Origin of the sequence: Arsukibacterium sp. (assembly GCF_018402695.1) — a bacterium.
GTDB lineage: Bacteria > Pseudomonadota > Gammaproteobacteria > Enterobacterales > Alteromonadaceae > Alishewanella.
The window spans coordinates 461,372-576,714 of record NZ_JAGYIM010000019.1 but is presented as its reverse complement, the minus strand read 5'-3'; the positions used below and the strand labels follow the sequence as shown (position 1 = coordinate 576,714).

Sequence of the window (115,343 nt, the reverse complement as noted above, 5' to 3'; positions counted from 1 at the left end):
GCATCTACGCCCAAAGCATCGGTGCTGCTAACCGTGCACTCGGGTAACAGGGTGGCTAAATCAGCCATTAAAACCGGGTTATGGACCCCGCCACCACACACGTATACCTGTTGCAACCGGCTGCTATGCAAGCTGTCAGCAATACTTTGCGCCGTTAGACGGCAGAGGGTACGTTGTACATCGGCCGCTTTAAAGCGCTCTGGCCGGAATGGCAACAGCCAATTGAGATTGAAATATTCACGCCCTGTGCTTTTGGGCGCAGGCTTTGCAAAGTAAGGGTCGGCCAGCATTGCGCTTAGCAGTTTAGGTAACACCTGGCCCTGGCTGCAAAAACTGCCGTTTTCATCATAAGGCTTCGCGTGGCAGTGCATTACCCAGTTATCCAGCAGTGCATTGCCTGGGCCGGTATCAAAGCCCGTTACCGGCCTGTCACTGTCGGCCGGAAGCAGAGTAACATTGGCAATGCCGCCAATATTGACGATAGCCCGCCGGCTGGCAGCCTGCTGAAAAACCGCCCGGTGAAAGGCTGGCACTAACGGAGCTCCCTGACCACCGTAAGCGATATCTTTACGCCGAAAATCAGCAATTACCGGGATCTGGCAAAGCATCGCTAACGTGTGCATATCGCCAATCTGCAAACTGAATGGATATTGACCATCCGGTCGGTGGCGTATTGTCTGGCCATGGCAACCAATAGCCGCAACCGAATTTGCAGTGATGTTTGCCTGTTTCAGTAATGCTGCAACACCAGCCGCATAACATTGGGCCAGTTGTTGCTCAGTTGGACCCAGTAATTCAATCTCATTGTTACCAGGCTGGCAAAGTTGTAGAAGTTGTTGTTTTAGTGTACTCGGGAAGGGGTGTAACACACTACAGATAAGTTTTGGCTGGTCATTGAAGCAAGTCAGCACCAGATCGATACCATCGAGACTGGTGCCGGACATTATGCCAATGTAATACATAAGGTTGCGACCTCAGGGCGCAATTTTCGCTAACAACACCCGTTCTTTGGTTTGCAGCTCAGCTAACACGGGGGCAGCACTGGCAATGAATAAATCGCGTTCCTCGCCTTGCAATGGCGTCGCTTGCGGCAGTTTTACAGTGCGTGGGTTGCGATGTACGCCATTTAATAAAAACTCATAGTGCAGGTGAGCACCGGTTACCCGCCCCGTCGCACCCAGCCGGCCGATGGTTTCGCCCTGTTTTACTTTATCGCCGGTTTTAACATTGCGCCGGGACAAGTGCAGATACTTGGTAACAATATTATTGGCGTGTTTAATAAATACATAATTGCCATTCAGGTTGTTATAACCGGAGTGGGTAACTCTTCCATCACCGGCCGCCATAATGGGCGTACCTACTGGCGCAACATAGTCTACGCCATTGTGAGCCCGAACTTTACCTAGTACTGGATGCAAGCGCCGTGGGTTAAAGTTGGAGCTGACATACTGAAAACTGACCGGTGCCCGCAAAAACGCCTGACGCATACTGGCACCATCGGGTTTGTAGTAATTGCCATCTGTATGGCGCACGGCCTGAATGACCTGGCCCTGGTTCTGAAATTGCGCTGCGATAATGGTGCCATAGCCAACAAAATCACCATCAACATAATTGGCCTGATAAAGCACGCTGAAGCTGTCGCCAGCCCGTAAATCCAAACCAAAGTCGATGTCCCAGCCAAAAATCCCGGCCAGATTCATTATCTGGGCTTCTGATAAACCGGCTTCAATACCGGCGCTCCAGAAGCTGGATTTAATTTCTGCACTGGCAAATTGCTGCCGGTGCTCTACCGTTTTTTCCAACTCTTCAGCGACAAACTTACCAGCCGGATCGCGGCTCACTTTTAATGTTTTCAGTTTATTAATGGCGTATCGTAATTCAGCCAGTTCACCCTGTTCATTCAAACCAAATTCAAGTGTTTCACCCGGGAACAGTCTGGTCAGGGTTTTGGTACTGTCACCCAACGCCAGAATAGCCAGCATGGTTTGCTGACTGACGTTGGCTTTTTTAAACAGATTGGACAGCACGTCACCGCGTTGCACTTGCAGGCTTGACCATTGCAGATTGTCTTCTGTAGCAGGCTGGTCAGTAAAATCAGACTCAAAGGTATCTGATACACCTTCAGTAACTGGCTGTTCATTATGAGGAATATCCAGGCTGTAGCGTTTACCTACTTCCAGCGCACTGCTGTTACTGCTTTTTGACGCCGCAGCCTGTTCGGACGGTAGTAACAAAATAATGGCTAAACATACCGACACTGCAAGGATTAACGCACGGTGTTGAGAAGGAATTTTTGCTACCAGTTGCCGCATAAGCCCCGTCATCTGTTGAAAATGCACAAAAACCGAGCATAAACGTTTTTTTTCGAAGATACCAGAGTTTTGTGCGTTTCCCCTGGCTGGAACATGCTATAGAATGGCGTTTGTTTAGACAAAATAGCACTAAGTCAGGAGTTTAAAATGGCCGATTGGGCACAGGCGTTAGCTGAACTAAAACGCGGCTGCGAGGAAATCTTGCTGGAAGACGAGCTAATTGCCAAGTTAAAAACGGGTAAGCCGCTTAAAGTAAAGGCTGGCTTCGACCCGACAGCGCCCGATCTGCATTTAGGCCATACGGTACTAATTAATAAATTACGAACCTTTCAGCAGCTTGGCCACGAGGTTATTTTTCTGATCGGTGATTTTACCGGGATGATTGGCGACCCCAGTGGCAAAAATGTCACCCGTAAACCTCTAAGCCGGGAAGAGGTGCTGGCTAACGCTGAAACCTATAAAGAGCAGGTATTCAAAATACTGGATCCGGCGAAAACCAGAGTGGCATTCAATTCTGAGTGGATGGGCGAACTTGGTGCTGCCGGTATGATAAAACTTGCTTCGCGCCAGACGGTGGCCCGAATGCTGGAGCGGGATGATTTTAAAAAGCGTTTTGCTAATAATCAGTCGATTGCCATTCATGAGTTTTTATATCCGCTGGTTCAGGGCTGGGATTCTGTAGCGCTTGCAGCCGACATCGAAATGGGTGGGACTGATCAGCGTTTTAATTTACTGATGGGCCGTGAGTTACAAAAAGACGAAGGTCAGCGTCCGCAAACGGTAATGATGGTGCCGTTGCTTGAAGGGCTGGATGGTGTGCAGAAAATGTCGAAGTCGTTGGGTAATTATGTCGGTATTACCGATGCCCCGACTGAGATGTTTGGCAAAATCATGTCAATTTCAGACGAACTGATGTGGCGCTACTATGACTTGCTCAGTTTCAGACCTCTGGCTGAGATTACAGAATTAAAGCAGCAGATGGCAGAGGGCGCTAATCCACGGGATATTAAAATAAGCCTGGCAAAAGAAATTATTGCCCGGTTTCATGATGAGGCAGCTGCAGAGGCCGCGCATCAGGACTTCATTCAGCGCTTTAGCAAAAACGCCCTGCCGGATGATATACCGGAGCTTACGCTCAGCTGTGACGGCAACACTATGCCTATCGCCAACCTGTTGAAGGAAGCAGGCCTGGTGGCAAGTACCTCTGAGGCGCTGCGGATGATTAAACAAGGCGCTGTAAAGTTGAACGGCGAAACTAAAGTTGACGACAGCAAGCTTGAAATTACCAAGGGCACTACCGGGATTTATCAGGTGGGTAAACGCAAGTTCGCCAGAGTAACCCTGAATTAATTTTAATTTTCAAAGACTTTACTTGTCCTGTTAAAAGACCGCCATAGCGCGGTCTTTTTTGTTTTACAACCGTTAGAGAGCAAAATTACAAAAAAGCGTTGGCTTGCATTTTCGCATCTGCGCCCCGATGCACTACACTTGGAGAATACGTAATCAACGAGGAATGTTATGAGCCAGACCAACCCCTATGCCGATAAACTGACGGTTGCCGATAAGGATTACCATATTTTCAGTTTAGCGAAGGCTGCAACCCAGCATGGCACCGTTGACCGTTTACCATTTTGCTTAAAAGTGCTGTTGGAAAACCTGCTGCGTAATCTTGATGCTGACACCGTAACCGAACAAGATATTCAGGCCTTGGTTGACTGGCAGAAGCATGGTCATGCTGACCGCGAAATTGCTTTCAGACCAGCGCGGGTCCTGATGCAGGACTTTACCGGCGTACCTGCTGTTGTTGATTTGGCGGCCATGCGCGCGGCGGTTGCTGAGCTTGGCGAGGATCCGCAGAAAATTAACCCGCTGTCCCCGGTTGATCTGGTTATTGATCACTCGGTTATGGTTGACCATTTCGCGACGGATGAAGCATTTAAGCAAAATGTGGCAATAGAAATGGAGCGCAATTTTGAGCGCTATACTTTTTTACGTTGGGGCCAGCAGGCCTTTGCTAACTTTAAGGTGGTGCCGCCGGGTACCGGTATCTGCCATCAGGTAAATCTGGAATATCTGGGGCAAAGTGTCTGGGCCAAAGACACTGATAGTGGCACAGAGGCTTACCCTGATACGTTGGTTGGTACCGATTCTCACACTACAATGATTAACGCCCTCGGTGTGTTGGGTTGGGGTGTGGGCGGGATTGAAGCCGAAGCCGCCATGTTGGGCCAGCCGGTTTCGATGTTGATACCCGAGGTGGTCGGCCTGGAGTTTACCGGTAAACTTGCCGCGGGTATTACCGCGACCGATTTAGTGTTAACCGTAACCGAGTTACTGCGAAAGCACGGAGTTGTCGGTAAATTTGTTGAATTTTTTGGTGACGGCCTGGATCATCTGAGCCTGGCTGACCGCGCTACTATTGCTAATATGGCACCGGAGTATGGTGCAACCTGTGGCTTTTTCCCGGTCGATCAAGTTACCCTGGACTATATGGCATTAACCGGCCGTGATGAGCAGGTAATTGCCCGGGTTAAAGCCTATTGTCAGGCGCAGGGTCTGTGGCGCAAGCCCGGCCATAAAGCTACGTATACTGATATTTTACACCTGGATTTATCGAAAGTTGTGCCATCGCTGGCCGGTCCGAAACGGCCGCAGGACAAAGTCAGCTTGCCAGCGTTAAAACAGCATTGTGATGATATCCTGGCACTGGAATTGAAAGCCGCTGCTGAGCGCGAAGCAAAAATGGTTGATGAAGGAGGAGGGCAACCCCAGCCTGAGGACCATGATGACCATCTGGATCTGGATGGTCAGAGAATTAAACTCGACCACCATGCCGTGGTTATCGCCGCGATTACGTCCTGCACTAATACCTCTAATCCCAGTGTGCTGATGGCTGCAGGGTTGCTGGCTAAAAATGCCCTGGCCAAGGGGCTGACCCGCAAGCCCTGGGTGAAGAGTTCGCTGGCGCCTGGCTCTAAGGTTGTCAGCCGTTATCTGGAGAAGGCTGGCTTGATGCAGCCGCTGGAGCAACTGGGTTTCCATCTGGTCGGTTACGGTTGTACTACGTGTATTGGTAACTCCGGGCCACTGGCGAAGCAATTGGAACAGGCGATCAGTGCTAAAAACCTGAATGTCTCTGCAGTGTTGTCGGGCAACCGCAACTTTGAGGGGCGTATTCACCCGTTGGTGCAGTCAAACTGGCTGGCATCGCCGCCACTGGTGGTGGCATTTGCGTTAGCGGGCACAGTCAATATCGATTTGAGTGAAGAACCGGTTGGTAAAGATCAACAAGGTAAACCGGTTTATCTGAAAGATATCTGGCCCAGTAATCAGGAAATTGCCAACGAAGTCGCTAAAGTACAGAGCAGCATGTTTAAAAGTGAGTATGCCGATGTGTTTAGTGGTGACGATACCTGGCAGGCGATAGATGTGCCAAAAGATAAAACCTATACCTGGCCAGAGTCGAGCTATATCCGTCAGCCTAGTTTTTTCCAGGGCATGGGACGAGAGCCCGAGCCGGTGCAGGATATTAAAGAGGCAAGAGTGCTGGCGTTACTGGGGGATTCAGTGACCACCGATCATATTTCACCGGCAGGAAGCATCAAAGCCAGCAGCCCGGCAGGACGCTACTTAAAGGAGATGGGGGTAACTCAGGCTGATTTTAATTCTTATGGCTCACGCCGGGGTAACCATGAGGTGATGGTGCGGGGCACCTTTGCCAATGTGCGAATTCGCAATGAAATGGTACCGGGCACTGAAGGGGGCGTTACCTTGCACCAGCCGTCCGCTGAGCAAATGGATATTTATGATGCGGCAGAGCGCTACCGTCAGCAGAAAACGCCGTTGGTAGTAGTGGCTGGCAAAGAATATGGTACGGGCTCATCCCGGGACTGGGCTGCCAAAGGTACCTTGCTGCTTGGGGTACGAGCTGTGCTGGCTGAATCGTATGAGCGGATCCACCGTTCTAACTTAATTGGTATGGGCGTGTTGCCATTACAATTTCTGGCTGGCGTTGATCGCAAGCATTTACAACTCACCGGAGCGGAAACCTTTACGATAAGTGGTCTGAATAACTTAAAGCCAAAGCAGAAAGTTCAGGTAATGATTACTTACCCGGATGGCGATCAGCAAAAAATTGATATGTTATGCCGTATTGATACCGGTAATGAGCTGGCATACTATCAACATGGTGGTATTTTACATTATGTGTTGCGGCGGATGATCGGCAGTGCCTGAGGGTTAAGCCGGTAAAATGCCAAAAAAGCTGACGATATGTCAGCTTTTTTGTTTAATAGAGGTAGTTGTTTTGGTGTGCTGACGACACTGTATGACAGCTTTATTCATTTCATCTAATTTAGCCCCGGCAAAGTCCGGCGACAGATAAAAACCCGCATCACGGGTATAGTAATTGTAAAGCTGTAAATTACCGGTCGTCGGATCAGCCCGCATTTCTGCCTGCAGTTGCTCTGCCAGCGGTTGCGGAACAGCCAGCATGTCAACCCGATCCATTTTTAACAACGGCAATAACTGCTGATAGTCATACACCTGATGGACATGCTGAAAATCATTGCTTTGCAGATAGTGCAGCTGCGGTGAGCCACGCTTAACCCCAACAGGCAGCTTTTTAAGCTGGTCGTCCTGCAGTGTGGCTTGCTTTAACGTTGTGGTTTTAAACACAAAATAATCGTCATCTTTAGTCAGCCAGACACTGGCTTGCAGGTAATTGTCACGCTCTGAGGTAAAGCCCATCGGATAGATTAAATCTAACTGATTTTCGCGGGTCAGTTTTAACAGCCGATCTGTCGGCAGACTTTGCCACTCAATCCGGGCGTTCAGTTTCGCTTCAATGCATTCAATAATTTCGGCATGGCCATAGGAGGACTCTGGCTGCACCTTGCCGTTAACCACACTGATCCCTGGAAAAGACTGGACCACGCCCCCTTGAAGTTTTTGCGGTGTGGCAACCGTTACTGCTGAAATCGTTGCAATACTGATAAATAGTAAAACGTGGATTACTGCTTTTAGTAAAACCATAAATGCTGCGTAAACCTTCGGATCAAATGAGTTTGGTAAGCTACTAAGTATTTACTAAAAAAAGCAATTTGTCAGCTTTTTGGTGACACCCCCGGCATATTACCGGGGGCAGGTTGGAAAACAAGAAAAGCAGAAAATCAGAATGTCAGATTAAGACGGTAACCTGATGGGGCAGAGTCGTCCTGTTCTGCCGTAAGCAGATAGCGTTCACCGGGTTGCAGCATCATGCTATCGGTTTTATCCAGCAGGGTTGTGCTACCGTTTTCAGCCACATGCACCAGGGCAATAGCATAGTAGTCTTTTGGCAGGTTCAGGCTTTGCTGTTTTTTAAAGTCCAGATTCTTGATATTGTGTCTGGCCGTGGCAATGGTTTCATCCTCGCGAATAAAATAAATATTAAGCCGGGCAAAGTCAGCGATTAAGTTACTGACAATAACATCGTTGGCCTGTATTTGCGGTTTGTCACTCTCTTTGATGGCCAGGGCTTCCAGCTGATTATTTTCGTTCTGATATAACAGTACCAACTGGCTTTCGCCGGCAGCGGCGGTTAGTAAGGCGCTATTGAGTAAGAGCTGGTCGTTGGTATCGCGCACAGACAAACTGTAATCGCCTTTTGTCAGTTGATAGTAAGTACCCAGCTCAGCTGCGGCCAGACTGGTAAGGCTGTTATTATCAAGGGCAACCTGGACCGGCTGTGTCAGACTGTTATACAGCCGGATCTGGGCCTGAGCGTCCTGATGCGCATAGCGGGCAACACTGCTTGAATTTAAGATCACATCAACCGCTAATTGCTCTGCAATAGGGCCGTGCTGGTCGCGTACCACCAACACATAGGTATTTTCAAAGCTGAAGTCGAGGTTTTTACCCACAAACAGCGGCGTATCGGCGCCGGCTTCAGTCAGGTAGATATTGTATTTGCCGGTGGCATTGCGACTGGCGTCGCTGCTGACTTCGTGCAACGTTAGGCTATCAAGCAGAGTGGCGTCTGCAAAGCTCTCAGTCGCCTCGCTCAGATAAATGTCCAACTGCGGCTGACTGTTTGCTAAATTTGTCAGGTAAAGGTCAAATTCGTCTTCCAGTTCTTTTTCCCGCGCGAAACTTAAGCTCAGATAATCAAATTGTTCGTCGGCACTGGTCATAATGAATAAGTGCTTTTGATCCTGACTCAGGTTGACATCGTCAGACAGCAGCGGACTGCTGCTACCTGTTTCGGTAACCTGCAAGGTATAGCTGTCAGTATCTACGCTGATCACGTTGCTGGCGTCGGCGAAGCTCGCACTGCTGATACTGGTATCATCTAGTTTAAAAGTAGGATTGGCAGTTGCTGCCGCGCCATTGTAAAACTGCACATAGCTTTTACGTTGTTCTGGCTCGTCGCTGCTGCCACCGCATGCTGCAAGACTCAGCGCGGCACCAACAATCAGGCTGCGGGCAAGTAAGGGGGTAAAGGATGACAACAATATCGATAAAGATTTTTTCATATCAGGTTCCATGCTGGTGAGTTAAACCGGCACAGCCTAAGGAATTAGTAGCGGGATAGCTATGGCGCTTTACTAATGCAAACAGTTGGTTACGCTTAATTACACAATCCAGTAAGCCGTTACAACATTGTCAGATAACCGGCCTGATAATCAGGGTATTGCCAGATGAAACCTGTTAGTTGCAGCCGTTTGGCACTGACTCTTTTACTGCCGCGCTGAAGAATCTGTGGTTTATTGGCAGTAATATGCAACTGCAATTGCAGAAACTGAATAACTTCACCGTACCGCGCTGGCTTAAGATCGGTAAGGTTGTAGGCATTTTCAATAACGAGCCCCTGCTGCCTGCAACCTACTAAATAAATGATAGCGCGGGCACAATCTGATATATGAATTCTATTTGTATAAACCGGTTCTGTTTCAACAATCAGCTGGCCGGATTTTGCAGTTCGCAGCATCATCTCTCTGCCTGGACCATACAAGCCTGCCGGACGCAGCATGGTAGAGGACAGGCCACTTTGCAGCCAGAGTTCTTCAGCCGCGACCAGAATTCTCGCTGTACTGCGTTCGGGTAAACGCGGGCTGTCTTCATCAACCCATTCGCCGTGCTGCTGGCCGTAAACACTGGTAGATGACACCAACCAGACATGGGGGGGGGCAGGCTGTTTTCTCAGCCAATGGATTGCATGTTCAGCCACTTGCAGATAGGCAAGGCGGTAAGCTTCATCGGCGCGGCCATCCGGCGCAACACACAGCACCAGATCTGTAACGTTATCTGCTAAAGCTGGCCAGGGGGTTGTAGCATCATGCTGAATCAGCTTAACCCCTGGCAGGCTTTTGGCTTGACGGCGCATTGCTTGCACTGTCATCCCTTGTTGCATTGCTTCTGTCGCTATCATCGATCCGAGATCACCAAGGCCAACCAATAAGATGCTTGTCATTTAATCAGTATCTTTAGTCAGCGGCTCAGGCGCAGGTGGCCAACCTGATTTAATGTGTAAATCACGTTGCGGATAGGGGATAGTAATCTTGTTTTGTTTAAAGGCCCGCCAGATAGCCAGATTAATGGCGGAACGAATTTCGCCGGTGCCTTTTTCCATATCAGCAAGCCAGACTCTGAGTTGCAGCTCAATGCCACTATCCGCAAATTCCATCAACCGCACCGTTGGTGCTGGTTCAGTCAGCACCCTGGGTGACACTTTGGCACATTCCAGCATTAATGCCAGTGCCTGTTCAGGGTCGTCATCATAGCTAATTTGTACTTTAATAATCATCCGGACATTGGTATCAGCGTAACTCCAGTTTATGACCTCAGAGGTAATCAGATTTTCATTCGGGATCAGGGTATCGACACCTTCACGGTTTCTCACCACCACATAACGGGCATTCAGTTGCTCAACCCAACCGAAGTTCTGGCCCACGGTAATAATATCGCCCGGCTTTATTGAGCGGTCAAACACCAGGATAAAACCGCTGATAAAGTTGGATGCAATACGTTGTAAACCAAAGCCAAGACCAACCCCCAGCGCGCCGCCAAATACCGCCAGCGAGCTTAAATTAATGCCTACCGCGTTTAACGCCACCAGAAAAGCAACGGTAATTAAAATAAACTTACTGAATTTGGCAAAACCGACCTGCATGCTGGGGCTGATATAAGCCGAGCGTTGTACCCGCTGACTGATAAACTCTGCCAGCCAGATAGCCAGGGTAAAAGCCAGGGCAATCATTAAGACCAGCTTTAACACCGCCAACACGGAAATACGGGTTTCACCGACGGTCATTGCCAGGCTTTCCAGCACGGCCAGTAAGCCGGGTAACCAGCCTGCAATATGAAGCAGCACGCCAAGCCAGATAATACCTGCTAACAAATTTTCAGACGATTTTAACAGCGGGCTGACGTTAAACGCTTTACGCAGGATATATACCGTTATCCGAATCACTGCCAGCGCAACCAGCACCGGTACAGCCACATCGAGGATTTGCACCGGCAGGTTACTCATTTCAAAAATTATTTTGGCTGGCACCAGAATTATCAGGGCAGTTAGCGGCCAGAGTAATCGTTGAATACTGCGCACCGCTAAATGGCGCAAGCCGGTGTCGTGGGTATTTTGAGATTCCATCAGCCGCTGTAAGCGACGATTGGTTAAAGACGCCAGTATGAGCGCAACGGTCAGTGCCAGTAATTGCCACCAGAAATCAATTTGCTGCAGGCTGCGCAGTATTTCGGCACTGATTTCATTAAATCTTTGCATAGGTATCCTTTAAACCAATAACCAATAAACCAGCGGCAGGCTAACCAGCCCAAGTAAAATACCAAAGCCAATAATACCGCTGACTAGCCGTGGTGCCAGGCCTGCCATAATGGCAATAGCGCCAGCAGAAATCATTGGCGGCATTGCCGCCTGAAAAATACTGATATCAACTGCCAGACCAGTTTGGCCGAGACCGCGCCAGATAGCCCAGGCTAACAACGGCATCATTAATAACTTAATGGTTAATGCCGAAACCAGCGGTGATATTTCACTTTTACTAAACCGAAAGCTTAGCTGAAAACCCACGGCAATCATTACTACCGGCACCAAAGTAGCAGCAAGGTTGTTGATCAGGGCGTCGGCTAAAGACGGGAAACTAACGTTTCTTAGCAGTAATCCGGCCAGCAGAGCAATAAAAGACGGAAAACTGATAATTTTAATGATGATACTTTTTACGGTGGGTTTGCTGACTTGCGGGCTGTAAATCGCCGCGATTATCGTGACGTAGGTAGCCAGGGCAATAAAAGAGCCCACTTGATCATATACCACTGCATAAGGCATGGCACTACTGCCAAACAGCGCCTGGGTCATCGGAAAGCCTAAAAATGAGGTATTGCCAAGTGGCAGCACAATCAGCAACGCGCCGGTAACTTCCCGCGTCCAGCCAAACAATTTACTTAACAGCAATACCGCCGCGACTACGGCCAGCAGCAGAAACCAGGGGGTGAGTGCCGGAATTAATAACTCGCTGGAAAACTGTAGCAGCGGTACATTTTTTAAAATCAGCGCTGGTAAAGCGACATAAAGTACATAGATATTCAGTACTATGCCGCTATTTTCCGGCATTGCCGGCAGCCGGCGTAAGCTAAAACCGATAACCAGATACGCCAGTACCAGGTAAAAATTATCCATTACTGCTCGCTTATCCGCTGCTCTTTTGCAGCTTTTGAAAGTTGTTTAAGCTGATACTCAGCTTTACTGGCGGTTGCCCGGTCTGCCATAGCCAGCTGATAAACCAGCTGCAAAGGCCCTTTACCGCGCAGTGCTTTAGCCCCCCCACGCAGCTCGCCATTGTGTTGCCGTAAGCGCCTGACCGGATCGGTGCTGATACCGGTATAGAGCTGGCCTGCGGCGGTGCGTATCATATAAAGAAACCAGGGACTTGTTGTCATTGTGCTGAATATCTTGTTTTGCGTGCTTCTGTTATAATCGCACTTTATTTTGCCGTTGCCAGTCTGGCACAGGCACAGTCAGGATCATCAATGTCGTTTCAATCTTTAGGGCTGGCAGAGCCTATTTTACGGGTATTAACCGAGCAGGGTTATACCGAGGCTACACCCGTGCAACAACACAGTATTCCGCTTATTCGCTCCGGCAAAGATGTGCTGGCCGGAGCGCAAACCGGTACCGGTAAAACCGCAGCCTTTACTTTACCACTGCTGCAGCACTTGCTCAATGCACCGAAAGTGTTAACTGCCGGTCAGGTAAGAGTTTTAGTGCTTACTCCGACTCGTGAGCTGGCGCAGCAGGTGCACGACAGCGTGCTAACCTACAGTCGTCATGTCAGTTGTCGCAGCGCAGTGTTTTATGGTGGCGTGTCAATCCGGCCGCAGTATGATGATGCCGAGCAGGGGCTGGATATTCTGGTGGCTACGCCTGGCCGGTTGATTGATCATTTGCATCAGCAAACCATCGATTTAAGCCAGCTGGAAGTGCTGGTGCTGGATGAAGCTGACCGGATGCTGGATATGGGCTTCGTGGTAGATATTAAACGCATCATGGCCAAGTTGCCGCCGAAACGACAAACCTTGCTGTTTTCGGCCACCTATTCCAATGACATTAAGCAACTGGCCGATGAACTATTAGACAAGCCGGTGCTGGTGGAAGTGGCGGCAGCTAACGCTACTGCTGACCGGGTAAGCCAGCAGGTGTATCTGGTTGATAAGCATCGTAAGCGGGAAATGCTGTCGCATTTAATTGGCGCCCGCAACTGGCCACAGGTGCTGGTGTTTGTCCGCACCAAACATGGTGCTGACCGCTTAGCCAAACAACTGCAGAAAGATGGTTTAAAGACGGCAGCAATTCATGGCGATAAAAGCCAGGGCGCCCGCACCAAAGCATTAGCCGATTTTAAAGCGGGGTCGGTAAGGGTATTAGTGGCGACCGATATCGCTGCCCGCGGCCTGGATATCAGCGAGTTACCCTATGTGGTAAACTACGATTTACCGCAGGTCGCTGAAGACTATGTGCACCGGATTGGCCGTACCGGCCGCGCCGGGATGAGTGGCAGTGCGGTAACGCTGGTCACGCCGGAAGATGTGGGCGCCTTACAGGATATTGAAAAGCTAACCCAACAAGTGTTAAACACTGAAGTGTTGCCAGGTTACGAGCACGATCCCAGCTATAAAGCACCGAACGAAGCGGTGGCCCGCAAACCAGGCCAGCGGCCCGGGCGTCACGACGGTGCCGCCAAACGCCAGGCGCAGGGTAAACTAAAAGCCAAACTGAGAGCGAAGGCTCTCGGCAAGGCTTAACTGCGATACAGGGTTTTAATCAGGTGAAAACCAAACTGGGTTTTCACCGGGCCATGCACTTCTAATACCGCCTGCTTGAATACGACATCGTCAAAGGCTTTCACCATCTGGCCTTTACGAAACTCGCCTAAATCGCCACCTTTTTTGCCTGACGGGCATAGCGAGTGTTGCTTAGCTAATTTGCCAAAGTCAGCACCTTTGGCTAATTGCTGTTTCAGTTTTTCGGCTTTTTCCCGGGTTTTAACCAGAATATGTAAGGCACAAGCTTTGGACATAAATTAACCCGCAGGCTGCTGCTGGGTAATACAGTGAATATTACCACCGCCCAGTAAAATTTCCCGGCCAGGCACGGTAACCACCTGATGATCCGGATACAGCTGCTGTAATATTTCAGCGGCAACTTTATCATTTGGGTCATCAAAGGTGGGCATAATCAGGCCGCCATTACACAAATAAAAGTTAATGTAAGAGCCTGCCAGCCGGGCATTGGCCTCGCGCGGAATAGCGCTTAAGGTCGCATCTACTGTGGCATATTCGTCTGCCTTGGCAATAATTGGCTTAGGCAGCGGCAGTTTATGTACTTTAATTTTCCGGCCTTTGGCGTCAGTGCTGGCCTCTAAATAGTCCAGTGCCGCTTTGCTGCGCGCATACTGCGGGTCGTTTTGATCGTCAGTCCAGGCTAATACCACTTCGCCGGGTTTTACAAAACAGGCCATGTTATCAACGTGACCATCAGTTTCGTCGTTAAAAATACCGTCTTTCAACCACAATACTTTGCTGATCCCGAGGTACTCTGCCAGTATTTCTTCAATTTTTTCCCGGCTTAAATGCGGGTTGCGGTTGGTATTGAGCAAACATTCTTCCGTGGTTAGCAAGGTACCTTCACCATCAACATGGATAGCGCCGCCTTCGAGCACGAAACCTTCGGTGCGGTAACGGGGTATATGCTCAATACCCAGAATTTTACCGGCGACCTGATCGTCATATTGCCACGGGAAATACAAACCGCCGTTCAGGCCGCCCCAGGCATTAAACGTCCAGTCGATACCGCGCACTTCACCTTTGTCATTAGTAACAAAAGTCGGGCCGGTATCACGGCACCAGGCGTCATTGTTAGATATTTCTACCACCCGCACCGGATACAGCGCGCCAGCTTTGCTCAGCTGCGCTTCGGCATTGGCATATTGTGCCGCCGACACGCCAACCGTTACCGGTTCAAAACGGGCAATAGCAGCAATAACGGCGCAAAAAGCCTGCTGGGCCGGCTTGGCACCCATCCGCCAGCTATCGGTCCGCTCCGGCCATACCATCCAGGTTTGTTTATGCGCTGCCCATTCGGCTGGCATGCTAAAACCATCGTGTTTGGGGGTGGTTGGGAGTAAGCGGCTCACTTGCTGTTCTCCGGGTTTACTTTGCCATCTTTGGTTAACACTGTATCGTAAATGTCGATACGACGGTCGCGAAACAGGCCCCAGGCCCGGCGATCAGCGGCCACTTTGTCTAAATCGAAAGTATGCACCAGCACCGCTTCGTCAGTTTCGTTTGCTTCCTGCACTTTAGCGCCGGTGGCATCGGCAATAAAGGAGCTGCCATAAAAGGTAATATGGAAATCACCTTCAGTTTCGGTACCAATCCGGTTTGACGCTATCAGCGGCATTAAATTTGCTGCGGCGTGGCCCTGCTGGGTGCGCTGCCAGTGGTCCCGCGAATTGATTGTGGCATCATGTGGTTCACTGCCGATAGCGGTTGGATAAAACAGCAACTCTGCGCCCATTAATGCCATGCTGCGGGCGCACTCTGGAAACCACTGATCCCAGCAAATGCCGACGCCAATTTTGGCATAGCGGGTTTGCCACACCTTAAAGCCGGTATCACCCGGGGTGAAATAATACTTCTCGCTGTAACCCGGGCCATCCGGAATATGACTTTTGCGATAGGTGCCGAGGTTTTCACCATCGGCATCGATAATCACCACACTGTTGTACAGGCAGTTACCGGCGCGCTCGTAGATACTGATTGGTAGCACTACATTCAGTTCTTTAGCGATTTTCGTGAAATGCTGAACAGCCGGGTTTTCCTCTACCGTGGTAGCAAATTCCAGGTAAGCCGGCTTTTGCTTCTGACAAAAGTAGTTACGTTCAAACAGCTCCTGCAGCAGAATGATTTGGGCACCCTTGGCCGCTGCGTCGCGCACCAGCTTTTCGCCACGGGCGATGTTTTCTTCCACATTCCAGCCGCCCACCATTTGAGTCGCAGCAACGGTTACATTACGCATCAGTTATCTCCAGCAGAAGGTTTAAACCAACAGGCTAGCATTCATAACAATACTTGCCAAACAGGGCGCGCAAAATGCCGCATTTTTGTGCTGTCGTCAACGATTTTCGCTTTTTTCTGATGCTGACGTACAATACGGTCAAGCGGGATTATTGAGGCCAGATAGGACAATGAAAACAGTGGCAAAAAATACCTCTGAGCAGCTGACTGTTGATGTCGCGGTGGTTGGCGGTGGCATGGTTGGTGCGGCTGTTGCGCTCAGCCTGAGCCAGGCGGGTTTACAGGTGGCGTTGATTGAAAAGCAAGCGCCAGTAAGTTTTGAGCCTGACAGTGCGCCGGATTTGCGGGTATCGTCAATTAACCTGGCCAGTGAAGCCTGGTTAACCAGGCTTGGCGCCTGGCAACCATTACAACAAATGCGGCTGTGTCCTTATCAGCGGCTGCAGGCGTTTGAGCAGCCGCAAAGTTTGGTTACCTTTGATGCTGCCGATGTTAAGAGTAGCCACCTTGGCCATATTGTTGAAAATAATTTGCTGCAGCTGGCACTGTGGCAGCAATTCCCGGCTAATCTGGCACTGTTTTGTCCGGCGTCGGTTTTGGCGCTTAGTCAAGCCTCAGACAGCGCCTTACTCACTTTAGATAACGGCCAGCAGCTTAGTAGCAAATTAGTCATCGCTGCTGATGGTGGTAATTCGCAGTTACGCCAGTTAGCCGGTATTGGCACCAATGGCTGGCAGTATCAGCAAGCCTGTTTAGTGGCATTGGTCAACACGCCTTATCCACAACAGGATGTTACCTGGCAGCAGTTTACCCCAACGGGCCCGAAAGCGTTTTTGCCGCTGCCAGGCCAGCAGGCGTCGATAGTCTGGTATGAAGATACACCACGGGTAAAACAGTTGGCAGGCCTTAAGCCTGAGCAACTTACCCAGGAGTTGCTAAAGGCTTTTCCTGCGCAGCTGGGAAAGGTAGAAGTAGTGAGTAGCAGCTGGTTTCCGTTAGCGCGGATGGATGCCAACAGTTATTACTCGGGTAGAGTGGTGCTGGCAGGTGATGCCGCCCATACCATTAATCCGTTGGCGGGGCAGGGGGTAAACCTTGGCTTTGCCGATGCAAAGCTGCTGACTGAACTGATTATCAGCGCCCACCAACAACAGCAGGATATTGGCAGCGCTGGGTTGCTAAGCCGCTATCAGCGCAAACGTAAACCGGCTAATTTACTGATGATGAGTACTATGGATGGCTTTTATCAGCTATTTGGCAATGATATCGCCCCGCTGCGCAACCTGCGCCAGCTGGCCCTGACGGTTGCCTCGCGCAGCAGCATGCTGAAAACCCTGGTTGCCCGCTATGCTGTTGGTAGCGAATAACTGACCGAGTGCGAAGCGCGAGGGACAAACTCGTCCGGAACGAGTTTGAACAGCTTTAGCTGGCCCAGGGGGTGTAGGGCAGGATGCCCGGAATAGTTGCTGTGGCGAGCACAAAAGAAGTTGTAACCGGCAGGACTAACACCGGAGCTAATAAACAAAAACCCAGCCGGGGCTGGGTTTTCTAAATATGGCAGGGGCGCCAGGATTCGAACCTGGGCATGGCGGGATCAAAACCCGCTGCCTTACCGCTTGGCTACGCCCCTGCAGAAACTGCTTACTTGCTTGTTATGGTGCGGAAAGAGAGACTCGAACTCTCACGCCTCGCGGCGCTGGAACCTAAATCCAGTGCGTCTACCAATTCCGCCATTCCCGCAAACATAGGAAAATTAAGTGGTGGCTACAGCGGGAATCGAACCTGCGACCCCAGCATTATGAGTGCTGTGCTCTAACCAGCTGAGCTATGTAGCCACGCTAACTTGTCCTAAGCAAGTGGCGCGTATTATGCTGATCTGACATATTAGCGTCAACCGTTTTTTTGCGTTTAGTGCTCTGGACGGGTGTGTTTGCTGTTTTTATACGCAAAACCGGGCCGATAAAAAAAGCCGCTGCAATGGCAGCGGCTTTTCATAAGCAAAAACCGTATTAAACGTTAAAGCGAAAATGCATTACATCGCCATCTTTTACAATATAATCTTTGCCTTCCAGCCGCCATTTGCCGGCTTCTTTCGCGCCTGCTTCGCCTTTAAAATTAACAAAATCATCATAGCCCACTACTTCGGCGCGGATAAAGCCTTTCTCAAAGTCGGTGTGAATAACCCCGGCGGCTTGTGGTGCTGTGGCGCCAATAGCGACAGTCCAGGCCCGCACCTCTTTAACCCCTGCGGTAAAGTAGGTATGTAAGCTCAGCAGCGAATAACCACCGCGAATAACCCGGTTTAAACCTGGCTCTTCCAGGCCCATGTCGGTCATGAACTCTGCTTTTTCGTCATCTTCCAGCTCAGCAATTTCTGACTCAATGGCGGCGCAAACCGGCACTACGATGGCGCCTTCTTTATCCGCTATGGCTTGGACGATATCCAGATAAGGGTTGTTTTCAAAGCCGTCATCGGTCACGTTGGCAATGTACATGGTTGGTTTAATGGTTAAAAAGTTCATATAGGCAATCAGGGCTTTTTCTTCTTTGTCCAGCTCCAGCTGGCGTAAGGTGTTGCCTTGCTCTAAATGGGCTTTTACTTTCTCCAGGACCAGTATTTCGGCTTTGGCGTCTTTATCGCCACCCTTGGCTTTTTTACTTACCCGGAAAATAGCACGCTCGGCGCTGTCCATGTCTGACAGCACCAGCTCCATATTGATAGTATCGATGTCATCAGCCGGGTCTATTTTACCGGCAACGTGAATAATGTTTTCATCATCAAAACAGCGAACGACATGGCCAATCGCATCGGTTTCGCGAATATTCGCCAGAAACTTATTGCCCAGGCCTTCACCGCGGGAGGCGCCTTTGACCAGACCGGCAATGTCGACGAATTCCATGGTGGTAGGAATGACCCGTTGCGGTTTAACAATTTCAGCCAGTTTGTCCAGCCGTAAGTCAGGTACCGGTACTACGCCGGTATTGGGCTCAATAGTACAAAACGGGAAGTTGGCTGCTTCAATGCCTGCCTTGGTTAACGCATTAAACAAGGTAGACTTACCGACGTTAGGCAGGCCGACAATACCACATTTGAAACCCATAATAATTTTCCTTCAGGCTGTGTTGCTGGCCGCAGGGCTAGCTGGCTTTAAAACTGTGTAAGCGATGCTGGGCTTTTACTAAGCCGTCGCGCGCCAGAATGTCAAAGCAACTTACTGCCTCAGCAATGCTGGCATCTATTAATTTTTGTTCACTGGCCGGGGCTTTGCCCAGCACAAAACCGGTCACCTGATCTTTATGGCCGGGATGACCAATACCCAGGCGTAACCGGTAAAAATTCGGGTTGTTACTCAGACGCGCCATAATATCGCGTAAACCATTGTGGCCGGCATGGCCGCCACCCAGTTTAAATTTAGCAATGCCAGGCTCTAGCGCCAGCTCATCATGCGCCACCAGAATGTTTTCCGGTGCCAGCTTATAAAACTGCGCCATGGCTAATACGGCTTTACCGCTGAGATTCATATAAGTAGAGGGGATAAGCAGTTTATATTCCTGGCCGGCACAAATGAATTTACCGGTATAACCAAAGAACTTACTGTCATTTTTCAGGCTGACATTAAAGGCATGAGCCAGCTTTTCTACAAACCAGACCCCGGCATTGTGCCGGGTATGCTGGTACTCGGGGCCCGGGTTACCCAGGCCCACGATTAACTGAACAGTGGCAGGTAATGCGTCAGACATTACTCAGCAGTTTCAGTTTCTTCTTCTGTATCAACGGCTTTACCAGCAGGCTTGTTCACAGATACCACTGGCAGGTCATGGCCTTCACCTTTGTTTAACTGAACAAAACTAACACCTTTAGGTGCTTTAATGTCAGTCAGGTGCAAGGTAGTACCTACTTCAACATCAGCCAGGTCAACTTCGATAAACTCTGGTAAGTCTTTTGGTAATACGCTGATTTCAATTTCGTTCAGGGCGTGAATAACTACACCGCCTTTTTTGATTGGCATTTCTTCGTTTAAGAAATGGATCGGAACGATAGTGGTCAGTTCGTGGCCAGCTTCAACGCGTTGGAAGTCAACGTGCATGATTTTTGGCTTGTACGGGTGACGTTGCATATCTTTAACGATAGCCTGGATCTTCTCTTTACCGACAGTGATGGTCAGGATGTGAGAGTAGAATGCTTCAAAGCTTTGCGCTTTTAACAGCTTAGAGTGCTCTAAAGTAACAGATAAGGCATCTTTATGTCCGCCATAAATGATGGCTGGAACTTTGTCTTCGTGACGCAGGCGGCGGCTCGCACCTTTCCCCAGGTCAGTACGGACTTCTGCAGTTAACGTGAAAATTGCATCAGACATGATGTACTCCAATAAAGTGATTGTTGTTGCGGCTTGCGACCAGCCCCAACCTGATTGCCCCTTCAAAAGGCGCGACATATTACCACCAGCACCGGATAGCTGCAAATGAAAAAGGCGCCAACAGGCGCCTTAGTAAAAGCGGATAACGGTTTTAGTCAAACATTGACGAGATAGACTCTTCGTTGCTGATCCGGCGAATACACTCTGCCATCAGTTCACTTAAGGTAAGCTGGCGCACCTTGCTGACGGCTTTCATGGCTTCAGACAGTGGAATAGTATCAGTAATTATCAGCTCATCAATGACCGAATTACTGATAATTTCCGGGGCGTTGCCAGAGAATACCGCGTGGGTGGCATACGCAAATACCCGTTTAGCGCCTTGCTCTTTTAACGCTTCTGCGGCTTTACACAAGGTGCCGCCGGTATCAATCATGTCATCGACGATAATACAGTCGCGGTCTTTGACGTCACCAATAATGTGCATTACCTGCGACACGTTGGCCTTTGGCCGGCGTTTATCAATAATGGCTAAGTCAGCGTCGTTTAATAGCTTGGCCACGGCACGGGCCCGGACTACACCACCAATATCCGGCGATACCACCACCGGTGATACCAGTGATTTCTTGCGCATGTCTTCCAGCAATACCGGGCTGGCAAATACGTTGTCTACCGGCACATCGAAGAAGCCCTGAATTTGTTCGGCATGTAAGTCAACGGTAAGCACCCTGTCTACCCCGACACTGGACAAGAAGTCAGCGACAACTTTAGCGGTGATAGGCACCCGGGCTGAACGTACCCGACGGTCCTGACGGGCGTAGCCAAAGTAAGGTATGACAGCAGTGATCCGGCCGGCAGAAGCGCGGCGTAATGCATCCACCATGACAATTAACTCCATTAAATTGTCATTGGTTGGGGCGCAGGTTGACTGAATAATAAATACATCAGAACCACGAACATTCTCATTGATTTGTACGCTAACTTCGCCATCACTGAAACGGCCAACGTCGGCATCTCCCAGTTTGATGTAGAGACGGCTGGCAATTTTGTTAGCTAGATCTGGTATGGCGTTACCAGCGAAAACCTTCATGTCGGGCACAGTAGGATCCTCAGGGCGGTGGTGAGTCCGGTTAAATCATTAAATGCCGTTGTTACAGGCATCAGGCGTTGAATTCCGTATCTGCCAACGCCGCCATTACCGGCGACTGGTTGACTCCCTTTGCAATAAATCCGCGACAGCTTGCCGGCAGATGAGCTAGGGCATGCTGAGCACTGGCCGCGTCCGGAAATTCGGCGAACACACTGGCGCCAGTACCCGTCATTCGACACGGCGCATATTCTACCAACCACTGTAAGGTTAATGCAACAATCGGCTGCAGCTGTTCGACCAGTGGCTGACAATCATTGCGCCATGGACTGCTAAACAACGTATCCAGACTAAGGGGTGGGCTGTTACGGATTAAATCCGGATGCTGGAAAATCGCTGCAGTACTGACATGGCAGGGCGGCGTGACCACTAAATAGGTTTTTTCAGGCAGGTGCACCGGTACTAATATTTCGCCTACACCTTCGGCAAAAGCGCTGAAACCCCGGACAAACAACGGCACATCGGCGCCCAGTTGCAGCCCCAGTGCTGCCAGTTGTGCTTGGCTTAGTTTTAGCTGCCATAGGGTGTTTAACGCCAGCAAGGTGGTGGCAGCATCGGATGAACCGCCACCAAGGCCGCCGCCCATCGGTAGCTTTTTATCCAGCACTATATCGCAGCCAAGCATGCAACCGGTGTGTTGCTGCAATAAACGGCCGGCTTTAATGATCAGGTTATCCGGCCCCTGCAAGGTCGGATCACTGCATTGCAAATTCAGTTGATTATCGGCGCGTGGGGTAAAATGTAGCTCATCGCCAACGTCCAGTAACTGAAATAGCGTTTGTAAGTTATGGTAGCCATCTGCGCGGCGCCCGGTAATATGTAAAAATAAATTGAGCTTGGCCACGGCAGGCAGGCTTAAGGTCATAATTGCCAGCTCCGGATATGAAAACGAATTTTGGTGTCATCGCTGGTTAAATTAATTTTTTGCGGTAAGGCCAGTTCATCGGTAAAAAAGCTCTGATAGCGCAATTGCCAGGCAATACCGGTACTATCTACCAGCTGAAACGCCTTAACCCGGCCGAGTTCGTCATACTCGATGGCCGTTGCCGCCTGCCCCGGCATACCCTTAAGCCACAGCGGCATATCGGCCAGCGGCATAGACCAGCCGGCAAGTTGCCACAGTAAGCTGCTGGTATCGACAGCCTGATACTGCTCTCCGCGCAGCAGAATACTGCTGCCATCAGCGTTATTGGTCAGCTCGAATAAGCTTATTCCTAAGAAATTAGCCAGCCGCGCTTTATAGTGTTCAGTGTTATGCTGTTGCCAGGTCAGGTTACCACTGACTGATTCATCCGGCGTTTTAATGCCAACAGAAGCCTGCACCGTATATTGTTCAATAGCAGTTATTCGCTCCAGTCGCTTTGAACTGTCCAGCGTTTTTGCTGGTGCGGGTTGGGAAAGCAGGCTGCAACCACTGGTTAGTAACAGTAATGCGACCAGAGTTAACCACTTAATTGTTACTGACACGCTGAAAGTCCTTAGTTACGCTTTTCTTAATATGGGGTTTTTCGTACAATTCGCCCCTGACAAACTTGATGATACAGGTGATGGCCATCTTTGCACTAGGCATAAATCATAAAACAGCACCGGTTGGCTTACGGGAAAAAGTGGCATTTGCCCCGGAACAGGTGCATGAAGCCTTGCGTGAACTGGCTACAGCCACGGCGGTTACCGATGCTGTTATTTTATCGACCTGTAATCGTACTGAGTTGTATTTTAATGGTACAAACAGCCAGGCGGAACAGGTAATTGCCTGGTTAGCACAATTTCATCAGTTAAACGTCAATGAGCTGCAACCCCACCTGTATTTGCATCATGATCGGCTGGCTGCCGAGCACCTGATGCGGGTAGCCGCCGGGCTCGATTCGCTGGTGCTGGGTGAGCCGCAAATCTTGGGCCAGGTAAAGCAGGCCTATAACCAGTCCCGCCAGGCTGGTACCATCAATCCACAATTTGAACGTTTATTTCAGAAAACCTTTGCGGTAGCTAAAGACGTCCGCACCAACACCGATATCGGTGCCAATGCGGTATCCGTCGCATTTGCTGCAGTTAGTTTAGCAAAGCAAATTTTCGGCAAGCTGGAAAAGGTCAGGGTGCTGTTGATTGGCGCCGGTGAAACTATTGAGTTGGTAGCACGTCATCTGGCCGAGCAGGGCGCTCGGGAGCTGACAGTGGCGAATCGCACCTATGAGCGGGCAGTGCTGTTAGCGGAGCAGTTTAATGCCAAAGTCATTACACTGTCACAGGTGCCGGCGCAATTACCGCAGGCTGATATTGTGATCAGCTCTACCGCCAGTACCTTGCCGATAGTAGGCAAAGGCATGGTTGAACAGGCATTGAAGCAGCGCCGGCATAGGCCAATGTTTCTGGTCGATTTAGCGGTGCCACGTGATATTGAACAACAGGTAGGTGAGCTCGAAGACGCGTATTTATATACGGTAGATGACTTGCAAAGTATAGTGGCGCAAAATGTCAGCTCGCGCCAGCAAGCGGCGGAGCAGGCGGGTGACATGATCCGGTTGGGGGCAGAAGATTTTCTGCAGTGGCTGCAGCTACAGGGTAACGTTGACTGGGTGCGCGATTATCGACAGCGTTGTGAACAAATTAAAACCGACTTACTGGGCCGGGCTCTTAATCAGTTGGCGGCAGGCCAGGATGCGGAGAAGGTGCTGACTGAACTGGCCAACAAACTGAGTAACCGGCTGATGCACAGCCCCACTAAAACCATCCGTCAGTTACTGCAACAAGAGGCCAGTGAGCCGCAGGCACTGATCAACAGTTTATTAGATATTTAAACAGGTAACAGACCTAACATGAAAGAATCGGTATACCGCAAGCTGGAAGGCTTGGTGGAACGGCATGAAGAAGTACAGGCGTTGTTAAGTGACCCGGGTGTCATTGGCGATCAGAAACGCTTTCGCGAGCTGTCTAAAGAATACAGCCAGCTGGAAGATGTCAGCAAAGCATTCAATCGCTTTCGCCAGGCACAACAGGATTTAGCAGCAGCTGAAGAAATGCAGAAAGACAGCGACCCTGATATGCGGGAAATGGCGCAGGAAGAATATAAGAGCGCCCGGGCGGCTATTGAGCAGCTGGAAAAAGAGCTGCAATTATTGTTGCTACCCAAAGATCCTAACGACAGTAATAACTGCTTTTTAGAAATCAGAGCCGGGGCCGGTGGGGATGAAGCCGCCATTTTTGCCGGCGATGTGTTCCGGATGTACAGTCGTTTTGCCGAGCGGCAGCGCTGGAAACTGGAAGTCATTAGTGCCAGTGAAGGTGAACATGGTGGTTTTAAAGAAGTGATTGCCAGTGTGCAGGGTGAGGGCGCATATGGCGTACTTAAATTTGAATCCGGCGGCCACCGGGTACAGCGGGTACCGGCTACCGAATCGCAGGGCCGGGTGCATACCTCGGCCTGTACCGTGGCCATTATGCCTGAGATCCCGGAAAGCGAAGCGATTGAAATTAACCCGGCTGATTTAAAAGTAGATACGTACCGGGCCTCGGGCGCGGGTGGCCAGCACGTAAACCGTACCGACTCAGCCATCCGGATAACCCATTTACCTACCGGCATTATTGTTGAATGTCAGGATGAGCGCTCACAGCATAAAAACCGGGCGCGGGCGATGAGTGTATTGCAATCGCGAATTCAGGCCGCTGAAGATGAAAAACGCCGGCTGACCGAAGAGTCGACCCGGCGTTCGCTGGTCGGCAGTGGCGATCGCTCTGAGCGGATCCGTACTTATAACTTCCCGCAGGGGCGGCTAACTGACCATCGGATTAACCTGACCATTTACCGCTTGAATGAAGTGATGGAAGGCGATCTGGAACTCGTGCTGGAACCGCTTAATCAGGAGCACCAGGCTGACTTACTGGCAGCGCTGGCAGACGAAAACCGCTGATATGACTCTGGCACAATGGCTGCAGCAGGCTACCCGGCAACTTAGCGATATATCGGTACTGGCGGCTGATGATGCCAGGTTATTGCTATGTCATCAGTTAAACGTCAGCAGCAGCTATTTGTATAGCCATGGCGACGTCAAGCTTAGTGATTCTGATCTGCTGACCCTAAACCAGTTGCTTAACCGGGCGGTGCAGGACGAACCCATCGCCTATATTCTTGGCAGTTGGCCGTTCTGGAATATTGAGCTTGAGGTTGCACCTTGCACCCTGATCCCGCGGCCTGATACTGAATTGCTGGTAGAGCAGGCGCTTGCATTACCTTTGCCGGCAACGGCCAGCGTACTGGACTTAGGCACCGGCACCGGTGCTATCGCCCTGGCGCTGGCCTGCAATAAGCCGTCATGGCAGGTAACAGCAGCCGAGAAGATCACCGCAGCAGTTGAACTGGCCCGGCGCAACGCCAGGCGCTTAGCAGCAAAAAATTGTACTGTCGTGCAAAGTGACTGGTTTGAGGCATTGCAAGGCCAGCAATTTGACTTGATTGTCAGCAACCCCCCTTATATTGAACCTGACGACCCCCATCTGGCAGCACTGCAGCATGAGCCTGTTTCTGCATTGGTAGCAGCAGAGCAAGGCCTGGCCGATTTAGCGGTGATTTGTCAGCAGGCACCCGCATATTTGACCCGGCAAGGCTGGTTGTGGCTGGAGCACGGTTACAATCAGGCTGATCCGGTACAACAGTTATTAACGGCTGCCGGCTTTAGTCAGGTGCAGTCACGCAAAGATTACGGTGGTAACTGGCGGATCAGTGGCGGTCGTCTCAACCGCTAAAGGATTTAGCAACAAAGTTTTGACCGGCAAGGCATTAGCGCATATAACTATTTAACGTTTCTTCTGCTAGTTTCTAGTGACAGCTATCTGATTTTCGGAGCCCGCCTTATGAATGACACCTTTCTGTTTGCTGACGAGTCTGAACCGACCGAAGTGGTCAATCATGGGCACTGGAAAGTGTTGATCGTTGATGATGAGCCAGAAGTCCATACTGTTACCAAGCTGGCACTGAGTGATTTCAGTTTTAACAATAAAAACCTGGAGTTTATCAGTGCCTATTCCGGTGCTCAGGCACGGGAGTTAATTGCCGCTCATCCCGACACTGCCATCATTTTGCTGGACGTCGTTATGGAAACCGACGATGCCGGTTTACTGGTAGCAAGACACGTGCGGGAAGAGCTGAAAAACGAACACGTGCGGATTATTCTGCGAACCGGGCAGCCGGGGCAGGCCCCGGAACGTCAGGTGATAGTTAATTACGATATTAATGATTATAAATCTAAAACTGAACTGACCGCGCAAAAGTTATTTACCGTTATTATGTCCAGCCTGCGCTCATACCGGGATATTTTATCGCTGGAGCAAAGTCGCCAGGGGTTGGAGAAAATCATTAATGCGTCAATTGATTTATTCTCCTCTCATTCTATGGAGCAATTTATCGACGGCGTTTTACAACAATTAACGTCAATTCTGGGCTGCCACGAAAATGCCTTACTGGCCAGTTCGTCTCTGGTAGCGGGAAATGTACGTTCTGACGCGGACCCTCACGATTTAGTAGTGTTTGCCGGGCAGGGCCAGTTTGCCAAGAAAGAGGGTAAGCCGGTACAGGAAGTGCTGAATAATGATTTACTGGCGGCGTTTGAAACAGCCCTGGACAGTCGCAGTATTGTTTATCGTGATAACTACCTGGTGGCATATTGCTGCAGTAAGTTTACCCATGGCTCGCTGTTATATATTTCCGGTTTACCCGGGCAGATCAGTGATAATCAGAAAAAACTGATTGAGCTGTTCGCTCAGAATGTGCAAATAGCCTATGAAAATGTGCAATTGCAGCATGAAATTGAAGATACTCAGCGAGAAATCGTTTACCGGCTCAGTGAAGCAGTAGAACACCGTTCTATTGAAACCGGCAATCATGTGCGACGGGTGGCGTTCATTTGTTATGACCTGGCTAAAGCCTATGGTCTCAGTGAAGAAGAAGCTGAGCGCTTAATGTATGCGTCGCCGCTGCATGATGTGGGCAAAGTGGGTATTCCCGATGGCATTTTAAATAAACCGGCCAAGCTAAGTGGCGGTGAATGGGAGGTGATGAAAACCCATAGCACTATTGGCTACGACATTTTGAAAGATTCAAAACGTGTTATTATTCAGGCTGGTGCCATCATCGCTCAGGATCATCATGAAAAGTGGGATGGTACGGGTTACCCGGCGGGTAAAAAAGGTGAGGAAATCCATATCTATGGCCGGATTGCAGCCTTAGCCGATGTGTATGATGCATTGCGTCATCGTCGTTGCTATAAGCAAGCCTGGACTGTAGATGACGTTGTGGCGAAAATTGTCGCTGAGTCGGGCAAGCAGTTTGAGCCAAAATTAGTTGAACTGTTTCAGCAGAGGGTTGAAAAGCTTGAAGCAATTTTACGAAAATATCCTGACAGTGATACTGAGTCTGCAAGCTTGTGATGACTTACCGTAATAATAAATAAGGACCTTGTTGTATGTATATGGCGTTTAAACATCTGCATCTGCTGATGGTAGTTTTAAGTGTTATTTTGTTATTTATCCGTTTTGGTATGATGCTCAAAGGCTCGGCGTTGTTGCAGACAAAATTACTAAAAGTAGGCCCTCATCTGGTGGACACCCTGTTAATTTTATCGGCGGTTGCCTTGATGCTGACCATTAATCAGTACCCTTTTGTAAATAGTTGGCTGACCGAGAAATTTGTTGCCTTGCTGGCTTACATTGCATTAGCAGTGATGGCAGTGCGGGGCCGCACTATTGCTATTCGCTGGTTATGCTTTCTGGGCGCTTTAGGTTGGCTCGGATTAATGGTTCGGGTTGCCCTGAGTAAACAACCGGTGTTTTTACCGCTTTAATCTAACGAGATTGCTGGAATACTATGGAACAGAAAACCGTCAGGGTCGGGAACCTTGCAGTAAATAACGATAAACAGTTTGTCCTGTTTGGTGGCATGAATGTGCTGGAGTCCCGCGATATGGCAATGCGGATTGCTGAGCATTACGTTACCGTATGCGCTAAGTTAGGTATACCTTACGTATTTAAAGCCTCATTTGACAAGGCTAACCGCTCATCGGTGCATTCATATCGGGGGCCGGGACTGGATGAAGGGTTAAAGATCTTTGCTGAGATTAAGCGTACCTTCAATGTGCCGTTGATTACCGATGTACATGAGCCCTGGCAGGCGGCGCCCGTGGCAGAGGTGGTAGATGTCATTCAGTTACCGGCATTTTTAGCCCGGCAGACGGATTTGGTGGTAGCGATGGCTAAAACCGGCGCCGTTATAAATGTGAAAAAACCCCAATTTCTGGCTCCGCACGAAATGCGCCATATCATTACCAAGTTTAATGAAGCGGGTAATGACAAGGTTATTTTGTGTGAGCGCGGCAGCTGCTTTGGCTATAATAATCTGGTGGTTGATATGCTGGGTATGGATGAAATGAAGCAGTACGCGCCAGTTATTTTCGATGCTACGCATGCGTTGCAAAAACCAGGTGGCCGCACAGATTCCGCTGACGGTAGGCGGGCACAAGCCGCGCAGTTAGCCCGCTCGGGCATGGCACTGGGTTTAGCCGGGTTATTTATTGAGGCGCACCCTGATCCTGAACAGGCAAAGTGTGACGGGCCTTGTGCGTTACCTCTGGCGAAGCTGGAAGGTTACCTGAGCCAGATGCAACAGCTTGACCAGTTAGTTAAAAGTTTTGCGCCGCTCGACACCTCAGCCAGTTAATGTAGAACATTGCGCCACCAATAAAAAAACCGGTAACAATACCGGTTTTTTTTATTGGTTCAGAGACAGCGGGATGCTGTTCGGTTAACCAGTGCCTTAATAACGCTGGCGCACGTAATTGACCACATCCTGATATTTGTCCTGCATTAGCCGCACATATTCATTGATAACTGACCAGTCGCTGTTTTCCGCGGCTTGCTCCAGTTTCAGCGCTTCAGCAGACAGGCTTAACGCACCAACGCTTTTGGCTACCGATTTAAACTGATGCGCTACCGCTCTGACGCCGCTACGATCCTGAGCCTGGGCCTGCGTTGTCAGCTCGGTGAGGAGTTCTTTACCGTGTTTCACAAAGTAGTTCAGGTACTCTTCGTGCTTGGCCGGATCGTTGCCCAGAAAATTAGCAATGGTGGTAAAGCAAATAGGGGAGGGTTGTTGTGCCGGTTCAGTGTTACTGCCATTGGTCTTACCAGTGGCGCTGGCTGCTTTTTGCTCAGCAGCCGGCAGCCAGCGTTTAAGCATGATCTCCAGGGTAACCAGCTCCAGTGGCTTGGTTATATAGCCGTCCATGCCAATACTGATACATTTTTGCTCTTCACCTTTTAGGGCGTTGGCAGTAACGGCGACTATCCGGCTGAAGTTACTGTCATCCTGGCGGTGCAGACTTTCTTTGCGAATGGCGATGGCTAAATCATAGCCGCTCATATTGGGCATATGTAGGTCGGTCAGCACCAGCGGATAGTGATAGCGCCGCCACATGTCCAGGGCAATAGCACCATCGTCAGCCACTTCAACCGCATAGCCCAGGGCATTGAGCTGATCGACAATCACCCGCTGGTTCATCATATTGTCTTCAGCCAGCAAAATAAGCTGGCGGTTACGCCGTGCCGTTTCAATATCAGGCGCGCCTTTGCTCAGATTCAGATTGGAAGTTTGTTGTGGCTTGGGTTTCTCTTTGCGCTTGGCGGCAACTAAAATAGCATCATATAAGTGGCTGCGACAGATTGGCGAACTGTGCAGGTAGTAGGTCCGTTCATTGCTATGTTCAGATAGCTCCACCTGATTAGTAATAACAATAAACTGTACCCGCTCCAACTCCGGCAGCAACTGTAATTTTTTGATATGTTCGGCAGAAATTTGCTCATAGGTAGCGTCAAGCACCCAAACGGCCGCTTGCTTTGGCGGCAGTGGTTTCTGTTGCGATGCCCGCTGATACAATGCCTCGATGCTGTTTACCACGTCAAGTTCAGCGTGGGTATGACGGAAATAACTGCTTAAGTGCTCCTGGTTGTCGCTGTCTTGCGTAAATAAACAAATGTGCACATCACGCAATAGTTCAGAACCGACATAGTCAATTTCATCAGAACGACGCATCGGGATCCGCACTTTAAATTCTGTGCCTTTGCCTACTTCACTCTGCACATCAATATCGCCATACATCAGTGAGGTCAGGCGCTGACAAATTGATAAACCAAGGCCGGTGCCACCAAACTTTCGGGTAATAGAACCTTCTGCCTGATTAAACGGATGAAACACGTAGTTGATTTGACGCTGGGTCATGCCCCGGCCATTATCGACAATGGTAAACTGGATTTGGCTGAACTCCATGTTCTCTTCCAGCAAGTCAGCCCTAATCACCACCACCCCGGTTTTTTGTGGTGTGGTCTCGGTAAACTTAATCGCGTTGCCGGCCAGATTGTACAATATCTGTCGTAAGCGCACCGGATCGCCATATAAACCGTCGGGAATTTTCGGGTCTATAAAAAGCTTTAAATCGATTTGACGTTGATATGCGACGGACACCAGGATCCGGCCCACGGCCTCAATAATATCGACCAGCGAGACCGGAATATTCTCCAGTTCCAGTTTGCCCGCCTCAATTTTTGAGAAATCCAGAATATCGTCCAGAATGCGCAGCAACGAAAAAGACGACTCGCGGATTGTATCCGTCATCCTGAATTGTGAGGTGGATAACTGAGTTTTCCGTAGTAAATCGATAGTGCCGATAATGCCATTCATCGGCGTACGGATTTCATGGCTCATGGTTGCTAAGAAAGTCGATTTAGCTTCATTAGCCCGTTCGGCCGTTAATTTGGCGGTTTCCAGGGCGTCAGTGCGCTCTTTTATCCGGGTATCAACTTCCTGTTTCAGCTGGGCAATATCGGTTTCAGAACTTTTCAGTGCCTGCTGACCTTGCTCAATCCGCCGGAATAACTGGTTAATATAACTGCCCAGCACGCCGAAATCATCGTGAGCATGACTTTCAACACTGCCGTCAAACTGGTTCTTATCCAAAGCTGTCTTCGTATTACTGACCAGCGGCGTCAGTTTGCGGCTGAAAAACACTGAAATGGCGTAAGCAAAGCTTAAACTAAGCAAGATGCCGGCAACGGCACTGCAAATAAAAGCCAGCAACATGGGTAACTGACTGCTGGGTTGAATGTACTGCACATTAATCAGCAAGGTATTAACGTCGTTACTGACGATTCTGCTGACGATTAAATAATTTCCCTGGCGTACTTCGCGATTGATCAGTTCTGGCTGTGGGACAAAATTAGCAAGGTTGACGGTATTAGCAATCAGCTCCAGTTGTTGGTTGCTCTGGCGATATAAATACAGAGCCCGGTTGCTGTCAGCATTGCGTGCCTGCAGCAACAATTGTTCAGCAGCCTGGTTATCGTTACGTTGAAGTGGGCCGGTTAATGCGCTGGCCAGGATCGTGGATTCTGCTGTTAAGCGTGCTAACTGATTCTCATCCTGATTCTGCTCTGGCAAGGTAAACAAGGTAAACAGCGCTGCTTGTAATAGCAAAATAAGCACGGCCATTAATATCAGGCGGCGGAACATCGGTTTAGTGTATGAGGTTTTTTCCATCAGCTGTCCATTTAAATGCATTGTACGGCGTATCGGTTAACTGGATATAGTGTAACAAGTTTTCGATAGCTGGCGCAGTGTTAATTTTAACAGTTGGCGAACAAAGCAGCGTCCTTTGGTTAATCCCTGTTCGCTCAGGCGCCTTTTAGAAAAAATCTGTTGACTTAGCTTGGCAAAATCCGTTTAATACGACCCGCATTGCCCAGATAGCTCAGTCGGTAGAGCAGCGGATTGAAAATCCGCGTGTCGGTGGTTCGATTCCGCCTCTGGGCACCATCTTTTGGTGTCTTGTTCAGTTAACTGCACTGTTGTAATCAAAGCGCAGCCTAATTATGCCAGCACAACATTTTTGCCCAGATAGCTCAGTCGGTAGAGCAGCGGATTGAAAATCCGCGTGTCGGTGGTTCGATTCCGCCTCTGGGCACCACTTAAGTTAAAACGCCAGCGAAACGCTGGCGTTTTGCTTTTTCTGCCCGGCGTCATCTTCGATTACTCGGCACTTCCTGTGCCTCGCCCTTGTAAGGGCCAGCTAAAGCTGTTCAAAATCGCTGCCGGCGCTTTTGTCCGCCTCTGGGCACCATTAAAGTTAAAACGCCAGCGAAATGCTGGCGTTTTGCTTTTTTAGTCTCTGTATTTCGCTTTGAGTCCACATAAATTTCAGTCAGTTGAAATAGGCAGTTGCCACTAACTTTGTTAAGCTCAGTCAGAATTTTTAAAATCATTCTGATAACCAACCTGAAAACTAACTTAATAACAATAATTACGGAGTTAATTCGCAATGAAGTATGCAATTACTGTTTTAGCGGCTGCCATGCTTAGTGCATGCGGTGGCGCTAAACAAGACGTCACAACCAGCCAGGATGTAACCGTGAGCACAGAGCAACACCAGCAACTTAATTACCCTGTCAGCCGCAAGGGTGAGACCGTCGATAACTATTTTGGTACCGATGTTGCCGACCCATATCGCTGGCTGGAAGACGATCGCAGCAGCGAGACGGAAGCCTGGGTAAAAGCCCAGAACGAGGTCACATTCTCTTACCTTGAGCAAATTTCATTTCGTGATGAAGTAAGGGCTAAGTTAGAAAAGTCCTGGAATTTTGAGCGGATTGGCGCACCCTTTAAAGAAGGTGACTACCAATACTTTTATAAGAATGATGGTTTGCAAAACCAGTTTGTGTTGTACCGGCAAAAAGAGGGTGGTGAAGCTGAAGTATTTTTAGACCCGAATACCTTCAGCGAAGACGGTACTACGTCCCTGGCAGATATTGAGTTCTCGCGCGATGGCAGCCTGGCAGCCTATGCCATTTCAGAAGGCGGCAGCGACTGGCGGAAAATCATTGTGATTGATGCCAAAACGAAAGAGCAACTGGAGCCAACGTTAATTGACGTAAAATTCAGTGGTATTTCCTGGGTAGGTAACGACGGCTTCTTTTACTCCAGCTATGACAAACCAGAGGGCAGCGAGCTGTCGGCAATGACCGATCAGCATAAGCTTTACTATCACAAGCTGGGCACAGCGCAAAGCGACGATAACGTCGTATTTGGTGGCACCAGTGAGCAGAAACATCGGTATGTTGGCGCCTCAGTAACTGAAGATGATAAATACCTGCTGGTTTCAGCGGCGGTATCCACCTCAGGTAATAAACTGTTTTTAAAAGATTTGAGCAAAGAAAACAGTGAGTTCGTTACTATTCTGGACCACACCGATTCTGATACTGATTTACTGGATAACAATGGCGACCAGCTGTATCTGGTCACCAACCTGAATGCACCGAACCGCAAAGTTGTGGTCACCACCGCAGCTAAGCCGACGCCTGACAACTGGCAGGAGTTAATCCCGGAAACCGAGAATGTTCTGCGGATCAGTAAAGGCGCGGGCTACCTGTTTGCCAACTATATGGTAGATGCCATTGCGCAGGTGAAACAATACGATTACAGCGGTAAGCTGGTCAGAGACATCAACTTACCGGGAATAGGCAGTGCAGGCGGTTTCAGTGGTAAGAAAGATGCTGAAACCCTGTATTATTCGTTCGCTAATTACACCACGCCCTCCAGCATTTATGCGTTTGAGCCAAAAAGTGGTGAGTCGGACTTGTATAACAGCCCGAAAATTGACTTTAACCCGGATAACTACACCTCTGAGCAGGTGTTTTATACCTCAAAAGATGGCACAAAAGTGCCAATGATCATCAGCTATAAAAAGGGCCTGAAAAAAGACGGCAGTAACCCAACCATTTTATATGGTTATGGTGGGTTTAATGTCAGCCTGACCCCGTCATTCAGCGTAGCGAATGCAGTCTGGATGGAAATGGGCGGTGTTTATGCGGTGGCAAATCTGCGCGGTGGCGGTGAATATGGCAAAGCCTGGCATAACGCTGGGGTGCAGCTGCAAAAACAAAATGTGTTTGATGACTTTATTGCTGCTGCAGAGTACTTGCAACAACAACAGTATACCTCTGCTGACAAGCTGGCCATTCGTGGTGGCTCTAACGGTGGCTTACTGGTGGGAGCGGCGATGACTCAGCGTCCTGAACTGTTTAAAGTGGCACTGCCTGCAGTAGGTGTACTGGACATGCTGCGTTACCACACGTTCACCGCGGGTGCGGGCTGGGCCTACGACTACGGTACAGCTGAACAGTCTGCCGAAATGTTTCAGTATTTAAAAGGCTATTCACCGGTGCACAACGTGCAAGCGGGCGTAACGTACCCGGCTACCATGGTAACGACTGCGGATCATGATGATCGGGTAGTACCGGCGCATTCCTTTAAATTCGCTGCCGAGCTGCAAGATAAGGCAACGCAGGTTAATCCGCAGTTGATCCGGATCGACGTTAAGGCTGGTCATGGTGCCGGCATGCCAGTATCAATGGTTATTGATCAGGCCGCGGATATTTTCAGCTTTACCCTGTACAATATGGGCTATCAGCAATTGCCTGAATAACATCGGTTAGCTGACTAACAAAACGGCGCTGTATGCGCCGTTTTTAGTTTGGTCGCAGCAGCGGCAAAAGCTTGATAAAAACGCCGGTAAGCCCCAAAGTATCAGTTAAACTTGTAAAACGCCGGGTAGCGTATTAAAGTGCGTGCCCTTTTTTATTTTTGCTGGTTTGAGCAATGCGGGTACAGCCCGGCGGCGCTCAGATCTGGCTGATGCATTTTTGCAGTGGGAGCCCACATTATGGCAAAGGCAGTGATCCTGGTTCTGGACAGTTTTGGTATCGGCAGTGCGCCCGATGCAGAAAAATTTGGTGATGTCGGTGCCAATACCTTTGGCAGTATTGCCCGTGAATTCGTTAAACAAAAGGGCCGCCAGCTGGTGTTGCCTAATCTGGCAAGGCTGGGTCTGGTAAAAGCCGCCACGGCTGCGGCAGGCAATGCGCCTGCTGTTGCTGACAGTGCTGAGCCGGTTGGTGCTTATGGCTATGCCCGTGAGCTAAGCAGCGGCAAGGATACGCCCAGTGGTCACTGGGAAATAGCCGGCGTACCCGTGTTGTTTGACTGGGGTTATTTTGAGCAGAAAACCGACAGTTTTCCGGCCGAATTTATTGCACAGCTGTGTCAGCGCACCGGGGTTAGCGGTATTTTAGGCAATTGCCATGCCTCCGGTACCGATATTCTGCGCAAGTTGGGTGATGAACATATTAAAACCGGCAAACCCATTTGCTATACCTCAGCCGACAGCGTGTTTCAGGTTGCCGCGCATGAAGAGCATTTTGGCCTGGAAAAACTGCTGAGTTTTTGCCGGGTGGCCCGCGAGCTGCTGGATGATTATAACATCGGCCGGGTCATTGCCCGGCCATTTCTGGGAGACCGCCCGGACAATTACGCCCGTACCGGTAATCGTCGTGACTACTCGGTATTACCGCCGGCGCCGACTGTACTGGACAAGTTAACCGCAGCGGGCGGCAAGGTCATCAGTATTGGCAAAATTGCCGATATCTATGCCCATCAGGGGATCAGCGAGAATTTGAAAGCAACTGGCCTGGCGGCACTGGTTGATACCACCTTAGCGCAGATGGCAAAACAGCCTGAGCGCAGCCTGGTATTCACTAATCTGGTTGATTTTGACCAGAATTATGGTCACCGTCGCGATGCTATTGGCTATGGCGAAGCCCTGGAATATTTCGACAGCCGCTTGCCGGAGCTGCTTGAGGCCTGTGGCGACGATACCTTGCTGCTGATGACAGCAGACCACGGTTGCGACCCAACCTGGCCCGGTACCGAGCACACCCGTGAATATATTCCGGTGCTGGCATATCAGCCGGGGCTGGCCAGTACGGATTTAGGCGAGCGGATGAGCTTTGCCGATATAGGCCAGACCCTGGCTGACTACTTTAAGCTGGACGCTATGGCGCACGGCGATTCCTTTATGACTAAATTACATTAAGAGAGAATTATGGCTACTCCTCATATTAACACTGCTGATGATGCATTTGCCCAAACCGTATTGATGCCGGGCGATCCGCTGCGGGCTAAACATATTGCCGAAACGTTTTTAACCGATGCCGTTTGTGTCAATACGGTGCGCAATATGTTCGGCTATACCGGGACTTATCAGGGTAAACCGGTAAGCGTGTTAGGCTCGGGCATGGGCGTGCCGTCGATGTCACTGTATGCCACGGAATTAGCCAAATTCTATGGGGTGAAAAATATTATCCGGATTGGTTCCTGTGGCGCATTACCGCTGGAAGTGAAAGTACGTGATGTGGTGATTGCGATGGGCGCCAGCACCGATTCAAATGTTAACCGCAATCGTCTGGATGGGATGGATTTTGCGGCAATTGCAAACTATGAGCTGTTAGAAAAAGCGGTACATGCCGCCCGGGCCAAGCAAATTAACGTTAAAGTAGGTAATGTTTTTACCTCTGACTTATTCTACAACCCAAGTGAAACCCTGTTTAATACCCTGGAAAAATACGGGGTGTTAGCAGTAGAGATGGAAGCGGCGGGTTTATACGGCGTTGCGGCTGAGTATGGCATTAATGCCCTGGCCATTTTAACGGTAAGTGACCATATCCGGACCGGTGAAGCGCTGGATGCGGATTTACGCCAAACCAGCTTTAACGAGATGGTTGAAATTGCCTTGTCATTAATCTAGTCATTTAATTAAAAGCGGCCGGAAAAATTATGTCTCTTACCACCAACAAAATGTTTTATGTATCCTGGGAAGCGTTTCATCGTGCCACTAAAGAGCTGGCTCAGCAGCTGTTAGGCCGGGAGTTTAGTGCCATAGTGGCGGTTAGCCGCGGTGGCCTGGTGCCGGCCGCTATTTTGGCCCGCGAGCTGAATATCCGGGTGGTTGACAGTATTTGTGTTGCCAGCTACGAGCACGATAAGCAAGGCAGTTTACGCATTTTAAAAGATGCCAGCCTGCAGGATAACGCCAAGCTACTGATTGTTGACGATTTAGTCGATACCGGGGAAACTGCGCGTGCCCTGCGCGAGCATTTCCCAACAGCGTGTTTTGTTACCGTGTATGCCAAACCGCAGGGCAAGCCGTTAGTAGACCACTATGTCACCGACATTGAGCAGGACACCTGGATCCAACTGCCGTGGGACATGGAACTGGCTTACAGCAAACCGTTGGCGGAGCATTAATTCTATGGCCGCAGTACAACAACTTATTCTTAGCTTGCCTGACTGGATTAATGAGGTGGTCGACTGGCAGAAGACCTACGCTGATGACCACGAAAAAATGGCGCTGGCGGTAGAGCTGTCAAAGCAAAATGTGCTGCGCGGTACCGGCGGCCCCTTTGGTAGCGCTATTTTTGCCTGCGACAGCGGCAAGCTGTTAAGCGTAGGGGTTAACCGGGTCATGCCCATGCACAACTCGGCCGCGCATGGCGAAATGGTCGCTATTATGCTGGCCGAGCAGCAGTTACAAAGCTTTAGCTTAAATGCCGACGGCGTTAAGCGCGAGCTGTTCACCTCTTGTGAGCCTTGCGCTATGTGTTTAGGTGGCACGCTGTGGAGCGGGGTAAAGCGCCTGGTATGTGCAGCCACCGCCGACGATGCCCGGGCTATCGGCTTTGATGAGGGCCCGGTAAATGAAGACAGTTATCAGTACTTAGCCGATGCCGGTATTGAAGTAGTGCGGTTAGTGCAGCGTGACGCTGCTGCTCAAGTGCTGCGTGATTATCTGAATCATGGTGGCACTATTTATAATGGCTAGTTACAACAGCTAGCGCTGATAGCTGATCGCGAGCTTCATTCCAGCTCTGTTATTATATCTATTTTCTACATCTCACCACGTTATGCCTGCGTAATGCAGGCATGCCTGACATTATTCCTACTGTACCTATAACCCATTGTGGATAAAGCAAAACCGGTGTAATGTCATTACACCAAATTTACAAAGGCGGAAAAGTCAGTATTTAAAGACGGATTCTTGCGCCGAATAAGTGTTATGCGTCGTATAGGCTATAAGGATGATTTTCCGAAATTTTTTTAAAATTTTTACAGAAGTTAGAGAAATGCCAAAGCTATTTCTCTTTCAACATATGCTTAATTCACTTACGTACTCGCTAATAACGCTCTTTGGTTTCTGGCCGTGGCCAAACGCTGAGTACTCGCTAAATGGTCGTGAGCTAACATATAAAGAATTCTGGCTTACTGGCATGGCTCCAGGATTTCTGGCTTTCTGTATTTTGGTTGTAGCAATATGTTTCGCTACTGTGAATCGACACGGTTTTGGGCATTATGGGGCATTCATATATTGGGCGGCAATTATTGCTTTAATGTCCTTTTATAGTTTAACTGGTGTCTTAGTTGGCTCTCTTTTTATCGCGGCGTGGGCGTATTATGTTTTTGGAAGTAAAAAAATGAGGCGGTTTTTTGCTCAACGCACCGCATAATAAGCCGTTTAACGTATTTGCCAGCAAACAGCGCTGGCACCGCTATGCTGCACTTCGGCCCCAAATGCCGGCGCTAGGTTTTCCGATGTTGCTTCGAACCCTATCCCTACTGATATTTTTTTTGCTATCGAACGGAGCTATAGCGAGCAGAGAGTTAGTGCTTCGCTCGACAAGTGCAACCTATGAATTGGTCGGTGGGTATACAGTTAATTTGGTGGCTAGCTCCGATGGCGAAAAATTAATGTCGGTGACGCTCACGTCTCAAAATAGCACTTTGACGATTCCGGCAGGCGAGTTATCGCAAGTTAAAACCCCTGTTCTTAGTGCCGTGCTGGTATCAGGTGGCTCAATGGGAAGCAAGAATATAGATGTGCCTCATTCAATCACCCTCGGATTTGGGGCTTATCATTGCGAACTAAATGATTGCCCATCTTCAATTACATTCGTTATCAAAGACTTAAAATACGTAGAGTCATATGTGGTACATAAAGAGCAATTAAAAAACTGACAATCACAACCACGTCGGCCCATAGTGGGGCAGACCTCAACGCCGAAGCTTCGCCTTTAATAAAAGGCCGCGAGTGTCGGCGGCGTTAGGAGCCATAGCAAATGCTCACCTACTCAGTAAGAAATATTGGTAATGTCGGTGATGCAGCCTCCGCTATTTCACAACTATAGGGTGCTACAGATATGGCAGGTGATGTTTCGACGTGTTCGGTTAATGATCATATAGATTCTGTAAAACTTGCTAAGTCTTTTGATAAAAAGGATTAAGTCGTGCAAAAAATACCGGCGTTACCTAAACAGTCCAAAGTAATGGCTTGGCTAAAACGCTTACCAGTGTCGTTACAAATCTTGCTAATCGTTAGTTTGTTTTATTTAACATGGCATTTCAGGTACTACACCGATGGAGTTGATGTGGCTAAGCTAACAAAAGTAGAGGGAGTATTATACACGTTTGAATGTAATCAAAGGCTCTCGGGCCAAGATAACATTATTTTGTATACCTCTCTGGAAGAGAGGGCGGTATGGTTTAGTGGTTGGCAGAAATGTAAAAATCTAAGGTCAGTTCTCTCTCTGGCGAGTAAACCTCAGCAAGTCATATTTTATATACAAAGACATCATGGCATTCTAAGTCGGAGTAACGAAGGTGCTTTATGGATTTATGCAATAGATTTAGTGAACCCTAGTGAACCGTTAATTCATCCAGTAAGAGGCTTAGGCATTCATTACAACCCTAACCCCTGGTGTCTGGCCTTTTTCTCTATTGCACTGGCATTGCTTGAAGCATTGCGCGAACGTTGGATTGATGCCAGAAGTAAAACACGCAAACAGACAATGCCGGAAATTAAACACTCTAACGATTAGAATAGTCAAAACCAACAACCGTGCGGGTAGCGTGTTCCAAATCAATGAAATCAATGAAATCAATGGGATCAGTGACATTGATTTTTAACAAGCCGCAGGTTGCTTTTAACTTTGGAATTTAAGGAAAAAAATGCTGGAAGCAGCACGAAAAGTGGGTTCGAGGTCAGGCCTTGAATCTTGCCATTTTTAAATATTTAAGGCCTGACCCTGAGATGTATCCAACCGCCTGAAAAACTCCTTGAAGAGCTGCAGGCAAGCTACAAGCAAGCTGTGAGACGGGAAATAAATTCATTTGTATGGGTATTGTGATGAGAATAGAAGTGTTAGATCAACCCGATCAAGCATTAATTGACCTGCTGGATCTGAAAATAGCTGAATTTAACTGGGCGAACTGGGAGGTGAAGGAAAGGCTGCCGATAGCGGTGCAAATTAAAGACGATAACGGTGAGGTTATCGCCGGATCGGCTGGCAGGACATTTGGCAATTGGTTGCAGATTAATACGTTGTGGGTATCAGAGACCTTAAGAGGCCAGCATATTGGCAGCAAAATATTGGAGGCGATAGAGCTGGCTGCTAAACAAAGAGGCTGTGTAAATTGCCTGTTAGATACCTTAAATTTTCAAGCCATGCCATTTTATAAAAAGCACGGTTACCACGTGCAGTGGGTGCAGGAAAATTACCCTAAGACCGGTTGTAAATACTTTATGGTGAAACGGCTGTAAGTGGTCATAAGGGTCAGTGGCATTGATTTTTAACACGCCGGGGGTTGCCTTTAACTTCCAAATTTAAGGAGGAAATGCTGAAAGCCTCACGAAAAGAGATTCAGGCTGATGGAGTCAATCTGACTCCGGCAGCCTGAGATGGCAATGCGGTCCATAGATTAATTGTTAGCTCTGTGGTTTGATTAAGAACGTCTCTCGGAAAACTGGGAGCAAATACCTGCTATGGCGCGTTGTCACATCGCCGTTAATTAACAACCTTCTCATCTATTAACCTGTTTCAACATTGCGTTCTGTGACATTCAACCAAAGGTAATAAGAGTAAGTTGAATAAAGCAAATATGCGGTCTCATAAAACAGGGGCGTGATCTATACTTTGTATTAGTTTATTTCTCGGGGCCATTGCGCCACCAGCAGGGGGTTTGACAATGTTTACAACGCGGTAGTGTTGGCAAGCGAACAGATAAAATCCTGCAACGGACTGATAATCCTCCAGAGCGAACGTTGACGGCGTTTGCCTGTAACACCCGGAAGGAGCAACCATGTCGACAATCACCACTATTAATCCCGCAACCGAAAAAGAAATCCATACTTACAGCCTCATGACCGAAAAGCAGGCGACAGATCGGCTTGAGTCCTGCCATGCGGCGTTTCTAAAATGGCGCGAACTGAGCCATCAGGAGCGCGCGCCCTACCTGAAGAAAATTGGCCAAAAGTTGCGCGACAATGCTGATGAATTGGCGGCGTTGATGACCAACGAAACCGGTAAACTACTAAGAGATGGACACACGGAGGTCGAACTCTGTGCAGCGATCTTTGATTATACCGCTGAAAATGGACCCGACGTGCTGGCTGATGAGGAGCGTAAGCAAGCAGTTAACGATAAACGCGGCGTTATCAGTTATCAGCCCATCGGCGTTATCTACTCTATACAGCCCTGGAACTTTCCCCTCTATCAGCCGGTTCGTGTGCTGGCAGCTAATCTGATAGCAGGTAATGGCTGTGTTCTGAAGCACGCCAGCATCTGTACCGGGTCTGGTCTTCGGTTGCGTGAATTGTGCATTGAGGCCGGTTTACCCGAGGACCTGTTCCAGGTGCTGGTGATTGACCACGACACCAGCGACAAGCTGATAGCCCACCCTAAAGTGCGTGGTGTGACGATGACAGGAAGCGACAAAGCAGGGCGACACATTGGTGCTTTGGCTGCCAGGGAATTAAAGAAAACGGTGCTAGAACTGGGGTCGAATGATGCTTACCTGGTGCTTGAGGATGCCGATATTGAAACGGCCGTAAAGTTTTCGGTTATGGGCCGACTTTACAATAACGGAGAGACCTGTGTATCTGCCAAGCGGTTTATCGTGACCAATAAGGTCTATGATGCCTTTGTCGGAGCTTTTGTCGCTCAAATGCAAGACATCAAGCTGGGCGACCCCGCGGATAAGAATACCCAACTTGGCCCGCTTTCAAGTCAGGAGCAGTTTGACACGGTTAAAGAGCAGGTGGAGGTCAGTGTCGCCAAGGGCGCAAAAATCCTCTGCGGTGGCGACGCGCCAGAGCGCACGGGTGCTTATTATCCTGCTACGGTGCTGGCAGAACTCACGCCCGGCATGCCCGCTTACGACGATGAAATTTTTGGGCCCGTCGCGTCGATCATACGTGCTATTGATGATGAAGACGCCATGCGGTTGGCTAATGAAAGCCGCTATGGACTGGGTGGTGGTATCTTTTCAAAGGACGAGGACCGGGCCTTTAAGCTTGCCCGTGATTACTTTGATACCGGCATGATCCGCATCAATTCATTCGGGGCTGCTGACCCGAATATGCCATTTGGCGGGGTCAAGAACTCCGGATACGGACGTGAACATGGTGGCTTTGGCATGAAAGAGTTCGTCAATATAAAGTCAATATTATTGCCCTGACCCGGCTCTTTATCTGATCGCCGTGCACGCCGCTGACGAATACCTTAAGGCGTCTGGAGTAACTTACTCTATTGCGCGACCAGCAGCATTGACTAACTAGGACCGCGGCACCGAGGTGGTGCCGGGCGGGACCGTTGACAAATCGGTCTGTAATTTAGTAGCGATAAACAATGCTTCGGTTTTTTCGCGGGCCCAGGGGGTGCGGCGCAAAAACTTCAGGCTGCTTTTTACTGAGGGGTCGGTTTTAAAGCAGTTAATATCTATTCGCCTGGCCAACTCCGGCCAGCCGTAATGGTCGACCAACGCGGTGACAATTTGCTCCAGCTTAATACCATGTAACGGGTTATTTTGTTGTTCAGTCATAATAATTCCTGCGCTGGCAGTTAAAAAAATAGCCACCTTGTTGGTGGCTATTTTAGCAGTTTACCCGCTTATAAGCGCTCTAATACCGCTGCGGTAAAGTCAGTGGTGCCGAAGCTGCCACCTAAGTCGCGGGTAGTGCGGTCGCCACTGGCAATAACATCGGCCAGTGCGGCACGAATTTTTTCTGCTTTGTCCTGCATTTGCAGATATTCCAGCATTTGAATCGACGCCAGGATCACCGAGCTGGGGTTAGCCAGGTTTTTGCCGGCAATATCCGGTGCACTGCCGTGCACGGCTTCAAAAATAGCACAGTCTTTACCGATGTTGGCACCGGGTGCCATACCTAAGCCGCCGACTAAACCAGCACACAAATCAGATAAGATATCGCCAAACAGGTTAGTGGTGACAATAACGTCAAACTGCTGCGGGTTCATCACTAACTGCATACAGGTGTTATCGACAATCATCTCCTGGGCTTCAATATCCGGGTAACGTGCAGCGACTTCACGGGCGGTTTTTAAAAACAAGCCTGAAGTAGACTTCAGAATATTCGCCTTATGAACAATCGTGACTTTCTTACGGTTCTCGCGCCGGGCAGTTTCAAAGGCAAATACAGCGATACGCTCAGCGCCTTCGCGGGTAATAATACTGCTGGCTTCGGCTACCAGGCCATCTTCCGATAACAGCTGGCGGTGACCAGAGTACATGCCTTCGGTATTCTCGCGGATGGTTATAATATCGATATTTTCGTAACGGGCTTTAGTACCTTTAAACGAGATAACCGGCCGCACGTTTGCATATAAACTAAATTGCTTGCGCAGGGTAACGTTAATTGAGGTAAAGCCTTCACCTACCGGCGTGGTTAACGGGCCTTTTAAGGTGATTTTATTGCGGGCAATCGCATCTAAGGTTGCCTGCGGCAACAGCTCACCGGTTTTCTCTAACGCAGTCAGGCCAGCGTCAACATATTCGTAGTCAAAATCACAACCGGCTTTGGCTAGTACTTCAATGGCAGCCTCGACAATACTCGGGCCTATGCCATCACCTTTAATCACAGTAATGGTTTGCTTACTCATGTGGAACCTCAGGATTTAAAAGGGGGAATACGGGCAGACGCTAACCGTCTGGAACCGCGGGAATATAGCATTTTCAGGGTCATTTCGCCAGTTTGGAGGAAACTTACGGTAGAAATGGCGCTTATACCGACTATAAGTCGCCTGAATGATGTAATTAAACTACATTTCTGGTAGCGGATAATAGCATTGGCTTGCGGTAATTAACTGTTCTTGCCAGTAAGTTGGCGGGTGCACAGGCAGTTTTAGTCGTGCACAGGCAGTTGGCAACATGGCAGTAAGTCGTTGTTCGTTAACTGAACCGGCGCAAAATACTGCCAGTGTCAGCTGCCAGCTCAGTTTTAACATTACGGCCAGTTTTGCGGGTTGCTGGCTGTGCCAACTTTGCATCGCCTCAGACCAGTCGGGTTGCCGGTAGTGCTGCAATAACTGTTGGACGTGCTGCGGGTAGTGCTGTGCCTGCCAGACGTGCTGTTGAATATGTACACCCAGCACAAGTTGCTGCTGAATGTGTCGGGCCAGCGCTGTTTGCGCTAACGCCGGGTGCTGCCATAAACTTGCGGTAGCACAGCGGGCGACAACACCTGCACTGCCAGCGGTCAGCGGCTGATTAGTTGCGTTACACAGTAGCAGTAGCGCCTGTTCTAAACAGTGTTGCAGTTGCTGCAGCCAAAGCTGGTGTGGATGCGCTTGCCTCAGGCAATACTGATGTAATTCAGCCTGGGCAACCCAGTTGCGTAGTGCGTCCTGCCCCAGCATAGTAATGGCGTGCCGCAGCCGGTTGACCGGCAATTGCTGCCGGCTGATACTGCCAGCTGCCTGTTGTAAGAACTGGCTTAGTAGCGGCTGGGCTGCCAATATCTCAACCTGTTTAGTAATACTGAGTTGACTCAGTTGATCAAATTGTGACTGGCTAAGGCAACTCTCCAGAGAATGTTCCGCTGGTGCTGGCAATAAATTGTCGTCTGGCTCCAGCAAGATCAGCCAACTCAGATCACGGAAGTACTGAGGGCTTAATAACGCCAGCGTTGCCATTGGTAACTGTTGCACCTCACTGCCAATCGTCTTGCTGCCAGGGTCAAACGGGCGGACATACACCGCCAACGCACCATCCTGTGCCGGCGCAACACCACAAATAAACCAATAGTTGGGGCTGTTGTTATTACTCTGAATTTCTTTGGCAAACCGGCCTGGCAGGGCCTGTCGTTCAGCCAGTTGCTGTAATTGGCAAAACCAGCTTGAATTAACACTATCAGGCCGACTTACCTGGTATTTATTTAACACTTTTTCCAGACCTGGCTGATTACCTGTTGCCGGAAGCAGCTGCTGTGCCAGCTGGCTCAGCAGGCTTAGCAGTGGCGCGTCGGGATGCTGTTGCCATGCCGGTTGCCGTTGGGTATTACAACTCGCAATCAGTAGTGGTAGCAGGGGGTGTTGTTTATCAAATTGCTGCAATGCTTTAACCAGGTTTATTCTGGCGGGCAGACGATTTGATGTTTGCGGAGCTAAGACTTCCGCCATAAGCAGGGCTTGTAAAAACTGCTGACTACGCCGGAGTTGCCATCCGTAACCCCGGCTCAGGATCAACCCCAGTGCCAGCATTTTAACAACCCGGACAAGATCAGCCGCCAGGTGTCGTGGGGTGAGATTAAGCTGGGCAATAATGCTGGTAGAATGTTGCTCGGCTATGCTAATAAATAATGAGGTAAGTTGCTTGCTTTGCTCTAAGGCCGCTGCAATGTCCGGCGTGACAGTTGCGGATGAAGCCAGTTGTTTAACATGTTGTAAGCCCTGATAAAACAGCGGCCATTGATTGTCAGCTATTGCCATTGCTGACATGCTGCTGATACTGACTCACTGCGACCTCACCTATCGCTACCAGCCTGCGGTCAATAAATAATAAAGCCGTACATTCATCTTCAGTGGTAATGCCATCAGGCAGTTTGCGTTGGGTGCGATAATACATCAACTGATAAATCTGGCCATTAAGTTGCACCGCTTGGGTAATATCTGGCCCGCCCAGGCGGCCTGTAATGTCATCCTGGCTATGGTTGTCGGCGAGTTTATAACGGCTGATAACCTTAGCATTAAAGTTGTCACGATGCTGCCAGGTCATCTGTGCCGGGTCATCTTTGTAAAATAATAATACCGCCAAAGTAAGCAGCAAATAAACACCAAAACCAGCTAAAAACAACGCAACAGGTTTTACTTTCATCATTTTTCCTGCTCCGGCAGTCTTAATTCCTGTAAATTAAGACCCAGCTCTAACGTCGTCTGCAAGCTGAGCACCTGCATATAGTTGATAATAGCGTCTTTATGACTGATGATTTTGTCGCGGATTTTTTTCGGACAATCTGGGTGAGCCAACGCTTCGGTCAGGGTGTCACCCAAGGCCATCAACTCTAAGGCAGTTTTTGGGCCTACGCCATTTACGCCGGGGATATTATTGGTGCTGTCACCGGTAAGACTCCATAGCCTGACCAGTTGGGCTGGTGCTACGCCAAATTTGTGTTCAACATAAGCGACGTCCAGTTGCTGGCGGGCGAACGGGTCAAAAATATTGATACCCTGACTAAGCAACGGCAGAAAACCTTTGTCAGTAGAGACAATAGTAACCTGTTGTTGATGCTGACTGAGTTTACTGGCGATGCTGGCAATAACATCGTCCGCTTCCAGGGTGTTATCGACAAAACAACGAAACCCCTGCTGCTGAGCAGCCTGCTCCAGTACCGGTAGCGCTTCTGCCAATATGGTGGGCATTGGCTTCCGGTTGGCTTTGTAAGCCGGGCAGCGCTGTTGGCGCCATTGGCTGTCACGACCATCAAATACCAGTAAAGCATGGCTTGGCGCCAACTCAGAACGCAGCCGCTGCAACGCCTGCAGCAGCATATTCTGGGTATTACTGATGATTTGCTGCCGGGTGCCATCGGTTACCTGCTCGGGTAATGGCAGATAGGGTCTTTCCTGCACCGCATACAAGCGTCTTATCAGGTTTAATGCGTCAATTAACACCAGGTGCGTCATACTAGCGAATGATCCTGTAACAGGGCTCGTACGCGGTACCCGGCAATTTCATCCTGCCCTGATCGACAAAGGCTTGTAACAAGGTATCCATCATTTGCATCAGTACCGGTTCTCCCGTTAATTGAAAAGGCCCATGCTGACGAATAGCCCTGATCCCTTCATCTTTAACATTACCGGCCACAATCCCGGAAAATGCCCGCCGTAAGTTTGCTGCAAGTTTCGCTTTGTCTTGCTCCAGGTGCAAGTCGAGTGCGGCCATATTCTGATGATTCGGGATAAAAGGCTGCTGAAACTGCGGGTCAATATCCAAGGTCCAGTTAAAGTGATACGCGTCGCCAACCGATTTTCGATACTGTCGCACGTCGACGCAACCTTGTTTTAGTTTTCGTGCCACGCCCGCCGGGTCATCAATAATGATCTCGACTAATTGCAATGCTTCATCACCCAGGGTGTTCTGAATAAAACTGGCGATCTCATTGAAATAGGCTTCAGACTGGCGGGGGCCGGTCAGAATAATCGGCAGCTGTTGTTCTACATTACTCTTTTTCAGCATAATCCCGAGCAAATACAGCAGCTCTTCGGCTGTACCAGCGCCCCCCGGGAAAACGATAATGCCGTGCGCTACCCGGACAAAAGCCTCCAGCCGTTTTTCAATATCGGGCAGGATCACCAGTTCGTTGACAATAGGGTTGGGTGGCTCGGCAGCAATAATACTGGGTTCGGTTAAACCAAGATAACGACCAGTGCGGATCCGTTGTTTATTGTGGCCGATAGTGGCGCCTTTCATCGGCCCTTTCATGGCGCCCGGACCACAACCGGTACAGATATCCAGCCCACGTAAACCAAGCTGGTAACCCACTTCTTTGGTGTAGTCATACTCCACTTCATTAATAGAGTGCCCCCCCCAGCAGACGATCATACTGGGAACATAAGTGGCATCGATGACCCGGGCGTTACGCAAAATATCAAATACCGTATGGGTCAGCTGGCGTGGCTCCAACTGCTCCCGGGCTTTTGTTTCGGCAGAGCGGCGGGTATGGTAAAACAAGATATCTCTGAGCACCGCAAATAAGTGCTCATGGATCCCTTTAATGATAACGCCATCAACAAAGGCACTGGCGGGTGGATTGGTCAGTTCAATTTTAATGCCGCGCTCGCGCGCCAGTAAGTTAACACTAAAGTCTTTATACTGATCGTAAATTTCGGCTGAGCTGTCGGTGTGGCTACCCACATTAAGTACTGCCAGGCAGCAATTACGAAATAAGGCGAAGGCTTCTGATTCGGTGTTGTTTTTTAAACGTTCAACTTCAAGCTGAGACAGTAAATCCATGGCGCCTAACGGGTTTAAATGCACCTGCATCTGTAACTCCAATACTGATTGTGTGCTGTACCTGTGTCAGGTTTTTAAAATGACACGATCGCGGCCGGCTTTTTTAGCTTCGTAAAGTGCCTCATCTGCCCGATCAAAAACCTGACGGCTGGTATCTGCAGCGGTTAATTGGCTAGCCCCAAAGGAAATGGTGATAGGGACTTTCTGACTTTTAAAGGTAAAGACAATACTCTTAATTTTTTCTCTTAATTTGTTTAATGGTGCGCTAAGTTCGTCCAGCGCAGTTTCCGGAAACAGGATAACAAACTCTTCACCACCATAACGGGCAATAAAATCGGTTTCCCGCAAGCCTTGCTGCAACGCTCTGGCTATTACTTTCAGGGTTTTATCACCGGCACTGTGGCCGTAATTATCATTGATACTTTTAAAGTTATCGACATCAGCCAGGGCAATACATAACGGCTTTTTGTAGCGTTGCCAGCGCTTAATTTCCAGTGCCAGACGCTCATCAAACGCGGCCCGGTTAGGGATCTCTGTTAAAGCATCCTGTAAGCTCCTGAAATTTTGTTCGGCCAGTTTAGTTCTGAAGGTCTCAGCTTCTGCCTCCAGTTCCTTTAAGCGCAGTTCCATCCCATTTAATGTTAATAACATTGCCTGACGTTCTTCCGTTTCCAGTTGCTCTTTTGACTTCAGAGCGTCGCTGATACTGCCCAGGCGTTGAGTGACTAAGTCTTTTAATTGCTCCAGCGACGTAGCACTTTTGGTGCTTTGTCCCAGTTGGGTAATTTGCTGCTCAATCTGCTGATTAAGAACATTCAGTTTTACGTGCAGCTGATCAGCATTTTTTAACGACAGACTGACCGCTTGCTGCACTGATGACAAAGCATCATTCAGTTTCAGCAAAAAGTGCTCTGCAGACTGGCGCTCTTCATTAATACTGGCAACGATTACGCTGATAGTCTGCAGACAAGCATCGAGCAATGCTTCAATAGTCAGGTTATCCAGCAAGCTTTGCCGGATTATTGCGATTTGCGGGGCACTTTTTTCGGCGAAAGCCAGCTCGCTTAACAAATTAGTCAGCTCTACGCTAATCTGGCGGCAAATATGGCCATATCGTACTTCATCGCTTTGCTGAGTATTTTCAATCTGTTGTTTCGATTGCAAAGCGTTTTGATACAGGTTGGTCAGATTGGTTAAATGAGGTAAAAAAGCCTGTACCGTTGAGGGTGGCTCGGCAACATTGGTCAGTAGTTGCCGCAGATCCCGACGTAACTGATCGGGTAAACCTTTTTGTTGTTGTAACAGCTTTCCGGCCTGATTCAGTTGTTGCTGTATTTCCTTAATATCGCGTTGTTGTTTGGCATCGAGCAGCTGCAAACTTTGGTTGGTATCAGCTATAAATGGGATCAACTTTTCGAGATCAGTACCTTTAGCAAGTTCGTTGCGTAACTTGGCCAGACGATTATCCAGCTCCAGATCGACACCTTTGCAAACCAGTGATAAGCGAAGAACAAACTGGGCCAAAATCTTGAACTGACTTTCGTAGGCATCTTCCAACGTTTTGCGCGCTTTAATCGCATTGGCCAGTTGCTGCTTGAGATCATCTTGCAAAGGCTGCACCTTAAACATTTAAGTGTTAAAAAAGCTGTTTAGATTTAAGTATATCCGTAAACAACGGAAATGCGATCACTGTTTTGCACATTTTGATGCAGGTACCGGAGCAGACTAAAAAACAGCGAGCCGAAGCTCGCTGGAGGGTAGGGGACTATTTTTCAGGTTAGCTCATTTGTACAGGTAATAAGGTAACCAGGATGTTTCTTCTTCAGAGGTAAGGTAGTTCATTATCGGCGATCCTTCTTGCTACCGCGGCAGGTTAGTCCATCTAACCCGCCACGCTATTAAAGCAGAATTTGCCAGCGTTTGAAAGTCGCCTGGTAATGTTACTAACCGACTTTCAGTTTAAGTAGGCGTATTAACTGGTTTACAGCAAAAAAGCGCCGACATTCGCGTGTTTTTTGAAAGTTACGCTGAAAACTTTCAGTTTACTGCCGGCTTAGCCGTAAATTAGGTAGCTGATAGCTGGCGCTGGCCCGCACCGGGTTAATATCCAGGCCGCCTCGTCTGGTGTAGCGGGCATAGACTAATAGGTATTCTGGCTTACAACGTTGCCATATATCGAGAAAAATACGCTCGATGCATTGTTCATGGAATTCGTTGTGGCTGCGAAAACTGATGAAATAGCGTAGCAAAGCCGCATGATCAATAGCCTGGCCCCGGTAATGGACGTAAATACTGGCCCAGTCCGGTTGCGACGTGATCAGGCAGTTTGACTTCAGTAAATGGGAGTGGACTTTTTCATCAATTATCTTGGGTGCTTCAGCCAGCTGCAACAGTTCCGGATCATACTGATAACTGTCGATACTGATATCCAGATCGTCAATACAATGGCCGGGGATCCAGGTGGGTTGAAACACCATTATTTCATTAACGTTATGTAAAGTAACCCGTACCGGACTGCCGGCGCAGGCAGATAAATCACGTTGTAGTGCCTGGTATACCTGACGTAAATCAGCAAAACGAGTCTGATTAAAGCTATTTAAATACAGTTTGAAAGATTTAGATTCAATCAGGTTGGCAGAGGTAACTGGAACGACAAAGGTGGCTAATGCCACCATCGGCTTACCTTTGGCATTAAGCCATGACAGCTCATAACCATGCCAGATATCTTCGCCGATAAAAGGCAGAGCCGCCGAATTTTCCAGACCCAGACTATCTCTGCCGAGGGTACGGGGAACTGGCTGCAACAGGCCGGGATCATACTGCTCTGCATAAGCTGTGGTTTTGCCCAGGCTTAACCCGGCCATAATTTCTGTGTGGCTTTTTGTCATCTGGCTACTATTCCGGTTAGAATGCGCCCGATCTTAGCATAACTTCATGTCAGAGTAGAGAGGGTGTCCGTGTTGTCATTAGCAGAAAGCTATCAGAATTTTATTGCCCAGACTTTAGCGTGGTACCAGCAACATAACCTGACATTGCAGGCGTGGGCCGCTGATCCTGCCACGCCCGCACCTGGCCAGCTGGCCGTGTTGGATGATAATACAGTTAGTTGGCAACCGGTCAGACAGCAGCCGGCTGCAGACTTCAGCAATGTCGAGCAGGCACTGGAGCTTGAGTTGCACCCGGACATTAAGCAGTTTTACAGTTTATATTATGGTGCCGGATTAGCTGCCAGCCATAGTCGCGGGCCCCTGCAATTATTAATGGTCTGGGATCAGGCAGATCTGGCCCGGTTGCAGGAAAATATCATTGGTCACATTTTAATGAAACGACGATTGAAGCAACCAGAGACGATCTTCTTTGCATTAACCGACGATGACAGCATTGTGCTTTCGATATTAAACCAGAGCGGTGAGGTTTATCTGGAAACAGTGGGCAAAGATGTCGGTGAGAAGCTGGCCGATTCATTAGCGGACTTTTTCAGGCAGCTAAGCCCTGCCGCCTATCAGGGGGTCTGACATTCCCAGGCAATATTGCTAAGCAATAGGCAGTTATCACATTTAAAATCAAACAATGCCAGCAGGGGTTTAGCCAAACGCCAGTTGCCGCCACAGCCTGGGCAGGGCTTTGTCGCCTCGGCGGCACAGTTTTTACTGCTGCCACTGTATAACGCATAATAGACGGGCAGGTTATTCTGCTGGCTGATACGGCGTGCCAGTTGGCGCCCCTGCTGGTTCAGCTTGCTATGGTATTGCTGCAAGCTGTTTTCTGCCGTTTTGGCTAAAACGCGGTTTTGCTGTTGCTGCACTTCATCCAGCGCCTGAAACTGTATTTGCCAGCGGATCAGGCCTTCATGGTCGACGCCTGAGCCTGGCTGTAACTGATACAGGGGCAGCGGTGCCAGATCGGCCAGGTTACGCAGTGGCGAACAGTTATCGCTGAAGGTCGTAAATAATACTGACCCTGCAACCGGGCTATTGCTGGTATGCTGCGACATAACATCCATCCCAAGTACCTCGAATTGCGGATACGCCAGGCCTGCGGTTATTAACTGTTGTTCTGCCTGCAGCGCTCTGGCGCTTAAATGACTTTTGTGCAGAGCATTGTCTGTTGGAATAACCAGCCGGCTGCTAAACCTATCCTGCTGCCAGGCAGTGGGGAATTCCCGGCCAAGCACATTGCCGTTAAAAATCAATGCTTCGGTATACGCTCGAATTGCCGCTTCGGCGCGGCTGAAACTGGTGTCTTCGATAACTTTATAAGTTAATTCAGCCAGATACATTTTGTTGTTCCAGCAGGGCGAGCATTCGGTCCAGTTTGCTTTCAATTCGTTGCAGTTGGCTTGCTATATCAGCAGGGCCGGCGCTGTCGGGTGTTGTCTCTGCCACCTGCAGTTCAACATCTGCAGGCGCTTGCTGGCGCCAATGCTGATAGGCCGCAAACAGCGCCGGCGCGGTTAATTGACCACTGAGGCGAGCTTTAAACAATGCCAGGCTGGGCGTTTTACCTTCCTGACGTAACCGGGCCGCAGTCTGATTTAACAGATCGATTGTCGAACTCATTATTTGTTGCTCAGTTTTGACTATTATTTGGTTAAATTTAGCATCAGGCTAAGTTGATAGATAGTGCTGTCTTGCTAATTAGTTGATATTAATCATAAATAAAGTTGGTATTGAATTTGCTAAATTTGATAATGTATCGGCAAATTGAGCCTGTGCAAAACAAACAGAATTGAAAAGCAATAGAAAATAAAAACTAACGGAGTAATAAGATGATAATCAGAACCCTGAGCTTGCTGGCTTTAGCCGGCTTACTAACTGGTTGTGTTGTGGCGATTGGCGATAAAGATTACGAAGGTTCAGATGGTACTGACAACGAGTGGCGGAAAACTCAACGGGACAATCTTAATCAGATTAATCAGTTTCAACCCGGTATGGCATTTAGCGATGTGATATCGCTTTTAGGCAATCCTGACTTTACTGAATTTCTGGTAAAAGATGAGCAGCAGGTACAGGTATTGTTTTATCGTACCCAACATAAGCGCAGCGATGGCAAAACCACCAAAGACGAATGCACGCCCTTGGTGTTTATCAACAGTCAGCTGCATAGTTGGGGTGAGAAGGCCTACCAGCAATTGTAATCAGCCTGAAATGCATATCCTGCCCGGCTGCCGCTGACAGTTATTTAGCGCAGCTGGGTATTAAGCTCATCTATGATTTCCGCCCAGTCGGCATCTTCTTTAAGCGACTCCCGGATAAAACTGGCCTGAGCCTGATTCCAGAACGGAGCATCAGCCAGGGCAACCTCTGCAGGCAGCTTATGCCGGCCGATAAAGCGTTTAATGGCTTCGGGTTCGTTGTCCAGGCCCAATTGCATAAATAAATTGCTCATATTGTGCTGCGATGTGTCCATTTGTCTCTCCTTATCTATCCCGTTGCAATGAAATGCTGCGATTAATTATAAGCATAGACAGCGGTGGCTGAAAAACCTAACAGACAGTGTAGCAGAGTCTGAAAAGGCACTTGGCAACGGCTGAGGCGGCTGCTATTGTGGTTGAAAAAACAACAATAAGAGAAAAGTGATGACGGCAATACTGAATACCTTCAATCCGGAGCAGTTAAAAGCGGCTTTGCTAAACGGTGAAGAACTAAAACTGGCTGCATCACTTTTGTATCAGTCTTACCATGACGATCCGCTTTTTGTAACCATTTTCCGTGGTGATACGCCAGATTATGAACAACGTCTGCGCTCCGCCATCCGCGAGGAGCTCAATACATTCTGGCAGGCACAACAGCCACTGGTAGGCTTGTTTCATGGCGAACAGTTACTGGGTGTGGCCTGCGTGGTTGGCCCGGATTCCGGTATTGGTAGCAACAGGCTCTGGCACTGGCGCCTGAAAATGTTATTAACAGCTGGTTTTGTTTCTACCCGGCAAATGCTGGAAAAAGAGCAACGGATCCATGCCGCCATGCCCTTTGATCGTTATCATATGCTGGCGTTTATCGCGGTGTCGCCTAAATACCAACATCTTGGTCTTGGTCACTATCTGATCCACGCGGTGGACAGCATTGTGGATGAAGATACCAGCTCAAGCGGCATTGGTGTCTTTGTGACCCTGGCAAAATATCAGCCTTTTTTTGCTGACGATAAGTATCAGAAGGTAACCGAGCTTGCTTTTGGTACGGTCAGTGGCAGTCTGATGTTCCGGCCCCGCCAAAATCAGGCAGTACCTGCATAACACGGAGAACCGGCGGGATGGCACGCTTTAACAGCTTTCAGGAATTCTACCCTTATTACCTCAGTGAGCATCGCCATCCGGTTTGTCGCTCACTGCATTACGTGGGCAGTAGCCTGGTTATCGGCGTGCTGTTGTTTACGCTGTTTACCCAGCAATGGCGCTGGTTATGGTTGCTGCCTGTTATTGGCTACGGCTTTGCCTGGCTGGGTCATTTTCTGTTTGAACATAACAAACCCGCTACGTTTAAATACCCGTTTTACAGCCTGGCGGCCGACTGGGTGATGCTGAAAGACTTTTTAACCGGTCAGCTTAAACATAAAATGCCACCGGGTTAGATCCGGTGGGTCGGTAAGTTAAACGCAGCCAGTCGCATACCATTTAATAACAGCTCTGCCGGATAACGACTCTCACCATCGGCACTGAAGTCAACCTGATACTGGGTTATAAAGCGCAGCCGCCCATTCATTTTTCGCAAGCTGTGGCCATTGCGGCCACAATCCAGCATTTGCAGCTGTTGCTGCTGACAAAGCTGTTTTGCCAACAGTCTTGCGCGCTCGTCCTGCTTACGCTGCATCCAGAACAAATAACAAATAGTGCTGATTAACAGCAAAAGTAAAACGGGACCCATAACACACTCCTGAAACTATTGGCTGATAATGCTGGCGAAATTGCGCTTTTACAAGAGCTGGCTGGTGTTAAAGCTTGTGGTAAACTGCAAACCTTAGAATGAGGACGTTATGTCAGATACGGTAAAAGCCTTACTTAACCAACTTGAAACTGAGTTAAAGCAACAGCAGTTATGGAGTGCAGAACCTCCTTGCGACAGCGCTTTGGCCAGTAATTTGCCTTTTTGCTGTGATACCTTGAGACTTGAGCAATGGTTGCAGTTTGTATTTTTACCAAAGCTGAGGCAATTGTTGCAAAGCCGGCAGCCACTGCCCGCTAAAGTCAGTGTGCTGCCCTATGCTGAAGAAGCGTTTAAAGGTGAGGGCGCCAGCATAGAACCGTTGTTACTGCTGATTAAACGCCTTGATATCACTCTGACGGATGCGTTATGAGTTCAGCCCGACCCTTTGAACTGACTGCACCGCTGAAAATCCTGTATCAGGACCAGCATATCGTGGCGGTGGATAAGCCCAGTGGTATGCTGGTTCATCGCTCCTTTCTGGATAAACACGAAACGGTATTTGTGATGCAGACGTTGCGCGATATGCTGGGGCAGCATGTATTTCCGGTGCACCGGCTGGATCGGCCTACGTCCGGGGTATTGTTGTTTGCCCTGTCCAGTGACGTAGCGAGATTGCTTGGCCAGCAGCAAGAACACCAACAATGGCATAAATATTATCTGGCGGTCGTGCGTGGTTTTTGCCGGCAGGCGGCCAGTTGGATTACCCGCTAAAAGAGCAACTGGACAAAATTGCCGATAAGTTCAGCCGCACCGATAAAGCGCCGCAACAGGCTGTCACCCGCTATCAGCCGTTGCAACAGGTGGAGTTGCCTGTTCCGGTCAGTAAATACCCGACAGCCCGTTATTCATTGGTAGCGTTACAGCCGCTAACCGGCCGTAAACATCAACTGAGAAGGCATCTGGCTCACTTACGCTATCCGATTGTTGGTGATACCAGCCATGGCGACGGCAAGCATAATGCGTTATTTAAACAGCATCTTAACTGCCGACGTTTGCTTTTAGTAGCAAAGCAACTGCAGTTACCCCATCCGGTAACGGGGGAAACTTTACAATTTTCCGCGGGTCTGAACGAACTTGAGCCGCTGTTTGACCACTTTGGTTGGCCGGTTGCTGAAGGTTACTATCAGCAGCAATTTGCTGCGCACTTTCTGGAGGAAAAATGGCAAAAATAGCCCTGATTGTGGGTTCTGTTTACGGTGGCGCTCAGTATGTTGCTGAGCAGGCGCAGGCACTGCTAGTTGGTATGGGCCATGAGCTGATGTTATACGAAGAGCCGGTGTTGGATGACGTACTGACATTTGATCCACAGCTGTGGCTGGTTATCACGTCCACCACAGGCCAGGGCGATATCCCTGATAATTTATTGCCATTCTACCTTGACGTTAAAAATCGCTTTCCACTGCTAACCGGCAAACACTTTGCGGTGATCGCGCTGGGAGATAGCAGCTACGATACCTTTTGTGGTGCCGGAGAACAGCTGCGTGAACTGCTGATGGAAATTCAGGGCACTGAGCTGGCGCCAATGCTGCGGATTGACGCCTGCGAAACATTGGAGCCAGAAAGTGTGGCCTTACCCTGGTTGGAACAACAGCTTAAAAAAATCTGAGTAAAGCAATACTAATGCCGCCTGTCAGACAAATGAGCACTGTGGCAATAATCAGGCTTCGGGCCAGCGGCTTACTGCCTAAAAATACCACCATGCCGCATTTAACCAGTGTATTTGATAATGCGGCTACGGTGACAGCTCCAGCCGCGAGGGTAAGACTTGCCGTGGCGGAGCGGGCATAATCTGCCATGGACAGGGTAATCGCATCGACATCGGTCAGACCTGCCACTGCGGCCAATAAATAGAGTGTTTCGTTGGGCGTATACAGCTGAACAAACTTTACCAGCAGCAGGATAACGGCAAAGAACAGGCCGAATTTTATGGCCGCAATCAGGCTGAAAGGGTTTTTGACTGACACTTCACTTTGTTCCGGGCGGGCCATTTGCTGTTTACTGCCCCGCCAGTAATACAGCCCTGCCAATGCCGCTGTGGTGGTCGCCATGGCCCCAAACGGGATTAGCAGTAACGGTAATAGCGGTTTAAATACAATGGTAATAGTGACCAGCACCCGGATAAACATGACCAGCCAGGCCAGCAGAATCCCGGTTGCCTGAGTGTCAGCCGAGGTGTTGTTGCCGAGGGCCTTGCTGTTGCGGGCAAAGCTCAGGGTGGTTGCGGTTGAAGACGCCAGGCCGCCGGTAATGCCGGTCACCACAGTGCCATGTGCTTCCCCAAGCCAGCGCACCGCCACATAACCCAGTAGCGACATCGCCGAAATCAAAACTACCAGTAACCACAGACGGTAAAGGTTTAATGCCTGCCAGGGGTCAACCGGCTCGTTGGGCAGTAACGGCAGGACAATAAAGCTGGCGATTAATAACTTCATAATCGCATATAGGTCATCATTGCCTACTTTATCTACCAGGCCGTGCAGTGGCTGTTTAAACGTCAGAATGGCTGAAGTTAGAATGCCCAGCATCACGGCCAGTTCGGTATAGCCATACATAACGGCGCCGCCCAATAAGCAGACAGTAATGGCGCTAATCTCGCTGGTTAAGCCACTGAATTCGGCGCGCCGCCGGTTTTCCATAATAAATGCCACGCTGGCGACAATACCAACGATAACGACCACCATGATAAACAACCAGGGTGATTGCAGATGTAACGATAACCAGGCAGACACTGCACCTGCTTGTGCCACCAGAATAAAGGTACGTAAGCCACCAAAGCTGCCAGGTTGCTCATTGCGCCGGTGCTTTTCCCGCTCCATGCCGACCAATGCCCCCAGCAGCAGCGCGATTAAAAATTTCTGAACCAGCTCAAAATCAAATGCATTCATGGCAAAGGGGTCTCTTAGCAGTATTTATCCAGTTTACGGTACTGCGCCTGGCCAGGGCGTTGCTGCTCTGGATCATTCTGCAGCGCCAGTTTGTCAACCCACATCGCGGTAGCGCCACAAACAGCGATGGGCATAACGAATAAGTTAAACAGCGGTATCATACACGCAATGTTTACCATAATACCAAAGCTATAACTGCTGGCAGGCTGACGTCGTAACTGCGCCCGCATTGTGTCAAAGTCAATTTTGTGGTTATCAAAAGGGTAGTCAAGATACTGAATAGCCATTAACCAGCTGGTGAACAGAAACCATAGGATCGGGCCTATTACCGGTATAAACAGCAGTAGCACAAATAACAGGATGGCCCGTGGCAGCGAGTATTTCAATTTCTGCCATTCACGGCCAAGCATCCGGGGAATGTCTTTAACAAAGCCGCTGATGCCAACGTTGGGTAGTGGCTTGCCGGTTAAATGTGCTTCCACTTTTTCACTAAGCAGGCCATTAAAAGGAGCGGCAATAAAATTGGCAACCATGGTAAAACTGTAAGCGAGGCCGATGACCAGTGATAACACACCAAGCGGAATAAGCAGGTACTCCAGCCAATGCAGCCAGGCTGGCAGGTACTGTTGGACTGCCTCTATCATGGCTCTGACTTGTTGCAGCAATACATAAAAAGCCACAGAGAACAGCAATAAGTTAATCAGCAGGGGGATTAAGGCAAAGCGCTTTAATCCTTTGCTCGCCATTATAGTCACGCCCTGAAAGAAATAATGCATTTTTTCTCCAGTTTAAATACAAAATCTACTGCAGGCAGTATAAGAGGTTGTCAGCGAATTAGCGCTGAATGATCGGTTTATTTCGTAACAGAATATAATGGCCGGACCGTCAATAATAATGCGGAGAAAGACTGCTGGTCTAACCGCTGGTTTTTTATGCTAGAATGCGCGCTGTTTTTGGTCGCGTGGCGGCACAATAGCTTGGCTGATAGTTGGTTGTTGGCTGATATGTGGGTGATAGTTTGAGTAATAGTTGGCTGATAAATTAAGGGTGAAAATGGCAATGTTAGGCTCGGCACTGGTATTTGGTTTAACCACACTTTTTTTACTGACAGGGTTAACCTGTCTGATTTCGGCACTGCTGGTGCCGGCTGACGAGGGTGCCGAAAAGCGCTTTGAAAAGCGGCTCGAGTACAGCATTTTTGCTGTTGCCGGGCTGGTTGGCTTTACAGTACTGATGATTTTTGGTTAAGTATCAATTTGGCAAAATAGCAGTATTAAATTGTTGCGATCAAAAAAGGCAGCTTACGCTGCCTTTTGCATGTGTTGCGGGCGTTGTTATCGTGTACAGCGTTATTCTACGCTGCGTAGCAGCGCATTAATCCCGACTTTAGCGCGGGTTTGGGCATCAACTTTTTTAACGATAATGGCGGCATATAAACTGTGACTGCCATCTTTAGACGGCAGTGTGCCGGGCACAACTACCGCACCTGCCGGTACCCGGCCATAGCTGATTTCACCGGTTTCCCGATCATAAATCCGGGTGCTCTGGCTGATATATACGCCCATCGATAATACTGCGCCTTCTTCAACGATGACGCCCTCGACCACCTCAGAGCGGGCACCGATAAAGCAGTTATCTTCAATAATGGTTGGGTTTGCCTGTAAAGGCTCTAACACACCGCCGATGCCAACACCGCCAGATAAATGGACGTTTTTACCAATTTGGGCACAGCTGCCCACTGTTGCCCAGGTATCTACCATCGTACCCTCACCAACATAGGCACCAATATTGACGTAACTTGGCATTAATACAACGTTTCTGCCAATAAAGCTGCCCTGGCGGGCGGCAGCTGGCGGCACTACCCGCACGCCATCAGCGCGGAATTGGGCATCAGTGTAATTGGCATACTTCATCGGTACTTTATCGAAAAACCGGTTTTCAGCACCGTCCATTACCGCGTTATCGTTAATCCGGAACGACAATAACACCGCTTTTTTCAGCCATTGGTGTACCACCCATTCGCCGGCAATTTTTTCGGCAACCCGCGCCTGGCCGCTGTCAAGCAATGCTATTGCCTGTTGGACGGCCTGTTTAACGTCAGCCGTGACAGAGCCCGGGGTAATATCGGCACGAAGCTCGAATGCATTTTCGATAATGCTTTTTAATTCAGACATGGTGTTAGTTTAGCCTTCTGTTTCCTGTGAGAGTTGTGAGATCAGGACCCGTCTAAGCTGACTTTGCTCATCGCTGCTCAGCGCCTGGTCCTGTGCATTAGATAACATAAAAAAATCTTCAGCCCGCTCGCCAATAGTAGTGATTTTTGCTGCATGAATATTGACCCCACAGCGCTGAAATACCTGGCCGATATCGGCCAGTAAACCGGGGGTATCCAGTGCGGCAATTTCTACCATGGTTCGTTGTTTAATATTGCCCGGTAAAAACACCACCTTGGGCGGTACATTAAACTGGCGCATCTGGCGGGATAACCGCGGTTTTTGCCGCGACAAATCTGGCTTGCCGGCAATATATAGCTCCAGCGCGCGTTTAATACTGCTTAAGCGTGATGGTGAACTGACGGGCTCGCCATTTTGTTCCAGAATGACAAAGGTATCCATGGCGAAGCCATCTTTATTGGTCATGATCTGGGCGTCAAAAATGTTGACTTTTTTACTGTCAAGCGCCGTAACGAGGCGAGCAAACAAGCCGGCTTGATCCGGCGTGTAAATAAACACCTGAGTCCCACCACGAATAGGCGTTTTGCTGATCAGCACCAACGGTTCGCTGCGGTTTTTGTGGCGTAAGATATGCTCACAATGCCAGGCAATTTGTTTTGGGCTATAGCGGGCAAAATAGTCAGCTTTAATCCGGCTCCACAGGTGCTGAATTTCAGACTCGGTAAACGTTTGTTTCAACAACAGCGGCATCGCTTCGCTTTGGTTTTCGCGAATTAAGTCACGTAAATCCATTGGTTTTTCCAGACCACGGCGAAAGGCCTTTTGGGTGGCCAGAAATAACTCACGTAGCAGTGACCCTTTCCAGTCATTCCACAGGTTATCGTTTGTGGCGCGGATATCGGCCAGCGTTAAGCAATACAGGTAATTAAGCCGGGTTTCATCACGCACTTTTTCGGCAAACTCGGTTACAACGGCCGGGTCATGAATATCACGTCGCTGTGCCGTCACCGACATCAGTAAATGACTTTCTACCAGCCAGGCGACCAGTTTACTGTCAAACTCGCTCAGTTTATGCAGTTTGGCAAATTCGCGTACGTCCATCGCGCCAAGTTCGGAATGGTCGCCACCGCGGCCCTTGGCGATATCATGAAAAATACCGGCCAGATATAACAGCTCGGGCTTTTCCATTCGTTTGACAATGTCAGTACAGAGCGGAAATTCACTTTCATGTTCCGGTTGAGTGTATTTATACAGGTTTTTCAGCAACCTGTGGGTATGTTCGTCTACCGTGTAAGCATGGAACAGGTCAAACTGCATCTGGCCGACAATATTACGCCACTGCGGCAGGTAAGCTGCCAGTACGCCATAGCGATGCATCAGGGTAATGGCTTTGTCCATGCCCCTGGGGTGGCGCAGCAGCGCCAGAAACAACTGGCGGCAGGCTTCATAATCCTGTAAGTCGCCCATTAAACGGCGGCGCACCTGGCGCAGTAAACGTAAAGTAGTGGAGTGAATGCCGGTAATGTTTGAATTATTGGCAATATGCCAAAATAGCCGCAGCAAGTTGTCGCGTCTGGCAAAAATGGCGTTATCGCGCGCTTTAATTAAATGCCCGCTCAGTTCAAAATAGTCGTCCAGCTGCTGTATTTTAACCTTAGTACCCTGGTTAAGAATGCTACCTTCAAAATGCTGCAGCAACATTTCGTTTAATTCACTTACCCGTTGCACCGTGCGGAAGAACCGTTTCATCATCCGTTCAACTGAAGCCTTACCATCGGCGCCGAAGCCCAGACGCTCAGCCGCAGCCGGTTGGTAGTCAAATAAAATCCGGTTTTCATTACGGCCGGCTTCAATATGCAAGGCAAAACGCATTTGCCACAGGTAGGCCTCGCACTCCATCAGCTCCTGATACTCATCTTCAGTCAGGTATTGATATGCCACCAGTTCGCGCATGGTGCGGGTGTTAAAGTGCTTTTTAGCGACCCAGCCTATAGTTTGAATATCACGCAGGCCACCAGGGTTGGCTTTAAGGTTAGGCTCTAAATTGTAGGCGGTGCCATGATATTGCGCGTGGCGCTGCTGCTGTTCGTGTCGTTTAGCTTGAAAAAACTGCTGGCTGCTCCAGAAGTTATCACCGTTTATTTCCTGCTGTAATTGCTCAAATAGTGACTTATTACCGGTCAGCAGCCGCATTTCCAGTAAGTTGGTGGCGATGGTGATATCGTCTTTACCCAGCTTAATCGTTTCTTTTAAGGTGCGGACACTGTGTCCGACTTCCAGCCTTAAATCCCACAGGCAGGTGATAAAATCAGCAATGGCTTGTTGTTGTTCAGTGGTTAAACGTCGTTCGGATAAAATCAGTAAATCAATATCAGAGTAGGGATGCAGCTCACCCCGACCATAGCCGCCTACGGCAACCAAACTGAGATTATGCTGTTTAGCCAGTTCGAAATGCTGCCACAACTGGCTCAGGACGCTGTCTATAAAGCGGGCACGGGCTTTAACCAGACCATTGATTGGCTGATGCTCAAAACTTCGGACCAGCCAGTCATGAAATTCGCTGAAATGCTTTTTATAACTCTCCAGCGAAAAGCTGGCGGGCAGTGACCGGTTAAATTGCAATGTTTGGGTCATGCGGCTCCCTGCTGAGCGGTTGGGCCTGGCTTATTCTGCGGTTAAATGGCGTTCCAGTGTTTCATCACTGCGTAACGTCAGAATTTCGCAACCGTTGTCGGTTACCAGTAAGGTATGTTCAAACTGGGCTGACAAGCTGCGGTCTTTAGTGACTACGGTCCAGCCATCTTTTAACATTTTACTGTGACGGCCACCGGCGTTAATCATTGGCTCGATAGTTAAACACATACCACTTTTCAATACTTCACCGGTGCCCGGCTTCCCATAATGCAGCACTTGGGGGTCTTCATGAAACACCGCGCCAATACCATGGCCACAGTATTCGCGTACCACTGAATAGCTGTGCTTTTCAGCATGTTGCTGAATTGCATGGCCAATGTCGCCCAAGCGCACGCCGTTTTTCACCAGTTTTAACGCCAGGTATAAGCACTCCTGGGTCACTCTGATTAGCCGCTCAGCCATAATGCTCGGCTTGCCTACCACAAACATCTTAGACGTGTCGCCGTGATAGCCATCTTTGATCACAGTAATATCGATATTAACAATGTCGCCGTCTTTTAATGCTTTGTCGTTTGGAATGCCGTGGCAAATCACCTGATTAACCGAGGTGCAAATTGACTTGGGGAAACCGTGGTAATTCAGCGGTGCCGGTATGGCCTGTTGTTCGTTAACAATATAGTCGTGGCACAGCGTATTCAGCTCATCTGTGGTGACACCGGCTTTGACATGGGGACCTATCATTTCCAGCACTTCTGCGGCCAGACGACCGGCAATGCGCATTTTTTCAATTTCGGCGGCGGTTTTAATAGTTGCTGACATCAACACTCTCTCGGTTACTGCAGTTACGGACATTATGACTGCTGGAATAATACACATTTCGTTGTGTTTGGCAGCTTACTATGGTATAAAGCGCGCCGCAAATTAGCAAATTGCATTGTACTTTTCTTTTCCGGGCACCGAAGCTTATTTTTGATAACTTCTGGTTCTTAGTTATAAAAAAGCCGATGCGCCGGTTTGCGACAACCAAACTTAAATTTTTAAATAACACACATGCATCGACACATAGTCCGGGGTGCCAGCGCGTAAGCAAAGGTCGGGATATGGGATGCATGGAGGCCTAACCCCTAAACAGGAAATATAATCATGGCAAAAGTTTCTATGCGCGACATGCTCCAGGCGGGCGTGCACTTCGGTCACCAAACCCGTTACTGGAACCCAAAGATGAAGCCGTTCATTTTTGGTGCCCGTAATAAAGTTCATATCATTAACCTTGAGCAAACCGTACCAATGATGAATGACGCCTTAGCGTTTATTCAACAGGTATCTGCCAAGAAAGGTAAAATTTTATTCGTTGGTACCAAGCGTGCCGCGTCTGAAGCCATCAAAGAAGCGGCCGCGAAAGTTGACCAATTCTATGTTAACCACCGCTGGTTAGGTGGCATGCTGACTAACTGGAAAACCGTTCGTCAGTCAATCAAGCGTTTAAAAGACCTGGAAGCGCAAAGCCAGGACGGTACTTTCGATAAGCTGACCAAAAAAGAAGCTTTAGACCGTACCCGTGAAATGGACAAGCTGGAAAAAAGCTTGGGCGGTATCAAGGACATGGGCGGTTTGCCAGACGTACTGTTCGTGATCGACGCTGACCATGAACACATCGCGATCAAAGAAGCCAACAACCTGGGTATCCCGGTAGTATCAGTTGTTGATACTAACTCTGATCCTAAAGGTGTTGACTATGTGATCCCAGGTAACGACGACGCTATCCGCGCCATCCAGTTGTATCTGGCAGCGGTAGGTCAGGCTATCCAGGAAGGTCGTGACAAAAACATCGAAGTTCAGGCAGAAGCCGAAAGCTTCGTTGAAGCAGAATAATTTTTCTGTCATTTAAGCCTGTCAGGCTTAAATGCAGAAGACCTTTGCAACAGGGGCAGCTTTGCCCCTGTTTGTCCAACCGGAATTAACACGAGGAAGCTCCCATGGCTGTAACTGCGGCTCTAGTAAAAGAACTTCGCGAGCGCACTGGCGCTGGCATGATGGATTGTAAAAAAGCATTAGAAGAAACTGGCGGCGATATCGAAGCGGCCATTGATGCGATGCGTAAAAGTGGTTTAGCAAAAGCAGCCAAAAAAGCCGGCCGTATTGCTGCTGAAGGTGTCATCATCACCCGCGTTGCCAACGGTTACGGTTTAGCAGTCGAGTTTAACTGTGAAACCGATTTCGTGGCCCGTGATGCCAACTTCCTGGCATTTGCCAACAGCGTTGCTGATTTAGCCCATGCTAACAAGTTATTTACTGCTGAAGCTATCTTAGCTGCTGACTTAAACGGTACTTCGGTTGAAGATACCCGCGCTACGCTGGTTGCTAAAATTGGTGAAAATATCAATGTACGTCGCGCCGCTGTTGTTGAAGGTGATGTGATTGGTCAGTATGTTCACTCTGGCCGCATTGGTGTGTTAGCGGTGCTGGAAGGTGGTAACGAAGACGTGGCAAAAGATGTTGCTATGCATGTTGCCGCAAACAACCCAAGCTACGTAAATCCGGAAGATGTGTCTGCTGAAGTGGTAGAGCGTGAGCGCCAGATCCAGATCGACATCGCGGTTAACAGTGGTAAGCCAAAAGAAATCGCTGAGAAAATGGTAGCCGGCCGGATGAGCAAGTTCACTGGCGAAGTCAGCTTAACTGGCCAGCCTTTTGTTAAAGATCCGTCAATCAGCACTGGCGAATTCTTAAAGCAAAACAGCGCCAAAGCAATCTCTTTTATCCGCTTAGAAGTGGGTGAAGGTATTGAAAAGAAAGAAGAAGATTTTGCTGCTGAAGTAGCTGCACAGATCGCTGCGGCGAAAAAGTAATTTGCGCTTTAGCAAATTGTCAAAACCCGCTAGAATAACCGCGACCTAAGGTCGCGGTTTTTTTATGTCTTTTATCCAGCACGATTTTCAGCACTAGGGGCACCCATGAGTATCAATCCAAAACCAACCTACCGACGCATCCTGTTAAAATTAAGCGGTGAGGCCCTGATGGGCGATGAAGGCTTTGGTATCGATCCGAAAGTACTGGACCGGATGGCACAGGAAATAAAAGAACTTGTCGAGTTAGGGGTGCAGGTTGGTATCGTCATTGGCGGTGGTAACATTTTTCGCGGTGAGGGCCTGGCCAAAGCAGGCATGAACAGGGTGGTCGGCGACCATATGGGGATGCTGGCCACGGTAATGAACGGGCTGGCAATGCGCGATGCACTGCACCGGGCTTATGTTAATGCCAGAATGATGAGCGCTATTCCGCTCAATGGCGTTTGCGATAACTACAGCTGGGCAGAAGCTATCAGCTATTTAAAGTCCGGCCGGGTAGTCATTTTTTCAGCCGGTACTGGTAACCCGTTTTTTACTACCGACTCTGCAGCGTGCTTAAGAGGTATTGAAATCGAAGCCGATGCGGTACTAAAAGCGACTAAGGTTGAAGGTGTCTATTCAGCCGACCCGGTAAAAGATCCTGCTGCCACGCTTTATAGCCAGTTGACCTACAACGAGGTACTGGATAAAGAATTAAAAGTAATGGATTTAGCGGCATTTACCCTGGCCCGCGATCACAATTTACAGATCCGGGTATTTAACATGAACAAACCGGGTGCGTTAAAACGGGTGATAATGGGTGAGCAGGAAGGCACCGTTATCGACCACGCAGAAAATTTACAGTAAACTAGCGGCTGTTCTGGCCGTTGCGGCATGATATAAAAGGATAACGATCGTGATAAACGACATTATTAAAGACAGTAAAGTACGAATGGAAAAAAGCGTGGAAGCGCTGAAATCACAATTGAATAAAGTGCGCACCGGTCGCGCGCATCCGAGCTTACTGGATGGCATTCAGGTTTCTTATTACGGCGCCGACACCCCACTACGTCAGGTTGCCAACGTCTCGATAGAAGACGCCCGGACATTAAGCATCAGTGTGTTTGACAAGAGTTTAGTGCAAGCCGTTGAGAAAGCCATCATGGCCTCCGATCTGGGGCTGAACCCGATGTCTGCCGGCACCAGCATCCGGGTACCGCTTCCGGCACTGACTGAAGAGCGGCGTAAAGATTTAGTCAAAGTGGTGCGCGCTGAAGCAGAAGGCGGCCGGGTCGCAGTGCGTAACATTCGTCGTGATGCCAATGCTGAATTAAAAGCCTTGTTGAAAGATAAAGACATCAGCGAAGATGACGAGCGTCGGGCCGCGGATGAAGTACAGAAAGTCACCGATACCTATGTTAAGAAAATTGACGAAGTACTGGCCGATAAAGAAAAGGAACTGATGGAGGTTTAACGTAGTCAACCTTCTATCAGGAATTAGCGCCGTATCGGCTGGGCTGTGCGGCGCTTTTTATTATGGTTTAAGCACAGCATTTAAAACGATAAAGCAGTGTTAAAGCAATACTAAAGGACAGGTCTTATTCTATGACTGCAGAGTCGCAGATCGGGCAGCAGACGTTACCACGCCATGTCGCCATAATAATGGATGGCAATGGTCGTTGGGCACAGCGTCAAGGGAAGCCAAGAGTATGGGGACATAAAAAGGGTGCAGAAGCCGTGCGCCGGGCAGTCAGTTTTTGCCGGCAATTAGGTATTCAGTCACTGACATTATTTGCTTTTAGCAGTGAAAACTGGCGGCGTCCGCAAGCTGAAGTTGATACCCTGATGCAACTGTTTATGCTGGTGCTAAAAAAAGAAGTTAAAAGCCTGCACAAGCATAACGTTAAGTTACGAATCGTTGGCGACTTGTCAGCATTTGATGAAAAGCTTCGGGCAAGTATTACCGCGGCTGAAGCATTGACCGCTGATAACACCGCTATGACATTAAATATTGCAGCAAACTATGGTGGCCGTTGGGATATTCTGAACGCGGCGCAACAGCTGGCGCGTAAGGTTCAGGCGAATGAATTGCAGCCTGAAGCTTTTTCAGAGCAATTGTTGGCTGAGCAGATGCAATTACATGATCAGCCAGAGCTGGATTTATTGATCCGAACTGGTGGTGATTTACGGATCAGTAATTTTTTATTGTGGCAGGCTGCTTATGCTGAGCTGTGGTTTACTGAAACCCTGTGGCCTGACTTTGATAAAACAGTGTTTGCTGATGCCATCGCTGCTTTTGTCAACCGCGAGCGCCGTTTCGGTTGTACCGGTGAGCAAATTCAGGCAATGCTGCACAACAAAGGATAACAATATTGTTTAAACAACGAGTACTAACAGCTTTATTGCTGGCACCTCTGGCGTTACTGGCGGTGTTTTATTTACCACTGAGTGGCTTTGCGTTGTTTGTGTCTGTAGCTTTTACGCTGGGTGCCTGGGAGTGGAGTGGTTTTTGTGGCCTGGCTAATCGCAGCATGCGGGCGGTATATACCGGCTTAACCGCCGGCTTGCTTTGCTTACTGTACTTCGTGCAACCGATTGCGTTGCAATACTTATTTAGCGATGTTTTTACCCTTGCGCTGGTGCTTGCCGGGGTTATCTGGTGGCTGCTGGCCGTTGTGCTGGTACTCACTTACCCGCGGAGTCAGGCTTTCTGGGCCGGTCGTGACTGGTTAAAAGCCTTGATGGGCTGGCTGACATTGTTACCTGCCTGGAGCGCTATTGTTTATGTTCGGGGGCTGGATTATCCGCAATCTGAGTTTACCGGTGCCTGGTTACTGTTTGGCTTACTGGGGCTGGTGTGGGCTGCCGATATAGGCGGTTATGTTATTGGCAAGCCGTTTGGTAAAAATAAATTGCTGCCAAAAGTCAGCCCGGGTAAAACCGTGGAAGGGATGCTCGGGGGGATGGTAATGGTGTTATTACTGGTTAGTGCGGTGGGTTACTGGAAAAACTGGCCAGCACAAATGCCCTACTGGTATCTGGCTGCTATCGTGTTAACAGCTTTGTCGGTTTTTGGCGATTTAACAGAAAGCATGTTTAAACGTGCTGCGGGTAAGAAAGACAGTGGTGCCTTTTTGCCGGGCCACGGCGGTATCCTGGATCGAATTGACAGCCTGACTGCCACAGCTCCACTATATGCATTAATACTGGCATTATTTGGTGGCTTTCATTGATGCGACAAGTGGTTATTCTTGGTGCAACCGGCTCTATTGGTTGTAGTACCTTATCAGTGCTGGCGATGCACCCCCAGCAGTTTAAAGTATTGGCACTGACCGCCGCCACCCAGGTTGATAAACTATTAGCACAGTGCCTGGAATTTAAGCCGCAGTTTGCTGCGATGTTGTGTCCCAAAGCGGCAGCAGAGCTTAAAGCAGCGCTGGCCAGCCACAATAGTGCTACCGAAGTGCTGGCAGGGCCTGCAGCGCTGACAGAGCTTGCAGCTCACCCCCAGGCGGATATTGTGATGGCCGCTATTGTTGGTGCGGCTGGCTTACTGCCTACCCTTGCCGCAGTGGAGCAGGGCAAAACGGTATTGCTGGCTAACAAAGAAGCATTAGTCATGTCAGGCGAGCTGTTTATCGACAAAGTACAACGCCATGGCGCGACTTTATTACCGATAGACAGTGAGCATAATGCTATTTTTCAATGTTTGCCTGCATCTTTTCAGCAGGCAAAACAGCGTCCTGCACTCAGTGAGATGGGCATAGCAAAATTGTTGCTCACCGGCAGTGGCGGGCCTTTTCTGACCCGGGATATCAGCAGCTTTGAAACCGTAACCGTGGCTGAAGCCGTTGCGCATCCGAACTGGAGTATGGGCCAGAAAATATCGGTTGATAGCGCGACTATGATGAATAAAGGCCTGGAATTTATTGAGGCGCGCTGGCTATTTAATTGTGCCCCGGCAGATATTGACGTGGTGATTCATCCGCAAAGTATTATTCACTCCATGGTGCAGTATACCGATGGCTCAGTATTGGCTCAGCTTGGCCAGCCTGATATGCGAACACCAATTGCCCACGCGCTGGCCTTTCCAAACCGGATAAGCAGCCCGGTACAACCCCTGGACTTCAGTCAGTTAGCTAATTTCAGCTTTAGTAAACCTGAGCCAGACCGCTACCCCAATTTATATTTGGCCATCGCCGCCTGTGCTGCCGGCCAGGGGGCAACCACAGCGCTGAATGCAGCAAATGAGGTCGCGGTAGCGGCATTTATTACCGAACAGATTCGTTTTACTGACATAGTTCGGTTAAATGAAAAATGTCTGGCACATTTCCTTAACTATGCTGCTCGCTCGCTGGATGATATAGTAGCGCTCGATTTTGAAGCCCGCGCTTATGCGCAGCAGCTGGTAAGGACCTTAAATTAATGGCGGTATTTTTGTGGAACGCCTTTACCTTTGTGGTTGCACTGGGGTTACTGGTTACCGTACATGAGTTTGGTCACTTTTGGGTTGCCCGCAAAAACGGCGTACTGGTGAAGCGTTTCTCTATTGGTTTTGGTAAAGCATTGTTCAGTTGGCGGGACAGGCAAGGTACTGAATTTGTGATTGCGGCCATTCCACTGGGTGGTTATGTGCGGATGCTGGATGAACGGATTGACCCGGTGCTGCCGCAATTTGCTGATCTGGCTTTTAACCATAAGACCGTATGGCAACGGATGGCCATTATAGCCGCTGGCCCTGCGGCTAATTTTATTTTTGCCATTTTTATTTTATGGCTGATGTATTTGATTGGGGTGCAGGAAGCAAAGCCCGTTATTGCCGCTGTGCAACCGCAATCAATCGTAGCCGAGGCCGGTGTGCAGGGTAACGAGCAAATTGTTAGTATTAACGGCCATACCGCCAGAGACTTACGCAGCACTAATTTATTGTTGGTTGAACAGTTAGGCCGTTCGCAACTAACGTTAGGATTGCAGGATTTGGCGTCAGGGCAGCAACGGCAAGTATTGCTTAATCTGGCAGACTGGCAGTTTGACCCGGAGCGACAAACCGTATTTGCCAGTTTAGGTATCGAGCTGATGCAGCCGCGAAGAACTACTGAACTGGCGCTGGTGGTGCCAGATTCGGCAGCAGAGCGGGCTGGTTTGCAGGCTGGTGACGTTATCAGGCAAATCAATGAACAGCCAATCAATGACTGGCCGACATTAGAGCAGCTTATTCAGCAAAATGCTGAGCAACCGCTCCAGTTGGAGATAAACCGAGCCGGGCAAAGTGTACAGCTGACAGCAACACCAGAATTACTAACCCGTGAGGATGGCTTTAGTCAGGGTATGCTGGGGATCCAGCCTGTTGTCACTCCGTGGCCAGAGGGCATTATCTATACCCAGCGGTATGGGGTATTTGGCGCCATAAGTGAAGGCGTAAGCCAAACCTGGCAGTTAACCCGGTTGAGTTTTGCGATGGTGGCAAAACTGTTGACTGGGGATGTGTCGGTTAAGCATTTAAGCGGGCCTATCTCGATTGCTCAGGGAGCGGGTGACACGGCCAGTATGGGCCTGATTGCGTTTTTAGCGTTTCTGGCGCTGATTAGCGTTAATCTGGCAGTTATTAATTTATTGCCGCTGCCCATTTTGGATGGTGGTCATTTAATGTATCTTGTGGTGGAACTAATACGCGGTAAACCTGTCTCTGAAAAGGCGCAGGAAATAGGTTTTCGCTTTGGAGCTTTAGTCCTGCTGATGTTAATGGGAATTGCGCTGCTCAACGATATTTCTCGTTTGTAATAAACTAATCATAAGTAGTTCAAATAATGACAATTAAACGATTAGTAGCCGCGATGTTACTTGCCACTGGCAGTAGCTCGGTGCTAGCTGAAGAATCATTTACCGTTCAGGACATTCAGGTTGAAGGCTTGCAGCGCGTTGCGCTCGGTGCCGCCCTGAATAACCTGCCATTTACTATTGGTGACACTGTTACTGAGTACAGTTTGTCCCGTAGTATTAAAACGTTATACAGTGCTGGTCATTTTGACGATATCAGAGTGTTTCGTGACGGCAATACCGTCATATATCGTTTGAAAGAGCGGCCAACCATCAATAGTATTGAATTTGATGGCAACAAAGATATTAAAGAAGAGCAGCTTAATGAAAGTCTGGCCGGAAACCGGGTCCAGGTAGGTGAGCCGTTAGATAAGACGATTCTGAAAAGTATCGAAAACGGTCTAACCGAGTTTTATCACGGTGTTGGTAAATATCAGGCAAAGGTTGAAGCTCAGGTAACTTACCTGCCGCGCAATCGGGTTAATCTGAAACTGGAGTTTGATGAAGGTGATGCCGCATCAGTTCGTCAGATTAATATTGTCGGTAATACTATTTTTTCGAACGAAGAGCTGCTTAATCAGATAGAGTCGAAACAAGATTTACCCTGGTGGCGTTTTTTAGCCTCTGATCGGTATCAGAAGCAGACGTTGCAAGGCGATTTTGAGACGATCAACAGTTATTATCTGGACCGTGGCTATTTGCAATTTGATATCGAATCGTCGCAAGTGTCAGTAAGTCCTGATAAAACGGCGGTATATGTCACCCTGAATGTGAATGAAGGTGAGCAATATAACATTCGCGATGTCAGTTTTGTCGGTGATTTGATTGGTCAGGATGCAATAATTGAAGCAATTCTGCCGCTAAAAGAAGGCCAGTTGTACAACGGTGCATTGGTGACTTATACCGAGGAAAGTATTGCCAAGCTGCTGGCCCGTTTTGGCTATGCTAATTCGAAAATCCGGACTATTCCGAAAATTGACGAAGAAAGCAAAGAAGTCGATCTGACAATAAGCGTTGACCCGGGCAAGCGGGTGTATGTGCGCCGGATTGATGTTAAAGGCAATACTAATACCCGCGACGAAGTTATTCGCCGTGAATTGCGCCAGATGGAAGGTGCCTGGTTGTCAAATGATTATCTTGAGCTGTCGAAAAACCGGATCCAGCGTCTGCCTTATATTGAAGATATCAGCTTTGAGACTATGCCGGTTACCGGCAGCGATGATCAGGTTGACGTTTTGTTTACCATGAAGGAACAGCCATCGGGCAGTTTTAATGCTGGTATTTCCTACGGTAGCTATCAGGGCTTATCGTTTGAAGTGGGTGTGCAGCAATCAAACTTTTTTGGTACTGGTAACAGTGCGGGTATCAGCTTAAGCACTAACAAATACCAGAAAAGTATTAACCTGAGCTATACCGACCCTTATTATACGCTGGACGGCGTCAGCCTGGGTGGTCAACTGTTTTATTCAGACATCGACTACAGCAGTGCCTCATCTAACCTGGAAGCTTACAACCAGCGTCGGTACGGCTTTGGTGCCAACGTGGGTTATCCAATCAATGAATTTAACCGGCTGAATTTTGGGGCGAACTATGTCGTCAACAAAATTAATTCTATTCAGGAATATGATCAGCTACGGCATTTCAGGGCTGTATTACTGGATGCGCAGAATCCGGACGGCGGTTACAACTTTACCAACTATGAATTCAGCACTGGCTGGACGCACAGTACCCTGAACCGGGGTTTATTTCCAACAGCAGGCCGGATGTTCAACCTGGTGTTAAGAGCGACTACGCCAAATTCAGATTTACAGTACTATAAAGTGCAGTTTGAAGCGCAAAACTATATTCCGCTGAGCAATGATCACGGTTGGTCGTTCCGCAGCAAGCTGGAACTGGGTTATGGTAACGGTTATGGCGATAAAAATGGTTATGATTATACCTTACCGTTTACGGAAAACTTCTACGCCGGCGGTTCTAATTTACGTGGTTTTGAAAACCGGATTATCGGGCCGCATGCCATTTTCCGCTATCCGGGCGTGGTTCCCGGCATTCCTGATCCGGTAAATGGCGGCATTCTTTATCCTGAAGGTCCGGCCGGTGATAATTACATTGTTTCCGGGCGGTCTATCGGTGGTAATGCCATGGGGGTACTGACATTAGAGCTGATAACCCCAACGCCGTTTATCAGCGATGAAAATCGTAATTCCGTTCGAACCAGTTTGTTTGTCGATGCGGGCAATGTCTGGGATACAGAATTCGATATTAATCGTTATGCGAACTTAACTCAGGACCGGACAGCAAACACCGGCCGCGGTGTTCAACCTTTCCTGATTGATTATGCCGACCCTGGTTTGATTCGGGCTTCAGCTGGTGTATCTTTACAATGGATTTCACCGATGGGCCCATTAACGTTCAGCCTGGCCAAAATCATCAAAAAGCAGGAAGGTGATTTACAGGAAAACTTTAGTTTTAATATTGGTACAACTTTCTAATAAAGGTATAGGGAAAATGATGTTTAAAAATACAGTAGCTAAAACCGCAATAGTATTGGTGGCCACATTGTTAATGGCTGGTACGGCAGCGGCGAAAGAGATGAAAATAGCTTTTGTTGATATCCAGGCTGTTGCGGCTCAGATACCACAGTCTGCGACCATCCAGGAAAATATCCGGACTGAGTTCGCAACAAAAATAGATGAAATGAGCCAGTTAGAAAAAGATATTAATTTCAATATTGAAAAACTGCGCCGCGATGGCCCGACAATGAGCGAACAGCAGCAGCAGGACCTGGCGGCAAAAGTTCAAAAGCAACGTGAGCAGTATGAAGCAACTGCCCGGCCACTGGATGAGCAAATTCGTGCCCGTCAGAACGAAGAGCGGAATAAAATTTTAGCCATGATTAAAAGCGCTATCGATGTGGTAGCAGAGCGTGAAAAGTTTGATGTTGTGTTAAATGCCGGTGCTGCCGTCTATGCCAAGCCAGAGTATGATATTTCTGATGCTGTAGCGGCACAGGTTAGCAAAGCGAAATAAGCTGGTGATAATACTAGCCAAACTGGCTGAGCAATTGAATGCTCAGCTTACCGGAGACGCCGCTTGCGGCGTTTCTGCCGTTGCGACGCTGGAACATGCTGGCGAAGGTACCATAAGTTTCCTGGCGAATAGTAAATATCGCAAGTATCTCAGTCAGACTCAGGCTTCAGCAGTATTAATTAGAGCAGATGATTTACCCTTTGTTGCGCCTGGGGTCAATGCTTTGGTCGTCACTGATCCTTATGTTGCATTCGCTCAGGTTGCCCAGATGCTGGACTCTACGCCTGACATTGCCAGTGGCATTCATCCGTCTGCTATAATTGACCCCACGGCGGTGTTGGGTACCAACTGTGCTGTTGGACCACATGCGGTCGTTAACGCCAATGTGGTACTTGGCGACGGCGTGCAACTGGGGGCGGGAACCCTAGTGGGCCAGGGGGCGCAGATTGGCGCAGGTACCCGGTTGTGGGCTAATGTTACGATTTATCACAATGTGGTGATTGGTAAAGGGTGCTTAGTTCATAGCGGTGCTGTTATCGGTTCCGATGGCTTTGGTTTTGCAAATAAAGCCGGCAACTGGTTGAAAATACCGCAAACAGGCACGGTCAGGATCGGCGATAAGTGCGAAATTGGCGCCAATACCACAATTGACCGTGGCGCGATTGAAGATACCGTGATCGGCAACAATGTGATCATTGACAATTTGTGTCAGCTGGCTCACAACGTGCAGATTGGCGATCACACCGCTATTGCCGGCTCATCCAGTATTGCCGGCAGTACTAAAGTTGGGCGCTATTGCATTATAGGTGGTGGCGTTGGCGTTAATGGACATATCGAGATTGCAGATGGTGTGCAGATAACCGGGATGTCAATGGTTACCCGCTCGCTAATGGAAAAAGGGGTATATTCTTCCGGTATTCCGGCGACAACTAACGCTGAATGGCGTAGGAATACTGCCCGGCTGCGCCAGATTGAGCAACTCTTTCAGCGGGTTAAGCAACTGGAGCAACAATTACAGCAATTAAGCAACGATGGACAACCGCCATCGACAGAGGATTAATTTTGGCCAATCAACTTAATAGTCTGCAAGTTCAGGAAATTATGGCGTTATTGCCACATCGTTACCCTTTTTTATTAATTGACAGAGTGCTGGACTTTACTCCCGGAGAGTCGTTAACGGCGCTGAAAAATGTCACCATTAACGAACCCATTTTTACCGGCCACTTTCCTGGTATGCCAATATTTCCCGGGGTGCTTATCCTGGAAGCACTGGCGCAAGCCACCGGGATCCTCGGCTTTAAAACGGTGACTGAACGTTCGGAAAACGAGCTTTATTTATTTGCAGCCATTGATGATGCCCGCTTTAAAAAGCCGGTAGTGCCGGGCGATACCATGATCCTTGATGTTAAGTTTTTAAAAGAGCGCCGTAATATGTGGAAATTTTACGGAGAAGCCAAGGTGGATGGCGCAATAGTATGCTCAGCTGAATTAATGTGTGCCAGAAGAGAGTTATAACGTGATCCATCCATCAGCAGTAATAGAAAGCAGCGCCAAACTTGGCCAGAATGTGAAAGTGGGCCCGTTTAGCTATATTGGCCATGACGTGGTACTGGGTGATGACTGTATTGTCGAACCTCATGTGGTCATTAAAGGCCCTGCGACAATTGGGAAAGGCAACCACTTTTTTCAATTCTGCAGTATTGGTGAGGCCTGCCAGGATAAAAAGTACAAAGGTGAAGCTACTGAGCTTTTCATTGGCGATTACAACGTTTTCCGGGAAGGTTGTTCTGTCCATCGTGGCACTGTGCAGGATCAGGGCAAAACCATTATTGGTAACCATAACCTGTTTATGAATACTACTCACATTGCTCATGACTGTGTAGTTGGCAACCATACTATTTTTGCCAGTGGTGCTCAGGCAGCGGGTCACGTGCATATTGGTGACTGGGCTATTCTGGGGGGGATGACCGGCGTGCATCAGTTTGTTCATATTGGTGCCCACAGCTTTTGCGGCGGTGGTTCTATCGTATTAAAAGATGTTCCTCCTTATGTTATGGTGCATGGCGCGCCCTGCGTGCCGGCCGGGATAAACGTTGAAGGGCTGAAACGTCGGGGTTTCAGCAGTGAGGCATTATTAGAAATCCGCCGGGCTTATAAAGAAGTGTACAGAAAAGGCCAGACAGTCGCCGAAGCGTTAGCGGCACTCGAGGCAAAGGCAGCTGAATATCCGGAGCTGAAGGCCTTCACTGATTTTATCGCGGGTGCCAGTCGCGGCATAGTCCGCTAACTCTTATTCAACGTTACTAAGCTTAAATGGAGCCCGCGGGCTCCTTTTTTATGTCAGGAAGTACGCTTTTGCTGGCGCTGCGGTTGGCATCGCCCATATGATTGTTTTAAAGGCTTGAAGTATGCGCTATGCCCTGTGATAGAATCCCGTAATTATAAAAGATCTTAGCCAATGAATGAGACCTGCTTTGTCACAGCTTAATATCGCAATCATTGTCGGTGAGCATTCCGGCGATATCCTTGGTGCCGATTTAATCGAAGCGTTTCGCCAGCGCCACCCTGACGCAAACTTTTATGGTATCGGTGGTCCCAGGATGCAGGCGCTGGGTTTTAATGCCTTGTTTGATATGGAAGAGCTGGCAGTAATGGGGCTGGTCGAAGTCCTGGGTCGGCTGCCACGGTTAATGCAGGTAAAGCGGGAAATTGTCGCTGCCTTATTAAAAAGCCAGCCAGATGTGTTTGTTGGTATAGACGCACCGGATTTTAACCTGCGGGTAGAGCGGGATTTGAAGCAAGCCGGAATTAAAACCGTGCACTATGTCAGCCCGTCAGTTTGGGCCTGGCGTCATAAACGAATTTTTAAAATTGCCGAAGCTACCAATCTGGTACTGTCATTATTACCTTTCGAAAAAGCGTTTTACGATAAATATCAGGTACCCTGTACTTTTGTGGGCCATACCATGGCCGATAGTATGCCGCTGGTTGTCGACAAAACGGAGCAAAAAGCTGTACTGGGGCTCGACCCCAACCGACCTGTACTGGCACTCATGCCGGGTAGCCGGAGTAATGAAATAAAATTACTGGCGCCGGATTTTTTAGCTGCCGCCAGTTTGCTACAGCAGCAGCAACCAGAACTGCAACTTGTTGCTAATATGGTTACTGAGCAAAAGGCAGCACAGTTTGCCCAGATAACCCAGCAATGCGCACCCGATCTGGCTATCACCGTGTTTACCGGTCAGGCTCGCCAGGTATTGCTGGCGGCTGATGCGACCTTTATTACCTCTGGTACGGCGACCCTGGAAGCAATGCTGGCTAAATGTTTGATGGTGGTGGCGTACCGGGCGAACTGGTTAACCTATCAGATTGGCCGGCGCCTGGTTAAGCTGGAACATTTCAGTTTGCCCAATTTACTGGCCGGGCGGGCTATGGTGCCGGAGCTGTTGCAACATCAGGTGACACCTGCGGCGCTGGTCGCAGCGATGGCGCCGATGTTGCAAACAGATAACAGCAAGTTGCTTGCCGACTACCGGGCTATTCATCAACAAATAAAATGTGACGCCAGCGCTCGTGCTGCGGAGGCGATCTTGGAGGTAGTGCGTTCTGATGCTATGGCATAGACCAGATGTACAATTATTGTGTGGTGTGGACGAGGTCGGCCGTGGCCCACTGGTGGGCGCTGTAGTAACGGCTGCGGTTATTCTTGATCCTGCAAGGCCAATAGTGGGCCTGACTGACTCAAAAAAGCTCAGTGAGCTCAAACGTGAAGCGTTGGCTGAGCAGATAAAACAGCACGCCCTCTGCTGGGCGCTGGGCCGGGCAGAACCCGCTGAAATAGACCAGCTCAACATACTGCATGCCACCATGTTAGCCATGCAACGCGCTGTTGCAGCGTTAACGATCCAGCCTGAGTGGGTAATGATTGATGGTAACCGCTGCCCCGAATTGCCAATGCCGGCTACCGCCGTAGTAAAAGGCGACAGTCTGGTGCCGGAAATCAGTGCTGCATCCATTCTGGCGAAAGTGGCCAGGGATGCGGAAATGGCGGAATTGGCCGGGCGCTACCCGCAATTTGGCTTTGCTGCCCACAAAGGTTACCCCACAGCACAACATCTGGCCGCAATCAGCGAGCATGGTATTTTAGCTGAGCATCGGCGCAGCTTTAAACCGGTGCGCTTAATAGCTGAGCAAATGCGCTGATGAGTAATCCTGCTTTTATTCACCTGCGGGTTCACAGCGATTTTTCGATGATCGATGGTGTGGCCAAGGTTAAGCCTATTGTTAAAGCGGCGGCCGCAGCACAGATGCCGGCACTGGCGCTAACCGATCAAATGAACTTTTGTGGTTTGGTCCGGTTTTACAGTGCCGCCCACGACGCCGGTATTAAGCCGTTGGTTGGCGTTGACTGCTGGGTGCAGCATCCTTTGCTGGGTAATGAAAGTGCCCGTTTACTGTTATTGGCGATGGACAATGTCGGTTATCAGAACCTGACCCTGTTAATTTCCAAAGCTTATTTACGGGGACATGTTGCCGGTAAGCCGCAGCTGGATCATCAATGGCTGGCCGAGTATAACAGTGGCCTGATTGTACTGTCAGGTGGTAAGGACGGGCCGCTTGGTAAAGCGCTGGTAAAAGAGAACCCACAGTCGGTAACGGAATTGGTCAGCTTTTACCAGCAGTATTTTCCGGACAGGTTTTATCTTGAGCTGATTCGTACCAACCGACCAGACGAAGAGCGCTATATTCAAAAAGCCGTCTTATTAGCCGAACAGCATCAATTGCCAGTTGTTGCCACCAACGAAGTGGTATTTTTGCAAGCCAGTGATTATCCGGCCCATGAAATTCGGGTAGCCATTCATGATGGTTTTACCCTGGATGATAAACGGCGGCCTAAAAATTACTCTGAACAGCAGTACCTGCGAACTGAACAGGAAATGCTCGACTTATTTGCTGATATTCCGGAGGCGCTGCAAAACAGCGTTGAAATTGCCCGGCGTTGTAATGTTACCATCAGACTTGGTGAGTACTTTTTGCCAGCCTTTCCTACCGGTGGCATGTCTGACGGTGATTTCCTGGTATTGAAGTCACAGGAGGGGCTGGAGCAGCGGCTGTTACAGTTATTTCCGGACGAAGCAGAGCGTGTGGCCAAACGGCCACCCTATGATGAGCGCTTGCAGATAGAACTTGATGTCATTAACCAGATGGGTTTTCCGGGTTACTTTCTGGTAGTAATGGAATTTATTCAGTGGAGTAAAGATAACGATATTCCGGTGGGCCCTGGCCGGGGGTCGGGTGCCGGCTCACTGGTAGCCTATGCCCTGAAGATCACCGATTTAGATCCGCTGGAATTTGATTTGCTGTTTGAACGGTTTTTGAATCCGGAGCGGGTATCGATGCCCGATTTTGACGTCGATTTCTGTATGGATCGACGCGACGAGGTAATAGACCACGTTGCTGACATGTATGGCCGGGAAGCAGTATCGCAAATTATTACTTTTGGTACCATGGCCGCTAAGGCGGTTATCCGCGATGTCGGCCGGGTGCTCGGCCACTCCTATGGCTTTGTTGACCGGATTTCTAAACTGATCCCGCCCACCCCGGGTATGACTCTGGAACAAGCCTTTAAAGAAGAGCCACGTTTACCCGAGCTGTACGCGCAGGACCAGGAAGTTAAAGACTTAATTGATATGGCGCGCCAGCTGGAAGGCGTTACCCGCAACGCCGGCAAGCATGCCGGTGGTGTGGTGATCGCCCCCACCAAAATTACCGACTTTTCGCCATTATATTGTGATGATGAAGGTAATAATCCGGTTACCCAGTTTGATAAAAACGATGTGGAGTACGCCGGTTTAGTCAAGTTCGACTTTCTCGGTTTACGTACTCTTACCATTTTGCAGTGGGCGGTCAATATGGCCAACAGCCGGTTGCAGAAAGAGGGTCGCAAGCCGGTTGATATTAACAGTATTCCACTGGTTGATAAGCGCAGTTTCGATTTACTGCAGCGCGCCGATACCACAGCGGTATTTCAGCTGGAATCGCGCGGTATGAAAGACTTAATCCGCCGCCTGCAACCTGACTGTTTCGAAGACATGATAGCCCTGGTAGCGCTGTTCCGGCCGGGGCCGCTGCAGTCAGGTATGGTTGATAACTTTATTGACCGCAAACGGGGCCGCGAAGAAATATCATATCCTGATGCCACCTGGCAGCATGAGTCACTAAAGCCAATTCTGGAGCCTACCTACGGCATTATTCTGTATCAGGAACAGGTAATGCAGATTGCTCAGGTGTTGTCCGGATACTCGCTTGGCGGCGCTGACTTACTGCGCCGGGCCATGGGTAAGAAAAAACCAGAAGAAATGGCCAAGCAGCGCGATGCGTTTCAGGAAGGCGCGGCGAAAAATGGTATTGACCCTGAGCTGGCGATTAAAATATTCGACCTGGTAGAGAAGTTTGCCGGTTACGGCTTTAACAAGTCGCACTCTGCCGCCTATGCGCTGGTGTCGTATCAGACGTTGTGGATGAAGGCACACTTTCCGGCCGAGTTTATGGCCGCGGTAATGTCGGCCGATATGGATAATACCGATAAAATCGTGACCCTGGTGGACGAGTGTGAGCGGATGAAACTTAAACTGAACCCGCCTGATGTGAACAGTGGCCAGTATAAGTTTACCGTCAACGAGCAGGGCCATATTGTCTATGGTATCGGGGCGATAAAAGGCGTGGGTGAGAGCCCGATAGACGCTATTATTGAAGCGCGCAGCGAATACGGCAGCTTTACTGATCTGTTCGACTTTTGCGCTAAAGTTGATTTAAAACGCTTAAATCGCCGGGTGATGGAAAAATTAATTTTATCCGGTGCGATGGACCAGTTGGGGCCGCATCGGGCAGCCTTGATGGCCAGCCTGGAAGAGGCCATGAAAAAAGCCGAGCAGCATGCTAAAGCGCAGGCAGTCGGCCAGGATGACTTATTTGGCTTGTTGAATCCGGAACCCGAGCAGTCAGCAGCGGCATTTAAGCAAGTGCCTGAATGGCCGGACGAAGTCTGGCTGGATGGAGAGCGCGAAACACTGGGGCTGTATTTAACCGGCCACCCGATTAACCGTTACGCTGATGAAATTCGACACTACGTTTCGTGTCGTTTAGTCGAGTTGCAGCCGACGAAAAAAGATCAGAGCGTGCAGGTTGCCGGCTTAGTTGTGTCAGTGCGGGTCATGATTAACAAAAAAGGCCGGCGCTGGGCTATTGTTACGCTGGATGATAAATCCGCCCGTTTAGATGTACGCTTTTTCCCGGAACAGTTGGAAACCTTTGAGGAATTGCTGCAAAAAGATCGTATCCTGGTCGTCACCGGACAGGTCAGCTTTGATGATTTTAATGGTGGCCTTACAATGTCGGGCCGCGATGTCAGCGAAATAACAGCAGTACGTGAAAAATCGCTGAAATCTTTGAATATCACTGTACAATCGCCGCAAATAGACCACAATTACCTGCAAAGATTGCAGCAGGTACTGGATGAATTTAAAGCCGGCACGGTACCCGTTACTATCAGGTACCAACGAGAGGAAGGGCAGGTAACACTGCAGTTAGGGACAGCCTGGTGGGTGACGCCCGCCGACGCTTTGTTGCATCAGTTAAAACAATTAGCAACAATAGAACTGGAATTTAATTAATTAGGTAGTGATAGTCGATGATGCTGAATTATTTAGAGTTTGAGCAGCCGATTGCTGAACTTGAAGCAAAAATAGACGAATTGCGTAACGTCAGTCGCAATGGCGACTACGATCTTGGTTTAGAAGAAGAGATCAACAAACTAAAAGAAAAAAGTCTGGGTTTAACCAAGAAGATATTTTCTGAGCTGGGTGCCTGGCAGGTCGCACAAATGGCCCGTCATCCGCGCCGCCCTTATACCCTGGATTATCTGAAACTGATATTTACTGACTTTGATGAACTGGCCGGTGATCGCACCTATGCCAACGATAACGCTATTGTCGCAGGCACTGCGCGGATAGGCGAGCATGCCGTGATGGTTATTGGTCACCAGAAAGGCCGGGATACCCGCGAAAAAATCCGCCGTAATTTTGGTATGCCACGGCCAGAAGGGTATCGTAAAGCGCTGCGGCTGATGGAAATGGCAGAGCGTTTTAACATGCCGATCATCACCTTTATCGACACCCCTGGCGCTTACCCCGGCATTGGTGCAGAAGAGCGGGGTCAGTCTGAAGCAATAGCCCGTAACCTGAAAGTGATGGCTGGTTTAAAAGTACCGGTAATTTGTACTGTCATTGGCGAGGGCGGCTCAGGTGGTGCTCTGGCAATTGGCGTGGGTGACCGGGTCAATATGCTGCAATTCAGTACCTATTCGGTTATTTCACCGGAAGGCTGTGCGTCAATTCTGTGGAAAAGCGCGGAGAAAGCCCCGCTGGCCGCTGATGCCATGGGCATTACCGCTGAGCGGTTAAAAGAACTGGATTTAATTGATGCGGTAATTCCGGAGCCACTTGGCGGCGCTCACCGCGCTCCGGAGCAAATGGCCCAAACCCTGAAGAAAGCACTGCTGAAAGATTTGGAAAAGCTGCAGCAACTGGACACCAAAACCCTACTGGATAACCGCTATAAACGCTTAATGTCATTTGGTTATTGTTAATTCAGTCAGAAGCATCAGAAAACCAGCGCTTGTCGCTGGTTTTTTTATCAGGATAATAAACGGTAAGACCAGCGACCACGTTAATCAATGACCAACCATGGCAATGAACAATGGCAATTATTAATGCAACAGAACTTGCGGCAACCCTTGATGCCCATGGTATCGCTGAAGCGGTGTTGGCGCTCAGTGGCGGTCTTGATTCAATGGTACTGCTCGAATTATTGTACCAGGCCCGGCAGCTGCACTCATTCAAGCTAAAGGCAATTTATGTCAACCATGGCCTTAATCCCGACGCCCCCAGCTGGGCAGAGCACTGTGCCAACGCCTGTGCAGCTCGCGAAATTGAGTTTGTCAGCCTGAACGTTACCATCAGTGGTTCTGGTAATATTGAGGCCGCAGCCCGCGAGGCACGTTATCAGGCAATGGTGCCTTTTGTCGGGGCAGCAGATACTGCACTGCTAACCGCTCACCATGCCGATGATCAGCTGGAGACGCTGATACTGGCCTTAAAACGCGGGGCTGGGGTCGCCGGGCTAAGTGGTATGGCGCCGCAACGGCCTTTTGCCGCTGGCATGCTGTTAAGGCCACTGTTGAACTGCAGCCGGCAGCACATTCTGGCGTTTGCCCGTCAGCATCAGCTGCAGTGGGTGGAAGATAGCAGCAACACGGATAACCGCTTTGACCGTAATTATATTCGCAATGTCATTACGCCTTCACTAACCGGGCGCTGGCCGGCTTTTACTGCTACGGCGCTTCGCAGCATGCAGCATCTGGCTGAGCAGCAGCAACTATCTGATCATTTCACCGAGCGGGCACTGTTACGTTGTGCCGAAGATAACCAGCTTAAGTTAGACGCATTACAGCAGCAATTGCCGCTCCTGCAGGATTTAGTGATCCGCCGCTGGCTGGCCCGGTTTCAGTTAAACCCATCACGCCAATGGCTGCAAACCCTGAAACAACAAGTTATTGACGCCAATGTCGATGCGCAGCCGTTGCTGGTGCTTGGCGACTATCAGTTAAGGCGTTATCAACAGCGGCTGTATATTGTGCAGGAAAACCCGGTTCCGGCAATTTCTTGCCGGCTGCCTTGGCAAATGCAGCATACGCTCGCTTTACCGGCAGGTCTTGGCGAGTTGACGGTGCTGAATGAGCCCGGACCAGGGCGACTGGCAATGGTTCGTACTGAGGTAGACGTGGTGTTTGGCCAACTGAGTTTGCTGTTTAAGCCAGCGGACCAGTCTCAGCACAAGCCGCTGAAGCAGTGGTTTAAGCTATGGCAGCTGCCGCCCTGGCAACGGGGTCAGATCCCGCTGCTGTTGGCTGGCGATAAACTGCTTGCTGTTGCCGGTTATGCCAGCGCAGTTAGCAATTCACAGGCGGACTGCTGGCTTGACTGGTCGCGAAGCTGACGGTCGACCCACCATTTAATGCCTCCCGGCCTGTCTGGCGTAAACTGGCTTTGCCAGAGGCTTTGGCTTCATACAACGCCCGATCAGCGGCTGCAAAGAATTGTTCGGCCGCCTGTAGCGGTTGCAGGTATGCCAGGCCGGCACTGGCACTGATGCCATACTGGCTGCACTTATGATGCTGATTAATGGCTTTTAGTAGGCGACGAGCGACTAAATCGGCGCTGTCTGCATCGTCGTCAGCCAGGATAACTGCAAATTCATCACCACCAAACCGAAACAGGCTGTCGGTTTGTCTCAAGGCATCGCGCATACAATCAGCGACAACAATCAGCAGCTCATCCCCCATGGCATGGCCGTAACTATCATTAAGTTGCTTAAAATTATCCAAATCTAACAGTAACAGGGCGCAGGGCTGTTGCCGGCGGCGGGCTAACTGAATTGCTTTGGTAAAGCTGTCGTCAAAAAATCGACGATTACCCAATGCTGTTAACGGATCTTTCAGTGCCATTTGCTGCAGGCGGGCGACCACTAAGGCATTGCGCAGCGCAAAAAGCCATTCACTTTCCAGTAAGACCAGCTCACGTTGCTGCATTGGACTGAATGGCTGGTCGCTATGATAGTGCACCTCAGCCAGGCACTGCTGATTAAGGACCAGCAGACTTTTGTAGGCATGGCTACTGTTAGCTGAACCAGCAGCACTATGCTCACCAAAAGCGGTATTCAGCCGAATGCCTGTGATGCTGAGCAAGCGTCCGACATACATTGAAAAGATGTCCAGTTGTTGCTGAATATCCAGGCTGGTTTGCAGCTGGCTGGTCAGAGTCTGTTCGCTGCAGTCGGGCACGCTGTCAGCTTGCTGACAACGATTTAACGCGGCATAACTGGGCGCAACATCAAGCGCTAATTCCCGGGTCATTATACAGTCCATTACCAGTCCTTCTTAAACGGTTATGGCAGGTTAAAGCAATATTCAAGCCAAATGTTAAATGTGTTTAATTTCAGACTGTTACTGCTTTTGAAAATGACAAAGTCAAGCTATTGACGTGGTTTAACTTTCCCCGGCGGCAAGAAACTGCACAATTTGGTCCATCTGCTTACAGCCATCGTCGAAACCCAGCTCAATTAGCCGGCGGGTATATTTTTGTTCAAACAGTAAATAGCTGGCCAGGCTGGAATCGGAATGCTGCCTGATCCCAAGGCCTCGGAGTAAAGTGCGGACCGCCAGCGGTAAGCACAGGTAATATTCGCTGGCCAGCAAATTAAAATTCTGGCTGGGGTTGATCAGCAGGCTTTGCACTGGTTTAAGTTCAGTTTCGATGTTATTGGCATGCAGGGTTTCAACCGTTTTATTAATCCGCTGCATCCGCTCCAGATCAGAATTGAGAGTATCGGTAAAAATCGTATCTAACAGGTGTCCGGCCACGGTTGCCAAATCCGGATGATGCAGACTACGCCCGCTGGCTTCTTCTTTGCGCGGATCTTCAACGCCGATTATCAGAATTTTATCTGCGCCCAGATGAATGGGGGCACTCAGTGGCGCCAGCTGGTTAACTGAACCATCACCGAAATACTGCTGATGAATTCGGACCGACGGAAATATTATCGGAATAGCCGCCGACGCCATCAGATGGTGCACGCCAAGCAGGGTGCGCTGGCCGCACCGTTTTGCCCGCCGCCATTCTTCAGCATGATCTGACTGGAAAAAAGTGATGGAATCACCGTTATTGTAGCAGGAGGAGGTAACAGAGAAGCTCGACAGGTAGCCGCCCATAATATTGCGGTCTATCCGCTGCAGATCAAGGATCCGGCCCAGCAATTGCTTCAACGGTTTATTATCAAATACACTGACCGGCTTTTTGTTGGCGTAATCTGCCTGAAAGGCACCGAACACATTTTGCATTAAATGCCAGAATACCCTGGGGTAGTCGGAGTAATACACCTGATTGGTATGAAAATGACGCCAGACCGATTCAATTTTTTTAACGCCTAAATGAAAGCAAGAGGCATAGCACGCAATACCGGCGCCATTAATAGCGCCGGCAGAGGTACCACTGATAATATCAAACGGGGCGGGGCTGGTTCTGGGATAATGCTGAGCTATCGCCTTAAGTACCCCGACCTGATAAGCGGCGCGGGCGCCACCACCGGTCAGTAACAAGGCAGTTTTTTTTCCGTTAAGCGGTCGTTGTCGTACCATAGTAATATTGAACTTTTCTGCAATTTAGCGCTCTCTGTTGCTATATTGCAGTATATCTATGCCACTAACAAGGAGACACTTATGACCGCGCAACCATCAGGCAGCGGGCAGCAGCTTTTTTATGCAGGTATTGCAGCAGTCGTTATTGTCATTTTACTGGCGTTGTGGATGCTATTTAAACCGGGCGCTGAACCTGAGCAGGAAATGGTCCCGCCAACTCCACTTCCAGCCCGTGCAGAAATTATTGATGAACAGCCGTTACCACCGCCGGTAACTGAAACAGAACCTGAGGTGGCAGCTGATGCAGAAGTCGAGGTTGAGTCAGAGCAAACCATGGCGCAGCCCACTGAAGAGCCGCTACCAGCTTTAGAAAATTCTGATCCGGTGTTAAAGCAGGAAGTGTTAAAAATTGACTGGCAGCCAGGGCTGGCAGCGTTAATCAATACTGAACAAATGGTGCGAAATCTGGTGGTGACAGTAGATAATCTGGCTCAGCGACAATTAGTTGCCAATCATCCAGTGGTGGTCCCGCTTGATCAGCCGTTTATTGCAACGCCAGAGAACAATGGCCAGTCGTATCAAATCGACCCGGCCAGTTATCAGCGGTATGAGCCTTATGTGCGTTTGCTTGAAAATTCAGAGCCTGAGCAAATGCTGCAAGTGCTGGAGCGTTATCGGCCGCTGTTTGAACAAGCTTTTGGCGAGCTGGGCTATCCGGAACTGAGCTTTGAGCAACGTTTGCAGCAAGCGTTACAGCAGTTTCTGGCTATTGAACCAAATACAGCAGACACCACCCTGGTGCGTAAGTCAGTGGCCTACACCTATGCTGATCCTGCGGTAGAGGAGCGCAGCGATCTTGAGAAACAGATTATTCGACTCGGACCGGACAACCATCAGCGCTTACGTGCAGTTGCGCAAAAGTATCTGGCTTTACTGGAAGAGCAGACGGACTGAGCAAGTTACTGCTGCTTAAAGTTTAGCCACTAGAGCATTGTTGAGGTTAAATTACTTGAAACCGGGCAGGCCATTGCGCATAATGCGGGCCTGTCGCTCTGGTGCAACCGGTGCGGCACTCAATGGTAACTCCATTGGTCCTCTCGCAATGCTAGTAGGTTAACCTGGTCAGGTCCGGAAGGAAGCAGCCACAGCTTATGATGCAGGTGCCGGGATGTGGCTGGTGGAGTTGCCACCCACTCTGCACTTTTTCTGAAAATCCGCTCTGACAATATCCAGTGCCGCCAACACATCGTGGTCAGATAACTGCTGTTGTTCAAGCAGCATAATCAAATCTACCGCCAGCTTGACATGCACGGGTGCGCTGGCCAAACCGGCACTGCTATGTTGGGTAGCGTCTGAGCCTGACATCACTTATTGTCATCCAGAAATTGTCGGGCCCGGCTGACGGCTTCCTTCACTTTCATTTGCATTTCAAAGCGTTCACTTTGCGGCAGGTAAAACGACATATCTACTTCATAGCGGATATAACGGGGTGGCAGCAGGTTAAGTGATATACAGCATAAATCGGCCAGATATTCGCTGTCTTTGCTGCTGTCGAGCGCTAATTCAACGATATGGTCCAGTAGCAGTTTTTCATAATAGTTATGAATGTCATCGTCCAGCTTCATTGTTGCCTCGTCAGTTTCAGAATGTCGATATTCAGCATAATCAGCTTAGCAGCAAAAGGCCATAGAAAGATTGAGTTAACGAAGCGGGCTGTTACAATGCCGTGGTCTGACACAGCGGAATTCTCTTATGCAAAAAAACACCACACCCTGTTACTACGGCGATTACCTGCAGCTGGATAAAATACTCACTGCGCAGGCGCCTGAAAGCGCCAAATACGCCAACGAAGCCCATGATGAAACCTTATTTATTGTCGTGCATCAGGTGTATGAATTGTGGTTTAAGCAAATTCTGCATGAGCTAAAAGCGGTAATGGCGGTATTTGCTGAAGCAGAAGTTAAAGATCAGCAGTTAACCGGCATAGTCCATAAGCTGAAACGGGTAATTAGTATTCAGCAATTGCTGAATCAGCAAATTGCGGTGATGGAAACGATGACACCGCAGGATTTTATGTCGTTCCGCGATTATCTGGTGCCGGCCTCAGGGTTTCAGAGTGTCCAGTTTAAAATGCTGGAAATCGGTTTGGGTCTGAAAAGTGAATATCGCATCGACTTTGATAAAAACTCATTTTACAGCCGGTTAAATGAGAAAGACCGGCGTTTTTTAGAGGCCCTGGAAACAGAACCCAGTTTATTCGAACGCATAGAGAAATGGCTGGAGCGGATGCCATTTTTACAGCTCGACGATTTCAGCTTCTGGCAGATGTATCACAATGCCACTGAGCAAATGCTGGATGACGATGCCAGCACCGTCTCCGGAATAGTACAGATAGCAGAGCAGGAGCGTGAATTGCAATTGGCAGAGATTGCACGTACCCGGGCTAAATTTGCCGCCTTGCTGGACAAAGATAAATATCAGGAGCTGCAAAACCAGGGTAGTTTCCGGCTAAGTCAGCGTGCCATGCTCTCGGCTTTGTTTATTAGCCTGTATCAGGAAGAGCCGGTATTTAACTTGCCGTTTCAACTGCTGACCTGCCTGACAGAGATTGATGAAAACCTGACGATCTGGCGCTACAAGCACGCTATGATGGTACAACGAATGCTTGGAACTAAAATAGGTACGGGTGGCTCGTCTGGCCATGATTACTTAAAGCGTACAACAGAAAAGAACCGGATCTTTACTGACTTATTTAATATGGCAACGTTTTTATTGCCCAAATCTGAGTTGCCGGTATTGCCGGAACCAGTAAAACGCAAGCTAGGTTTCTATTTCGGGCCAGAGCGATAAACCAGCAACGCTAAACGCAGCCTTAAACAATTGCAAATGCAGTTGGGTTAAGGCTGCTACATCCCGCTGATAACCACCGCCAATCACCGCAGCTACCGGGATATTACGGTTACGACAGGCAGTCAGTACCTGCAAATCCCGTTGATAAATCGCCTCTGTGGATATGTCCAGCAACCCCAGTTCATCTTGCTGATGAATATCCACCCCGGCATCGTACAGCACCAGTTCCGGCTGATGCCAGTTCAGCAAACATTCCAGGCTCTGGCTTACTGTTTCCAAATACTCGGTATCACTGCACTGTTTAGCCAGACCAATATCCCAGTCTGAGTTGATTTTACGGGCCGGAAAGTTTTTCTCGCAATGTATAGACGCGGTAATAATAGCCGGCTCGGTCGCAAAAATACCAGCAGTGCCATCGCCCTGATGCACATCCAGATCAAAAATCAGAATTTTGCCCACACCGCGGCTCACCATACTTTGGGCGGTAAACGCCAGGTCGTTAAATACACAAAAGCCAGCACCTTCACTACGCCTGGCATGATGATAACCCCCGCTTAAATGCAGGCCAATGCCATGGCTTAGTGCCAGCTCGGCAGCTAACCGGGTGCCAGCAACGGATACCAGAGAACGGTCAACCAGTTGCTGCGACCACGGAAAACCGATGCGGCGCATGGCTTGGGTTGTTATCGAGCCGTTGCAAATACTGTTGATATAGTCGTTATCGTGGATGTTTGTCAGTTCAGTGGCGACGATGGGTTCAGGCGTCCAGAAAGCTTCCGGAGATATTCCTGCGAACAACAATGCCTGGTACAAGGCCTGATATTTGGTAATTGGGTAGCGATGGCGCTCTGGCAGGCTGAGCGCACTGTAGCATGGGTGGTAGACCAGGCCTGGTGCTACGGTCGCCATCAGGGTACTTGGCGCTCGTGCTGCAAAATAGCCTGCTCAACGTCGCTGATGGCTTTGCGGCAGCGGCCCAGCCTGGCATGCAAAGCCAAAACACGATTGGTATTGCCGTCGCTGCTGTAACGTTCAGCCTGCTCTATCATGTCCAGTAACCTGCGCTCAAATTGCTGAAAATCGCTTAACTGCTGGTATAGGTCGACTGTGCCCGCCTTACTGACAACCGGTTTGTCGGTCTGCACCCGGTTGATTTTGATACTACGTTGAAACTTGCTGCGGGTTTGCTGGTTGCTGAACGCCCGGGTTAGCGCATCAACCTGAGCGGCTAAATGCTTGGCTAGGCGTTGCTGGCTGGCCGCTGACAGCGGTGGCTGATTGTCTGTCAGCCGTTGCAGGTTGCGCCTGGCATCAGCAACGTAGTCTGCTAAGTCGGGTGAGTGACAGCTAAACAGGCCACTTTCAAACCAGTCTTGTGGTTTACCGGGTTGGCGCATGCTGTCAATTGTGCATGCCCGCTGATATAACTCATTTAGCTGACTCGCCAGTAAATGCAGGGCACTCATGTATTACTCCAGGCTTGCCAGGCTAAGCGCAGGGCAATAGCGATGACCACGCTGATAAACACCGGCCGGATAAACTTGCTGCCAAAGCGAATAGCACTATGGGCGCCCAGAAATGCGCCCAGCATCAGACACAACCCCATGGCAATGCCCAGTACATAATTAACATGACCCAGCGCCATAAAGGCCACCAGCGAGAAACCATTGCTGATAAAATTCATTGTCCTGGCTACGCCACTGGTCAGCAACAGATTAATTTTGTACATGGCCATACTTGAGACCATCCAGAAAGCGCCGGTACCGGGACCGGCCACGCCATCATAAAAACCCAGCGTTAACCCCTGCAGGCGTTGCTGCCAAAAAAGCTTGCTGTTTTGTGCAGGCAGCTGCAGCCGGTCATCCGGTTGGATCCGGTTGAACAAGGTATAAATAGCCGCCAGCAATATCAGTATCGGTAATAGCTTTTCCAGCAGCGACGTGCTTAATTGATCCACCACCAGAGTGCCCAGTAAGGCGCCGATTGCGGTATAACCCAGGCTGCGCCGCCAATAGCGTGGGTTAAACAGCCGCTTGCGGTAGTAGGTTAGTGAGGCCGTAAGTGAGCCAAAGGTTGCCGCCAGCTTGTTGGTACCCAGCACCAGGTGGGGCGGCAAACCCGCTGTCAGTAATGCCGGTACCGTCAGTAAGCCCCCGCCGCCGGCGATGGCATCGATATAACCCGCAATAAACGCTACCGCGCAGAGGATCAGCAGTAAGTCAGTGGGAGGCAGCAGTTCAATCAGCACCTGGCGTTATCCTGTTATTTCCAGCTTTTGCTCAACTGGGTTGTTGTTAATAATGTCGTTAATAATCAATCTGGCGTTTAAAGGGTGGCAGGGTATCCAGCATCGCTTTACCATATGATTTGGTTACCAGCCGCCGATCCAGGATGATGATCCTGCCCTGGTCCTGTTCCTGGCGCAGCAGTCTACCACAAGCCTGTACCAGTTTCCTCGCGGTGGCGGGAACAGCCAGTTGCACAAACGGATTACCGCCTTTGCGGGTAACTGCTTCGCTCATTGCTGCTTCCAACGGCGATGTTGGCACCGCAAAAGGGAGTTTGGTGATAACCAGGTTAGTAAGCAGTTTGCCCGGTAAATCCAGCCCCTCTGAGAAACTCTGGGTGCCAAACAAAATACTGGTTTTATTATGCTGGCAGTTGTCATTATGCAGACTGAGCAAAGCCTGACGTGAGGCTTCACCTTGCACCAACAATGATAAATCTTTTTTTCTGAGCGCCTCTGCAACTTGTTGCATTTGCCAATATGACGCAAACAACACCAGACTGGCTTGCTGTTTGGGTAGGTAGCCTGGCAGTATACTTATCAGCTCGTCGGTATAAGCATTAGCTGTCGGTTCGTTTTGCATTTTGGGCAGGATAATGACGCCGTTTTGCTGATAGGCAAAAGGCGAGTCAACTCTGACAGTTTGTAGCCCGGGGTGGGCGGTTAAACCAAGCTCATACTTTATGTGGTCAAATGAATTTAATACGGTCAGGGTGGCGGAGCATAAAATGCAGGCGTAGGCCTGAGAGAACAACATTTGCTCCAGGGTATTGGCAACACTGAGCGGGCAGGCATGGGCAGTCAGCTGCTGGTCATCCTTAACCACCCAGCGCGCCTGGTACGCCGGCTCAGGCTGCGGCTGCGCATACAATTGCCACAAAGCTTGCTGTTGCTCCAACTTTTGCGCCAGCTGGCTCAGCTCCTGCAGGAGTTTACTCTGATTTTTACGTTTAGCCGGGGTTAATGCAACCTCACCAACCGCGGCACTTATTTTATCAAGTAACGCCAGGGTTTTCTGGGCACAACGGGCAATAGGTTCAGCTTGTTGCTGCCATAATTTGGGCAGCGCGGCGTGTGCAAAGCGGTAATCCGGTTGATCGGGTCCGGTAAACCAGCGGCTTTGCCATTCGGGCAGGCTGCGTTCCACGGGCTTTAGCAGGCTCAGCATTTCATTGCGACTGTCATCCAGCTTTAGCAGATCTTTTAAGCAGGTCTCAGGCAGGGTCTGGATTAACTGATTGACCAGCAGGCCTAGTTTATCCAGCCACAGCTGAGGTTGGCTTAACTGAGCAAAAGCAGCGAAATAATCGCGGCCACAAGCCGGCAAATGATGCGCCTCATCGATGACATAAATACAGTCTTCCGGGGCTGGCAGAATGGCGTTACCGCCCGCAAGGTCGGCCAGCAGCAAACTGTGGTTCACCACCAGTAACTGGGCATCACTTATTTCTGCCCGGGCCAGATGAAACGGGCAATGCTGGTGACGTTTATCATGTTTACTGCAGTGATATGGATCCGCGCTGATACTGTGCCACAATGTGTCGTCCACGGCTGTGGGCAGGGTGTCTTTATCGCCAAGCCAACTGCGCTGCTGCCAGGCTTGATAGAGGGTTTCCAGCAGGGCAACCTGACTACGCTCGCTACTAGTCAGTAAATCCGGCTGCACCAGTTGCTGCTTTAACCGCTCGATACAAGCATAGCGCGAGCGACCTTTCACCAGGTTGTATTCAAATTCAATACCACTGTGCTGGCGAAAGAATGGCAGGTCTTTGTTTATAAGTTGCTCTTGCAAGGCCACCGTTGCTGTTGCGATAACCAGTACTTTCTGCCGGGCCAATGCCACCGGCAGGGTCGCCAGTAAATAGGCCAGTGACTTACCGGTACCCGTGCCGGCTTCAACCAGACCTATCCGGTCATGCCGGTGATAGTGGCCGGCAACTATATTCGCCATTTCCGCAATCAGCTTATTCTGGCCCGGCCGGTTATGGTAATTTGGCAACGCGGTTTTTAACTGTTGCTGGGCGTCCCGGATTTGTTGTTTCAGCTTTTCAGAAAGCATTTGCTCAGTTGTCATGAATGGCCAGATTGCCTGTATAGACGTACAGTTTTCTAATTCTAACCAGCTAACATGGATTTAGCAAAGCGCTTGTTGCCTGTAAAACAGCGTCTTCCAGCGCAAAAAAATTGCATATCATGTTTATCTTGCTGAATTAGTTCGGTCAGGATAGAAAATGACATTCCGGTAAAACCAGCAGAGTGTAAATAATAAATTACGAATTTATGATTGCACTTGACCATTGCAAGCGATTAAAAGTATCAAATAACAGCAATGCGGGCGTAAATAGCCGGCCTATTAAGATATTTAAGGTTGTTTGGCGCCATTTTGGGGCAAAACTGCCCTGTTTGTCAGATTGCCTGAATTTTGTGCAAAACCCGCTGCTGACCGCTACCGGGCGAAATTGTTCAATAAAAGCTGTTGACCCTACCGAAAAATACCGTTTATTATCAGGACGCGACAAATCGGAGTAAATCCGAGATGAATGGAGTGCCAATTGCCTTTAAATATTGGTAACTGTTTAAAAATAGAATCACTAGCGAGATAGTGGTCCAGGGAGAAATACATGTATACGAATAATAAATTAAATAAAGCTGTGCGCTTAGCTATCGCCTTCGGCGCGGCTTCAGCTACCGCTTTCACTGCATCAGTAACGGCAGCGGAAGAAGATGAAACGGCCAAAGTTGAACGAATTGAAGTTACCGGTTCGCGTATTAAACGTACCGATTTAGAAGGTGCTCTGCCTGTAACAGTTATTGACCGTGAGGCAATTGAGTTATCAGGCGAAATTTCTGTAGCTGATTTAATCCGGAACACCACGTTCAACAGCGCTGGTTCTTTCCGCCCGCAATCTGGTAGCTCTGCTCAGGGCGTGAGCCAGGTTAACATGCGTGGCCTGGGTGCCAGCCGTACTCTGGTATTGGTGGATGGCCGTCGTTTAACGATGTCACCTTCAACCGGTTCATCACAGGATTTGAACTCTATCCCGATGGCGGCTGTTGAGCGTATTGAAATTCTGTCTGATGGTGCATCAGCGGTATACGGTTCAGACGCAATCGGCGGTGTAATCAACGTTATCACCCGTAAAGATTTCAGCGGTGTTGAAATTAGTGTTGGTGCTGGCCAGGTTAGCGTGCCTTCAGAAGGCGGCGACCGTGAGAACGGTTCAGTCGTATTTGGTTCTGCCAACGACACAACTCAGGTAATCGGTGGTGTTTCTTGGAACAAGCGCGAAATTATTTTCGAAAACGCGTTCCCATGGGTACAACCAGGTTCATCTGTTTATGGTAACAACTTTGTTGCCGGTAGCAACGCTGCCCGCCACTGGGGTAATGCCTTAGACGAAGATGGTAACGTATTATTAAACGAAGATGGTGACCCGGTTGCAGCTGGCGCGCCTATTATGTCGGTACCAGGCGGCTGTGGTGAAGATAACTTCAACACTATTTCAGTAACGACAAACCCGGATGGTACTACTGTTCGTCCGGACGGCGTAGTGAGCCCACGTTGTCAGTTTGACTTTAACGCGACTAATGCTAACGAAGCGTCAATTGGCAACGAGTCATTATTTGTTAAGTTAAATCATCAAATCAATGACGACTGGTCAGTATATGCTAACGCCAGCGTAGCAAAAACCACATCATTCGGTCGTTATGCACCAGCCCCGGATTCAAACGGTTTTTATGCTGGTTTAGCTACTCCGGTTGACAGCTACAACAACCCGACCAATCCAGACGCCTGGATGTACGATGCAAACAACCCGAATGCTGTTGCGTATGACCAGACTTTAGTAGGTCCAAACGTACCGGTGTTCTTCTATCACCGTTTTGCTGCCATGGGTAACCGTGACAACACTATCGACAACGAAAACGTTGATTTCCTGATTGGCTCTATGGGCCGGGTTGGCGAAATCGATATTGACTTTGGTGCCCGTCGTGTTCGCAACCAGACTGTTGGGTTAGGTGATGGCTACCTGGCAGCAACAACTGCCTGGGGTAATGTTAACAGCTTTAACCCTGGTTACTGTGCAGACGGCTCGTTTGACCCTGCAGGCTGTCGTTCAGGTTATGATATTCAAAACCCAAGCGACAACCCTGAAAGCGTGTTACAGGCCGGTGTGGTAACCACTGCCCGTAAATCACAGTTTGATATCAATGAATACTACGGTAGTGCTTCTTTCGACCTGTTCGAAATGGCCGGTGGTATCGCTCAGGGTTCAGTAGGTGTTGAGCGTCGTGAAGAAGTTTACTCTGATAAATATGACTCTCAGTCTGCTGCCGGTTTAGTAGGCGGTTCATCAGGTGCCTCAGCTGGCGGTGACCGTTCAGTTAACGCAGCGTTCTTCGAAACCTTACTGCCTGCAACTGATGACTTAGAAGTATCATTAGCGGGTCGTTTCGATAACTACTCAGATTATGGTTCAGACTTCTCACCAAAAGTGGGTTTACGTTATGAAGCGGCTGAAGGGTTATTGTTACGGGCGTCATATGGTTTAGGTTTCCGTGCGCCGTCACTGGATATCTTAACTCAGGCGACCTCGTTCTCAGCTGACTCAGTTGCTGATCCGGTGACTTGTGGCTTCCTGACCGGTGCAGCAGATGACCCATGTCAGATTAACGCGTTCTATATTGCTAACCCTGACTTAAGCTCAGAGTCATCAACTCAGTACGCCTTTGGTGCAGCTTATCAGTTTGACGACTGGTTATTTGTTAAGGCCGATTACTACAACATCGAAATTGAAGACCGGATCCGTCAGTTCACTTCTCAGGATTTAATTAACTTTGAAGATGAAGGCCGTGCTGCACCTGCTGGTTTAGGTGTGACTCGTGTGGACGGTATTATCACCCGGATCGATGCGGGTTATGGTAACGAAGGTACCCTGGAAACTTCTGGTGTGGATTTAAACATCCGTACTAACTTTGATTTCGGTAACGCTGGTCGTTTAATCAATAACCTGTATGTGTCACACATCATTGATTACACCACTGATGGTGGCCGTAATACCGTTAAAGATCCTGGCTTACCACAGCAGCGGATTAACCTGAACAACCAGTATGTGTTCGGTGATTTTGACTTCGCCTGGAATATCAACGTTATCGGTTCTCAGTACAACACCGTTACTGGTGGTGTACAGGAAGGCCATATTGCAACCTGGACTACCCATGACCTGCAGTTAACTTACAATGCACCTTGGAATGCCCGTATTTCTATCGGCGCCCAAAACGCGTTTGAGAAGTTACCAGAGTTCGGTACTTCAGCTGCAGCCCGTGGCTCACGTGATTACAACTTCAACTTGTATAATGCTTTCGGTCGTATCAGCTACATCCGGTACACTCAAAGCTTCTAATAAGTTAGAAAGTTAATACTAAAGGCAGGCTAACCCCTGCCTTTTTCTTTGGGAAAAAGATATGAGTTCAACAGCACACTGGGATAGTTACTGGCTGGGTAGCGGTAGCCTGAATAGCTTTGGGGAGGGAGAAGCCGCTAAAGGCTACGAAGGAGAATTGTTGGCGTTTTGGCATAACTGCTTTACGCAGTTGCCACAAGATGCCGTTGTGCTGGATGTGGGCACCGGCAATGGCGCTATAGCCATGGCGGCCAGAAAGTACTCTGACAGCCAGCAACATAATTACACCATTTATGGCACAGATGCAGCCAAAATAGAACCTTTGCGGGCGTTTGCCGCGAGCCCGGAAATCGCCGGATTATTACAGACAATTACATTTTACCCGGAGTGCAAAACTGAGGAATTACCCTTTGCCGATGCCTCGGTAGATCTGGTGACCAGTCAGTTTGCTTTTGAATATGCAGAGCGCACAGCGGCGTTAAACGAGTGTCTGCGGGTGTTGAAACCGGGTGGCCGTTTTACAGCAATTATGCATCATGCAGATTCAGACATTGCTAAGGACAGTGCAGCTGGCTTAGCGGTACTGACAGCCTTTTTACAGGACAGCAGCTTTTTCCAACAAGCGGCCATATTACTGAAGTGTATGGCAGAGCAAGCCCGGGCACCAGCTAAACCAGAGCTTGCAGAGCTAACCCAGCAGGCAAATCAGCAACTGTTAACTAATGCGCAGCAGATAAAATTGAAGGTGCCTGAGGACGTAATGCATTGGTATAACGACGTGATGGCCAGAGTCGCAAAACTGATCATAAATTTTTCCGTTGCCAGTATCAGTAACCTGGGTGTTGAACAGCAGAATTTAGCTGCTTTTTGTCAGCGCTTACGTGACCAGCAACTGGCAGCGATGCCGGCAGAAGGCGCGGCAACATTAAGACAGCAACTGACCAAAACCGGTGTGACTTATCAGTTGGCTGAATTAACAATAGAAAATCAATTATTTGGCTGGATATTAAAAATTCAGAAATAATTTGTAATGATTTTGCAGTTATCGTCAGTAGCGGGCTGTAGTACTATGCAGGAAAATAAATACAGGGGTGTAGTGTGAAAAAGTTTTTAGCTGTTTTTTTAGTTGTGTTGCTAGCTGGCATGCCGGTTGCGGCAAACGAGTTAATTCCGGTACGGCATTTCTTTGAGCATGCCAAGTTCAATAATATGAAGGTTTCGCCTGATGGCAAACACATTGCCTTTACTTTTCAAGAAGATACTGAAGTTAAACTGGCGGTAATGAAACTTAGTAATATGGCAGTCACCTCAAGTTTTGCTTTTGGCGAAAATATGCATGTCGTAAACTTTCACTGGGGTAATAAAAGCCGGGTACTGATGGAAGTGGCAGAAATTACCGGAAACCTGGTTAATATGAATGGTACAGCCGTAAATTTGTACGCTGCAAATATTGATGGTACCCGTCGCACAGAGTTATTCCGCACTGAACGGTCTAATTACACCATTTTGCATTTACTGCCAGACCAGCCAGATCGTATTTTAATTGGTAAACGTCATTACGCCGAGAAGAACGGCATGCGGGCTTTTACTATTGATATTAACCGGGCAAAAGAGCGTTATCTGGACGACCAGCCGCAGGGGGTAATTGCCGGCCTGATTGCAGACAACAGTGGCGTAATCCGAATTGGTATTGAGTATATTAAAGGTGATACCTTTGATGAAAATAAAACCGTTATTCACTACAAAAAAAATGATAGTTGGCAACAGCTCGATTTACCTTCGAAGCGTGCTAATCCAGACGTAAGACCTTTGGGCTTTTCAGCGGACAACAGCCGAGCTTATTTTTCATCAAACCATGATATGGCGCAGGATGATGTGGCGGGCGTGTTTGTCTACGACTTTAACACTTCTGAAGTGAGTTTGATTGCCCGGCATGCGTATTCGGATGTCGGTCGGGCTTTTTACAGCCATCAGGGGGACGTGCTTGCCATTGACTATATGGCAACTAATAACGAAGTTGAATTTATTAATCGCGAGCACCGGGATGCTAAATTGCTGGCCGGGTTACAAGCTGCGTTTCCTGGCCAGGCTGTCTCTATTACTTCTTTCGATCGGGCCGGTAAAACCGCGTTATTTCGGGTAAGCAGTGATGTTAACCCTGGTGAGTTTTATTTGTACGATACTGAAAATGGCCAGGCACGTTATCTTGCTTCTGCACTTGGTAAGCTGAAGAAAGAGCAATTACAGCCAATGCAGCAAATTAGCTTTACTGCGCGTGACGGCAAAGTGATCCGTGGTTTACTGACCTTACCTGACAATGCCGGTAAAAATTTACCGCTTATTGTTAATGTGCATGGTGGTCCATTTGGTCCATTCGACAGTTGGGGCTATAACAGTGAAGTACAGTATCTGGCTAACAGAGGCTACGCGGTGTTACAAATAAATTTCCGCGGTTCAGGTGGTTACGGCGATGATTTTCAGCGAGCGGGCCGTTTGCAATGGGGTCATGCCATGCAGGATGATGTTACCGATGGTACTTTGTGGGCTATAGAACAAGGTATTGCTGACAAAGAACGAATTTGCATTTACGGCGGCAGTTATGGTGGTTATGCTGCGCTATGGGGGGTAATTAAAGAGCCTGATTTATATAAATGCAGTGTTGGTTATGTTGGTGTTTATGATATGCCTTTATTTTTTAAGGGTGATGGCTCTGACGCCAGCCGGTCCGGGAGTATTGAGCAGTATATCAGCTCGCACGTTGGCGTGGGGGATGACTATATGCGTTCAATTTCACCTGTCCATCATGTAGATAAAATAAAAGCAGAGCTGTTTATCGTCCATGGGTCGAGAGACGTCCGGGTGCCAATTGTGCATGCTAATAATTTAAAAAAGGCGTTAGATGAAATTGGCAAGCCTTACGAGTGGTTGGTAAAAGAAGATGGCCATGGCTTTTTCAAAGTAGATCATCGGGTTGAGCTTTATAGCAAAATGGCTGAGTTTTTTGACAAGCATATTGGTAAGGTTGAATAAACCCCGTTGATAATTAACTGCTTACTACGACGTTACAATTATTAACATTTAAGGTTTGCAAGTTGCCAGGCGTTCCTATATGTTAAACCTAATGGAACGTACAACAGGGTTGGGAGAAATAATGTTAAAGATGAAATTGTTGGTTATCGGCCTTGCCGGCGTATTGGCGGCGGGCTGCAGCAGCACCGGGACCACTGATACTGCTGATAGTCGTGCCTCACGTAACTATGAATTTGAAGTCGTGGATGATAATGATAAAGTCACCCATATTTGTCGGAATGAGCGTGCTACCGGCAGCAACATTGGTCGGCGTAATTGCCGCACTGTTGAGCAAATTGAGTCTGATCGGGCAGAAGCACGTGCTGAGCTTGAACGGGCCCAGGGTTCTTTGGTTGAGCCACCGCCGGGTGGTTAACGTTCACTCTAAGAAAAAAACCACTGTTGCAGTGGTTTTTTTTATGTCTGAAATAAACTTGTCGCTATGGCTGTCGGAATTTAAAAAGGGAGCAGCAAAGTATTACTGCTGAAACGAACACAGTTAAGTGATAAATTGTGGTGTAAGCGTGAAAAGTAGTCAAAATTCCGGAGCGAACAGATTTGTACCTTAACAACCAATTTATAGTTATGCAGCGCGGTGGCCAGCTGATGCTCAGCCAGATTTCCGGCGTAACAAAACCTTTTCTGGTGCATGAACTGGACCTGCTGCTATTGTCATTTTTTCTGAAAGAGCACGACAAAACCGCAATTGGCTATGCCTTCGTCGCTGACGCTGTTGTAAAGAAAATGGCGCCACAGATCAAAGTTGAGGCTGTGCTAAATCGCATTCAGCAATTACACCAGGCCGGTATTTTAACTGATGATCCGGTTGAAATGAAGGCTGAGACCGCATTGGTTGATGCAGTGGTTGAAAAAGCAAAACTGGTGCCAGAAGTCTTATCGCCGGCGAAGCAGCCAGCAGAAAAGCAAGAACGGGTACCGGAATCGCTGTGTGTCAGCATTCACTTTGCTGCCCTGATAACGCCGCAAGGTTTTGCTGTCTGGTCGGCACAACAGCAACAGCTGATACCACTGTCAGCTAGCAGACTACTACTGTTACTGGCGTTTGCTGACGGCAAAACGCAAACCGAAGTTGTGAGTGATAAAGCTCGCCTTTTTGACAATGTACAGTTGCTATCTCAGGCCATCGATGAGCTTTACGCCCAGGGGCTGCTGCTAAAGCAAAAACGAATTGTGCACAGTAATGTCGACGACATTCCGGTATTTAAACCGGCATTAACTAAGCCAGGTGTAACAACTCGCTGGCAGGATATTAAGCCGGATGGCCGGATCCCGGTCTATTTTGTGCCACATATGGAGAATCACCTGCCTTTGGCATTAGGTGTGTTGTTTAGTGCGTTACAGCATTATCAAAATGGCATCTTGCTCGAACGTTTTGTATTAATTCCGATAAACTTTCTAACCCCGAATGATTTGCTCAACGGCCCTTACCGCCAGTTTGGGCCAGGGGTTTGGTTGTTCTCAAATTACATGTGGTCGGTAGATTTAAACCTGCAAATCAGCCAGGCAGTCAAGCAACATAATAGCAACAACCTCACCATACACGGCGGCCCCAGCACGCCCGATTACCCGCAGGCATGTAAAGATTTTATGCGCATTAATCTTTCCGTTGATATTGCGGTGCATGGTGAGGGGGAAGTGGCCATTGCCGAAATTTTTGAAACGATCTCCAAAAATATTGCCGGCGTTCCAGTTTTTGATGAATTTGCTCTGGCCAGCGTTACCGGCATTAGTTTTCGAAATAAGCTTAGCGAGGGCATAGTACACACAGCCGGCCGCACCCGGATGAAAGAGGTTGATATGATCCCTTCTCCTTACTTGTCCGGTTATTTTGATGGTTATGGTGGTAGGGTAGAGGCTGCCATCATTGAAACTAATCGCGGCTGCCCCTACGGCTGTACTTTTTGTGACTGGGGCTCTGCGACTAACCAGAAAGTTCGTAAATTTGATATGGAGCGGGTCAAACAGGAAATTGACTGGATAGGCCAGAACAACATTAAGGTGATGTGGATAGCTGATGCTAATTTTGGCCTGTATGAACGCGATATTGACATTGCCAGGCATATCGTTGCGGTTAAACAGCAATTTGGCTACCCGCATGAGGTGGTCGTAAATTACACCAAGAACTCGACACTGAAGTTGGTTGAAATTATTAAAATTTTCACCGAAGGCGGTATTATCAGCCAGGGTATTATTTCTATTCAGACCACAGATGAAGGTACCCTTGATGTCATAAACCGTAAAAATATCCGCACCGAGCGTTATGATGAGCTCACCCAGATCTTTGACGACTTAAAGCTACCGCTATCGACCGATCTGATGATTGGTTTACCAGGAATTACTGTTGCAGCCTTTGACAACGATTTACAGCGCTATATTGATATGGATGTGTCAGTAAAGGCCTATCCAACCCAATTACTGCCTAACAGCCCAATGGCTGACCCTGCTTATATAGAGAAATATCAGATAAAGGTCGATGCCCATAATTTCCTGATTGCCAGTTTCAGTTACACTGAGCAGGATTTGGCGCATATGAAAGCGATGTATCAAATGTATGTAATGGCAGATGGCTATTCTTTGCTACGGTATGTTATGCGTTTCTTGCAATGGGAACATAATATTACTGCCATAACCTTCTTACGCGATATTCTGCAGCAGGTTAATGAAGAGCCGGGTCGTTATCCGCAGATAAGCTGGGCCGTGCGGTTTTTTAATCAGGATAAAACCATGCCAGGCGGCTGGGCTGGATTTTATCAGCAAATTGCTATGTTTATTCAACAGCATTACCAGTTGGCAGACAGTTCAGCGCTGGCAACGGTATTGCAGGTCAATTTGCTGTGCATGCCGGATGACACTCTGGTCTATCCGCTAACTGCCCAGCTACAACATGATTTTAAGCATTATTTTAAAGAGTATAAGCAGTTGCAAAAACCACTGGCAAGTTACCCTCCTGCAACATTTGAGGTTACCGATCCGAATTCAATGGTCAGTGTCGATATGAATTATCTGCAGTACGATACCCATCAGTTTTTCTGGGAACTACACTCTGAGGTATCGCGGCCAAAATCAGTTTCGGACTTTGCTGCTGCCTGAATTCTCTGTCTTAATAGACCTGTTAATCAGGCTATTAAGACAGATCAGATAATTAGCCTTAATTTGCGATGAATGACGGAACTTTTTATTGACCGGCGAGGAATCGATATGCATATTGGGTAAGGTTATTGGCAGAACTTATTGCCAGTAAATTTTATCCGGGCTGGCTCTGATTGGCTTAGCTCTGAAACCAATAAAATAAGAATTACTTTTAAATAAAGTGATCCAGGGAGATCAAAATGTTCACAAATAGCAAACTAAGCAAAGCCGTGCGCCTGGCTTTCGCTTTCGGTGCCGCATCCAGCATGCTGGCAGCCGGAGCCGTTTCAGCCCAGACTGAAACTGAAGACGAAGAAGCAAAATCAGAAAAAACCGAACGTATTCAGGTTGTTGGTTCGCGTATTCGTACTGATGGTTTAGATAATGCCACGCCTATTACCATCATTAGCGCTGATATTGCTAAAGATCAGGGCCTGAGCACTCTGGGTGAATTACTCCGTACGTCGACTGTTGCTGCTGGTTCCAGCCAGCTGATTTCAGCGTTATCGGTTGGCTTCGTTACTGCAGGTGGTGCAGGTAACGAGTCGATTTCAATGCGTGGTTTAGGTGCTAACCGTACCCTGGTATTATTAAACGGCCGTCGTGCTGGTCCTGCCGGTACTCGTGGTCAGGTTGCTGCCTTTGATTTGAACTCTATTCCATTATCTGCGGTAGACCGGGTTGAAGTATTAAAAGATGGCGCTTCATCGCTATACGGCTCTGACGCGGTTGCCGGTGTTATCAACATCATTACCAAAAAAGGTGACGGTTCTAACGTTACGGTAAATTTAGATCAACCATTTGACAGCGGTGGTGAGAACTATCGGATCAACGCTACGTATGGCAAAACCTTTGACCGCGGTTCATTCCGGGTTGTTGCCGATTACAACTTACAGACTGAATTAGCCCGTGGCGATCGTGATTACTTTGCCTGTAATGAGCGGATGTTCTACAGCCAGTCAACCGGTGAGCGGACTGACCCAATTGACCCGCGGACCGGTGATTACCACTGTAACGCATCGCAATATGGCGTTTGGATTTTCAACTATGCACCTGGTGCGTCTAACTTTTTGCCAGGCATTAAAGCACAGTATGACTATGATGGTTTTTTCCAGCAGTTTGACCGGCCTACCTTTGACAGCCTGATTACCACGCCTGGCCCGGACAATATCAGCGTACCAAACGGCTGGTATCCGGTATCGTATGACAAAGACTCAGATGGCTGGGCAGATGCTGACCACCCATTCCAGGATCGGCAGTCAATGATCCCGGAAAGTAAAGTTGCGTCAGTATTTATGATGGGTGACTACGATTTAACTGACAGCATCTCTGCATACTCTGAGTTGACATTAAGCCAGCGTACTACCGAAGTAAACAGCTTCCGTCAGTTCTGGACTGCTAATCTGGCAGCCAATGGTTACATTTTTGGCGGCACTGTTGATGGCTGGGATGGCTCAGTAGGCTTTATGCCGGTAGCGATGACTGACCATAGTGGTAATAAGACTACCATCAATTACAGTCGTTATGTTTTAGGACTGGAGGGTGCCCTGGGTGACTGGAACTGGGATATTTCTTACCAGAACAGCTATAACAAAGGTGAGTATGATACTGCCGTTATTTTAAATGACGCCATGATTATGGCGCAAAACGCAGTATATGGTGGTCCTTGTGCTGGTGCGACTTCGCCAGTGTCAGGCAAAAGCTGTGTTGAAGTTGACTGGTTGAGCCCGGATCATATTAATGGTAACCAATCACAGCAGGTCAAAGACTTCCTGTTCGATACCGATTATGGTCAGACCAGCTATCGTCAACAGACTATAGATGCTTACATTACCGGTGATTTATTTGAATTACCGGCCGGTATGGTCGGTGTGGCTGTTGGTGGTTCATTACAGCAAGATAAACTGAACGATATTCCCGGCGAAGCAACCCTGGCAGGTAACTTGTGGGGTTCTACCGGTGCCGGTATTACCCGTGGTAAAGCTGACACCAAGGCTGTATACAGTGAATTCTATATTCCATTGTTACAGGACAAATTCCTGGCCGAGCAGTTAGATGTTACTGCCTCTGGTCGCTGGACTGATGTGTCTACCTATGGCGCAGATACTACGTATAAAGTGTCTGCAAACTGGGTAATTGGTAACGGCTTCCAGGTACGTGCTTCACGTGGTACCTCGTTCCGGGCACCAGCGTTGTTTGAATTGTTCCTGGAAGGCCAGACTGGCTTCCTGAACCAAACCGGCAATGACCCATGCTTAAACTGGGCTGGTCGTCTGGATGAAGGTACTATCGACCCGCGGGTCGCCCAGAACTGTCAGGCTGATGGTGTGCCTGCTGATTATGTCAACCCGGGTAGTTCAATGACCTCAATCACCGGTGGTGGTGCAGGGGTACTGGAAGCTGAAACGTCAGTATCAAAAGGTATTGGCCTGGTCTGGAAGAGCCCGGAAGACACCTTTGGTTTGTCAGCAGATTACTATGATGTGGTAATCAGCGGTCAGGTATCTAACCTGGGTGGTGGTACAGTAATTGGTTTATGTTACCGTTCAGAGAACTTCCCAACCGATCCGCTGTGTAGCCAGTTTACCCGCCGTGACGGTACAGCCGGTGACTACGGTATTGATACTGTGCGTGGTGGTTATGTTAACGTCGCCCAGCAGAAAGTTCGCGGTACTGACTTTATGCTGACATACCAGGATGATTTTGACTTTGGTTCATTGCGTTTACGTTGGGATCACACTGTGCAGTTTGAACGTTCGTTCAAACAGTTCCCGGACAGTGAAGCATCACAGTACGTTGGTGATGTCGGTGATCCGAAGCATGTAGGTACCATGAGCGCGACATTAAACCGCGATGAGTGGACTTACACCTGGAGCCTGCGTTATGCATCAGCGACTGACGATTACCAGTATTTTGCTAATGGTAATCAAACCACTTACCGTGGTCAGCCGTCTACCTTCGTAGCGGAAGCACCAACGTATATTCTGCACAATGCATCAGTGCAGAAAGAGTTTTTTGGTGTAGACGTGACAGCGGGTATTGCTAACATCTTTGACAAGAACCCACCGCAAGGCTCGCCAGCCGGTGTTCGTACTGCCGGTAACTCTATATTGTATTCGCAGTATGAGTTCGTTGGTCGTCGCGCGTTCGTGAACTTGTCTTACGATTTCTAAGCTGATTGTAATACGAAGCTAAATAGCAAGCCCCGCATTCTGCGGGGCTTTTCTTTTCAGTTTATTAGGCCGCAGTGCTTTTCAAAGCGGCGTAAATTCATTACCATTAGCGCCCTTAAAATGTTCATTACTAGCAAAGAGTGGGTAGCATGGCCGACGAAAATTTTAAAGATTCATTTAATTTTTGGCAGTTTCTGGCGTTTGTAGCCATTTTTGTTGCTTTGCTTTGTCTGGTGCCAATAGTGCGCTGGGTCCAGCTTTTGTTCTGATTACATCTCTTTAGCCCAACGGCACCGGTCTTAAAAGGTAGCACCATGAATTTGCAACAACTTGCCACTGAACTGAAACGTGTTATTAAAACGGTTCCTGATTACCCGAAGCCGGGTATTACCTTTCGCGATGTAACCAGCCTGATGCAGGACGGCCCGGCCTTTAAAAAAGTAATTGATGCCTTCGCCGCTTACTATGCCGACAAGGGTATAGAGAAAATTATTGGTACGGAGTCACGCGGTTTTATTTTTGGTGCACCGTTATCTTACGCGCTGGGAATTCCATTTGTGCCGGTTCGTAAGCCGGGTAAGTTGCCACGTGAGCGTATTTCACAACGTTATACTCTGGAATACGGTGAAGATGCGCTTGAATTGCACGCTGATGCGATAGAAGCGGGTGACAAAGTGCTGCTGGTTGATGACTTACTGGCAACCGGCGGTACTATAGATGCCACCGTGCAGTTAGTGCGCCGCCTGGGTGGTACAGTCGATCACGCGGCTTTTGTTATTGCTCTGCCAGAACTGGGTGGTGTCAGTCGTTTAGAAGCGCTGGGTTTAAATATCTTAAGTCTGGTTGAGTATAGCGGCGAATAAGTTTAGGCTGATAGCAGAACATCTCTTTAAGCATCAGGCTGTGGCATGAGTTATCAGGTTTTAGCAAGAAAATGGCGGCCAAAGCAGTTTACCGAACTGGTTGGCCAGAGCCACGTAAAAACAGCACTTAGTAATGCCCTGACCAGTAGCCGTCTGCATCACGCCTATTTGTTTACCGGTACCCGTGGTGTGGGCAAAACCACTATTGCCCGAATTTTCGCCAAAAGTTTAAATTGTGAAACTGGTATTACCGCCACGCCCTGTGGCGTTTGCAGCGCCTGTCAGGAGATAGATGCCGGTAATTTTGTTGACCTGCTGGAAATTGATGCTGCCTCGCGCACTAAAGTTGAAGATACCCGAGATTTGCTCGACAACGTGCAGTATGCGCCAAGCCGGGGTCGTTTTAAGGTGTACCTGATTGACGAAGTGCATATGTTGTCCCGTCACAGTTTTAATGCCTTACTGAAAACCCTGGAAGAGCCGCCACCTCATGTAAAGTTCCTGCTGGCAACCACCGACCCGCAAAAATTGCCGGTAACGGTATTGTCACGCTGTCTGCAATTTAGCCTAAAAGCGCTGAGCCAGGATCAGATCGCGGCGCATCTGAGCCACGTTTTGACAGCAGAACAGATTGATTTCGACCCGGCTGCTCTGGTGCTACTGGCTAAAGCAGCCAATGGCAGTTTACGTGATTCACTGAGTTTAACCGATCAAGCCATAGCACAAAGTAACAGCCAGCTTACGCTGGAGGCAGTGCGCGCGATGCTGGGTTTTTTAGATCAGCAATTCGCCAGCGCAATTCTTGGGGCAATTCTGCACCACGATTACCAGGCAATGCAGACTGAATTGCAAGCGTTAATCAGCCAGCATAGTGATTACGGCCGAGTGCTGGATGACATGCTGACCCTGTTGCATCAGGGGGCATTGGCTCAATTAGAACCTGCAGCTGCGCAATTGTCAGAGCAGCCTGAGTTTGTTACTAAGATAGCGGCCAGCCAGAGCCCCGAAGCGCTGCAGTTGTATTATCAGTTATTGATAAGCGGTAAGCGGGAACTAGGTTACGCTCCGGATGAACGGACCGGCCTGGAAATGGCATTATTACGGGCACTGGCTTTTGTGCCGGCATCTGCCGCTGTAAAGCCTGAAGCAGCACAGAGCGCTCCGGGGCGGGCGGCAGTATCAACCCAACCGGCAGCAGCACCGATAGCGGTAACTGCTGACAAAGCAGTTGCGGAGCCTGCTGTGGCTGCTGCGCCAGAGCAACCCGCTAAGCAACAAAAAACGGCGCAACATCCAGCGCAATCTGCCACCATTCCTCAGCACGTTGGGCCTGCAGAGCCCGTTTCAGCGGTGGAAAGTATTGACCCGCTGACTGCCAGTATCATTAAACGCCGTGGTCTGACGGCGGAAGCCGGAGCGACACCGCCAAAAAGCCTGAGCACCGGCCAGTGCCGGTGCCCGCCATTGGCAAAGTCCCGACAATTGAACCCCAACAAAAAAGTATTATGCGCAGTAAAGCGCTGACTGTTAGTGCTGTAGCGTTACCGGCAGCACAGGCAAATGACCTGCCGGCAATTGGCAACCAGTCGGTATCTGAGTATCCGGATGAAACTGACCCTGAAACTGAACAGCTGTACCCGGAAGATCCAGCCAATCAGGCCATGCTGGATTCATTATGGCAGCAAACTCATCAGCAGGCTGATCCGGGCAAAGTGTTTGACGGTGAAATTAACGAGCAGAATTTTTCAATTCGGTTCGCTGCTGAAGTTGATAGCTGGGCGGCACTGATTGAAAAAATGCCGGTAGGAGGCCTGATGCGCTTGTTCCTGCTAAACAGTGCTATGCAGTTAAACGAGCAACGGCTTGCCCTCTGTGTCCACCAAAGCCAGCAGCATCTGGATAGCAGTGATTTTCGCGCTCAGTTATTGAGCTTGTTGTCTGAAGCAATTGGCCAGCCATTGCAATTGCAGATAAACTATAGCAACGATGTACCGCAATGTCCGCTGGCTATTCAGCAGCGGATAGAGCAGGAGCGCCTTAGCTATGTCAGCCGGTTGATGCAGCAAGATCCGAAAGTACAACAGTTACAACAGCAATTTGATGCCAGTTTGTTATTGGACACCCTGCAGGTAAACTAACACAGCGTTACCGTTGCAGGTTGACTTGTAATTTAAGGCGCAACTGATTATCTTGGCGCCAACAATCTTAACAGAGAGAAACAACTATGTTTAAAGGCGGTATGGGCAACATTATGAAGCAGGCGCAAGCCATGCAGGAAAAAATGCAAAAGGTGCAAGCCGAAATTGCCAATATGGAAGTGACAGGCGAGTCGGGTGCAGGCCTGGTGAAAATTACTATGACCGGCAGCCATACTGTGCGGCGGGTAGAAATTGACGATAGTTTACTGGCTGACGATAAAGAAATGCTGGAAGACTTAGTTGCTGCAGCGTTAAATGATGCAGTACGGCGGGTTGAAGATAACAACAAAGAGCAAATGGCCAAAGTAACCGGCGGCATGCAGTTGCCACCGGGTATGAAGTTACCGTTCTGATACAGGTAGTACAGTAGTATGAGTAAACTGGCTCCTCTGGTTCAGCAATTAATTGAAGCACTGCGGGTATTACCCGGCGTTGGCCCGAAATCGGCGCAGCGTATGGCATTTCATTTGCTGGAACGCAACCGTGAAGGCGGTGAGCGCCTGGGGGCCGCGTTAACCCGGGCAATGGATAAAGTAGGGCATTGCCAATGTTGCCGGACTTTCTGCGAAGCTGATATTTGCGCGCTTTGTGCTGACCCGTTGCGACAGCAAGCCGGCACCCTTTGTGTGGTTGGTTCGGCGTCAGACCAGCTGGCAATTGAGCATACCGGCCAGTTCAACGGTTTATACTTCGTGCTGATGGGCTATATTTCACCACTCGACGGTATCGGCCCGGCCGAGCTGGGACTCGATCGGTTGGAAATACAGCTGGCAAAAGGCCAGATCAGCGAAGTGATACTGGCAACGAATCCGACCGTAGAGGGGGATGCTACGGCCTATTACCTGGCAGAGCTGTGCAATAAGTACCAAATCCCGGTAACCCGCCTGGCCCAGGGCGTACCGGTTGGCGGAGAGCTGGAATATATTGATGGTACTACCTTATCCCATGCCTTTAGTGGCCGCAAAACCTTCTGAATCGTTATTCCTTCGCTATTTTTTAACTTGAATTCCGCGAGCCACTCCCCCATATAACAGGCAACTGACGGGCGCAACCGCGTCTTATTATTCCTGTAAAAACTACGTTCGAGGACCCGATAATGAGTGATAATACTGCCACTAACCCTGGACAGAAGCAGACTCATGGCTTTCAGGCAGAAGTGAAACAACTGCTTAACCTGATGATCCATTCACTGTATTCCAATAAAGAAATATTCCTGCGTGAATTGGTCTCTAACGCCTCTGATGCAGCTGATAAACTGCGTTTTCTGGCGCTGTCAGACTCCAGCTTGTATGGCGATGACGGCGAACTGAAAGTCCGGATCAGTCTGGATGAAAGCAAGCGGACACTGACCGTCAGCGACAACGGTATCGGTATGACGGAGCAGGAAGTTATTTCGCACCTGGGAACTATTGCTAAATCGGGTACCAAAGAGTTTTTCTCGCAGTTATCTGGTGATCAGAGTAAAGATTCAAAATTAATCGGCCAGTTTGGTGTCGGTTTCTATTCTGCCTTTATTGTTGCTGATAAGGTAACGGTTCGTACCCGCAAAGCCGGTACCACTGAAGCGGTAGAGTGGGAGTCGTCAGGTGAGGGCGAATATACCCTGGCGCCGATTGATAAAGAAAGTCGGGGTACCGACATTATTCTGCATTTACGCGAAGGTGAAGATGAGTTTTTAAGCCGCTGGAAAGTAGAAAGCATTATCACCAAATACTCAGACCATATCAGCATTCCAGTCGAAATGTGGCAGGAAGGCACCCCGGAGCGGGAAGAAGAGGGTGAGAAAATTCCGGGTACCGAAGGTAGCTGGCAGGCGGTAAATAAAGCTACAGCACTTTGGACCCGTGATAAATCAGAGATCACCGAGCAGGAGTATCAGGAGTTTTATAAGCATATCTCGCATGACTGGAGTGAGCCGCTAAGCTGGAGCCATAATAAAGTAGAAGGTAGCAGCAATTATACCAGCCTATTATATGTGCCGAAAAAAGCGCCTTTTGATATGTGGAACCGTGAAGCGAAGCACGGCTTAAAACTGTATGTGCAGCGTGTGTTTATTATGGATGACGCCGAGCAGTTTATGCCAAGCTACCTGCGCTTTATTAAAGGCGTGCTGGATTCCAGCGATTTACCATTAAACGTATCACGTGAAATTCTGCAGGATACCAAAGTTACTCAAAGCCTGCGTAAGGGCTGTACCAGCCGTACCTTAAAAATGCTGGATAAACTGGCGAAAGATCCTGAGCAGTACCAGCTGTTCTGGGATGAGTTTGGCCAGGTGCTAAAAGAAGGCCCGGCAGAAGATATGGCTAACAAAGAGCAGATAGCCGGTTTGCTGCGGTTTGCTTCTACCCATAACGACGACGCTACCCAGAATGTGGCGCTGGCGGATTACATCAGCCGGATGAAAGAAGGACAGGATGAAATTTACTATGTGGTTGCCGATAGCTATCAGGCCGCCAAGCACAGCCCGCATCTGGAAGTATTCCGCAAAAAAGGTCTGGAAGTACTGTTGTTGTCAGACCGGATTGACGAGTGGCTAATCCAGCATTTACCAGAGTTCAGTGAGAAGAAGTTGCGCTCGGTTGCCAAAGGCGGCTTAGATCTCTCTAAACTGGATGATGAGGAAACCAAAAAAGCCCAGCAGGAAACGGCTGAAGCCTTTGCCAGCGTGTTGGAACGCTTTAAAACGGCCCTGGGTGACGAAGTAAAAGAAGTGAAGGTCAGCCACCGTTTAACTGACAGCCCGGCCTGTGTGGTGACTGATGAACATGATATGAGTACCCAGATGATGAAGCTGATGGAGTCGGTTGGTCAGAAAGTACCGGACGTAAAACCGATTTTTGAGCTGAACCCGGAACATCAGTTGGTGAAACATATTGCCAATGAAACCGATGATGCCCGCTTTAATGAATGGGCTCAGGTGTTGTTTGAGCAGGCATTACTGGCTGAACGTGGCAGTTTGAAAAACCCTGCCAGTTATGTAACCCGTTTGAATAACTTACTGTTGTCACTGGCAAAGTAATTTACTGCTTTTAATTGAAAGCCCGCCGATGCTGTTGCATCAGCGGGCTTTTTCTATTTGTACTTCCCGCCTCGCTTCTTCCTGATTGCACACTATACTCAGTCCAATATCTGGTTTAGAAGTGGGAGAGCATAATGGGGTCGAGTTGGAAAAGCCTTAGCCTGGGGGTCAGGCTGACTGTCAGTATGGTAGGGCTGATTTTACTGTCGATTGTGGTGCTGACCAGCCTGGTTTTTATTGAATATAAAAACGCCCGCACAGAAGCGGTTCTTAGCAATTTACAAAATAACGGTAATGCCAGTGCTGAAGCATTTACAAATTGGTTGCTGGTTCGCCAGGAAGAGATGCGCTATCTGGCTGCGCTGGCTCAGGTTCAGCAAGGTGATTTGGCTCTTAGTAGCAGCTTAATGCAGGCGATGGCGCAAAGTCAGGGCTATTATGACACTATTTTCGTGGTGGGGCCGGATGGCCGGGGCCAGGCGGGAGTCAGCTATGCCAACGGCCAGGCCCGGGTTTTGTCTTCTGCTGAAGCGCAGGATTTCAACGTTGCTGACAGGGCCTGGTTTAAGCAGGCAATTGCCGGGCAGGATGCGTTTTCGCAACCGATAGTGTCGCGGGCGACTGGCGCCAGAGTCAGTACGGTGGCAATTCCTATTCGCCTGAATGGTCAGGTCGTTGGGGTCATGCGCGGCGCCGTTCAGCTCAGTACGATTTTTGAGATGGTGAACGAGCTAAGTCATGACAGCTATACAGAAATTTACCTACTGGACAGTGATGGTGCTGCCATTACCGAGGCCGCCTCGCTAAAGGGGGTGAGCGGCGCATTGACTACTGACGCAGCCGATGCGGTCAGGGCGAAGCAAAGCGGGGTGGGACAATATCAGAATGCCGCCGACACTGAGGTATTCGGTAGTTATAACTTCATCCCGATGCTCGGTTGGTCATTAGTACTGGAAAGTCGTCAAGCAGACGCCATGAGCGATGTAAGAACCATGTTCTGGACATTGTTTGTTATCTCGCTGGTGGTGCTGATTATCGCAGCGCTGATCTGCATCATGTTAGTGCGCAACGTCACCAAATTACTTGGTGGTGAACCGGAATATGCTGCCGCAGCTGTGCATCAGGTCGCAGAGGGCGACCTCACTGCCCGGATAGCCCTCAGGCCAGGTGATAACAGTAGTTTGCTTGCATCAATTTCCAGCATGCAGCAAAACCTACGTAACATGATAGGCCAGGTTGGTGACTACTCTGATCAGGTTGCGTCAGCGGCGACAGAACTGGCTAAAATTAATGAGCATACCCGCAGTGGTATTGAGCAGCAAAACAGCGAGATTAATAACTCTGCCGTGGCGATGAACCAGATGACCAGCTCGCTGGAGGAAGTATCACGCAATACCCAGCAGGCAGCACAGGCGGCGACAGCAGCTGAGCGTGAAACGGCTCATGGCCAGCAGATTGTCAGTACGACTTTAACTGATTTGACTAAATTGTCAGCTGAAGTCAGCAAAGCCTCTGAAATTATTAATTTACTAAAACAGGACAGCGACCATATTGGTAGTATTTTGCAGGTTATTGAGAGCATTGCAGAGCAAACTAATTTGTTAGCATTAAATGCGGCAATTGAAGCAGCACGGGCGGGTGAGAGTGGCCGCGGGTTTGCAGTGGTGGCTGATGAGGTACGTACCCTGGCCAGCCGGACGAAAGATTCAACCACCGAAATTAAGCAAATGATAGAAAAATTACAGGCGGGGACTGAGAGAGCCGTGCAGGCTAATCATAGTAGTGAGCACTCAGCCAAAGCCACTGCTGACAGTGCTGGCAGCGCTGGCCAGGCCCTGCACGCCATAAGTGAAGCGGTTGAACTGATTAGTAGCACCGCCCACCAGATAGCCAGTGCAACCGAGCAGCAAACAACAGTGTCTCGCGATATTAACCAGAATATTCACCGGATAAGTGATGTTGCTGTACAAAATAGTGAAAATGTCGTGCAGTCTGCCCGGGCAAGTGATGCGCTGTCCGAGCTGGCAGAGCAATTACAGGAGCTGGTGCGTCGCTTCAGACTTTAGTCGGTATCTGTCATTGGCGCAGCCGGAAAAGCGGGACTTTCTGGCGCTTTAACGAATAAACGGCGTCAGAGCCTGCTGTTGGCAAGGCTATCGACTAAAGGCTAGTAAAT

The 115,343-nt window shown here is 49.1% G+C and carries 104 protein-coding genes, 5 tRNA genes, 1 other RNA gene and 1 pseudogene (1 of these 111 cut by a window edge); 65 read left to right on the top strand and 46 right to left on the bottom strand.

Annotation, left to right across the window (positions count from 1 at the left end):
* Together KG631_RS14215 and KG631_RS14210 are read right to left on the bottom strand one after the other, a co-directional pair.
* On the bottom strand, window positions 1–962 hold the 5' portion of the coding sequence (locus KG631_RS14215; protein ID WP_214000337.1) for an anhydro-N-acetylmuramic acid kinase. 127 nt of this gene lie to the left of the window's left edge; 962 of the gene's 1,089 nt are visible here — the first part of the coding sequence; its start codon is at window positions 960–962; its stop codon lies beyond the left edge, outside the window.
* Window positions 963–974: 12 nt separating this feature from the next.
* Window positions 975–2,312 carry a peptidoglycan DD-metalloendopeptidase family protein gene (locus KG631_RS14210; protein WP_214000336.1) on the bottom strand — a complete coding sequence of 446 codons (1,338 nt, stop codon included), beginning with the start codon at window positions 2,310–2,312 and terminating at the stop codon, window positions 975–977.
* 147 nt (window positions 2,313–2,459) lie between these two features.
* On the opposite strand from KG631_RS14210, the gene tyrS reads away from it, so the two are divergent.
* Both tyrS and acnA read left to right on the top strand, forming a co-directional pair.
* A complete protein-coding gene (gene tyrS / locus KG631_RS14205) occupies window positions 2,460–3,662 on the top strand; it encodes a tyrosine--tRNA ligase (protein ID WP_214000335.1) in 1,203 nt (400 codons plus the stop codon).
* 168 nt (window positions 3,663–3,830) lie between these two features.
* Entirely contained in the window at window positions 3,831–6,548 is a 2,718-nt protein-coding gene (gene acnA, locus KG631_RS14200) for an aconitate hydratase AcnA (protein WP_214000334.1), read from the top strand.
* A gap of 39 nt (window positions 6,549–6,587) precedes the next feature.
* Here the strand turns inward: acnA and KG631_RS14195 are convergent, their stop codons facing one another.
* The 6 genes from KG631_RS14195 to KG631_RS14170 all read right to left on the bottom strand — a co-directional run bounded on the left by KG631_RS14195 (window position 6,588) and on the right by KG631_RS14170 (window position 12,221).
* The gene (locus KG631_RS14195; protein WP_214000333.1) at window positions 6,588–7,346 is read right to left on the bottom strand and encodes a transporter substrate-binding domain-containing protein; all 759 of its coding nucleotides are present in this window, start codon (window positions 7,344–7,346) and stop codon (window positions 6,588–6,590) included.
* 137 nt (window positions 7,347–7,483) lie between these two features.
* Window positions 7,484–8,827, bottom strand: coding sequence for a DUF4397 domain-containing protein (locus KG631_RS14190; protein ID WP_301003822.1), 1,344 nt, complete (start codon window positions 8,825–8,827; stop codon window positions 7,484–7,486).
* A 119-nt stretch (window positions 8,828–8,946) separates the two neighbouring features.
* Window positions 8,947–9,765, bottom strand: a complete 819-nt coding sequence (locus tag KG631_RS14185; RefSeq protein WP_214000331.1) for an NAD(P)H-binding protein — start codon at window positions 9,763–9,765, stop codon at window positions 8,947–8,949.
* Window positions 9,766–11,076, bottom strand: a complete 1,311-nt coding sequence (locus KG631_RS14180) for a mechanosensitive ion channel domain-containing protein (RefSeq protein WP_214000330.1) — start codon at window positions 11,074–11,076, stop codon at window positions 9,766–9,768.
* A 9-nt stretch (window positions 11,077–11,085) separates the two neighbouring features.
* Window positions 11,086–11,988, bottom strand: a complete 903-nt coding sequence (locus KG631_RS14175) for an AEC family transporter (protein ID WP_214000329.1) — start codon at window positions 11,986–11,988, stop codon at window positions 11,086–11,088.
* A complete protein-coding gene (locus KG631_RS14170) occupies window positions 11,988–12,221 on the bottom strand; it encodes a GIY-YIG nuclease family protein (protein ID WP_214000328.1) in 234 nt (77 codons plus the stop codon). Before KG631_RS14170 ends, KG631_RS14175 begins: the two co-directional genes overlap by 1 nt.
* 117 nt (window positions 12,222–12,338) lie before the next feature.
* Between KG631_RS14170 and KG631_RS14165 the strand changes: the two genes are divergently transcribed.
* Window positions 12,339–13,610, top strand: a complete 1,272-nt coding sequence (locus KG631_RS14165; protein ID WP_214000327.1) for a DEAD/DEAH box helicase — start codon at window positions 12,339–12,341, stop codon at window positions 13,608–13,610.
* Here the strand turns inward: KG631_RS14165 and ppiC are convergent.
* From ppiC to aguB, 3 genes are read right to left on the bottom strand one after another with little or no spacing between them, the layout of a single operon-like run.
* Entirely contained in the window at window positions 13,607–13,885 is a 279-nt protein-coding gene (gene ppiC / locus KG631_RS14160) for a peptidylprolyl isomerase PpiC (protein WP_214000326.1), read from the bottom strand. The genes KG631_RS14165 and ppiC overlap by 4 nt on opposite strands.
* Window positions 13,886–13,888: 3 nt before the next feature.
* Window positions 13,889–15,001, bottom strand: a complete 1,113-nt coding sequence (gene aguA, locus KG631_RS14155; RefSeq protein ID WP_214000325.1) for an agmatine deiminase — start codon at window positions 14,999–15,001, stop codon at window positions 13,889–13,891.
* Window positions 14,998–15,888, bottom strand: coding sequence for an N-carbamoylputrescine amidase (gene aguB, locus KG631_RS14150; RefSeq protein ID WP_365869138.1), 891 nt, complete (start codon window positions 15,886–15,888; stop codon window positions 14,998–15,000). Before aguB ends, aguA begins: the two co-directional genes overlap by 4 nt.
* A gap of 166 nt (window positions 15,889–16,054) precedes the next feature.
* On the opposite strand from aguB, the gene KG631_RS14145 reads away from it, so the two are divergent.
* A complete protein-coding gene (locus tag KG631_RS14145; protein ID WP_214000323.1) occupies window positions 16,055–17,251 on the top strand; it encodes an FAD-dependent oxidoreductase in 1,197 nt (398 codons plus the stop codon).
* A gap of 188 nt (window positions 17,252–17,439) precedes the next feature.
* On the opposite strand, the gene KG631_RS14140 is transcribed toward KG631_RS14145, so the two are convergent.
* From KG631_RS14140 to lolB, 9 genes are all read right to left on the bottom strand, one after another.
* Window positions 17,440–17,514, bottom strand: a tRNA-Gln gene (locus tag KG631_RS14140).
* Between the two features lie 25 nt (window positions 17,515–17,539).
* A tRNA-Leu gene (locus KG631_RS14135) sits at window positions 17,540–17,624 on the bottom strand.
* Between the two features lie 18 nt (window positions 17,625–17,642).
* A tRNA-Met gene (locus tag KG631_RS14130) sits at window positions 17,643–17,719 on the bottom strand.
* Window positions 17,720–17,893: 174 nt separating this feature from the next.
* Complete coding sequence (gene ychF, locus KG631_RS14125) at window positions 17,894–18,985, bottom strand: redox-regulated ATPase YchF (protein WP_214000322.1); 1,092 nt, start codon at window positions 18,983–18,985, stop codon at window positions 17,894–17,896.
* A 37-nt stretch (window positions 18,986–19,022) separates the two neighbouring features.
* Window positions 19,023–19,625: an aminoacyl-tRNA hydrolase gene (gene pth / locus KG631_RS14120; RefSeq protein ID WP_214000321.1), complete on the bottom strand. Its 603-nt coding sequence runs from the start codon at window positions 19,623–19,625 to the stop codon at window positions 19,023–19,025.
* Window positions 19,625–20,242 (bottom strand): 50S ribosomal protein L25/general stress protein Ctc, encoded by a 618-nt coding sequence (locus KG631_RS14115; protein WP_214000395.1) that lies wholly within the window; start codon window positions 20,240–20,242, stop codon window positions 19,625–19,627. The genes pth and KG631_RS14115 overlap by 1 nt, the downstream gene beginning before the upstream one ends.
* A gap of 151 nt (window positions 20,243–20,393) precedes the next feature.
* Window positions 20,394–21,329 carry a ribose-phosphate pyrophosphokinase gene (locus tag KG631_RS14110; protein ID WP_245861606.1) on the bottom strand — a complete coding sequence of 312 codons (936 nt, stop codon included), beginning with the start codon at window positions 21,327–21,329 and terminating at the stop codon, window positions 20,394–20,396.
* A gap of 70 nt (window positions 21,330–21,399) precedes the next feature.
* Window positions 21,400–22,251, bottom strand: coding sequence for a 4-(cytidine 5'-diphospho)-2-C-methyl-D-erythritol kinase (gene ispE, locus KG631_RS14105; RefSeq protein WP_214000320.1), 852 nt, complete (start codon window positions 22,249–22,251; stop codon window positions 21,400–21,402).
* Window positions 22,248–22,853, bottom strand: a complete 606-nt coding sequence (gene lolB / locus KG631_RS14100) for a lipoprotein insertase outer membrane protein LolB (protein ID WP_214000319.1) — start codon at window positions 22,851–22,853, stop codon at window positions 22,248–22,250. The genes ispE and lolB overlap by 4 nt, the downstream gene beginning before the upstream one ends.
* Before the next feature lie 80 nt (window positions 22,854–22,933).
* On the opposite strand from lolB, the gene hemA reads away from it, so the two are divergent.
* The 6 genes from hemA to kdsA all read left to right on the top strand — a co-directional run bounded on the left by hemA (window position 22,934) and on the right by kdsA (window position 29,088).
* On the top strand, window positions 22,934–24,181 hold the full coding sequence (gene hemA / locus KG631_RS14095; protein WP_214000318.1) for a glutamyl-tRNA reductase: 1,248 nt from the start codon (window positions 22,934–22,936) through the stop codon (window positions 24,179–24,181).
* Between the two features lie 18 nt (window positions 24,182–24,199).
* A complete protein-coding gene (gene prfA, locus KG631_RS14090; protein ID WP_214000317.1) occupies window positions 24,200–25,291 on the top strand; it encodes a peptide chain release factor 1 in 1,092 nt (363 codons plus the stop codon).
* Window position 25,292: 1 nt separating this feature from the next.
* Window positions 25,293–26,123, top strand: coding sequence for a peptide chain release factor N(5)-glutamine methyltransferase (prmC, locus tag KG631_RS14085; RefSeq protein WP_214000316.1), 831 nt, complete (start codon window positions 25,293–25,295; stop codon window positions 26,121–26,123).
* A gap of 108 nt (window positions 26,124–26,231) precedes the next feature.
* On the top strand, window positions 26,232–27,803 hold the full coding sequence (locus KG631_RS14080; protein WP_214000315.1) for a DUF3369 domain-containing protein: 1,572 nt from the start codon (window positions 26,232–26,234) through the stop codon (window positions 27,801–27,803).
* Between the two features lie 35 nt (window positions 27,804–27,838).
* The gene (locus KG631_RS14075) at window positions 27,839–28,216 is read left to right on the top strand and encodes a SirB2 family protein (RefSeq protein WP_214000314.1); all 378 of its coding nucleotides are present in this window, start codon (window positions 27,839–27,841) and stop codon (window positions 28,214–28,216) included.
* Between the two features lie 23 nt (window positions 28,217–28,239).
* Window positions 28,240–29,088, top strand: a complete 849-nt coding sequence (kdsA, locus tag KG631_RS14070; protein ID WP_214000313.1) for a 3-deoxy-8-phosphooctulonate synthase — start codon at window positions 28,240–28,242, stop codon at window positions 29,086–29,088.
* Window positions 29,089–29,184: 96 nt separating this feature from the next.
* On the opposite strand, the gene KG631_RS14065 is transcribed toward kdsA, so the two are convergent.
* Window positions 29,185–31,959, bottom strand: a complete 2,775-nt coding sequence (locus KG631_RS14065; protein WP_301003818.1) for an ATP-binding protein — start codon at window positions 31,957–31,959, stop codon at window positions 29,185–29,187.
* A gap of 200 nt (window positions 31,960–32,159) precedes the next feature.
* On the opposite strand from KG631_RS14065, the gene KG631_RS14060 reads away from it, so the two are divergent.
* The 12 genes from KG631_RS14060 (at window position 32,160) to KG631_RS14005 (ending at window position 42,819) form a co-directional block, all read left to right on the top strand.
* Window positions 32,160–32,235, top strand: a tRNA-Phe gene (locus KG631_RS14060).
* 75 nt (window positions 32,236–32,310) lie between these two features.
* Window positions 32,311–32,386, top strand: a tRNA-Phe gene (locus tag KG631_RS14055).
* Between the two features lie 351 nt (window positions 32,387–32,737).
* Entirely contained in the window at window positions 32,738–34,900 is a 2,163-nt protein-coding gene (locus tag KG631_RS14050; protein ID WP_214000311.1) for a prolyl oligopeptidase family serine peptidase, read from the top strand.
* A gap of 237 nt (window positions 34,901–35,137) precedes the next feature.
* Window positions 35,138–36,346 carry a phosphopentomutase gene (locus tag KG631_RS14045; protein ID WP_214000310.1) on the top strand — a complete coding sequence of 403 codons (1,209 nt, stop codon included), beginning with the start codon at window positions 35,138–35,140 and terminating at the stop codon, window positions 36,344–36,346.
* Between the two features lie 9 nt (window positions 36,347–36,355).
* Window positions 36,356–37,057, top strand: coding sequence for a purine-nucleoside phosphorylase (deoD, locus tag KG631_RS14040; RefSeq protein WP_214000309.1), 702 nt, complete (start codon window positions 36,356–36,358; stop codon window positions 37,055–37,057).
* A gap of 29 nt (window positions 37,058–37,086) precedes the next feature.
* The gene (gpt, locus tag KG631_RS14035) at window positions 37,087–37,557 is read left to right on the top strand and encodes a xanthine phosphoribosyltransferase (RefSeq protein ID WP_214000308.1); all 471 of its coding nucleotides are present in this window, start codon (window positions 37,087–37,089) and stop codon (window positions 37,555–37,557) included.
* 4 nt (window positions 37,558–37,561) lie between these two features.
* Window positions 37,562–38,131 carry a nucleoside deaminase gene (locus tag KG631_RS14030; RefSeq protein WP_214000307.1) on the top strand — a complete coding sequence of 190 codons (570 nt, stop codon included), beginning with the start codon at window positions 37,562–37,564 and terminating at the stop codon, window positions 38,129–38,131.
* A 301-nt stretch (window positions 38,132–38,432) separates the two neighbouring features.
* Window positions 38,433–38,813, top strand: a complete 381-nt coding sequence (locus KG631_RS14025) for a hypothetical protein (RefSeq protein ID WP_214000306.1) — start codon at window positions 38,433–38,435, stop codon at window positions 38,811–38,813.
* Complete coding sequence (locus KG631_RS14020) at window positions 38,794–39,321, top strand: hypothetical protein (RefSeq protein WP_214000305.1); 528 nt, start codon at window positions 38,794–38,796, stop codon at window positions 39,319–39,321. Before KG631_RS14025 ends, KG631_RS14020 begins: the two co-directional genes overlap by 20 nt.
* Before the next feature lie 269 nt (window positions 39,322–39,590).
* The gene (locus tag KG631_RS14015) at window positions 39,591–40,181 is read left to right on the top strand and encodes a hypothetical protein (RefSeq protein ID WP_214000304.1); all 591 of its coding nucleotides are present in this window, start codon (window positions 39,591–39,593) and stop codon (window positions 40,179–40,181) included.
* 308 nt (window positions 40,182–40,489) lie between these two features.
* The gene (locus KG631_RS14010; RefSeq protein WP_301003817.1) at window positions 40,490–40,903 is read left to right on the top strand and encodes a GNAT family N-acetyltransferase; all 414 of its coding nucleotides are present in this window, start codon (window positions 40,490–40,492) and stop codon (window positions 40,901–40,903) included.
* 539 nt (window positions 40,904–41,442) lie between these two features.
* On the top strand, window positions 41,443–42,819 hold the full coding sequence (locus KG631_RS14005; protein WP_214000302.1) for an NAD-dependent succinate-semialdehyde dehydrogenase: 1,377 nt from the start codon (window positions 41,443–41,445) through the stop codon (window positions 42,817–42,819).
* A 96-nt stretch (window positions 42,820–42,915) separates the two neighbouring features.
* Here the strand turns inward: KG631_RS14005 and KG631_RS14000 are convergent, their stop codons facing one another.
* The 8 genes from KG631_RS14000 to queF all read right to left on the bottom strand — a co-directional run bounded on the left by KG631_RS14000 (window position 42,916) and on the right by queF (window position 51,497).
* Window positions 42,916–43,182, bottom strand: coding sequence for a VF530 family protein (locus KG631_RS14000; protein WP_214000301.1), 267 nt, complete (start codon window positions 43,180–43,182; stop codon window positions 42,916–42,918).
* Window positions 43,183–43,250: 68 nt separating this feature from the next.
* Window positions 43,251–44,258 carry an isocitrate dehydrogenase gene (locus KG631_RS13995; protein ID WP_214000300.1) on the bottom strand — a complete coding sequence of 336 codons (1,008 nt, stop codon included), beginning with the start codon at window positions 44,256–44,258 and terminating at the stop codon, window positions 43,251–43,253.
* 159 nt (window positions 44,259–44,417) lie between these two features.
* Window positions 44,418–46,085, bottom strand: a complete 1,668-nt coding sequence (locus KG631_RS13990) for a hypothetical protein (protein WP_214000299.1) — start codon at window positions 46,083–46,085, stop codon at window positions 44,418–44,420.
* Window positions 46,072–46,473, bottom strand: coding sequence for a DUF3192 domain-containing protein (locus KG631_RS13985; protein WP_301003816.1), 402 nt, complete (start codon window positions 46,471–46,473; stop codon window positions 46,072–46,074). Before KG631_RS13985 ends, KG631_RS13990 begins: the two co-directional genes overlap by 14 nt.
* Window positions 46,470–47,279, bottom strand: coding sequence for a flap endonuclease Xni (gene xni, locus KG631_RS13980; protein WP_214000298.1), 810 nt, complete (start codon window positions 47,277–47,279; stop codon window positions 46,470–46,472). The genes KG631_RS13985 and xni overlap by 4 nt, the downstream gene beginning before the upstream one ends.
* Window position 47,280: 1 nt before the next feature.
* Window positions 47,281–48,639 (bottom strand): nucleotide 5'-monophosphate nucleosidase PpnN, encoded by a 1,359-nt coding sequence (gene ppnN / locus KG631_RS13975; RefSeq protein ID WP_214000297.1) that lies wholly within the window; start codon window positions 48,637–48,639, stop codon window positions 47,281–47,283.
* 36 nt (window positions 48,640–48,675) lie between these two features.
* The gene (locus KG631_RS13970; protein ID WP_365869135.1) at window positions 48,676–50,229 is read right to left on the bottom strand and encodes a diguanylate cyclase; all 1,554 of its coding nucleotides are present in this window, start codon (window positions 50,227–50,229) and stop codon (window positions 48,676–48,678) included.
* A 422-nt stretch (window positions 50,230–50,651) separates the two neighbouring features.
* A complete protein-coding gene (gene queF, locus KG631_RS13965) occupies window positions 50,652–51,497 on the bottom strand; it encodes an NADPH-dependent 7-cyano-7-deazaguanine reductase QueF (protein WP_214000295.1) in 846 nt (281 codons plus the stop codon).
* A gap of 69 nt (window positions 51,498–51,566) precedes the next feature.
* On the opposite strand from queF, the gene syd reads away from it, so the two are divergent.
* Complete coding sequence (gene syd / locus KG631_RS13960) at window positions 51,567–52,124, top strand: SecY-interacting protein (RefSeq protein ID WP_214000294.1); 558 nt, start codon at window positions 51,567–51,569, stop codon at window positions 52,122–52,124.
* Here syd and KG631_RS13955 read toward each other — a convergent pair.
* Both KG631_RS13955 and KG631_RS13950 read right to left on the bottom strand, forming a co-directional pair.
* Window positions 52,112–52,888, bottom strand: coding sequence for a DUF2310 family Zn-ribbon-containing protein (locus KG631_RS13955; protein ID WP_214000293.1), 777 nt, complete (start codon window positions 52,886–52,888; stop codon window positions 52,112–52,114). The two genes, syd and KG631_RS13955, sit on opposite strands and share 13 nt — an antisense overlap.
* A complete protein-coding gene (locus tag KG631_RS13950) occupies window positions 52,875–53,168 on the bottom strand; it encodes a hypothetical protein (protein WP_214000292.1) in 294 nt (97 codons plus the stop codon). Before KG631_RS13950 ends, KG631_RS13955 begins: the two co-directional genes overlap by 14 nt.
* 209 nt (window positions 53,169–53,377) lie before the next feature.
* Between KG631_RS13950 and KG631_RS13945 the strand changes: the two genes are divergently transcribed.
* Window positions 53,378–53,746: a DUF3192 domain-containing protein gene (locus KG631_RS13945; protein WP_214000291.1), complete on the top strand. Its 369-nt coding sequence runs from the start codon at window positions 53,378–53,380 to the stop codon at window positions 53,744–53,746.
* Between the two features lie 44 nt (window positions 53,747–53,790).
* Here KG631_RS13945 and KG631_RS13940 read toward each other — a convergent pair whose 3' ends face one another.
* Window positions 53,791–54,018, bottom strand: coding sequence for a DUF2789 domain-containing protein (locus KG631_RS13940; protein WP_214000290.1), 228 nt, complete (start codon window positions 54,016–54,018; stop codon window positions 53,791–53,793).
* 169 nt (window positions 54,019–54,187) lie between these two features.
* Between KG631_RS13940 and KG631_RS13935 the strand changes: the two genes are divergently transcribed.
* Both KG631_RS13935 and KG631_RS13930 read left to right on the top strand, forming a co-directional pair.
* Window positions 54,188–54,844: a GNAT family N-acetyltransferase gene (locus tag KG631_RS13935; RefSeq protein WP_214000289.1), complete on the top strand. Its 657-nt coding sequence runs from the start codon at window positions 54,188–54,190 to the stop codon at window positions 54,842–54,844.
* Between the two features lie 17 nt (window positions 54,845–54,861).
* Window positions 54,862–55,179: a DUF962 domain-containing protein gene (locus KG631_RS13930; RefSeq protein ID WP_214000288.1), complete on the top strand. Its 318-nt coding sequence runs from the start codon at window positions 54,862–54,864 to the stop codon at window positions 55,177–55,179.
* Here KG631_RS13930 and KG631_RS13925 read toward each other — a convergent pair.
* Window positions 55,176–55,472, bottom strand: coding sequence for a DUF3301 domain-containing protein (locus KG631_RS13925; protein ID WP_214000287.1), 297 nt, complete (start codon window positions 55,470–55,472; stop codon window positions 55,176–55,178). The two genes, KG631_RS13930 and KG631_RS13925, sit on opposite strands and share 4 nt — an antisense overlap.
* 109 nt (window positions 55,473–55,581) lie before the next feature.
* On the opposite strand from KG631_RS13925, the gene KG631_RS13920 reads away from it, so the two are divergent.
* Genes KG631_RS13920 through KG631_RS13910 form a run of 4 tightly spaced genes read left to right on the top strand, consistent with a single transcriptional unit; the run spans window position 55,582 to window position 57,138 of the window.
* The gene (locus tag KG631_RS13920; protein ID WP_214000286.1) at window positions 55,582–55,902 is read left to right on the top strand and encodes a YqcC family protein; all 321 of its coding nucleotides are present in this window, start codon (window positions 55,582–55,584) and stop codon (window positions 55,900–55,902) included.
* Window positions 55,899–56,243, top strand: a complete 345-nt coding sequence (locus KG631_RS18965; protein WP_301003813.1) for a pseudouridine synthase — start codon at window positions 55,899–55,901, stop codon at window positions 56,241–56,243. Before KG631_RS13920 ends, KG631_RS18965 begins: the two co-directional genes overlap by 4 nt.
* A complete protein-coding gene (locus KG631_RS18960) occupies window positions 56,228–56,704 on the top strand; it encodes a pseudouridine synthase (RefSeq protein ID WP_301003812.1) in 477 nt (158 codons plus the stop codon). The genes KG631_RS18965 and KG631_RS18960 overlap by 16 nt, the downstream gene beginning before the upstream one ends.
* Window positions 56,692–57,138, top strand: coding sequence for a flavodoxin (locus KG631_RS13910; protein WP_214000285.1), 447 nt, complete (start codon window positions 56,692–56,694; stop codon window positions 57,136–57,138). Before KG631_RS18960 ends, KG631_RS13910 begins: the two co-directional genes overlap by 13 nt.
* Here KG631_RS13910 and KG631_RS13905 read toward each other — a convergent pair.
* The gene (locus KG631_RS13905) at window positions 57,125–58,417 is read right to left on the bottom strand and encodes an MgtC/SapB family protein (protein ID WP_214000284.1); all 1,293 of its coding nucleotides are present in this window, start codon (window positions 58,415–58,417) and stop codon (window positions 57,125–57,127) included. The two genes, KG631_RS13910 and KG631_RS13905, sit on opposite strands and share 14 nt — an antisense overlap.
* Before the next feature lie 14 nt (window positions 58,418–58,431).
* On the bottom strand, window positions 58,432–59,193 hold the full coding sequence (cysZ, locus tag KG631_RS13900; RefSeq protein WP_214000283.1) for a sulfate transporter CysZ: 762 nt from the start codon (window positions 59,191–59,193) through the stop codon (window positions 58,432–58,434).
* A gap of 277 nt (window positions 59,194–59,470) precedes the next feature.
* Here cysZ and KG631_RS13895 point away from each other — a divergent pair, with 277 nt between their 5' ends.
* Window positions 59,471–59,665, top strand: a complete 195-nt coding sequence (locus KG631_RS13895; RefSeq protein WP_214000282.1) for a hypothetical protein — start codon at window positions 59,471–59,473, stop codon at window positions 59,663–59,665.
* 101 nt (window positions 59,666–59,766) lie between these two features.
* On the opposite strand, the gene dapD is transcribed toward KG631_RS13895, so the two are convergent.
* From dapD to map, 3 genes are read right to left on the bottom strand one after another with little or no spacing between them, the layout of a single operon-like run.
* Window positions 59,767–60,591 carry a 2,3,4,5-tetrahydropyridine-2,6-dicarboxylate N-succinyltransferase gene (dapD, locus tag KG631_RS13890; RefSeq protein WP_214000281.1) on the bottom strand — a complete coding sequence of 275 codons (825 nt, stop codon included), beginning with the start codon at window positions 60,589–60,591 and terminating at the stop codon, window positions 59,767–59,769.
* A gap of 9 nt (window positions 60,592–60,600) precedes the next feature.
* Window positions 60,601–63,225, bottom strand: a complete 2,625-nt coding sequence (gene glnD / locus KG631_RS13885; RefSeq protein ID WP_214000280.1) for a bifunctional uridylyltransferase/uridylyl-removing protein GlnD — start codon at window positions 63,223–63,225, stop codon at window positions 60,601–60,603.
* Window positions 63,226–63,255: 30 nt separating this feature from the next.
* Window positions 63,256–64,044, bottom strand: a complete 789-nt coding sequence (gene map / locus KG631_RS13880) for a type I methionyl aminopeptidase (RefSeq protein ID WP_214000393.1) — start codon at window positions 64,042–64,044, stop codon at window positions 63,256–63,258.
* Between the two features lie 324 nt (window positions 64,045–64,368).
* Here map and rpsB point away from each other — a divergent pair, with 324 nt between their 5' ends.
* From rpsB to tilS, 18 genes are all read left to right on the top strand, one after another.
* Window positions 64,369–65,097, top strand: coding sequence for a 30S ribosomal protein S2 (gene rpsB / locus KG631_RS13875; RefSeq protein ID WP_097112022.1), 729 nt, complete (start codon window positions 64,369–64,371; stop codon window positions 65,095–65,097).
* Between the two features lie 104 nt (window positions 65,098–65,201).
* Window positions 65,202–66,074 (top strand): translation elongation factor Ts, encoded by an 873-nt coding sequence (gene tsf, locus KG631_RS13870; protein ID WP_214000279.1) that lies wholly within the window; start codon window positions 65,202–65,204, stop codon window positions 66,072–66,074.
* 105 nt (window positions 66,075–66,179) lie between these two features.
* Complete coding sequence (pyrH, locus tag KG631_RS13865; protein WP_019674883.1) at window positions 66,180–66,920, top strand: UMP kinase; 741 nt, start codon at window positions 66,180–66,182, stop codon at window positions 66,918–66,920.
* 49 nt (window positions 66,921–66,969) lie between these two features.
* Complete coding sequence (gene frr / locus KG631_RS13860; protein WP_214000278.1) at window positions 66,970–67,527, top strand: ribosome recycling factor; 558 nt, start codon at window positions 66,970–66,972, stop codon at window positions 67,525–67,527.
* 131 nt (window positions 67,528–67,658) lie between these two features.
* Window positions 67,659–68,420: a polyprenyl diphosphate synthase gene (gene uppS, locus KG631_RS13855; protein ID WP_214000277.1), complete on the top strand. Its 762-nt coding sequence runs from the start codon at window positions 67,659–67,661 to the stop codon at window positions 68,418–68,420.
* Window positions 68,421–68,425: 5 nt separating this feature from the next.
* Window positions 68,426–69,286: a phosphatidate cytidylyltransferase gene (locus KG631_RS13850; protein ID WP_214000276.1), complete on the top strand. Its 861-nt coding sequence runs from the start codon at window positions 68,426–68,428 to the stop codon at window positions 69,284–69,286.
* Window positions 69,286–70,479, top strand: a complete 1,194-nt coding sequence (gene ispC / locus KG631_RS13845; protein WP_214000275.1) for a 1-deoxy-D-xylulose-5-phosphate reductoisomerase — start codon at window positions 69,286–69,288, stop codon at window positions 70,477–70,479. Before KG631_RS13850 ends, ispC begins: the two co-directional genes overlap by 1 nt.
* A complete protein-coding gene (rseP, locus tag KG631_RS13840; RefSeq protein ID WP_214000274.1) occupies window positions 70,479–71,834 on the top strand; it encodes a sigma E protease regulator RseP in 1,356 nt (451 codons plus the stop codon). The genes ispC and rseP overlap by 1 nt, the downstream gene beginning before the upstream one ends.
* Before the next feature lie 26 nt (window positions 71,835–71,860).
* Entirely contained in the window at window positions 71,861–74,362 is a 2,502-nt protein-coding gene (bamA, locus tag KG631_RS13835) for an outer membrane protein assembly factor BamA (RefSeq protein WP_301003811.1), read from the top strand.
* Between the two features lie 16 nt (window positions 74,363–74,378).
* The gene (locus tag KG631_RS13830; RefSeq protein WP_214000273.1) at window positions 74,379–74,900 is read left to right on the top strand and encodes an OmpH family outer membrane protein; all 522 of its coding nucleotides are present in this window, start codon (window positions 74,379–74,381) and stop codon (window positions 74,898–74,900) included.
* A 4-nt stretch (window positions 74,901–74,904) separates the two neighbouring features.
* The gene (lpxD, locus tag KG631_RS13825) at window positions 74,905–75,960 is read left to right on the top strand and encodes a UDP-3-O-(3-hydroxymyristoyl)glucosamine N-acyltransferase (RefSeq protein WP_214000272.1); all 1,056 of its coding nucleotides are present in this window, start codon (window positions 74,905–74,907) and stop codon (window positions 75,958–75,960) included.
* Between the two features lie 2 nt (window positions 75,961–75,962).
* A complete protein-coding gene (gene fabZ, locus KG631_RS13820; protein WP_214000271.1) occupies window positions 75,963–76,415 on the top strand; it encodes a 3-hydroxyacyl-ACP dehydratase FabZ in 453 nt (150 codons plus the stop codon).
* Window positions 76,396–77,187, top strand: a complete 792-nt coding sequence (lpxA, locus tag KG631_RS13815; protein ID WP_365869091.1) for an acyl-ACP--UDP-N-acetylglucosamine O-acyltransferase — start codon at window positions 76,396–76,398, stop codon at window positions 77,185–77,187. The genes fabZ and lpxA overlap by 20 nt, the downstream gene beginning before the upstream one ends.
* Window positions 77,188–77,374: 187 nt before the next feature.
* The gene (gene lpxB, locus KG631_RS13810; RefSeq protein WP_301003810.1) at window positions 77,375–78,523 is read left to right on the top strand and encodes a lipid-A-disaccharide synthase; all 1,149 of its coding nucleotides are present in this window, start codon (window positions 77,375–77,377) and stop codon (window positions 78,521–78,523) included.
* Window positions 78,510–79,103: a ribonuclease HII gene (rnhB, locus tag KG631_RS13805; RefSeq protein ID WP_214000269.1), complete on the top strand. Its 594-nt coding sequence runs from the start codon at window positions 78,510–78,512 to the stop codon at window positions 79,101–79,103. The genes lpxB and rnhB overlap by 14 nt, the downstream gene beginning before the upstream one ends.
* Complete coding sequence (gene dnaE, locus KG631_RS13800; RefSeq protein ID WP_214000268.1) at window positions 79,103–82,573, top strand: DNA polymerase III subunit alpha; 3,471 nt, start codon at window positions 79,103–79,105, stop codon at window positions 82,571–82,573. The genes rnhB and dnaE overlap by 1 nt, the downstream gene beginning before the upstream one ends.
* A gap of 17 nt (window positions 82,574–82,590) precedes the next feature.
* Entirely contained in the window at window positions 82,591–83,547 is a 957-nt protein-coding gene (accA, locus tag KG631_RS13795; RefSeq protein ID WP_214000267.1) for an acetyl-CoA carboxylase carboxyl transferase subunit alpha, read from the top strand.
* A gap of 110 nt (window positions 83,548–83,657) precedes the next feature.
* On the top strand, window positions 83,658–84,956 hold the full coding sequence (gene tilS, locus KG631_RS13790) for a tRNA lysidine(34) synthetase TilS (protein WP_214000266.1): 1,299 nt from the start codon (window positions 83,658–83,660) through the stop codon (window positions 84,954–84,956).
* Here the strand turns inward: tilS and KG631_RS13785 are convergent.
* On the bottom strand, window positions 84,910–85,884 hold the full coding sequence (locus tag KG631_RS13785; protein ID WP_214000265.1) for a GGDEF domain-containing protein: 975 nt from the start codon (window positions 85,882–85,884) through the stop codon (window positions 84,910–84,912). The genes tilS and KG631_RS13785 overlap by 47 nt on opposite strands.
* Window positions 85,885–86,004: 120 nt before the next feature.
* On the bottom strand, window positions 86,005–87,153 hold the full coding sequence (locus KG631_RS13780) for a patatin-like phospholipase family protein (protein ID WP_214000264.1): 1,149 nt from the start codon (window positions 87,151–87,153) through the stop codon (window positions 86,005–86,007).
* Window positions 87,154–87,234: 81 nt separating this feature from the next.
* Here KG631_RS13780 and KG631_RS13775 point away from each other — a divergent pair, with 81 nt between their 5' ends.
* Both KG631_RS13775 and ffs read left to right on the top strand, forming a co-directional pair.
* Complete coding sequence (locus KG631_RS13775; protein ID WP_214000263.1) at window positions 87,235–88,107, top strand: DUF3014 domain-containing protein; 873 nt, start codon at window positions 87,235–87,237, stop codon at window positions 88,105–88,107.
* Between the two features lie 132 nt (window positions 88,108–88,239).
* Window positions 88,240–88,336, top strand: an RNA gene (gene ffs / locus KG631_RS13770) — signal recognition particle sRNA small type.
* Between the two features lie 29 nt (window positions 88,337–88,365).
* Here the strand turns inward: ffs and KG631_RS13765 are convergent.
* Window positions 88,366–88,518 (bottom strand): annotated as a pseudogene (locus KG631_RS13765) (DUF2496 domain-containing protein); the annotation flags it as partial.
* Window positions 88,518–88,778: a late competence development ComFB family protein gene (locus KG631_RS13760; RefSeq protein WP_214000262.1), complete on the bottom strand. Its 261-nt coding sequence runs from the start codon at window positions 88,776–88,778 to the stop codon at window positions 88,518–88,520. The pseudogene KG631_RS13765 and the gene KG631_RS13760, both read right to left, overlap by 1 nt.
* Window positions 88,779–88,905: 127 nt before the next feature.
* On the opposite strand from KG631_RS13760, the gene KG631_RS13755 reads away from it, so the two are divergent.
* Window positions 88,906–90,003, top strand: coding sequence for a tryptophan 2,3-dioxygenase family protein (locus KG631_RS13755; protein ID WP_214000261.1), 1,098 nt, complete (start codon window positions 88,906–88,908; stop codon window positions 90,001–90,003).
* On the opposite strand, the gene KG631_RS13750 is transcribed toward KG631_RS13755, so the two are convergent.
* From KG631_RS13750 to dinG, 4 genes are read right to left on the bottom strand one after another with little or no spacing between them, the layout of a single operon-like run.
* Window positions 89,974–90,912, bottom strand: a complete 939-nt coding sequence (locus KG631_RS13750) for a histone deacetylase (RefSeq protein ID WP_214000260.1) — start codon at window positions 90,910–90,912, stop codon at window positions 89,974–89,976. The two genes, KG631_RS13755 and KG631_RS13750, sit on opposite strands and share 30 nt — an antisense overlap.
* Window positions 90,912–91,469: a primosomal replication protein PriC gene (gene priC / locus KG631_RS13745; protein WP_214000259.1), complete on the bottom strand. Its 558-nt coding sequence runs from the start codon at window positions 91,467–91,469 to the stop codon at window positions 90,912–90,914. The genes KG631_RS13750 and priC overlap by 1 nt, the downstream gene beginning before the upstream one ends.
* A complete protein-coding gene (locus KG631_RS13740; protein WP_214000258.1) occupies window positions 91,466–92,251 on the bottom strand; it encodes a TSUP family transporter in 786 nt (261 codons plus the stop codon). The genes priC and KG631_RS13740 overlap by 4 nt, the downstream gene beginning before the upstream one ends.
* A gap of 58 nt (window positions 92,252–92,309) precedes the next feature.
* Window positions 92,310–94,364: an ATP-dependent DNA helicase DinG gene (dinG, locus tag KG631_RS13735; RefSeq protein WP_214000257.1), complete on the bottom strand. Its 2,055-nt coding sequence runs from the start codon at window positions 94,362–94,364 to the stop codon at window positions 92,310–92,312.
* Window positions 94,365–94,911: 547 nt separating this feature from the next.
* Between dinG and KG631_RS13730 the strand changes: the two genes are divergently transcribed.
* The 13 genes from KG631_RS13730 to KG631_RS13670 all read left to right on the top strand — a co-directional run bounded on the left by KG631_RS13730 (window position 94,912) and on the right by KG631_RS13670 (window position 115,233).
* Window positions 94,912–97,692 carry a TonB-dependent receptor gene (locus KG631_RS13730; protein ID WP_214000256.1) on the top strand — a complete coding sequence of 927 codons (2,781 nt, stop codon included), beginning with the start codon at window positions 94,912–94,914 and terminating at the stop codon, window positions 97,690–97,692.
* A gap of 61 nt (window positions 97,693–97,753) precedes the next feature.
* On the top strand, window positions 97,754–98,716 hold the full coding sequence (locus tag KG631_RS13725; protein WP_214000255.1) for a class I SAM-dependent methyltransferase: 963 nt from the start codon (window positions 97,754–97,756) through the stop codon (window positions 98,714–98,716).
* A gap of 74 nt (window positions 98,717–98,790) precedes the next feature.
* Entirely contained in the window at window positions 98,791–100,722 is a 1,932-nt protein-coding gene (locus KG631_RS19260; protein WP_214000254.1) for a prolyl oligopeptidase family serine peptidase, read from the top strand.
* A gap of 121 nt (window positions 100,723–100,843) precedes the next feature.
* Entirely contained in the window at window positions 100,844–101,137 is a 294-nt protein-coding gene (locus tag KG631_RS13715) for a hypothetical protein (RefSeq protein WP_214000253.1), read from the top strand.
* 182 nt (window positions 101,138–101,319) lie between these two features.
* Window positions 101,320–103,872 (top strand): radical SAM protein, encoded by a 2,553-nt coding sequence (locus tag KG631_RS13710; RefSeq protein WP_214000252.1) that lies wholly within the window; start codon window positions 101,320–101,322, stop codon window positions 103,870–103,872.
* 239 nt (window positions 103,873–104,111) lie between these two features.
* Window positions 104,112–107,084, top strand: coding sequence for a TonB-dependent receptor (locus KG631_RS13705; RefSeq protein WP_214000251.1), 2,973 nt, complete (start codon window positions 104,112–104,114; stop codon window positions 107,082–107,084).
* Window positions 107,085–107,398: 314 nt separating this feature from the next.
* The gene (gene apt / locus KG631_RS13700; protein WP_214000250.1) at window positions 107,399–107,947 is read left to right on the top strand and encodes an adenine phosphoribosyltransferase; all 549 of its coding nucleotides are present in this window, start codon (window positions 107,399–107,401) and stop codon (window positions 107,945–107,947) included.
* Window positions 107,948–107,992: 45 nt separating this feature from the next.
* The gene (gene dnaX / locus KG631_RS13695; protein ID WP_214000249.1) at window positions 107,993–109,471 is read left to right on the top strand and encodes a DNA polymerase III subunit gamma/tau; all 1,479 of its coding nucleotides are present in this window, start codon (window positions 107,993–107,995) and stop codon (window positions 109,469–109,471) included.
* A complete protein-coding gene (locus KG631_RS13690) occupies window positions 109,453–110,085 on the top strand; it encodes a DNA polymerase III subunit gamma/tau C-terminal domain-containing protein (protein ID WP_214000248.1) in 633 nt (210 codons plus the stop codon). The genes dnaX and KG631_RS13690 overlap by 19 nt, the downstream gene beginning before the upstream one ends.
* Before the next feature lie 86 nt (window positions 110,086–110,171).
* Window positions 110,172–110,498 carry a YbaB/EbfC family nucleoid-associated protein gene (locus KG631_RS13685; RefSeq protein WP_214000247.1) on the top strand — a complete coding sequence of 109 codons (327 nt, stop codon included), beginning with the start codon at window positions 110,172–110,174 and terminating at the stop codon, window positions 110,496–110,498.
* An 18-nt stretch (window positions 110,499–110,516) separates the two neighbouring features.
* Window positions 110,517–111,119: a recombination mediator RecR gene (gene recR / locus KG631_RS13680; protein WP_214000246.1), complete on the top strand. Its 603-nt coding sequence runs from the start codon at window positions 110,517–110,519 to the stop codon at window positions 111,117–111,119.
* A gap of 122 nt (window positions 111,120–111,241) precedes the next feature.
* Window positions 111,242–113,167, top strand: coding sequence for a molecular chaperone HtpG (htpG, locus tag KG631_RS13675; protein ID WP_214000245.1), 1,926 nt, complete (start codon window positions 111,242–111,244; stop codon window positions 113,165–113,167).
* A 134-nt stretch (window positions 113,168–113,301) separates the two neighbouring features.
* Complete coding sequence (locus KG631_RS13670) at window positions 113,302–115,233, top strand: methyl-accepting chemotaxis protein (protein WP_214000244.1); 1,932 nt, start codon at window positions 113,302–113,304, stop codon at window positions 115,231–115,233.
* The last annotated feature ends 110 nt before the right edge of the window (window positions 115,234–115,343 follow it).

Coding starts and splice junctions, on each gene's coding strand:
- KG631_RS14210 (WP_214000336.1), bottom strand. CDS start 2,312: ATGCGGCAACTGGTAGCAAAAATTCCTTCTCAACACCGTGCGTTAATC.
- tyrS (WP_214000335.1), top strand. CDS start 2,460: ATGGCCGATTGGGCACAGGCGTTAGCTGAACTAAAACGCGGCTGCGAG.
- acnA (WP_214000334.1), top strand. CDS start 3,831: ATGAGCCAGACCAACCCCTATGCCGATAAACTGACGGTTGCCGATAAG.
- KG631_RS14195 (WP_214000333.1), bottom strand. CDS start 7,346: ATGGTTTTACTAAAAGCAGTAATCCACGTTTTACTATTTATCAGTATT.
- KG631_RS14190 (WP_301003822.1), bottom strand. CDS start 8,827: ATGAAAAAATCTTTATCGATATTGTTGTCATCCTTTACCCCCTTACTT.
- KG631_RS14185 (WP_214000331.1), bottom strand. CDS start 9,765: ATGACAAGCATCTTATTGGTTGGCCTTGGTGATCTCGGATCGATGATA.
- KG631_RS14180 (WP_214000330.1), bottom strand. CDS start 11,076: ATGCAAAGATTTAATGAAATCAGTGCCGAAATACTGCGCAGCCTGCAG.
- KG631_RS14175 (WP_214000329.1), bottom strand. CDS start 11,988: ATGGATAATTTTTACCTGGTACTGGCGTATCTGGTTATCGGTTTTAGC.
- KG631_RS14170 (WP_214000328.1), bottom strand. CDS start 12,221: ATGATACGCACCGCCGCAGGCCAGCTCTATACCGGTATCAGCACCGAT.
- KG631_RS14165 (WP_214000327.1), top strand. CDS start 12,339: ATGTCGTTTCAATCTTTAGGGCTGGCAGAGCCTATTTTACGGGTATTA.
- ppiC (WP_214000326.1), bottom strand. CDS start 13,885: ATGTCCAAAGCTTGTGCCTTACATATTCTGGTTAAAACCCGGGAAAAA.
- KG631_RS14145 (WP_214000323.1), top strand. CDS start 16,055: ATGAAAACAGTGGCAAAAAATACCTCTGAGCAGCTGACTGTTGATGTC.
- ychF (WP_214000322.1), bottom strand. CDS start 18,985: ATGGGTTTCAAATGTGGTATTGTCGGCCTGCCTAACGTCGGTAAGTCT.
- pth (WP_214000321.1), bottom strand. CDS start 19,625: ATGTCTGACGCATTACCTGCCACTGTTCAGTTAATCGTGGGCCTGGGT.
- KG631_RS14115 (WP_214000395.1), bottom strand. CDS start 20,242: ATGTCTGATGCAATTTTCACGTTAACTGCAGAAGTCCGTACTGACCTG.
- KG631_RS14110 (WP_245861606.1), bottom strand. CDS start 21,329: ATGAAGGTTTTCGCTGGTAACGCCATACCAGATCTAGCTAACAAAATT.
- ispE (WP_214000320.1), bottom strand. CDS start 22,251: ATGACCTTAAGCCTGCCTGCCGTGGCCAAGCTCAATTTATTTTTACAT.
- hemA (WP_214000318.1), top strand. CDS start 22,934: ATGGCCATCTTTGCACTAGGCATAAATCATAAAACAGCACCGGTTGGC.
- prfA (WP_214000317.1), top strand. CDS start 24,200: ATGAAAGAATCGGTATACCGCAAGCTGGAAGGCTTGGTGGAACGGCAT.
- prmC (WP_214000316.1), top strand. CDS start 25,293: ATGACTCTGGCACAATGGCTGCAGCAGGCTACCCGGCAACTTAGCGAT.
- KG631_RS14080 (WP_214000315.1), top strand. CDS start 26,232: ATGAATGACACCTTTCTGTTTGCTGACGAGTCTGAACCGACCGAAGTG.
- KG631_RS14075 (WP_214000314.1), top strand. CDS start 27,839: ATGTATATGGCGTTTAAACATCTGCATCTGCTGATGGTAGTTTTAAGT.
- kdsA (WP_214000313.1), top strand. CDS start 28,240: ATGGAACAGAAAACCGTCAGGGTCGGGAACCTTGCAGTAAATAACGAT.
- KG631_RS14065 (WP_301003818.1), bottom strand. CDS start 31,959: ATGGAAAAAACCTCATACACTAAACCGATGTTCCGCCGCCTGATATTA.
- KG631_RS14050 (WP_214000311.1), top strand. CDS start 32,738: ATGAAGTATGCAATTACTGTTTTAGCGGCTGCCATGCTTAGTGCATGC.
- KG631_RS14045 (WP_214000310.1), top strand. CDS start 35,138: ATGGCAAAGGCAGTGATCCTGGTTCTGGACAGTTTTGGTATCGGCAGT.
- deoD (WP_214000309.1), top strand. CDS start 36,356: ATGGCTACTCCTCATATTAACACTGCTGATGATGCATTTGCCCAAACC.
- gpt (WP_214000308.1), top strand. CDS start 37,087: ATGTCTCTTACCACCAACAAAATGTTTTATGTATCCTGGGAAGCGTTT.
- KG631_RS14030 (WP_214000307.1), top strand. CDS start 37,562: ATGGCCGCAGTACAACAACTTATTCTTAGCTTGCCTGACTGGATTAAT.
- KG631_RS14025 (WP_214000306.1), top strand. CDS start 38,433: ATGCCAAAGCTATTTCTCTTTCAACATATGCTTAATTCACTTACGTAC.
- KG631_RS14010 (WP_301003817.1), top strand. CDS start 40,490: ATGAGAATAGAAGTGTTAGATCAACCCGATCAAGCATTAATTGACCTG.
- KG631_RS14005 (WP_214000302.1), top strand. CDS start 41,443: ATGTCGACAATCACCACTATTAATCCCGCAACCGAAAAAGAAATCCAT.
- KG631_RS14000 (WP_214000301.1), bottom strand. CDS start 43,182: ATGACTGAACAACAAAATAACCCGTTACATGGTATTAAGCTGGAGCAA.
- KG631_RS13995 (WP_214000300.1), bottom strand. CDS start 44,258: ATGAGTAAGCAAACCATTACTGTGATTAAAGGTGATGGCATAGGCCCG.
- KG631_RS13990 (WP_214000299.1), bottom strand. CDS start 46,085: ATGGCAATAGCTGACAATCAATGGCCGCTGTTTTATCAGGGCTTACAA.
- KG631_RS13985 (WP_301003816.1), bottom strand. CDS start 46,473: ATGATGAAAGTAAAACCTGTTGCGTTGTTTTTAGCTGGTTTTGGTGTT.
- xni (WP_214000298.1), bottom strand. CDS start 47,279: ATGACGCACCTGGTGTTAATTGACGCATTAAACCTGATAAGACGCTTG.
- ppnN (WP_214000297.1), bottom strand. CDS start 48,639: ATGCAGGTGCATTTAAACCCGTTAGGCGCCATGGATTTACTGTCTCAG.
- queF (WP_214000295.1), bottom strand. CDS start 51,497: ATGACAAAAAGCCACACAGAAATTATGGCCGGGTTAAGCCTGGGCAAA.
- KG631_RS13955 (WP_214000293.1), bottom strand. CDS start 52,888: ATGTATCTGGCTGAATTAACTTATAAAGTTATCGAAGACACCAGTTTC.
- KG631_RS13950 (WP_214000292.1), bottom strand. CDS start 53,168: ATGAGTTCGACAATCGATCTGTTAAATCAGACTGCGGCCCGGTTACGT.
- KG631_RS13945 (WP_214000291.1), top strand. CDS start 53,378: ATGATAATCAGAACCCTGAGCTTGCTGGCTTTAGCCGGCTTACTAACT.
- KG631_RS13940 (WP_214000290.1), bottom strand. CDS start 54,018: ATGGACACATCGCAGCACAATATGAGCAATTTATTTATGCAATTGGGC.
- KG631_RS13935 (WP_214000289.1), top strand. CDS start 54,188: ATGACGGCAATACTGAATACCTTCAATCCGGAGCAGTTAAAAGCGGCT.
- KG631_RS13930 (WP_214000288.1), top strand. CDS start 54,862: ATGGCACGCTTTAACAGCTTTCAGGAATTCTACCCTTATTACCTCAGT.
- KG631_RS13925 (WP_214000287.1), bottom strand. CDS start 55,472: ATGGGTCCCGTTTTACTTTTGCTGTTAATCAGCACTATTTGTTATTTG.
- KG631_RS13920 (WP_214000286.1), top strand. CDS start 55,582: ATGTCAGATACGGTAAAAGCCTTACTTAACCAACTTGAAACTGAGTTA.
- KG631_RS18965 (WP_301003813.1), top strand. CDS start 55,899: ATGAGTTCAGCCCGACCCTTTGAACTGACTGCACCGCTGAAAATCCTG.
- KG631_RS13910 (WP_214000285.1), top strand. CDS start 56,692: ATGGCAAAAATAGCCCTGATTGTGGGTTCTGTTTACGGTGGCGCTCAG.
- KG631_RS13905 (WP_214000284.1), bottom strand. CDS start 58,417: ATGAATGCATTTGATTTTGAGCTGGTTCAGAAATTTTTAATCGCGCTG.
- cysZ (WP_214000283.1), bottom strand. CDS start 59,193: ATGCATTATTTCTTTCAGGGCGTGACTATAATGGCGAGCAAAGGATTA.
- KG631_RS13895 (WP_214000282.1), top strand. CDS start 59,471: ATGGCAATGTTAGGCTCGGCACTGGTATTTGGTTTAACCACACTTTTT.
- dapD (WP_214000281.1), bottom strand. CDS start 60,591: ATGTCTGAATTAAAAAGCATTATCGAAAATGCATTCGAGCTTCGTGCC.
- glnD (WP_214000280.1), bottom strand. CDS start 63,225: ATGACCCAAACATTGCAATTTAACCGGTCACTGCCCGCCAGCTTTTCG.
- map (WP_214000393.1), bottom strand. CDS start 64,044: ATGTCAGCAACTATTAAAACCGCCGCCGAAATTGAAAAAATGCGCATT.
- rpsB (WP_097112022.1), top strand. CDS start 64,369: ATGGCAAAAGTTTCTATGCGCGACATGCTCCAGGCGGGCGTGCACTTC.
- tsf (WP_214000279.1), top strand. CDS start 65,202: ATGGCTGTAACTGCGGCTCTAGTAAAAGAACTTCGCGAGCGCACTGGC.
- pyrH (WP_019674883.1), top strand. CDS start 66,180: ATGAGTATCAATCCAAAACCAACCTACCGACGCATCCTGTTAAAATTA.
- uppS (WP_214000277.1), top strand. CDS start 67,659: ATGACTGCAGAGTCGCAGATCGGGCAGCAGACGTTACCACGCCATGTC.
- ispC (WP_214000275.1), top strand. CDS start 69,286: ATGCGACAAGTGGTTATTCTTGGTGCAACCGGCTCTATTGGTTGTAGT.
- rseP (WP_214000274.1), top strand. CDS start 70,479: ATGGCGGTATTTTTGTGGAACGCCTTTACCTTTGTGGTTGCACTGGGG.
- bamA (WP_301003811.1), top strand. CDS start 71,861: ATGACAATTAAACGATTAGTAGCCGCGATGTTACTTGCCACTGGCAGT.
- KG631_RS13830 (WP_214000273.1), top strand. CDS start 74,379: ATGATGTTTAAAAATACAGTAGCTAAAACCGCAATAGTATTGGTGGCC.
- rnhB (WP_214000269.1), top strand. CDS start 78,510: ATGCTATGGCATAGACCAGATGTACAATTATTGTGTGGTGTGGACGAG.
- dnaE (WP_214000268.1), top strand. CDS start 79,103: ATGAGTAATCCTGCTTTTATTCACCTGCGGGTTCACAGCGATTTTTCG.
- accA (WP_214000267.1), top strand. CDS start 82,591: ATGATGCTGAATTATTTAGAGTTTGAGCAGCCGATTGCTGAACTTGAA.
- tilS (WP_214000266.1), top strand. CDS start 83,658: ATGGCAATTATTAATGCAACAGAACTTGCGGCAACCCTTGATGCCCAT.
- KG631_RS13785 (WP_214000265.1), bottom strand. CDS start 85,884: ATGGACTGTATAATGACCCGGGAATTAGCGCTTGATGTTGCGCCCAGT.
- KG631_RS13780 (WP_214000264.1), bottom strand. CDS start 87,153: ATGGTACGACAACGACCGCTTAACGGAAAAAAAACTGCCTTGTTACTG.
- KG631_RS13775 (WP_214000263.1), top strand. CDS start 87,235: ATGACCGCGCAACCATCAGGCAGCGGGCAGCAGCTTTTTTATGCAGGT.
- KG631_RS13760 (WP_214000262.1), bottom strand. CDS start 88,778: ATGAAGCTGGACGATGACATTCATAACTATTATGAAAAACTGCTACTG.
- KG631_RS13755 (WP_214000261.1), top strand. CDS start 88,906: ATGCAAAAAAACACCACACCCTGTTACTACGGCGATTACCTGCAGCTG.
- KG631_RS13750 (WP_214000260.1), bottom strand. CDS start 90,912: ATGGCGACCGTAGCACCAGGCCTGGTCTACCACCCATGCTACAGTGCG.
- priC (WP_214000259.1), bottom strand. CDS start 91,469: ATGAGTGCCCTGCATTTACTGGCGAGTCAGCTAAATGAGTTATATCAG.
- dinG (WP_214000257.1), bottom strand. CDS start 94,364: ATGACAACTGAGCAAATGCTTTCTGAAAAGCTGAAACAACAAATCCGG.
- KG631_RS13730 (WP_214000256.1), top strand. CDS start 94,912: ATGTATACGAATAATAAATTAAATAAAGCTGTGCGCTTAGCTATCGCC.
- KG631_RS13725 (WP_214000255.1), top strand. CDS start 97,754: ATGAGTTCAACAGCACACTGGGATAGTTACTGGCTGGGTAGCGGTAGC.
- KG631_RS13715 (WP_214000253.1), top strand. CDS start 100,844: ATGTTAAAGATGAAATTGTTGGTTATCGGCCTTGCCGGCGTATTGGCG.
- KG631_RS13705 (WP_214000251.1), top strand. CDS start 104,112: ATGTTCACAAATAGCAAACTAAGCAAAGCCGTGCGCCTGGCTTTCGCT.
- apt (WP_214000250.1), top strand. CDS start 107,399: ATGAATTTGCAACAACTTGCCACTGAACTGAAACGTGTTATTAAAACG.
- dnaX (WP_214000249.1), top strand. CDS start 107,993: ATGAGTTATCAGGTTTTAGCAAGAAAATGGCGGCCAAAGCAGTTTACC.
- KG631_RS13690 (WP_214000248.1), top strand. CDS start 109,453: ATGCGCAGTAAAGCGCTGACTGTTAGTGCTGTAGCGTTACCGGCAGCA.
- KG631_RS13685 (WP_214000247.1), top strand. CDS start 110,172: ATGTTTAAAGGCGGTATGGGCAACATTATGAAGCAGGCGCAAGCCATG.
- recR (WP_214000246.1), top strand. CDS start 110,517: ATGAGTAAACTGGCTCCTCTGGTTCAGCAATTAATTGAAGCACTGCGG.
- htpG (WP_214000245.1), top strand. CDS start 111,242: ATGAGTGATAATACTGCCACTAACCCTGGACAGAAGCAGACTCATGGC.
- KG631_RS13670 (WP_214000244.1), top strand. CDS start 113,302: ATGGGGTCGAGTTGGAAAAGCCTTAGCCTGGGGGTCAGGCTGACTGTC.